At 70.3% G+C, this 84,201-nt stretch carries 83 protein-coding genes and 3 tRNA genes; 54 read left to right on the top strand and 32 right to left on the bottom strand.

The window, feature by feature from the left end; translation table 11 throughout:
- A partial coding sequence (locus ACTIE5_RS04880; protein WP_439548559.1) for a beta strand repeat-containing protein occupies positions 1–3,878 on the top strand: 3,878 nt, incomplete at its 5' end.
- Positions 3,879–4,019: 141 nt separating this feature from the next.
- On the opposite strand, the gene ACTIE5_RS04875 is transcribed toward ACTIE5_RS04880, so the two are convergent.
- Together ACTIE5_RS04875 and ACTIE5_RS04870 are read right to left on the bottom strand one after the other, a co-directional pair.
- Positions 4,020–4,094 (bottom strand) — tRNA-Asn (locus ACTIE5_RS04875).
- 116 nt (positions 4,095–4,210) lie between these two features.
- A tRNA-Cys gene (locus tag ACTIE5_RS04870) sits at positions 4,211–4,281 on the bottom strand.
- A gap of 164 nt (positions 4,282–4,445) precedes the next feature.
- Here ACTIE5_RS04870 and ACTIE5_RS04865 point away from each other — a divergent pair.
- The 3 genes from ACTIE5_RS04865 (at position 4,446) to ACTIE5_RS04855 (ending at position 7,205) form a co-directional block, all read left to right on the top strand.
- Positions 4,446–5,126: a protein-L-isoaspartate O-methyltransferase family protein gene (locus tag ACTIE5_RS04865; protein WP_439548558.1), complete on the top strand. Its 681-nt coding sequence runs from the start codon at positions 4,446–4,448 to the stop codon at positions 5,124–5,126.
- Positions 5,127–5,272: 146 nt separating this feature from the next.
- Complete coding sequence (locus ACTIE5_RS04860; RefSeq protein WP_439548655.1) at positions 5,273–6,634, top strand: TolC family outer membrane protein; 1,362 nt, start codon at positions 5,273–5,275, stop codon at positions 6,632–6,634.
- Between the two features lie 58 nt (positions 6,635–6,692).
- On the top strand, positions 6,693–7,205 hold the full coding sequence (locus ACTIE5_RS04855) for a DUF2497 domain-containing protein (RefSeq protein ID WP_439548557.1): 513 nt from the start codon (positions 6,693–6,695) through the stop codon (positions 7,203–7,205).
- Positions 7,206–7,225: 20 nt separating this feature from the next.
- Here ACTIE5_RS04855 and ACTIE5_RS04850 read toward each other — a convergent pair whose 3' ends face one another.
- Entirely contained in the window at positions 7,226–8,194 is a 969-nt protein-coding gene (locus tag ACTIE5_RS04850) for a Bug family tripartite tricarboxylate transporter substrate binding protein (protein ID WP_439548556.1), read from the bottom strand.
- Between the two features lie 102 nt (positions 8,195–8,296).
- Here ACTIE5_RS04850 and ACTIE5_RS04845 point away from each other — a divergent pair, with 102 nt between their 5' ends.
- Positions 8,297–10,987 carry a valine--tRNA ligase gene (locus ACTIE5_RS04845; RefSeq protein WP_439548555.1) on the top strand — a complete coding sequence of 897 codons (2,691 nt, stop codon included), beginning with the start codon at positions 8,297–8,299 and terminating at the stop codon, positions 10,985–10,987.
- Between the two features lie 5 nt (positions 10,988–10,992).
- On the top strand, positions 10,993–11,178 hold the full coding sequence (locus tag ACTIE5_RS04840) for a hypothetical protein (protein WP_439548554.1): 186 nt from the start codon (positions 10,993–10,995) through the stop codon (positions 11,176–11,178).
- Between the two features lie 4 nt (positions 11,179–11,182).
- On the opposite strand, the gene ACTIE5_RS04835 is transcribed toward ACTIE5_RS04840, so the two are convergent.
- On the bottom strand, positions 11,183–11,746 hold the full coding sequence (locus ACTIE5_RS04835) for a Uma2 family endonuclease (protein WP_439548553.1): 564 nt from the start codon (positions 11,744–11,746) through the stop codon (positions 11,183–11,185).
- A 146-nt stretch (positions 11,747–11,892) separates the two neighbouring features.
- Between ACTIE5_RS04835 and ilvD the strand changes: the two genes are divergently transcribed.
- Both ilvD and ACTIE5_RS04825 read left to right on the top strand, forming a co-directional pair.
- Positions 11,893–13,611, top strand: coding sequence for a dihydroxy-acid dehydratase (ilvD, locus tag ACTIE5_RS04830; RefSeq protein ID WP_439548552.1), 1,719 nt, complete (start codon positions 11,893–11,895; stop codon positions 13,609–13,611).
- Between the two features lie 353 nt (positions 13,612–13,964).
- On the top strand, positions 13,965–14,252 hold the full coding sequence (locus ACTIE5_RS04825) for a hypothetical protein (RefSeq protein WP_439548551.1): 288 nt from the start codon (positions 13,965–13,967) through the stop codon (positions 14,250–14,252).
- A gap of 40 nt (positions 14,253–14,292) precedes the next feature.
- On the opposite strand, the gene xth is transcribed toward ACTIE5_RS04825, so the two are convergent.
- Positions 14,293–15,069 carry an exodeoxyribonuclease III gene (gene xth / locus ACTIE5_RS04820; protein ID WP_439548654.1) on the bottom strand — a complete coding sequence of 259 codons (777 nt, stop codon included), beginning with the start codon at positions 15,067–15,069 and terminating at the stop codon, positions 14,293–14,295.
- A 49-nt stretch (positions 15,070–15,118) separates the two neighbouring features.
- Positions 15,119–15,466: a HesB/IscA family protein gene (locus ACTIE5_RS04815; RefSeq protein WP_439548550.1), complete on the bottom strand. Its 348-nt coding sequence runs from the start codon at positions 15,464–15,466 to the stop codon at positions 15,119–15,121.
- A 106-nt stretch (positions 15,467–15,572) separates the two neighbouring features.
- Here ACTIE5_RS04815 and ACTIE5_RS04810 point away from each other — a divergent pair, with 106 nt between their 5' ends.
- The 11 genes from ACTIE5_RS04810 to serS all read left to right on the top strand — a co-directional run bounded on the left by ACTIE5_RS04810 (position 15,573) and on the right by serS (position 26,499).
- Entirely contained in the window at positions 15,573–16,742 is a 1,170-nt protein-coding gene (locus ACTIE5_RS04810) for a deoxyguanosinetriphosphate triphosphohydrolase (protein WP_439548549.1), read from the top strand.
- A gap of 31 nt (positions 16,743–16,773) precedes the next feature.
- A complete protein-coding gene (argS, locus tag ACTIE5_RS04805) occupies positions 16,774–18,549 on the top strand; it encodes an arginine--tRNA ligase (RefSeq protein WP_439548548.1) in 1,776 nt (591 codons plus the stop codon).
- Positions 18,546–19,382: an SPOR domain-containing protein gene (locus tag ACTIE5_RS04800; protein ID WP_439548547.1), complete on the top strand. Its 837-nt coding sequence runs from the start codon at positions 18,546–18,548 to the stop codon at positions 19,380–19,382. Before argS ends, ACTIE5_RS04800 begins: the two co-directional genes overlap by 4 nt.
- 7 nt (positions 19,383–19,389) lie before the next feature.
- Positions 19,390–20,397 carry a beta-N-acetylhexosaminidase gene (gene nagZ, locus ACTIE5_RS04795; protein ID WP_439548546.1) on the top strand — a complete coding sequence of 336 codons (1,008 nt, stop codon included), beginning with the start codon at positions 19,390–19,392 and terminating at the stop codon, positions 20,395–20,397.
- Positions 20,394–21,098, top strand: coding sequence for a site-2 protease family protein (locus tag ACTIE5_RS04790; RefSeq protein WP_439548545.1), 705 nt, complete (start codon positions 20,394–20,396; stop codon positions 21,096–21,098). Before nagZ ends, ACTIE5_RS04790 begins: the two co-directional genes overlap by 4 nt.
- Positions 21,098–21,871, top strand: a complete 774-nt coding sequence (locus ACTIE5_RS04785; protein WP_439548544.1) for a segregation and condensation protein A — start codon at positions 21,098–21,100, stop codon at positions 21,869–21,871. The genes ACTIE5_RS04790 and ACTIE5_RS04785 overlap by 1 nt, the downstream gene beginning before the upstream one ends.
- A gap of 22 nt (positions 21,872–21,893) precedes the next feature.
- The gene (scpB, locus tag ACTIE5_RS04780; RefSeq protein ID WP_439548543.1) at positions 21,894–22,511 is read left to right on the top strand and encodes an SMC-Scp complex subunit ScpB; all 618 of its coding nucleotides are present in this window, start codon (positions 21,894–21,896) and stop codon (positions 22,509–22,511) included.
- Complete coding sequence (locus ACTIE5_RS04775) at positions 22,508–23,605, top strand: ABC transporter ATP-binding protein (protein WP_439548542.1); 1,098 nt, start codon at positions 22,508–22,510, stop codon at positions 23,603–23,605. The genes scpB and ACTIE5_RS04775 overlap by 4 nt, the downstream gene beginning before the upstream one ends.
- Before the next feature lie 103 nt (positions 23,606–23,708).
- Positions 23,709–24,302: a Sec-independent protein translocase protein TatB gene (gene tatB / locus ACTIE5_RS04770; protein ID WP_439548541.1), complete on the top strand. Its 594-nt coding sequence runs from the start codon at positions 23,709–23,711 to the stop codon at positions 24,300–24,302.
- Positions 24,303–24,319: 17 nt separating this feature from the next.
- Positions 24,320–25,117: a twin-arginine translocase subunit TatC gene (gene tatC, locus ACTIE5_RS04765; protein WP_439548540.1), complete on the top strand. Its 798-nt coding sequence runs from the start codon at positions 24,320–24,322 to the stop codon at positions 25,115–25,117.
- 95 nt (positions 25,118–25,212) lie between these two features.
- Entirely contained in the window at positions 25,213–26,499 is a 1,287-nt protein-coding gene (gene serS / locus ACTIE5_RS04760; RefSeq protein ID WP_439548539.1) for a serine--tRNA ligase, read from the top strand.
- Between the two features lie 79 nt (positions 26,500–26,578).
- Here serS and ACTIE5_RS04755 read toward each other — a convergent pair whose 3' ends face one another.
- Both ACTIE5_RS04755 and ACTIE5_RS04750 read right to left on the bottom strand, forming a co-directional pair.
- Entirely contained in the window at positions 26,579–26,800 is a 222-nt protein-coding gene (locus tag ACTIE5_RS04755) for a hypothetical protein (RefSeq protein ID WP_439548538.1), read from the bottom strand.
- 243 nt (positions 26,801–27,043) lie between these two features.
- Positions 27,044–27,910, bottom strand: coding sequence for an ATP-binding protein (locus ACTIE5_RS04750; RefSeq protein WP_439548537.1), 867 nt, complete (start codon positions 27,908–27,910; stop codon positions 27,044–27,046).
- A 110-nt stretch (positions 27,911–28,020) separates the two neighbouring features.
- On the opposite strand from ACTIE5_RS04750, the gene yajC reads away from it, so the two are divergent.
- Both yajC and ACTIE5_RS04740 read left to right on the top strand, forming a co-directional pair.
- Positions 28,021–28,374: a preprotein translocase subunit YajC gene (gene yajC, locus ACTIE5_RS04745; RefSeq protein WP_439548536.1), complete on the top strand. Its 354-nt coding sequence runs from the start codon at positions 28,021–28,023 to the stop codon at positions 28,372–28,374.
- 199 nt (positions 28,375–28,573) lie between these two features.
- Positions 28,574–29,170: a cysteine hydrolase family protein gene (locus tag ACTIE5_RS04740; RefSeq protein ID WP_439548535.1), complete on the top strand. Its 597-nt coding sequence runs from the start codon at positions 28,574–28,576 to the stop codon at positions 29,168–29,170.
- Positions 29,171–29,228: 58 nt separating this feature from the next.
- Here the strand turns inward: ACTIE5_RS04740 and ACTIE5_RS04735 are convergent, their stop codons facing one another.
- Positions 29,229–29,867, bottom strand: a complete 639-nt coding sequence (locus ACTIE5_RS04735; RefSeq protein ID WP_092960011.1) for a superoxide dismutase — start codon at positions 29,865–29,867, stop codon at positions 29,229–29,231.
- Positions 29,868–30,004: 137 nt separating this feature from the next.
- On the opposite strand from ACTIE5_RS04735, the gene ACTIE5_RS04730 reads away from it, so the two are divergent.
- From ACTIE5_RS04730 to ACTIE5_RS04715, 4 genes are all read left to right on the top strand, one after another.
- A complete protein-coding gene (locus tag ACTIE5_RS04730) occupies positions 30,005–30,823 on the top strand; it encodes a squalene/phytoene synthase family protein (RefSeq protein WP_439548534.1) in 819 nt (272 codons plus the stop codon).
- A 19-nt stretch (positions 30,824–30,842) separates the two neighbouring features.
- The gene (locus ACTIE5_RS04725; protein WP_439548533.1) at positions 30,843–31,652 is read left to right on the top strand and encodes a hypothetical protein; all 810 of its coding nucleotides are present in this window, start codon (positions 30,843–30,845) and stop codon (positions 31,650–31,652) included.
- Between the two features lie 62 nt (positions 31,653–31,714).
- Positions 31,715–32,467, top strand: coding sequence for a molybdate ABC transporter substrate-binding protein (locus ACTIE5_RS04720; RefSeq protein WP_439548532.1), 753 nt, complete (start codon positions 31,715–31,717; stop codon positions 32,465–32,467).
- Positions 32,467–33,093: a hypothetical protein gene (locus tag ACTIE5_RS04715; RefSeq protein ID WP_439548531.1), complete on the top strand. Its 627-nt coding sequence runs from the start codon at positions 32,467–32,469 to the stop codon at positions 33,091–33,093. Before ACTIE5_RS04720 ends, ACTIE5_RS04715 begins: the two co-directional genes overlap by 1 nt.
- A gap of 21 nt (positions 33,094–33,114) precedes the next feature.
- Here ACTIE5_RS04715 and uvrA read toward each other — a convergent pair whose 3' ends face one another.
- Positions 33,115–35,991, bottom strand: a complete 2,877-nt coding sequence (uvrA, locus tag ACTIE5_RS04710; RefSeq protein ID WP_439548530.1) for an excinuclease ABC subunit UvrA — start codon at positions 35,989–35,991, stop codon at positions 33,115–33,117.
- 231 nt (positions 35,992–36,222) lie between these two features.
- On the opposite strand from uvrA, the gene ssb reads away from it, so the two are divergent.
- The 3 genes from ssb (at position 36,223) to parC (ending at position 40,846) form a co-directional block, all read left to right on the top strand.
- A complete protein-coding gene (ssb, locus tag ACTIE5_RS04705; RefSeq protein ID WP_439548529.1) occupies positions 36,223–36,810 on the top strand; it encodes a single-stranded DNA-binding protein in 588 nt (195 codons plus the stop codon).
- Between the two features lie 144 nt (positions 36,811–36,954).
- Positions 36,955–38,487, top strand: a complete 1,533-nt coding sequence (locus ACTIE5_RS04700; protein ID WP_439548528.1) for a calcium-binding protein — start codon at positions 36,955–36,957, stop codon at positions 38,485–38,487.
- Between the two features lie 124 nt (positions 38,488–38,611).
- A complete protein-coding gene (gene parC, locus ACTIE5_RS04695; protein ID WP_439548527.1) occupies positions 38,612–40,846 on the top strand; it encodes a DNA topoisomerase IV subunit A in 2,235 nt (744 codons plus the stop codon).
- Positions 40,847–40,861: 15 nt separating this feature from the next.
- Here the strand turns inward: parC and ACTIE5_RS04690 are convergent, their stop codons facing one another.
- The 5 genes from ACTIE5_RS04690 to ACTIE5_RS04670 all read right to left on the bottom strand — a co-directional run bounded on the left by ACTIE5_RS04690 (position 40,862) and on the right by ACTIE5_RS04670 (position 46,673).
- Entirely contained in the window at positions 40,862–41,638 is a 777-nt protein-coding gene (locus tag ACTIE5_RS04690; RefSeq protein ID WP_439548526.1) for an arginyltransferase, read from the bottom strand.
- Between the two features lie 39 nt (positions 41,639–41,677).
- Positions 41,678–42,181: an RDD family protein gene (locus ACTIE5_RS04685; protein ID WP_439548525.1), complete on the bottom strand. Its 504-nt coding sequence runs from the start codon at positions 42,179–42,181 to the stop codon at positions 41,678–41,680.
- Positions 42,150–44,537, bottom strand: coding sequence for a penicillin acylase family protein (locus ACTIE5_RS04680; RefSeq protein WP_439548524.1), 2,388 nt, complete (start codon positions 44,535–44,537; stop codon positions 42,150–42,152). The genes ACTIE5_RS04685 and ACTIE5_RS04680 overlap by 32 nt, the downstream gene beginning before the upstream one ends.
- A 73-nt stretch (positions 44,538–44,610) precedes the next feature.
- Positions 44,611–45,165, bottom strand: coding sequence for a hypothetical protein (locus tag ACTIE5_RS04675; protein WP_439548523.1), 555 nt, complete (start codon positions 45,163–45,165; stop codon positions 44,611–44,613).
- On the bottom strand, positions 45,162–46,673 hold the full coding sequence (locus tag ACTIE5_RS04670) for an aldehyde dehydrogenase family protein (protein WP_439548522.1): 1,512 nt from the start codon (positions 46,671–46,673) through the stop codon (positions 45,162–45,164). The genes ACTIE5_RS04675 and ACTIE5_RS04670 overlap by 4 nt, the downstream gene beginning before the upstream one ends.
- 151 nt (positions 46,674–46,824) lie before the next feature.
- On the opposite strand from ACTIE5_RS04670, the gene ACTIE5_RS04665 reads away from it, so the two are divergent.
- Positions 46,825–48,033 carry a CaiB/BaiF CoA transferase family protein gene (locus ACTIE5_RS04665; protein ID WP_439548521.1) on the top strand — a complete coding sequence of 403 codons (1,209 nt, stop codon included), beginning with the start codon at positions 46,825–46,827 and terminating at the stop codon, positions 48,031–48,033.
- A gap of 49 nt (positions 48,034–48,082) precedes the next feature.
- Complete coding sequence (locus tag ACTIE5_RS04660) at positions 48,083–48,916, top strand: alpha/beta fold hydrolase (protein ID WP_439548520.1); 834 nt, start codon at positions 48,083–48,085, stop codon at positions 48,914–48,916.
- A gap of 6 nt (positions 48,917–48,922) precedes the next feature.
- On the opposite strand, the gene ACTIE5_RS04655 is transcribed toward ACTIE5_RS04660, so the two are convergent.
- Positions 48,923–49,843, bottom strand: coding sequence for a hypothetical protein (locus ACTIE5_RS04655; RefSeq protein WP_439548519.1), 921 nt, complete (start codon positions 49,841–49,843; stop codon positions 48,923–48,925).
- Between the two features lie 216 nt (positions 49,844–50,059).
- Between ACTIE5_RS04655 and rfbC the strand changes: the two genes are divergently transcribed.
- The 3 genes from rfbC to ACTIE5_RS04640 all read left to right on the top strand — a co-directional run bounded on the left by rfbC (position 50,060) and on the right by ACTIE5_RS04640 (position 53,100).
- Entirely contained in the window at positions 50,060–50,665 is a 606-nt protein-coding gene (gene rfbC, locus ACTIE5_RS04650; RefSeq protein WP_439548518.1) for a dTDP-4-dehydrorhamnose 3,5-epimerase, read from the top strand.
- A gap of 16 nt (positions 50,666–50,681) precedes the next feature.
- Positions 50,682–52,013, top strand: coding sequence for an NAD(P)H-dependent oxidoreductase (locus ACTIE5_RS04645; RefSeq protein WP_439548517.1), 1,332 nt, complete (start codon positions 50,682–50,684; stop codon positions 52,011–52,013).
- 103 nt (positions 52,014–52,116) lie between these two features.
- Entirely contained in the window at positions 52,117–53,100 is a 984-nt protein-coding gene (locus ACTIE5_RS04640; RefSeq protein ID WP_439548516.1) for a Bug family tripartite tricarboxylate transporter substrate binding protein, read from the top strand.
- A 54-nt stretch (positions 53,101–53,154) separates the two neighbouring features.
- On the opposite strand, the gene ACTIE5_RS04635 is transcribed toward ACTIE5_RS04640, so the two are convergent.
- The 3 genes from ACTIE5_RS04635 to ACTIE5_RS04625 are packed head-to-tail and all read right to left on the bottom strand — an operon-like array spanning position 53,155 to position 55,833.
- Positions 53,155–53,499, bottom strand: coding sequence for a hypothetical protein (locus ACTIE5_RS04635; RefSeq protein WP_439548515.1), 345 nt, complete (start codon positions 53,497–53,499; stop codon positions 53,155–53,157).
- Positions 53,492–54,544, bottom strand: a complete 1,053-nt coding sequence (gene hemB, locus ACTIE5_RS04630; protein WP_439548514.1) for a porphobilinogen synthase — start codon at positions 54,542–54,544, stop codon at positions 53,492–53,494. The genes ACTIE5_RS04635 and hemB overlap by 8 nt, the downstream gene beginning before the upstream one ends.
- Positions 54,541–55,833 carry an O-acetylhomoserine aminocarboxypropyltransferase/cysteine synthase family protein gene (locus ACTIE5_RS04625; RefSeq protein ID WP_439548513.1) on the bottom strand — a complete coding sequence of 431 codons (1,293 nt, stop codon included), beginning with the start codon at positions 55,831–55,833 and terminating at the stop codon, positions 54,541–54,543. Before ACTIE5_RS04625 ends, hemB begins: the two co-directional genes overlap by 4 nt.
- A gap of 240 nt (positions 55,834–56,073) precedes the next feature.
- Between ACTIE5_RS04625 and rpiB the strand changes: the two genes are divergently transcribed.
- The 10 genes from rpiB to ACTIE5_RS04575 all read left to right on the top strand — a co-directional run bounded on the left by rpiB (position 56,074) and on the right by ACTIE5_RS04575 (position 64,468).
- A complete protein-coding gene (rpiB, locus tag ACTIE5_RS04620) occupies positions 56,074–56,559 on the top strand; it encodes a ribose 5-phosphate isomerase B (RefSeq protein ID WP_439548512.1) in 486 nt (161 codons plus the stop codon).
- Positions 56,556–57,854 (top strand): serine hydroxymethyltransferase, encoded by a 1,299-nt coding sequence (gene glyA, locus ACTIE5_RS04615; protein WP_439548511.1) that lies wholly within the window; start codon positions 56,556–56,558, stop codon positions 57,852–57,854. The genes rpiB and glyA overlap by 4 nt, the downstream gene beginning before the upstream one ends.
- A gap of 12 nt (positions 57,855–57,866) precedes the next feature.
- Positions 57,867–58,319 (top strand): transcriptional regulator NrdR, encoded by a 453-nt coding sequence (gene nrdR, locus ACTIE5_RS04610; protein ID WP_164695934.1) that lies wholly within the window; start codon positions 57,867–57,869, stop codon positions 58,317–58,319.
- A 23-nt stretch (positions 58,320–58,342) separates the two neighbouring features.
- Complete coding sequence (ribD, locus tag ACTIE5_RS04605) at positions 58,343–59,425, top strand: bifunctional diaminohydroxyphosphoribosylaminopyrimidine deaminase/5-amino-6-(5-phosphoribosylamino)uracil reductase RibD (protein WP_439548510.1); 1,083 nt, start codon at positions 58,343–58,345, stop codon at positions 59,423–59,425.
- The gene (locus ACTIE5_RS04600) at positions 59,425–60,027 is read left to right on the top strand and encodes a riboflavin synthase (RefSeq protein WP_439548509.1); all 603 of its coding nucleotides are present in this window, start codon (positions 59,425–59,427) and stop codon (positions 60,025–60,027) included. The genes ribD and ACTIE5_RS04600 overlap by 1 nt, the downstream gene beginning before the upstream one ends.
- Positions 60,024–61,142 (top strand): 3,4-dihydroxy-2-butanone-4-phosphate synthase, encoded by a 1,119-nt coding sequence (gene ribB, locus ACTIE5_RS04595; RefSeq protein WP_439548508.1) that lies wholly within the window; start codon positions 60,024–60,026, stop codon positions 61,140–61,142. Before ACTIE5_RS04600 ends, ribB begins: the two co-directional genes overlap by 4 nt.
- A 64-nt stretch (positions 61,143–61,206) precedes the next feature.
- Positions 61,207–61,689, top strand: a complete 483-nt coding sequence (gene ribH, locus ACTIE5_RS04590; RefSeq protein ID WP_439548507.1) for a 6,7-dimethyl-8-ribityllumazine synthase — start codon at positions 61,207–61,209, stop codon at positions 61,687–61,689.
- Positions 61,686–62,189 carry a transcription antitermination factor NusB gene (nusB, locus tag ACTIE5_RS04585; protein WP_439548506.1) on the top strand — a complete coding sequence of 168 codons (504 nt, stop codon included), beginning with the start codon at positions 61,686–61,688 and terminating at the stop codon, positions 62,187–62,189. The genes ribH and nusB overlap by 4 nt, the downstream gene beginning before the upstream one ends.
- Positions 62,190–62,306: 117 nt before the next feature.
- A complete protein-coding gene (gene thiL / locus ACTIE5_RS04580) occupies positions 62,307–63,266 on the top strand; it encodes a thiamine-phosphate kinase (protein ID WP_439548505.1) in 960 nt (319 codons plus the stop codon).
- The gene (locus tag ACTIE5_RS04575; RefSeq protein WP_439548504.1) at positions 63,266–64,468 is read left to right on the top strand and encodes an MFS transporter; all 1,203 of its coding nucleotides are present in this window, start codon (positions 63,266–63,268) and stop codon (positions 64,466–64,468) included. Before thiL ends, ACTIE5_RS04575 begins: the two co-directional genes overlap by 1 nt.
- A gap of 59 nt (positions 64,469–64,527) precedes the next feature.
- Here ACTIE5_RS04575 and ACTIE5_RS04570 read toward each other — a convergent pair whose 3' ends face one another.
- Entirely contained in the window at positions 64,528–65,088 is a 561-nt protein-coding gene (locus tag ACTIE5_RS04570; RefSeq protein ID WP_439548503.1) for an outer membrane protein assembly factor BamE, read from the bottom strand.
- A 132-nt stretch (positions 65,089–65,220) separates the two neighbouring features.
- Here ACTIE5_RS04570 and ACTIE5_RS04565 point away from each other — a divergent pair, with 132 nt between their 5' ends.
- From ACTIE5_RS04565 to ACTIE5_RS04515, 11 genes are all read left to right on the top strand, one after another.
- Positions 65,221–65,787 carry a ubiquinol-cytochrome C chaperone family protein gene (locus tag ACTIE5_RS04565; RefSeq protein WP_439548502.1) on the top strand — a complete coding sequence of 189 codons (567 nt, stop codon included), beginning with the start codon at positions 65,221–65,223 and terminating at the stop codon, positions 65,785–65,787.
- Positions 65,784–66,332 (top strand): YceD family protein, encoded by a 549-nt coding sequence (locus ACTIE5_RS04560; RefSeq protein ID WP_439548501.1) that lies wholly within the window; start codon positions 65,784–65,786, stop codon positions 66,330–66,332. Before ACTIE5_RS04565 ends, ACTIE5_RS04560 begins: the two co-directional genes overlap by 4 nt.
- A gap of 89 nt (positions 66,333–66,421) precedes the next feature.
- Positions 66,422–66,622: a 50S ribosomal protein L32 gene (gene rpmF, locus ACTIE5_RS04555; protein WP_092960083.1), complete on the top strand. Its 201-nt coding sequence runs from the start codon at positions 66,422–66,424 to the stop codon at positions 66,620–66,622.
- Positions 66,623–66,667: 45 nt separating this feature from the next.
- Positions 66,668–67,735, top strand: a complete 1,068-nt coding sequence (gene plsX, locus ACTIE5_RS04550) for a phosphate acyltransferase PlsX (RefSeq protein ID WP_439548500.1) — start codon at positions 66,668–66,670, stop codon at positions 67,733–67,735.
- Between the two features lie 46 nt (positions 67,736–67,781).
- Positions 67,782–68,747 carry a beta-ketoacyl-ACP synthase III gene (locus ACTIE5_RS04545; protein WP_439548499.1) on the top strand — a complete coding sequence of 322 codons (966 nt, stop codon included), beginning with the start codon at positions 67,782–67,784 and terminating at the stop codon, positions 68,745–68,747.
- Positions 68,748–68,894: 147 nt separating this feature from the next.
- Positions 68,895–69,212, top strand: a complete 318-nt coding sequence (locus ACTIE5_RS04540; protein ID WP_439548498.1) for an integration host factor subunit alpha — start codon at positions 68,895–68,897, stop codon at positions 69,210–69,212.
- Positions 69,209–69,625: a MerR family transcriptional regulator gene (locus ACTIE5_RS04535; protein ID WP_439548497.1), complete on the top strand. Its 417-nt coding sequence runs from the start codon at positions 69,209–69,211 to the stop codon at positions 69,623–69,625. Before ACTIE5_RS04540 ends, ACTIE5_RS04535 begins: the two co-directional genes overlap by 4 nt.
- 37 nt (positions 69,626–69,662) lie before the next feature.
- Positions 69,663–70,694 carry a zinc-dependent alcohol dehydrogenase gene (locus ACTIE5_RS04530; RefSeq protein ID WP_439548496.1) on the top strand — a complete coding sequence of 344 codons (1,032 nt, stop codon included), beginning with the start codon at positions 69,663–69,665 and terminating at the stop codon, positions 70,692–70,694.
- Complete coding sequence (locus tag ACTIE5_RS04525) at positions 70,687–71,370, top strand: hypothetical protein (RefSeq protein WP_439548495.1); 684 nt, start codon at positions 70,687–70,689, stop codon at positions 71,368–71,370. The genes ACTIE5_RS04530 and ACTIE5_RS04525 overlap by 8 nt, the downstream gene beginning before the upstream one ends.
- Positions 71,367–72,320, top strand: coding sequence for an aldo/keto reductase (locus ACTIE5_RS04520; RefSeq protein ID WP_439548494.1), 954 nt, complete (start codon positions 71,367–71,369; stop codon positions 72,318–72,320). The genes ACTIE5_RS04525 and ACTIE5_RS04520 overlap by 4 nt, the downstream gene beginning before the upstream one ends.
- A gap of 55 nt (positions 72,321–72,375) precedes the next feature.
- Positions 72,376–72,452 (top strand) — tRNA-Pro (locus ACTIE5_RS04515).
- A gap of 129 nt (positions 72,453–72,581) precedes the next feature.
- Here the strand turns inward: ACTIE5_RS04515 and ACTIE5_RS04510 are convergent.
- The 12 genes from ACTIE5_RS04510 to ACTIE5_RS04455 form a co-directional block, all read right to left on the bottom strand.
- Positions 72,582–73,421 carry a hypothetical protein gene (locus ACTIE5_RS04510; protein WP_439548493.1) on the bottom strand — a complete coding sequence of 280 codons (840 nt, stop codon included), beginning with the start codon at positions 73,419–73,421 and terminating at the stop codon, positions 72,582–72,584.
- 134 nt (positions 73,422–73,555) lie between these two features.
- The gene (locus ACTIE5_RS04505) at positions 73,556–75,382 is read right to left on the bottom strand and encodes a pilus assembly protein TadG-related protein (protein WP_439548492.1); all 1,827 of its coding nucleotides are present in this window, start codon (positions 75,380–75,382) and stop codon (positions 73,556–73,558) included.
- On the bottom strand, positions 75,379–75,972 hold the full coding sequence (locus ACTIE5_RS04500; protein WP_439548491.1) for a TadE/TadG family type IV pilus assembly protein: 594 nt from the start codon (positions 75,970–75,972) through the stop codon (positions 75,379–75,381). Before ACTIE5_RS04500 ends, ACTIE5_RS04505 begins: the two co-directional genes overlap by 4 nt.
- Positions 75,959–76,441: a TadE/TadG family type IV pilus assembly protein gene (locus tag ACTIE5_RS04495; protein ID WP_439548490.1), complete on the bottom strand. Its 483-nt coding sequence runs from the start codon at positions 76,439–76,441 to the stop codon at positions 75,959–75,961. Before ACTIE5_RS04495 ends, ACTIE5_RS04500 begins: the two co-directional genes overlap by 14 nt.
- Positions 76,435–77,361, bottom strand: a complete 927-nt coding sequence (locus ACTIE5_RS04490; protein ID WP_439548489.1) for a type II secretion system F family protein — start codon at positions 77,359–77,361, stop codon at positions 76,435–76,437. The genes ACTIE5_RS04495 and ACTIE5_RS04490 overlap by 7 nt, the downstream gene beginning before the upstream one ends.
- A gap of 13 nt (positions 77,362–77,374) precedes the next feature.
- The gene (locus ACTIE5_RS04485; protein WP_439548488.1) at positions 77,375–78,331 is read right to left on the bottom strand and encodes a type II secretion system F family protein; all 957 of its coding nucleotides are present in this window, start codon (positions 78,329–78,331) and stop codon (positions 77,375–77,377) included.
- The gene (locus ACTIE5_RS04480) at positions 78,328–79,740 is read right to left on the bottom strand and encodes a CpaF family protein (protein WP_439548487.1); all 1,413 of its coding nucleotides are present in this window, start codon (positions 79,738–79,740) and stop codon (positions 78,328–78,330) included. Before ACTIE5_RS04480 ends, ACTIE5_RS04485 begins: the two co-directional genes overlap by 4 nt.
- Positions 79,737–80,966, bottom strand: a complete 1,230-nt coding sequence (locus ACTIE5_RS04475) for an AAA family ATPase (protein WP_439548486.1) — start codon at positions 80,964–80,966, stop codon at positions 79,737–79,739. Before ACTIE5_RS04475 ends, ACTIE5_RS04480 begins: the two co-directional genes overlap by 4 nt.
- Complete coding sequence (locus ACTIE5_RS04470) at positions 80,963–81,265, bottom strand: hypothetical protein (protein WP_439548485.1); 303 nt, start codon at positions 81,263–81,265, stop codon at positions 80,963–80,965. The genes ACTIE5_RS04475 and ACTIE5_RS04470 overlap by 4 nt, the downstream gene beginning before the upstream one ends.
- The gene (locus ACTIE5_RS04465) at positions 81,262–82,689 is read right to left on the bottom strand and encodes a type II and III secretion system protein family protein (RefSeq protein ID WP_439548484.1); all 1,428 of its coding nucleotides are present in this window, start codon (positions 82,687–82,689) and stop codon (positions 81,262–81,264) included. Before ACTIE5_RS04465 ends, ACTIE5_RS04470 begins: the two co-directional genes overlap by 4 nt.
- 29 nt (positions 82,690–82,718) lie before the next feature.
- The gene (cpaB, locus tag ACTIE5_RS04460; RefSeq protein ID WP_439548483.1) at positions 82,719–83,564 is read right to left on the bottom strand and encodes a Flp pilus assembly protein CpaB; all 846 of its coding nucleotides are present in this window, start codon (positions 83,562–83,564) and stop codon (positions 82,719–82,721) included.
- Positions 83,565–83,573: 9 nt separating this feature from the next.
- A complete protein-coding gene (locus ACTIE5_RS04455) occupies positions 83,574–84,065 on the bottom strand; it encodes a prepilin peptidase (protein WP_439548482.1) in 492 nt (163 codons plus the stop codon).
- Positions 84,066–84,201: the final 136 nt, after the last annotated feature.

Raw genomic sequence — 84,201 nt, 5'->3', positions numbered from 1 at the left:
GCGGCGGCAGCATCCGGCTGGCGGGCAGCCTGGCGTCGGCCCTTGCGCGCGTGGATTTCGTGGAGTTCGCGGACGGCACGGTCTGGGACGTGGCCCAGCTGCTGGCCCTGTCCACCACCAGCAATGGCGGCAACGACGCGTTCAACGGCAGTGACCTGGCGGACACGCTGGATGGCGGCGCGGGGGCGGATACCCTTCTTGGCGGGAGTGGCGCGGACACGCTGCGGGGCGGCACCGGCAACGACGCGCTGGATGGCGGCGGCGAGGCTGACCGCTTCATCTACGAAGCCGGCGATGGCGACGACACGATCTCCACGGCCGGCTTCGACTTCGATGTGAACGACCGGCTGTTGCTGGGCGCGGGGATCACCACCGCCGATGTGACGGTGACGCAGGAGAATGGCACGGACTTCCTGCTGGCCATCGCGGGCGGCGGCAGCATCCGGCTGGCGGGCAGCCTGGCGTCGGCCCTTGCGCGCGTGGACTTCGTGGAGTTCGCGGACGGCACGGTCTGGACGCAAGCCAACCTGCTGGCGCGGTCGATGCTCGCGAATAGCGGCAATGATTCTTTCTACGGCGACGAGAATGACAATACGCTGGACGGCGGCGCTGGCGGTGACACGCTGCTCGCCGGCGTCGGCGCCGATACGCTCGATGGCGGCACGGGGAATGATTCCTTGTTGGGAGGAGCGGGCAACGACGTCTTCCTCTACGATCTGGGCGACGGCAACGATACGATCAACGACTTCTCCTTCGACAGCCCTTCCCATGATCGCCTCGTGCTGGGCGCCGGCATCCTGACGAGCCAGGTGACGGTCGCGCAGGGCGGTGCCGGCGACGACTTCATCCTCACCATGCCGGATGGAAGCACTGTCACTCTGCTCATCAGCCTGACCAACAGCTTCGGGCGGATCGAGGAGGTGGAGTTCGCCGACGGCACGACCTGGGACCAGGCGGCCCTTCTGGCCCGGTCGATCGTCGACAATGCCGGCCATGATGCTTTTTCGGGCGATGAGTTCGACAATCCCCTGGCCGGGGGCGCAGGCAACGATACCATCTCCGCCAATTCGGGCGCTGACAGCATCACCGGCGGCACGGGCAACGATCTGCTCCTCGGGGCCTATGGCGCGGATCGCTACTACTATGCGCTGGGCGACGGTAGCGACACGATCTCGGACAGCGCGATCGGTGACAGCAGCACGGATCGGCTGGTCCTCGGCGCCGGCATCCTGACCAGCCATGTTGCGGTCAGCCAGGCCGATGGCGGCAGCGATTTCGTGCTGACGCTGGCCGGCGGTGCGACCATCAGGCTGGATGGCGGCCTCGGCCAGGCGGAGAACCGGATCGAGGAGGTGGAGTTCGCCGATGGCACGATCTGGGACCACGCCGAATTGCTGGCCCGTTCCCTGATCGCGGTCGCGACGACGGGCGACGACAACATCCTTGGCGATGCATCCGACAACGGCCTTGATGGGCTGGGTGGCAACGACACGATCGCCGCGGATGCGGGGGCCGATACCATCGCTGCCAGCGGCGGCAACGACTCCGTCGATGGCGGCACAGGCACGGACTGTTTCGTGCTGACGGGTAGCCGCGGCGACTACGCCGTGACGCAACTGCCCGGTGGCGCGATCCGGCTGGTGGACCTGCGCGGTGGCAGCCCTGATGGGACGGACATCGTCATCGCCGTCGAGGAATTCGCCTTCTCGGATCAGACGCTGAGTGCCGCGCAGGTCCTGGTCGGCGTGCCCACCGTGAGCGGTGACCGGATCCTTGGCGGCAGCCTGGACGACGGCATCGAGGGGCTGGATGGCAATGATACCATCTACGGCCAGGCGGGCGCCGATACGCTGGCCGGCGGCAGCGGCAACGATATCCTCGTCGGCGGCGCGGGCGTGGACCGCATGGTCGGCGGCAGCGGCAATGATGTGTTCTACGTCGATGATGCGGCGGATGCGGTCGAGGAGGCAGCGGGAGAGGGCACCGACTGGATTCTCTCCTCCGTCACCCTCACGCTCGGCACCGCGGTGGAGAACCTGACGCTGACCGGTGGCGGGTCCATCGACGGCACCGGCAACACGGAGGCGAACCGCATCACCGGGAATGCCGGCGCGAACCGCCTGTCCGGGTCTGGCGGCAACGATACGCTGACGGGCGGGCTGGGTGCGGACACGCTGGAAGGCGGCAGCGGCAACGATGTCTTCTACGTCGATGATGGCGGCGATCTGGTGACGGAGGCAGCCGGTGAGGGCACCGACTGGATTTTCTCCTCCGTCACCGTCACGCTGGGCGCCGCGGTCGAGAACCTGATCCTGACCGGGACGGCCGATATCGACGGCACCGGCAATACGGGGGCGAACCGCATCACGGGGAATGCCGGCGCGAACCGGCTGTCGGGGTCTGGCGGCAACGATACGATCACCGGCGGCGCTGGTGCCGATACGCTGGAAGGCGGCACCGGCAACGACGCGTTCTACGTCGACGAGGCCGGGGACGAGGTGGTGGAACTGGCGGGGGAGGGGACGGATGTGGTCCTGGCCTCCATCGACTACGCGCTGGGTGCCGCGGTGGAGAATCTCAGCCTGACCGGAACGGTCGATATCGACGGCACCGGCAATACGGAGGCGAACCGCATCACCGGGAATGCCGGCGCGAACCGGCTGTCCGGGTCTGGCGGCAACGATACGATCACCGGCGGCGCCGGCGCTGATACGCTGGAAGGCGGCACCGGCAATGATGTGTTCTACGTCGACGAGGCCGGGGACGAGGTGGTGGAACTGGCGGGGGAGGGGACGGATGTGGTCCTGGCCTCCATCGACTACGCGCTGGGTGCCGCGGTGGAGAATCTCAGCCTGACCGGAACGGCCGACATCGACGGCACCGGCAACACGGAGGCGAACCGCATCACCGGGAATGCCGGCGCGAACCGCCTGTCCGGGTCTGGCGGCAACGATACGCTGACGGGTGGGCTGGGTGCGGACACGCTGGAAGGCGGTGCCGGCAACGATGTGTTCTACGTTGACGATGGCGGCGATCTGGTGACGGAGGCAGCCGGTGAGGGCACCGACTGGATGTTCTCCTCCGTCACCGTCACGCTGGGCGCCGGGGTCGAGAACCTGATCCTGACCGGAACGGCCGACATCGACGGCACCGGCAACACCGAGGCGAACCGTATCACCGGGAATGCCGGCGCGAACCGGCTGTCGGGGTCTGGCGGCAATGATACGATCACCGGCGGCGCCGGCGCCGATACCCAGGAAGGAGGCACCGGTAACGACGCGTTCTACGTCGACGAGGCCGGGGACGAGGTGGTGGAACTGGCGGGGGAGGGGACGGATGTTGTCCTGGCCTCCATCGACTACGCGCTGGGCGCCGCGGTGGAGAATCTCAGCCTGACCGGAACGGCCGACCTCGACGGCACCGGCAATACCACGGGCAATTCGATCACCGGCAATGCCGGGGCGAACCGGATGGAGGGCCTGTCGGGCAACGACACCCTGGCGGGCGCTGGCGGCGCCGATACGCTCGATGGCGGCGGCGGGGTGGACCGCCTCTCGGGCGGCATCGGCGCCGATGTCTTCCGCTTCCAGTCGCTGGCCGAAAGCCCCGCCTCTTCCCCCGACACCGTCGCCGATTTCGTTCGCGGGGAGGATCTGCTGGATGTCAGTGCCATCGATCCCAGGGCCGATGCGGGCGACCAGGATTTTGCCTGGATCGGGGGAGCGGCTTTCGACGGCCTCGGCGTGGCGCAGGCACGGACCTGGCAGCTGGGGCTGGAGACCTACGTCGGTTTCGATATCGGCGACGGCGGCTCGGCGGAACTGGTGATCCGCCTGTCGGGGCTGCTCGCCATGACGGCGGACGACCTCATCCTGTAGCGGCCCCGGGCGCCGCTCTCCCCTCCGGGGGGGCGGCGCCATTCCGCCCAATTGGAAACTCATGCCCGTTCGGGAGGCCCTAGCCCCTCGGGGCCCTGGCCTGCTCGCGATGTGTTTGGGCGAAGGAAATTTTGGGGAGCTTGGCTCCGGCGGTTGGATTCGAACCAACGACCAACGGATTAACAGTCCGCTGCGCTACCGCTGCGCCACGCCGGATCAGCCAAGGCGGCGGGCTATAGCGAGCGCCCGACGCTGGGTAAAGACCCCCCGGATCAGAAAGCGAAACTCCCTTCCAGGAAGGTCGCCCCCCGCCCCGGAAGGCAGGAAAACCAAGGCCGCGGCCGGAATCGAACCGGCATATACGGATTTGCAGTCCGCTGCATCACCACTCTGCCACGCGGCCGCAGGTGATGCGCCCCCATATCCGGCAGGCGACGCCGATGGTCAAGCGCAGTCGGCATTCTGTTAATGCCATCATGCGACGTAACCACGTGTTGCGGCGCAGCGGCGCCGCTTGGCCGCCGCTGCGGCCCCCCGTATAACCGCGCGATGCAAGAGGCCGCGACGATGGAAGTGTTGACCGCGCTGGATACCACGGAAGCAAGGCGCCGGATGGTCGATGGGCAGCTCCGCCCCAACAAGGTGACCGATCCCCGCGTGATCGCCGCCATGCTGGACCTGCCCCGCGAACGCTTCCTGCCCCCCGCCCTCGCGCCCCGCGCCTATGGCGACGGCGTCATCGCGCTGCCCGCTGGCCGGGCCATGCTGACGCCGATGGTGACGGCGCGGATGATCCAGCTGCTCGGCCTGCGGGACGGGGACCGGATGCTCGTCGTCGGTGCCGGCACCGGCTACCTCTCGGCCGTCGCCGCCCATTGCGGCGCCCGCGTCACGGCGCTGGACGATGATGCGGGCCTGCAGTGCATCGCGGTGAAGGCCCTGGCCGGGCTGTTCGCGCCGGGCGCCATCACGCTGGTCATGGGCAGCCTGCGCGACGGCCACGCCGCCGCCGCCCCCTATGACGCCATCCTGATCGAGGGCGAGGTCCCCGCCATTCCCGCGACGCTCAGCGGCCAGCTGGCGGAGGGCGGTCGCCTGGCCGCGATCCTGGCGGCCAAGGGCCCCGCCGCCGGGCCGCGTGCCGTCATCGGCCGCAACGCCGGCGGCAGCTTCGGCGTGACGGATGCCTTCGACTGCGCCACGGTGCCGCTGCCGGCCTTCCAGCCGGCCCCTGGTTTCGTGTTCTGACCTAACGATATCCGGCGTCGGCGGCCGCCTTGCGCGGGCCACGCCGCTTTGTCTTTGATCCCCGGACGGACCCGCTATGCTCGGCGGGACGCAGGAGCCGCCAGACCATGACGCTGTCCCGCCACGCGCTTGCACTGACTGCCCTGATGCTGTCGCCGCCGGCGCTCTACGCCACCGCGCGGCCGGCGGAGGCGCAGACGCTGCAGGAAGCCCTGGCCCTGGCCTATGCCAACAACCCCACCCTCCAGGCCGCCCGCGCCCAGCTTCGCGCGGTGGATGAGAACGTGCCGGCGGCGCTGGCGGGCTGGCGGCCCACGGTGCAGATCACCAGCAGCGTCGGCCAGGCCACCACCTCCACCAATGCCGGGGATCGCGTGACCTCCCCCTGGCGGTCGCGCGACATCGTCTCCAACCAGGCCTCCGTCACCCAGCCGATCTTCCGCGGCGGCCGCACCACCGCCTCCACCCGCCGCGCGGAAAACCAGGTCCTCGCCCAGCGCGCCCGGCTGATCGCCACCGAACAGCAGGTGATGCAGGACACGGTGAACGCCTATGTCGCCGTGATCCGGGACCAGGAGGAGGTCCGCCTCAACATCAACAACGAACAGGTGCTGACGCGGCAGCTGCAGGCCACCAACGAACGCTTCCGCGTCGGTGAGATCACGCGCACCGACGTCGCGCAGGCGGAAAGCCGGCTCGCCGGGTCCCGCGCTTCCCGCGCCGATTCAGAGGGGCGGCTCCAGCAATCCCGCGCCACCTTCGCCCGCCTGGTCGGCCAGCCGCCGCAGCGCCTGGTCGCGCCGCAGCCGCTGCGCGTGCCGGTGGCCGATGCGCGGGAAGCCGGCACCATCGCCAGCCAGAACAACCCCAACGTCGTCGCCGCCCTTTTCGACGAAGCCGCGGCGCGGGATCTGGTGGATGTGAACTTCGCCTCCCTGCTGCCGCAGGTCAGCGTCACCGGCACCACCTTCCGGAACGACAATTCCACCACCTCCACCGATACGCGCCTCAACGGCACGCAGGTCACGGCCAATTTGACCGTCCCGCTCTACCAGGGCGGTGCCGAACACGCCGCCGTCCGCCAGGCGCGGCAGAGCGCGCAGCAGGCCCGCCAGGTGGTGGAGGACCAGCGCCGCGCCGCCACCCAGCAGGCCACCCAGGCGTGGGAGACGCTGAACGCCGCCCGCGCCCAGGTGGACAGCGTCCGCGCCCAGATCCGCGCCGCCGAAATCGCGCTAGATGGCGTGCAGCGGGAAGCCGTGGTCGGCAGCCGCACGACGCTCGACGTGCTGAACGCCGAACAGGAACTGCTGAACGCCCGCGTCAGCCTGGTGCGCGCGCTGGCCAACGTCATCACCGCCTCTCACAGCCTGGCCTCCTCGCTCGGCCGCCTGACGGCGCGGGACTTGAACCTGCCCGTGCAGATCTACGACATGGAGGGCTACTACCGCGAAGTGCGGAACCGCTGGGTCGGTTGGGGCGATTACGCCCAGCAGCCGGGACGCTGAGCGCATGAGCGGGATGTCGGGCGGGCAACCAGGGGGGCCGCAGGGCGCGGATCCGGCGATGGATGACATCCTCGCCTCCATCCGCCGCATCCTGAACGAGGATGAGACCCCCGCCACGCAGAGCCCTGCCGCGCAATCCACCGGCGGCCCGCCCCAGGCGGAACCGCTGGAGCTGACCGAGGCGATGCTGGTCGCCAGCCCGCCCCCGCCGGAAGCGCCCGCGGCGCCGACCCATGTCTCCCTGCCGCCGGACCCGGAGCCCGAGGGCCCGCCCCAGGCCCCGATCCAGCCTCTGGCGGCCCCGATGCCGGCGCCGGCCGAAATGTCGATGGAGGGTCTCGTCGCCCCCGCCGTCGCCGCCGCGACAACCGCGGCGCTTGGCCAATTGCTGCGCAGCGTCGCCGCCGAACGCCAGGCGCCGGTCTATCGCAGCGGCCCGAGCATCGAGGATGTGGTGCGGGAGGAGTTGCGCCCGCTGCTGAAGGCATGGCTCGACCAGCACCTGCCGCCCTTGGTGGAGCGCCTGGTGCGGACCGAGATCGAGCGCGTGGTGGGCCGGGCGCTCGGCTGAATTGCCGCCCGGCCGGGGCGCTACTCCGGCCGGATGTTGTTCTCCCGGATCACGGTCGCCCAGGTTGCCGTCTGGCGATCGATGAAGGCGCCGAATTCGGCCGGGGTATTGCCCACGATCTCGACGCCCATCGGGCCGGACAGGCGTTCGCGGACCTCCGGGACCTGCAGCGCCTTCACGATGGCGTCGCGCATCCGCGTCACGATCGCCTCCGGCACCCGCGCCGGCGCCAGCATTCCCCACCAGGCCAGCGCGTCGATCCCCGGCACGCCCGCTTCCGCCACCGTCGGCAGGTCCGGGAACAGGGCCGATCGCCGCGCGCCGGTCTGCGCCAGGGGCCGCAGCGTGACGCCGACCTGCCCGCCGAGCCCGGCATGGCTTGCCACGGGCATGTCCAGCTCCCCGGCCGCGGCCGCGGCGCTCATCGGCCCGCCGCCGCGATAGGGCACATGGATCATCGTGACCCCCGCCAGTTGCTGTAGGCGGGACATGGTCAAATGCGACAGGCTGCCGACGCCGATGGAGCCGTAGGTGATCGTGTCCGGCTTCGCCCGCGCGGCGTCGATCACCTGGCCGAGCGTGGTCCAGGGGCGGGCGCGATGCGTGGTGATGAGCATCGGCGCCGATCCCACCAGGCTGACGGGCTGGAGATCCCGCTTCGGGTCGAAGCCGAGATTCGGGATGAAGGACGGGTTCACCGAATGGCTGTCGAAGACCATCACGAAGGTCAGCCCATCCGGCTGCGCCCGCGCGGCGACGGCGGTGCCGAGCGCGCCTGAGGCACCTGGCCGGTTCTCGATGACGATGGACTGGCCGAGATCGGCGGCAAGCCGCGGCTGCAGCAGCCGCGTGATGGTGTCCATGCTGCCGCCGGGCGGGAAGGGGACGATGATGCGGACGGGGCCGGACGGCCAGGCGGGCTGGGCCAGCGCGGGCGCGCTGAGGCTGGCAAGGCCGGCAAGCATCAGGCCGCGGCGTGTCGCGCGCATCGTCATTCCTCCGGTTCGTTGGGCGCAGGATGCGGCCCGCCGCCACCTCCGGCAAGCCACGCGCCCTTGACGTTCGCGCGCTGGCGGGGAAGGGATGCCGCCATGCTCGACAAATCCTTCGACCCCGCCGCCGTGGAAGCCCGCCTCTACAAGGGATGGGAGGATAGCGGCGCCTTCGCCGCCAACCCCGCTTCGCCCGCGAAGCCCTTCACCATCATGATCCCGCCGCCCAATGTCACGGGCAGCCTGCATATCGGCCATGCGCTGACCATGTCGGTGCAGGACATGCTGACGCGCTTCCGGCGGATGCAGGGGCGCGATGCGCTGTGGCAGCCCGGCACGGACCACGCCGGCATCGCGACGCAGATGGTGGTGGAACGCCTGCTCGGCAGCCAGGGGCTGGACCGGCGCACGATGGGGCGTGAGGCCTTCCTGCAGCATGTCTGGGAATGGAAGGGCCAGTCCGGCGGCACCATCACCCGCCAGCTTCGCCGCCTGGGCGCCAGCCTCGACTGGCCGCGCGAACGCTTCACCATGGATGAGGGCCTGTCGAAGGCGGTGCGGGAGGTCTTCGTCACCCTCTACCGCCAGGGCCTGCTGTATCGCGACCGCCGCCTGGTGAATTGGGACCCCGTCTTCCAGACCGCGATCTCCGACCTCGAGGTCGAGAGCCGGGAGGTGAAGGGCAGCCTCTGGTACCTGAAATACCCGGTGGAGGGGCAGCCCGACCGCTTCCTGACGGTGGCGACCACGCGGCCGGAGACGATGCTGGGCGACACCGCCATCGCCGTGCATCCCACCGATGAACGCTTCGCCGATCTGGTGGGCAAGAACGTCATCCTGCCGCTGACCGGGCGCCGCGTGCCGGTGGTGGCGGATGAATACTCCGACCCCGAGAAGGGCACCGGCGCGGTGAAGGTCACCCCCGCGCATGACTTCAACGATTTCGAGGTCGGCAAGCGCCACGGCCTGGCGATGATCTCCGTGCTCGACGCCGATGCGAAGGTGACGCTGGCGGAGATCGGCGCCAGCCTCACCACCGATGGCGGCGACCCCGATTTCGTGCGCGGCCTGGACGGCATGGACCGCTTCGCCGCCCGCAAGGCGATCGTGGCGAAGCTGGAGGAACTCGGCCTGCTCGACAAGATCGAGCCGCACGTCAACCAGGTTCCCCATGGCGACCGGTCCGGCGTGCCGATCGAGCCGCGCCTGACCATGCAATGGTATGTGGACGCGAAGACGCTGGCCCAGCCCGCCATCAAGGCGGTGGAGACCGGCCAGACCACCTTCGTGCCGCGCCAGTGGGAGAACACCTTCTTCGCCTGGATGCGCGACATCCAGCCCTGGTGCGTGTCGCGGCAGCTCTGGTGGGGCCACCAGATCCCCGCCTGGTATGCGCCGGATGGCGAGGTCTTCGTCGCCAAGACCGAGGAGGAAGCCGCCGCGTTGGCCCGCGAGAAGTTCGGCCGCGATGTCACGCTGGTGCGGGACGAGGATGTGCTGGACACTTGGTTCAGCAGCGCCCTCTGGCCGTTCTCCACGCTCGGCTGGCCCGACAAGACGCCCGAGCTGTCGAAGTACTATCCCGGCGACGTGCTGGTGACGGGCTTCGACATCATCTTCTTCTGGGTCGCCCGCATGATGATGATGGGCATCCACTTCATGGGTGAGGTGCCGTTCAGGCACGTCTACATCCATGGCCTGGTCCGGGACGAGAAGGGCCAGAAGATGTCCAAGTCCAAGGGGAACGTCATGGACCCCCTGGAACTGATCGACGCCTATGGCGCCGACGCGCTGCGCTTCACCATCGCATCGCTGACCGGCCCCGGCCGCGACGTGAAGCTCGGCCGCAAGCGCGTCGAGGATTTCCGGTCGTTCGGCACCAAGATCTGGAACGCGGCCCGCTTCCTGGAGATGAACGGGATCGCCGCCGACAAGGCGTTCGACCCCGCGACGGCCACCCTGCCGCTGTCGCGCTGGATCCTCGATGGCGCGAACCGCGCGGTGGCGGAGGCGACGGCGGCGCTCGAAGCCTATCGCTTCGATGAATACGCCAATGCCTGCTACCGCTTCGCCTGGGGCGGCTTCTGCGACTGGTTCCTGGAATTCGCCAAGCCCGTGCTGAACGGCACGGATGAGGCGGCGAAGGCCGAGGTGAAGGGCGCGGCGCAGCATGTCTTCGGCACCATCCTGAAGATGCTGCACCCCGCCATGCCCTACATCACGGAGGAACTCTGGCACCTGTTCGGCTACGGCCCCGAATGCACGCTGATCCGGGAGACCTGGCCCGGCGCCACGGATGTCCGCGATGCCGAGGCGGCGCGGGAGGAGCTGGACTGGGTCGTCTCCTTCATCGGTGAGGTCCGCGCCGTGCGGGCGGAGATGAACGTGCCCCCCTCCGTCACCGTCCCCCTGCTGCTGTCCGGCGCCTCCGGCACCACGCTCGGCCGCGCGGATCGCTGGATCGACGTCATCCGCCGCATGGCCCGCGCGACGGAGGTGAAGGCCCTCGACGGCGCCCCCCCCAAGGGTGTGGCCCAGATCGTGGTGGGTGAGGCGACGGTGATGCTGCCGCTGGCCGATGTCATCGACCTGGCCGCCGAACGCGCCCGCCTGGCCAAGGCCCGCGCCGCCGCGGAAGCGGACGCGCGGAAGGTCGAGGCCAAGCTCGCCAACGCCGATTTCGTCGCCCGCGCGAAGGAGGAGGTGGTGGAGGAGAACCGCGAACGCCTGGTCGCCGCGCGGGCGGAGATGGCGCGCCTCGATGCCGCCATGGCGCGGATCGCGGGGTAGGGGGGATGGATAGCGGCACCCTCAAGCTCTTCGCCGCGATCTTCCTGTTCAGCCTGCCCGTGCTGCTCGGCACGCCGCAGCTGACGGGCCGGCGGATCGGCAGCCATGTCGTGACGAAGGCGGAAGCCCAGGCCCTGACCGCCATCGCCGGCCTGGTGCTGGGGGTGGGGTACCTGATGGCGATGGGCTGAGGCGCTACGCCTCGAACAGGTCCTCGACCTGGATGGTGATGCCCGGCGGGTCGAGGGTAAGCGGGCCGGCCGGCAGGATCATCGTCATGATGCGCCCATCCGCTTCCTTGCGATGGTGCACGACGATCCGTTTCATGGCGTCGATGAGCAGATAGTGCCGGATGCTGTCCAGACGCATGTAGTCGAGGAATTTCGCCACAGCATCGACCCGGCTGGTGGAGGGTGAACTGACCTCCACCACGACGACGGGATTGGGCGCGACAAGCGCAGTCGGCGCTGGCGGCGTCCCGCAATTGACCAGCGCATCAGGCTGGTAGGCTGAATTCGGTCCCGCGGCGACTGCCAGGCTGTCCAGATAGGCCCGGCAATCCACGCCGGCGGCGCGGATGGCGTTCCGAAGGGCCAGCCAGGCCGCCGCCTTCGCCTCCCCATGGATGGCGCGTTCCGGCGCCATGGCGACCAGTCGGCCTTCCTCCAACTCGCAGCGCACCCGCGGCGCCGCATCAGCCCAGGCGCAAAAGGCCTCGACGGTCATCGGCTCGGTCGGCAACTCGGTCTGCTCGGACATGTGGCGCCAGATATGGGAACCCCATGCACCCTACGCCACCGCCCCCCCTTACGGGCAAGCGCGCATTATGGCACGGAACGGCCAGGAATCGGGCGGCCCCGGCCGGGGGTGGAAACGCGCCGACAGCAACAGGGAAGACCGCCCGCATGACGCAATGGGACAAGTCGAAGCTGCCCAGCCGCCACACCACCATGGGGCCGGAACGTGCGCCGCACCGCAGCTACTACTACGCGATGGGCCTGACGAAGGAGGAGATCGCCCAGCCCTTCGTCGGCGTCGCCACCTGCTGGAACGAAGCCGCGCCCTGCAACATCGCGCTGTCCCGCCAGGCGCAGTCGGTGAAGATCGGCGTGAAGGAAGCCGGCGCCACGCCGCGTGAATTCACCACCATCACCGTCACCGACGGCATCGCCATGGGCCACCAGTCCATGAAGTCCTCGCTGGCGTCCCGCGACATCATCGCGGACAGCGTGGAACTCACCATGCGCGGCCATTGCTATGACGGGCTGGTGGGCCTCGGCGGCTGCGACAAGACGCTGCCGGGCCTGATGATGTCGATGATCCGCCTGAACGTGCCCTCCGTCTTCATGTATGGCGGCTCCATCATGCCGGGCCGCCACCGCGGCCGCGACGTCACGGTGCTCGATGTGTTCGAAGCCGTGGGCCAGCACGCCGCAGGCAACATGTCCGACGAGGAGTTGCAGGAACTGGAAGAGCACGCCTGCCCCGGCGCCGGCGCCTGCGGCGGCCAGTTCACCGCCAACACCATGGCCTGCATCTCGGAAGTCATCGGCCTGGCCCTGCCGGGTTCCGCCGGCGCCCCCGCGCCCGACCAGCGCCGCGACCATTGGGCGGTCGAATCCGGCCGGGCGGTGGTGGAGCTCATCCGCCGCCAGCTTCGCCCGCGCGACATCGTCACCAAGGATGCGCTGTTCAACGCCGCCGCCATCGTCGGCGCCACCGGCGGCTCGACCAACGCCGCCCTCCATCTGCCCGCCCTGGCGCATGAGGCCGGGATCAAGTTCGACATCCATGATGTGGCGGAGATCATGCGCGCCACGCCGCATATCGCGGACCTGAAGCCGGGCGGGAAATACGTCGCGCTCGATGTCTTCAACGTCGGCGGCGTGCCGGTCATCATCAAGGCGCTGCTGGAAGGCGGCTACCTCCGCGGCGATGCCATCACCGTCACCGGCAAGTCCCTGGCGGAAAACCACCGGGAGGTGATCGTCCCGCGCGACCAGGATGTGGTCCGCCCGACCTCCGACCCTGTCTCCCCCATCGGTGGCGTCGTCTCCCTGAAGGGCACGCTGGCCCCCGAAGGCGCCATCGTGAAGATCGCCGGCATGAAGACGCTTCGCTTCGAAGGCACGGCGCTGTGCTTCGATTGCGAGGAGGACGCCTTCAAGGCCGTGGACATGCGCGCCTACAAGCCCGGCGACGTCATCATCATCCGCTACGAGGGCCCGAAGGGCGGCCCGGGGATGCGGGAGATGCTGTCCACCACCTCCGCCATCTATGGCCAGGGCATGGGCGACAAGGTGGCCCTCATCACCGATGGCCGCTTTAGCGGCGCCACGCGCGGCTTCTGCATCGGCCATGTCGGACCGGAGGCGGCCGTCGGCGGTCCGATCGCCCTGCTGAAGAACGGCGATCCCATCGTCATCGATGCCGAGGCCGGCACGATCGACGTGATGATCCCGGAAGCCGAGCTGGCCGCCCGCCGCGCCGCCTGGACCCCGCGGAAGACGGACTACACCAGCGGCGCGCTGTGGAAATACGCCCAGCTCGTCGGCCCCGCCTCCCACGGCGCCGTGACCCATCCCGGCGCGGCCGGGGAGAGCCACGTCTACGCCGACCAGTAATCCGGTAGCGTAACGCATGGCGGCCCGCCACGGTGCCGCCATGCGCCCGCCCTCGCGCCTCCGCGGGGCGGCCACCTTGGGGGCGTAGGGCAGGGGAGGGGCGGTCGAGGCAGCGCCACCAGGGCGGCATGCCGCAAGGAGCCCCCGCGACGAAGAGCCTTCGCCCCCCGCTGCTGCCGGCGCGCCCATGGCTACCGGCAGCATCGAGGCTGGTAAGGGGCCTGCCATGAACCCGCCTTCATCGCCGTGACATCGCCCTGATCCCGCCCTGCGGCGGGCATGCGGCGGGCGTTTCATCATCAGGCGCGGCGGAATCGACTTCCAACCTTCATCCCCGCCGCCGGAGACCGGTCATGCAACGCCTTCGCGCGCTGCTCCTCATCCTGCCCCTGGCCTTCGCCCCCGGCTGCGTCGTGGCCGGGGACCTGACCCCGGTGCATGGGGGCGGGTATTACGGCGGCGGGTATGGCTATGCGCGGCCCTACTACGCGCCGCCCCCGCTGCCGCCGGTCTATTACCGGCCGCAGCCGGTCTATCGCCCCTACTACGCGCCGCCGCCCCGCCATTGGGGCCCGCCGCCCCGGCACCATGAGCGGCGCTGGGACCGGCACGGGGACCGTCACTGGGATCGGCGCTGGTAGGCGGCCTCGCATCCCCCTCCGCCAGGGCGGGGGAGGGTGCCTAACCCTCGATGTCGATCACCAGCGGCGTGTGGTCGGAGGGCGTTTCCTCCGCCCGCGGCGCCACATCCACCCGCGCCGCCACCAGCCGTTCCGCCAGTTCGGCGGAGAGCAGCGCGTGGTCGATGCGCAGCCCCGCATTGCGTTCGAAGGCGCTGCCATAGTCCCAGTAGGTATAGACGCGCTCCCCGGGATGCAGCGCCCGCAGCGCGTCGGTGAGGCCCAGATTCTCCAGCGCCCGCCAGGCCGCCCGCGTCGGCGGCCGCACCAGCGCATCGGTCGGCGGCAGGGCGCCCGGCGCCAAATCCAGCGCCGTCGGGCAGACATTGAAGTCGCCCAGCACGGCGAAGGGCGTGAAGCGGTCCAGCCTGTCCTTCGCCAGCAGCCGCAGGCGCTCCATCCAGGCCAGCTTGTAGGCATAGCCGTCATCGCCGCCGGAATTGCCGTTCGGCAGGTAGATGCCCGCGGCGTGCACGCCGGCGGCGGCGACCTCGATGTAGCGGGCATGGGTGTCGCCCTCGTCGCCCGGCAGCGACTCCGCCACCACCTCGAAATCCAGCCCCGGCTTCGCCAGCACGGCCACGCCGTTGCGCCCGCCATGCTGCCCCACCGCCTTCATGCGGTAGCCGGAGGCGCTCAGTTCCAGCTCCGGGAACTCCTCCGTCTTGCACTTCAATTCCTGCAGGAACAGCAAATCGGGCTGCTCCCGCGCCAGGAAGCGCAGGATGTGGGGCGCCCGCTTGCGGACGGAGTTCACGTTGAAGCTGGCGAGGCGGATCATGCGCCCGATCCTACGCCAGCGCGCCCGGCCAGCCTACCCGACGTGCCTATCCGACGCTGAAGCTGGTTCCGCAGCCGCAGGCGGAGACGGCCTGGGGGTTCTTCACGGCGAAATGGGCGCCGATCAGCGCCTCCGTCCAATCAAGCTCGGCGCCGGCCAGCAGGTCGAGGCTGACGGGATCGACGAAGACGCGGCCAGGCCCGTGCTCGACCACCAGATCATCCGGTGCCGGCGCATCCTCCAGCCCGAATTTGTACTGGAAGCCGGAACAGCCCCCGGCATCCACGGCCAGGCGCAGGCCGGCATTGGGCTTGCCCTCCCGCGCCGCGATCTCGGCAACCTGCTGCGCGGCGCGGGGCGTCACGCGGAAGGCGGTGCTGATGTTCGTGTCCATGGCGGTTCCGGTACTCCTTGGGATGCAAGATAGGACGGTCCTGCCCCGGTTTCCACGCCCAACCCTCTGTTGCCCCTTCGCGCCGGGCGGTGCTACGGCCTTCCGGATGGACCCGACGCGGCTTCCGGACGGCCTGGCCCCTTGGGCGGTCAGGGCCAGCGATTCACGGGGCCGGCTGCATGCCGAGCCCACCGGCGGCGCACGTTCGCCCTTCCAGCGCGACCGCGACCGCATCATCCATGCCACCGCCTTCCGGCGCTTGCAGTACAAGACCCAGGTCTTCGTCTATCACGAAGGCGACCATTTCCGGACGCGCCTGACCCACAGCCTGGAAGTCGCGCAGATCGCGCGCTCCGTCGCCCGGGAACTGGCGCTGGAGGAAGATCTGGCGGAGGCGCTGGCCCTCGCCCATGACCTCGGCCATCCCCCCTTCGGCCATGCCGGGGAGGATGCGCTGGATGCCGCGATGAAGCCCTATGGCGGCTTCGACCACAATGCGCAGTCCCTCAAGGCCGTCACCGCGCTGGAAACCCGCTACGCCGGCTTCGACGGGCTGAACCTGACGTGGGAGACGCTGGAGGGCCTCGCCAAGCATAACGGCCCGCTGCGCCGCCCATCCCCCTACATCGTCGAATATGATCGCCTGCACCCGTTGGACCTGACGACGCATGCGAGCGCGGAGGCGCAGGTCGCGGCGCTGGCCGATGACATCGCCTACAACAACCATGACCTCGATGACGGCGTGAAGGCCGGGCTGTTCACGCTGGAGGAAGCGGCGACGCTGCCGCTGGTGAAGACCGCCTACGACGCCGCCCGGCAGCAGCACCCGACCCTGCCGAAGGACCGCGCGACCAGCGAGGTCGTGCGCCGCGTCATCAACGCCATGGTGAACGACGTGGTGGCGGAAACCCGCCGGCGAATCGCCGCGCTGAAGCCCGCCAGCGCCGCCGATATCCGCGCGCATGACCGCCCCGTGGTCGCCTTCTCCGACGCCATGATGGAGGCGAACAACGAACTCCGCGCCTTCCTGTTCCAGCGCATGTACCGCCACTGGCGGGTCAACCGCACCACGCAGAAATGCAAGCGGGCGCTGCAGGTCCTGTTCAGCCTGCTGCATGGCGAACCCCGCCTTCTGCCGCCCTGGTGGCAGGACAAGGCCGGCGACCCCGGCAGCCAGGCCGCCGCGCGCGCGGTGTGCGACTACCTCGCCGGCATGACGGATCGCTATGCGCTCGAGGAGCACAAGCGCCTCACCGATCCGACGATTCCCGGCTGACCATCTCCAGAGCCCGACTGAAAGCGTTCCGATGAACCCGACCGACGACCTCTTCGCCGCCATGCGCGCCCATGTGGTGGAGGCGCTGGCGACGCTGCTGCCGGAACTCCCGCCGGAGAATTTCGCCCGCGTCCTGGTGGAGCCGCCCCGCGATGCCGCGCATGGCGACATGGCGACCAACGCCGCGATGGTGGTGGCGAAGGCCGCGAAGCTGCCCCCGCCGAAGCTGGCGGCGAGCCTCTGCGAGAAGCTGGCCGCCCTGCCCATGGTGGTCTCCGCCACCCCGGCCGGGCCGGGCTTCGTCAACATCAAGCTGGCCGATGATTTCGTCCGCGGCGTGGTGCCGGCCGTGCTGGCGGTGGGCCCTGCCTATGGCGACGGGCCGAAGCGGGCAGGGGGGCCGGTCAACGTCGAATACGTCTCCGCCAACCCGACCGGGCCGATGCATGTCGGCCATTGCCGCGGCGCCGTCGTCGGCGATGCGCTGGCGCTGCTGCTGCGCAAGGCGGGCTACGACGTCACGCGGGAATACTACGTCAACGACGCCGGCGCGCAGGTGCTGGCCTTGGCCTATGCCGCCTATTGGCGATACCTCCAGGCGCTCGGCACCACGATGTCGGAGGAGGACTACGCCGCCGCCACGCCATCCGGCCTGCAATACCGCGGCGATTACCTGGTCCCCGTCGGCGTCGCGCTGCGCCAGATCTTCAAGGACACGCTCTCCGGCCCCAAGGCCACGCCGGCCGACCCGTCGCTGTGGCTCGACACCGTGCGGGATTTCACGGTGGAAGCCATGATGTCCGCGATCCGGGAGGATCTGGCCGCGCTCGGCGTCGAGCACGACATTTTCATCAGTGAACGCCAGGTGGTTTCCGAAGGCTGGCTGGAGAAGGCCGAGGCCACGCTGACCGCCAAGGAGTTGATCTACACCGGCGTCCTCGAACCGCCCAAGGGCAAGACCCCCGATGACTGGGAGCCGCGCCCCCAGGTGCTGTTCCGCGCCACGCAATTCGGCGACGACGTCGATCGCCCGCTGCGGAAATCCGATGGCTCCGGCACCTATTTCGCGAATGACGTCGCCAACCATTTGGCCAAGATCGACCGCGGCTTCCCGCAACTGGTGCAAGTCTGGGGCGCCGACCATGGCGGCTACGTCAAGCGCATGCAGGCCGCCGTCGCCGCGCTTTCGGACCGCAAGGTCTCGCTGGACGTGGTGCTGACGCAGATCGTGCATGTGATGAAGAACGGGGAGCCCGTGCGCATGTCGAAGCGCGCCGGCACCTACATCACGCTGCGCGACCTGATCGACGAAGTGGGCAAGGACGCCGTCCGCTTCACGATGCTGACGCGCAAGGCCGATGCGCAGATGGAATTCGACCTGGACAAGGTGGTGGAGCAGAGCCGGGACAACCCCGTCTTCTACGTCCAATACGCCCATGCCCGCTGCCGGTCCGTGCTGCGGCAGGCCGGCGACCCGGCGGCCGGGGACCTCGCCGCCGCGCCGCTCGACAGTCTGGTGGACCCCGCCGAACTCGCCCTGATCCGCCGCATGGCGGGCTGGCCGCGCACCGTGGAAGCCGCCGCGGTTGCACGGGAGCCTCACCGAATCGCGTTCTTTCTCCAAGACTTGGCCAGCGACTTTCATGTATTGTGGAACAGGGGGCGCGACGATTCCACGTTGCGCTTCATCCGGGCGGAGGAGCCTGAGGCGACCAAAGCGCGGCTCGCGCTGGTGGCGGCCACGGCAACGATTCTCCGCTCCGGCCTCGCGGTGATGGGGGTCGAACCCGTCGAGGAGATGCGATGAGCGACGCGATGGTGCCTTCCTATCGCCTGCACCGGCCGGCATCCGCCGTGCCATGGCGCATGATCGCCATGGCCGGGGGCGTGTTGGCCTTCATCGCCGCCGGCGCGGCGGGGTGGTGGGCCATCCAGCGAATCAGTGAGCGCAGCGTCCCGGTGGTGGAAGCCGACACTAGGCCCTTCAAGGTCCGCCCCAGCGACCCCGGCGGCCTTCGCGTTCCCAACCAATCCGAACTCGTCCTGGAACGGCCCGGCGCGCGGCCGCCGGGTAGCGCGACCGCCCGCGCGCCGGGCCTGGCGCCGGAAGCCGAGGCACCGAACATCGGCGGCCTGCGCGCCGCCGTGTCGCCGCCGCCCGTGATCGCCCCCGCGCCGACCTGGCCGCCCCAGCCCGCGCCGCGGCCGGGCCAGGTGGTGCCGGGCCAGAATGCGCCGGGCGCCAGCGCGGCCGCGCCCCCCGCGGCGGCTCCCGCCCCGGCCAATGGTGCGCCGGCCCAGGCCCCCGCCCGCCCGGCAACGCCGCCGGCCGCGACGCCTCCTGCCGCTCCGGCCGCCGCCACCGTCGCGCCCCCGGCCCGCCCCGCCGGATCGGGCCGTGTCCAGGTGCAGATCGCCGCCCTGACCAGTGAGGACAGCGCCCGCGCCGAATGGGATCGCGTCGCCCGCCGGGCGCCCGAGCTGTTCCAGGGCCGCAGCCCCGCCGTCACGCGTCTCGACCGCGACGGCCAGTCGCCACTTTTCCGCCTGCGCACCGGCGGATTCGCGGACCAGGATGCGGCGCGCGAATTCTGCGAACAGGTCCGCGCTCGCGGAGCCACCTGCATCCCGGTCCGCTGAGGTTTCCATGACCCTTCTCGCCGCCGTGGTCGGCATCGCCGGCACGGCGCTTTCGGCGGAGGAAGCGGCGCTGTTCCGCCGCCACCGCCCGGCCGGCGCCATCCTGTTCCGCCGCAACGTGGACAATCCCGCACAGCTTCGCGCCCTGGCGGATTCGCTGCGAGAGGAACTGGGCGCGGAGGCGCCGATCCTCATCGACCAGGAAGGCGGCCGCGTCGCCCGTCTCCGCCCGCCGCATTGGCCGGAATTCCCCCCCGCCGCCACCTTCGAGGGCCGGCCCGAAACGACCGCGGAGGCCAATGCCGCCCTCATCGGCCTGGCCTGCGCGGAGGCCGGGCTCGACGTGGTCTGCGCGCCGCTGCTGGATTTGCGGCTGCCCGGGATGCACCAGGTGATCGGGGACCGCGCCTTCTCGGCCGATCCGGCGGAGGTCGCGCGCCTCAGCGCCGCCTGGATCAGCGGGCTGCGCCAGGCCGGCTGCATCCCCGTCATCAAGCATATCCCCGGCCATGGCCGCGCCCGCGTGGACAGCCACGAATCCTTGCCGGTGGTGGAGGCCGACCGCGCCACCCTGGCCCCGGATATCAAGGCTTTTCGCCTGGTCTGCGCCGATGGGGCAGGGGACGGCCTCTGGGCCATGACGGCGCATATCCTCTACAGCGCGCTGGACGCAGGGCTGCCCGCCACGCTGTCACCGTCCCTGATCCGGGACGTCATCCGGGGCGAGATCGGCTTCGATGGCGTGCTAGTCTCGGACGATCTGGCCATGGGCGCCATGGCGGGGCTGTCCGGCGACCTGGCCGGGGACACGGTGCGGGCGGGCTGCGACCTGGTGCTGCATTGCACGGGGGTGCTGGCGGAAACCGCCGCGGTGCTGTCCGCCTGCCCGGTGCTGTCCGACCACGCTTCCCGCCGCCTGGCCGCCGCCCGCGCGGCCACCGCCGCCGCCGCCCGCCCGCTCAACCCCGCCGCGCTGGTCGCCGCGCGGGATTCGCTGCTGGCCGTCACCTCGTGACCGGCGAATGGGTGGGTGAGATCGCGGCGATCGCGCTGGCCGCGATCCTCGCCATCACCCTGCACGAAGCGGCGCATGGCGTTGCCGCCAAGGCGCTGGGGGATGACACGGCGGCGCGGATGGGGCGCGTCAGCCTCAACCCGATCCGCCACATCGACATGGTCGGCACCATCCTGCTGCCGGCCTTCCTGCTGGTGTCGCAACTGCTGACCATCGGGCGGGTGGAGGCGATGTTCGGCTGGGCGAAGCCCGTGCCGGTGAATGTCTGGCGGCTGCGCAACCCGCGCTGGGGCATGGTGCTGGTGGCGGCCGCCGGCCCGGCCATCAATTTCGCGCTTGCCTGGGGCTTCGGCCTGGCCGCCCATGGGGTGACGGCGCTGTCCGATTCGCTGCCGGAAGACGGCACGGAATGGCTGCTCCGCTTCATCGCATTGAGCATGCTCTACAACGTGATTCTCGCCTGCTTCAACCTGCTGCCGCTGCCGCCCCTCGATGGCGGGCGCATCCTGGTCGGCATCCTGCCGGCCCCGCTGGCGCGCGCGGTGGCAAGCACGGAGCGATTCGGCCTGCTGATCGTCATCGGCCTGATCTTCATCCTGCCGCACCTCATCACGGGGTTCGACCCGCTGGGGGCGCTGATCCGCAACGTGGCCCTGCCGGTGCTGCGATTCATGTTCATGCTGGCCGGCCACGGGGGGTGATGATGGCGGATCCGGTGCTGCATCTCCGGCTGGATGGGTATGAAGGGCCGCTCGACCTGCTGCTGGACCTCGCGCGGTCGCAGAAGCTCGACATCGCCAACATCTCCATCGTGGCGCTGGTGGACCAGTACCTGGCCGTCATCGACCAGGCGCGCGGCATGCGGCTGGAATTGCAGGCGGAATGGCTCGTCATGGCCGCCTGGCTCGCCTGGCTGAAATCCCGCCTGCTGCTGCCGAAGGAGGAAGCGGCGGAGCAGGAGGACCCCGAGGCCCTGGCCGCCCGGCTGACCGACCGGCTGGCGGAGCTTGAGGCGATGCGCGCCGGCGCCGCCTGGCTCCAGGCCCGCCCCCAGCTCGGCCGCGACGTCTTCGCCCGCGGCGCGCCGGAAAGCCTGACGGTCGAGGATCGCTCCGGCATCCGCGCCGACCTCGCCAGCCTCTGCCAGGCCTATGCGGCCGCCCGTCGTCGCGCGCTGGCCATGCGCCCCTATCAGCCGAAGCCGAGAAAGCTGTTCACGGTGCAGGAGGCGATCCAGCGCCTGACCCAGGTGCTGGGCGAATTGCCCTCCTGGGCCGTGCTGCAGCGATTCATGCCGGAGGATGAGGCGCTCGACCCCGTGGAGCGCCGCGCGGCCCTTGCCAGCACGCTGATCGCGGGCTTGGAGATGGCGCGCGGCGGCGCGCTGGAACTGCGCCAGGACCGGGCCTTCGGCCCCATCCTGCTGCGCCGGGCGGAGGCCGTGGAGGGTCAGCGGGATGTGCGTGCCGCCTGAGGAGGAGGGGGGGGACCCCCTGGTGGTTCCCGACGCGATCGAACCGCCGCCCGTCGTCTCGGCGGAGGCGATCCGCATCGCCGAGGCCCTTCTCTTCGCCACCGACCGGCCCCTCGCGCCCAACCGGCTGCAGCAGGTGCTGCCGGAAGGCCAGGCCGCGGATGCCGTGCTGGCCGAACTCGCGATCCTGCTGGATGGCCGCGGCGTGACATTGACGGAAGTCGCCGGCGGCTTCGCGCTGCGCACCGCGCCCGAACTGGCGCCCGCCCTGACGCGGGTGGTGGAGGTGCCGAAGCGCCTGCCCCGCGCGGCGATGGAGGCTTTGGCCGTGATCGCCTGGCACCAGCCCGTGACGCGGGCGGAGATCGAGGAGATCCGCGGCGCCAGCCTGTCCCAGACCACCCTCGAATCGCTGCTGGAACACGGGCTCGTCGCACCGCGCGGGCAGCGGGAGGTGCCGGGCCGCCCGACGCTCTGGGGCACGACCACGCGCTTCCTGGAACAGTTCGGCCTGAAGTCGCTGCGCGACCTGCCGCGGCGGGAGGAATTGGTCAGCGCCGACGCCGCCATGCCGCTGCTGGCCGCGATGCTGGCGCCGAAGGAGCCGGGCGAGCCGCCGGACGAGGCCCCAACCCCTTGAGTATTCGATTCGAGGGCGTCTCCCATTCCTATCCCGAACGCGGCCAGGTGCTGCGGGGCCTCGACCTCGATGTCGGGCCCGGGGAGATCGTCTGCCTGCTCGGCCCGTCGGGCTGCGGCAAGACCACGCTGCTGCGCCTGGCCTCGGGGCTCGAACCCCTCCAGGCCGGGCGCATCACGCTGGGCGGGCAGTTGATCGCGGAGCCCGGGCGGGAGACGCCGCCGGAAGGCCGGGGCGTCGGATTCGTGTTCCAGGACTACGCGCTGTTCCCGCATTTGACGGTGGAGGAGAACGTCGCCTTCGGGCTCCGCTTCATCCCGCGCGGGCAGCGGAAATGGCGGATCATGGATGCGCTGGCGCGCGTGGGGCTGGAGGGTTTCGCCGCCGCCTGGCCGCACATGCTCTCCGGCGGCCAGCAGCAGCGGGTGGCGCTGGCCCGCGCCCTGGCGCCGCGCCCTTCCGTGCTGCTGCTGGACGAGGCCTTCGCCAGCCTCGATGCCCGGCTGCGCGAACAGGTGCGGGACGACACGCTCCATGTCCTCCAGGAAGCCGGCATCGCGACGCTGATCGTGACGCATGACGCGGAGGAGGCGATGTTCATGGCCGACCGCATCGCGCTGATGAATGCGGGGCAGATCGAACAACTCGGCACCCCCACCGACCTCTACCTGACCCCCGCCAGCCGATTCGTCGCGACCTTCCTGGGGGAGGTGAACGTGCTGCCCGCGCGGGTCCATGCGGGGCGGGCGGAAACGCCGATCGGCACCGTCCCGGCCCCCGCCGCGCTCGGCAACATGCCCGTGCAGGTGCTGCTGCGGCCGGAGGGGCTGCGGGTGATGACGGCGCCTTCCGCCGATGGCCCCGCCGCACCGCTGGCCGGCGATCTTTCCGGCTGCGGCGCGGTGGCGGAGGTGGAGGCCTGCCGGCTGCTCGGCGCCACCACGCTGGTGCATCTGGCGGTGCCGGACGGGCAGGGGGCGCTGCTGCACCTGCATGCCAGGCTGCCGCCCGGGATCTGGCTGGCGCGGGGTGAGAGGGTTTCCGTCGCGATGGATCCGCAACGGGCCTTCGTATTCCCGGCCGAGGCTCCCTAGATAAGGCACGGGGTGGTCGCCGCCGGATTGGCGCGACGCGGCGATCCTGCTAACGGGATGGGCCCGCAGGCCGGCACGATGCTCGGCGCGGGAATGGGGAAGAATGCTCGGTCTCGACTGGTCCGAACTCGCGCTGATCGCGGTGGTCGCGGTGGTCGTTATCGGCCCCAAGGACCTGCCTGATGCCGTGCGCGGCATCGCCAAGGGTATCCAGAAGCTCCGCCGCATGGCCGGGGAGTTCCAGGGCCAGGTGGATGAGGTGGTGCGCGAGGCGAAGCTGGATGACGTGCGGAACTCGATCAACGAGATCCGCAACTTCAACGTCCGCGACATCGTGGAGAAGGAGATCGACAAGGACGGGTCGATCCGCAAGACCTTCACGGAAGACCCGATCGGCAACCCGCTGCGGGATGCGTTCAGCCCCAATGGCGGCACCGATTCCGTCCATGGCGCCGCCGTGACGCCGCCGCCCGATGCCATGCCCGCAGCGCCGCCGCCGCCCGCCGCACCGGCCTTCGTGCCGCCCGGCACCCTGCCGCCGCTGCCGGAACCGCCGCCGCCGCCCGCCGCCGTGGTGCCGCCCGCCTTCGTGCCGCCGGCCTCGGTCCCGCCTGTGGCCACCGTGGCGCCGCCGCCGGCCCCCGTCGCCACGGCGACGCCTGCGACGCCTCCCGCGCCGCCCCCTTCCGCAGCCTGAGATAACGGATCCCCCCCGTGCCGCGTGATCCGGAAGACCAGATCGACGACAAGCCGATGCCGTTGATCGAGCACCTCATGGAGCTGCGCACGCGGCTCATGTGGTCGATCGGCGCCTTCATCATCGCCTTCGCCGTCTGCTACTATTTCTCGACGCAGATCTACGGCTTCCTTGCCGCGCCGCTGGCGGACATCCTGCACGCGCAATCCGGCGGCCAGGACCGCCGGATGATCTTCACCGCGCTGTACGAGGCCTTCTTCACCTACCTGAAGGTCGCCTTTTTCGGCGCCACCTTCTTCAGCTTCCCGATGTGGGCGACGCAGCTCTGGCTGTTCATCGCACCTGGCCTGTACCGGAGCGAGAAGAAGGCGATCATGCCCTTCCTTGTCGCCTCGCCCTTCCTGTTCCTCGCCGGCGCGGCGCTGGCCTACTATTTCATCTTCCCGCTGGCGTGGAAGTTCTTCATCTCCTTCGAAACGCCGGCCGATGCGGGGTCCATCCCGATCCAGTTGGAGGCCAAGGTCAGCGAATACCTGTCGCTGGTCATGCACATGATCCTGGCCTTCGGCATTGCCTTCCAGCTGCCCGTGGCGCTGACGCTGATGGTCAAGGTCGGCATCCTCAGCGTGGAGGGGCTGCGCAAGGGCCGCCGCTACGCCATCGTCGGCATGTTCGTCGTCGCCGCCATCATCACGCCGCCCGACATCATCAGCCAGATCGGCTTGGCGGTGCCGCTGATCATCCTCTACGAACTGTCGATCCTGGCCGCGCTGTGGATGACGCCGAAGCCGCCGAAGGACGAGACGATGAGTTGAAGCGGGCTTCCGGGGGGCGCAGGCCCCCATCCCGCCTTCGCTTCCTCGCCGCCTTCGCTTCCTTGCAGTGACGCCCCAGGGAGGGGCTGCCGACCATGCATGACATCAAGCTGGTGCGCGCCAACCCCGCCGCCTTCGACGCCGCGCTCGCCCGCCGCGGCGCGCCCCCCGCGGCGGCGGAGGCGCTGCGCCTCGATGACCTCCGCGTCGAGGCCATTCGCATCACCCAGGCCGCCCAGACCACCCGCAACGAGCTGTCCCGCCAGATTGGCGCCGCCATGAAGCGCGGCGAGGCGGCCGAGGCCGAGCGGCTGAAGGCCGAGGTGAAGGCCGCCGTCGATGCCGCCGCCGCCGCGACGCCGGAAGTGCATGAGGCCGCGCGCGACGCCCTGCTGGCCGCCCTGCCCAATGTGCTGGATTCGGAGGTGCCGGAGGGCCTGGACGAGAGCGCCAATGTCGTCCTCCACACCCATGGCGCCCCGGCCAATTTCGCCTTCACGCCGAAGCAGCATTTCGAGCTGGGCGAAGCCTTCGGGATGGACTTCGGCAACGCCGCCAAGCTGGCCGGCGCGCGCTTCACCATCCTGCGCGGGCCGCTCGCGCGGCTGGAACGCGCGCTGGGCCAGTGGATGCTGAACCTGCACACGGAACAGCACGGCTATACGGAGGTCTCCGTCCCGCTGCTGGTCAATGACGCGACCATGTATGGCACCGGCCAGCTGCCGAAGTTCAGCGAGGATCTGTTCCGCACCACCGATGGCCGCTGGCTGATCCCGACCGCGGAAGTGCCGCTGACCAATCTGGTGCGGGGCGAGATCCTGGCCGAATCGGCGCTGCCGCTGCGCTTCACCGCACTCTCCCCCTGCTTCCGGAGCGAGGCCGGTTCCGCCGGCCGCGACACCCGCGGGATGCTCCGCCAGCACCAGTTCCCGAAGGTGGAACTGGTCTCCATCTGCCTGCCGCAGGACAGCGCGGCGGAGCATGAACGCATGACCGCCTGCGCGGAGCGGGTGCTGACGGAACTCGGCCTGACCTGGCGGCGCATCATGCTCTCCGCCGGCGATACCGGCTTCGGCGCGGCCAGGACCTATGACCTGGAGGTCTGGCTGCCCGGCCAGCAGGCCTGGCGGGAGATCTCCTCCTGCTCCAACTGCCGGGATTTCCAGGGGCGGCGCATGGATGCGCGCTACCGCCCCGCGGCGGCCCAAGGGGGAGCCAAAGGCACCGAATTCCTGCACACGCTGAACGGCAGCGGCGTGGCCGTGGGCCGTGCCCTGATCGCGGTGCTGGAGACCTTCCAGCAGGAAGATGGATCGGTCCTGGTGCCGGAAGTGCTGCGCCCCTGGATGGGCGGCGCCGAGATCCTGCACCCCGCCGGCTGACGGGACACACCGGGACCGGCGTTTTCACGCCCTGGGCGCGGGAAGGGCCGGGCGCCGTCCTGGCGCCCGGTCTCCGGCCTCAATCGCCCGCGGCGACGCCTTCGTCGATGGCGCGGGGGCTGCTGGACTCATCGATCCACACCAGCACGATGGACCCCACCATCGCGAAGGTCACGCCGACATTGTCATGGCCGCTCAAGAAGCCGAGCGGCGTGCCGATGGCGCAGGCGATGACCGTGGGCCAGGGGTAGCGGCCCATCAACCCGAAGATCATGCCGAAGGGGGCGTAGAGGGCAGCCATCAAGGCCGTGATCCTTTGGAAACCGGCGCCTGGGCGTATCGCCACCATGGCGAAGAGGGCGCGCCCGGGCACGCTCTCGCTTGCGTGAGGACGATGCAAGGCAGTGGTCCAAAGGATGCGGCGAATTCACCCAGGCGACAGACCCGGGGGAAAATCCGCAATGAATGGCGGATTTTCCTGATTTTCCTGTAACTTATCGGGCAAGCTTCACGTCATGAGAAGCCCGTCACGTGGCGGCCATGCTCAGCCGTCCAGCCGGACTCCAAGCCGCCCGGCCATCTCCTGCACGAACTGCCAGGCGACACGGCCGGACCGCCCGCCGCGGGTGACGGACCATTCGACGGCGGCCTTGCGCAGTTCCTCCGGCCCGATCGGCAGGTTGAAGCTGCCGGCATAGCCCTCGATCATCGCGAAGAAGGTGTCCTGGTCGCAGTTGTGGAAGCCGATCCACAGCCCGAAGCGGTCGCTGAGGGAGACCTTCTCCTCCACCGCCTCCGCGGGGTTGATGGCGGTGCTGCGCTCATTCTCGATCATGTCGCGGGACATGAGGTGGCGGCGGTTGGAGGTGGCGTAGAACAGGACATTGGCGGGGCGGCCCTCGATCCCGCCATCCAGCACGGATTTCAGCGCCTTGTAGTCGGCGTCCTCACGCTCGAAGGACAAATCGTCGCAGAAGACCAGGCAGCGGCGCGGTTGTGCCCGCAGGGTGTTCAGCAGCTCGGGCAGGGTGCGGACATCCTCCCGCTGGATTTCCACCAGCGCCAGGCAGCCCGGCGTCTCCCGGTTCGCGGCGCGGTGGGCGGCCTTGACGAGGGATGACTTCCCCATGCCGCGGGCGCCCCAGAGCATGGCGTTGTTGGCCGGCAGGCCGCGGGCGAAGCGCAGCGTATTCTCCAGCACCAGGCCCTTCTGCCGGTCCACGCCCTGGAGCAGCGCGATATCCACGGCGGAAACGCGCTTGACCGGCGCCAGGCGCGCGGGCGGGCCGGGATGCCAGACGAAGGCATCGGCGCCGTGCAGGTTCGGCGCCGGTGGCGGCGGGGGCGCCAGGCGTTCCAGCGCCTCGGCGATGCGCGTCAGGGTGGGGAGGAGGGCGTGCGGATCGGTCAAGGCGGTGGCCCCGGTGCTGCAGCGTATTGACGGAAAGGGGGCGGAGGCTAGGTTGCGGGCCGAAGCGCCGCAACCCCGGCGCAAGCCCCAAGAAAGCCGGACCCGCCCCCATGTTCATTTCGCCTGCCTACGCCCAGACCGCCGATGGCGGCACCACCGCCGTGATCATGCAGCTTCTGCCGCTGATCCTGATCTTCGCGGTCTTCTACTTCCTGCTGATCCGGCCCCAGCAGAAGAAGATGAAGGAACACCGGGCGCTGCTCGGCCAGCTGAAGCGCAACGACAAGGTCGTCACCGCCGGCGGCATCGTCGGCACCATCGCCAAGGTGCGGGACGACAGCGACGAGATCGAGGTCGAGATCGCACCCGGCGTGCGCGTGACCGTGGTGCGCGGCACCATCGCCAGCGTGGTGAAGCCGCCGGAGCCCGCGAACGACACCAAGGCGTCCGACACCAAGGCCTGACGGCGTCTCAGACGCCAGGGCCTGACGGCGTCTGAGACGCCAGGGCCTGAAAGCGCCGGGTTGGTATCGAGGGGGCGGGCCGCAAGGTCCGCCCCCTTTTTCGTGCCCGCATGGCGGCCCTTCGGAGGCATGCGCCCCGCGCGCGGGACAGCCCGCGCCCCCGGTGGCAGAAGCAGCGCGAGCCGAAGGAGACGTGACGATGAGCGAGCCCAGGACCCTGCTGCAGATGGCCGGCGCCAGCCTGGCCCCGCCGGCGCTGGCCGATGCCGTGCTGCTGGTGATCGACGCGCAGGGCGAATACCGCACGGGCAGGCTGCCGCTGGAGGGAATCGAGGAATCGCTGCCCGTCCTGGCCGGGCTGATCGCCCGTGCGCGTGCCGGCGGCGCGGTCGTGATCCATGTCGCGCATAAGGGCCGACCGGGCGGCTTGTTCGACCGCGACGCCGCGGGCGGCGCGATCCTGGCGGAGGTCGCGCCGGTGGAGGGCGAGGCGGTGGTGGAGAAGCCACTGCCGAATGCCTTCGCGGGCACCGACCTGGCTCAGCGCCTGGCGGCGGTCGGCCGCAAGGAGCTGATCGTGGCGGGCTACCAGACCCACATGTGCGTCAGTTCCACGGCGCGGGCAGCGCTCGACCTCGGCTATCGGGTGACGGTGCCGCATGATGCCTGCGCGACGCGGGCGTTGCCGGATGCGCTGGGCGGCGGGGCGATCAGCGGGGCGCAGATCCATCGCCATGCGCTGGCGGAGCTGGCGGATCGTTTCGCCGTGGTGCTGCCCGCCGCCGCCATCGGCTGACCCCACGAAAAAGGGCGCCGGATTGCTCCGGCGCCCCGATTCCAGAACCCCGTGGGGTTCAGGCCGCCTGGCCGCTGCTCAGGCCGCCCTTGTCCATCAGCCCCTCGACGACTTCCCAATCCACGAGCTTGTTCAGGAAGTTGTCGAGGTAGTTCGGTCGGACGTTGCGGAAATCCAGGTAGTAGGCGTGTTCCCAGACGTCGACGCCGAGGATCGGCGTGCCTTCGCCGGTCGCGACGGGGTTGGAGCCGTTCGGCGTCTTCGTCACCTTCAGCTTGCCGTCGGTGCCGATGACCAGCCAGGCCCAGCCGCTGCCGAACTGCGTCACGCCAGCCTGCTTGAACGCGTCCTTGAAGGCCTGGAGGCCGCCGAGGTCGCTGTCGATCTTCGCCGCCAGCTTGCCCGGCAGCTTGTCGCCGCCGCCCTTGGGCGACATCACCTGCCAGAACAGGATGTGGTTCCAGTGCTGGCCGGCCTGGTTCAGCACGGGAAGGCCATCGGCACCGGCCTTGCCGGCTTCCGCCACGATCTGCTCCAGCGTCTTGCCGGCCAGGCCCTTGGATTCGATCAGGCCGTTCAGCGCCGTCACATAGGCGTTGTGGTGCTTGCCGTGATGGAGCTCGAGCGTCTCCTGGCACATGCCCTGGCCCGCGAGGGCGTTGGTGGAATAGGGAAGGGGCGGCAGGCTGAAGGGCATGGGGGACTCTCCCGTTGGAGGTTCTTGCCCCCGTGTCACGCCGGAGGCCGGCGTCTGACCTAGGCGTGGTGCCCGGAGGCGTCAACCACGCCAGCAGGACGCTTGCCCGTGTTGCGTCGGACCTTCATCAAGCCGCCATGGCCACCCCCGCGCTTTCCCCGATCGCCGCCTTCGCCCGCGCGCATGACCCGGACCGGTTCCTGACCGCGATCTTCATGCCCGCAAAGGCGCGGGAGGCGTTCTTCAGCCTGATCGCCTTTAACCACGAACTGGCCCGGGCGCGGGAGGCGACGACCAACCCCGTCGCCGCGCTGATCCGCCTGCAATGGTGGCGGGACGCCGTGGCGGAAGCGGCGGCGGGCGCGCCCGCACGGCGGCATGAGGTGGCGGCACCGCTGCATGCCGCGATCGTGTCCGGCGCGCTGGCGGCGGATGACCTGCTCGGCCTGGTCGATGCGCGGGAGCCGGAGACGGAGGAGGAAGGCGTCCCGACGCGGGAGGCCTTCGGCGCCTATCTGCGGGCCGGGGCCGGCGGCTTCGCCGTGGTGGCGGGACGGCTGGCCGGCGCACCCCCGGAATCCCTGCCGCTGCTGCAACGCCTGGGCGCCCTGCACGGGCTTTCGGGCGTGCTGCGCAGCGTCTCCGCCCATGCCGCCCAGGGCCGCTGCCTGCTGCCCCGCGATGCCTTGGCGGAAGCGGGCCTGATCACAGAGGCCGTGGTGGCCGAACCCGCCATCGCGGCGCCGCTGGTCCGCGCTTTGGCGGAAGAAGGCGGCGGAATGCTCGCCAAGGCGATGGCGGAGGGCCTGCCCCGCGCCGCGCTGCCCGCCGCGCTGCCCGCCGTGCTGGCGCGCCGGGACCTGCGCCGGATCGCCGCCGGGCAGCCAGTGCCGCGGCCGCGCGGTGTCTCGGACCGGATCGCCGTCACCTGGGCGGCCTTCCGGGGGCGGCTGTGATCGTGGGAGGCTCCGCGCCATGATCGATGCCGTCCTGTTCCAGACCGCGGATGCGGATGCCTATTTCCCTATGCTGTCGGCGACCCTGCCGGCCAACCGGGAATTCTGCCGCCGCCACGGCATCAGGCTGGAAGCCTTCATCGGCATCCGCCGCGGCTACCACCCCTGGCACGCCGCCTATAATCGCCTGGGTTTCCTGCGGGACCGGCTGGCGGCGGGCTTCCGGGGCTGGGCGATCTACCTGGATGCGGACGCCTTCGTGGCGGACCTGTCCTTCGACATCGCGGGCTACCTGGCCCGCCACGCCGGCAGCGCGATGATCGGTCCGCCCGGCGCCGGGCGGGGCCCGTGGGACGTCAACAGCGGCATCTTCCTGTGGAACTTCGCGCGGGAGGAAACGCGCATCGCCGCCGCGCGCTGGATCGCGCTGTTCGACGCCATCCCGGATAAGGCGCTGCGCGCCGCCCCCGCTTGGGACGATGTCGAGAACGACCAGCGCCTGCTGCACCAGGTGCTGCGCGACGATCCCGCGCTGACCGCCGCCGTGACGATGGAGAGCGACCAGTTCATCGGCTACCAGCACAGCCGCTTCATCAAGCAGTTCGTGCGGAACGAGGTGCACAGCCCCGAACAGCGCGTGCTGCGCATCGCCCGCCAGGTCTCGATCAGCCTGCTTCAGGGGGGCGTGGCGCCGGTCGTGGATGCGGCCCGGGTGATGGCTGCGCATGAATTGCTGAAGGGCGCGCCGCCGGCCTCCCTGGAAGCCGCCTTCGCGGCGCTGGAGGCCCCGAGCCTGCGCGCGCTGGCCGAGCGTCTGCGCCCGGCATAGCGCGGTTCCAGCCAGGCGGCGCCCGTGGCACGATCCCCGCAATAAACGGGAGGACCCACGCCATGCCGTCTCGCCGCGCCCTGCTGGCCACGCCGCTGCTGATGCTGCCCGGCATCGCCCGCGCCCAGACTGTGCCCGCCATCTTCGCCGCCGGCGCCACCAAGCATGCGGTGGAGGAATTGCAGCAGGTCGAGCGCGCCACCGGCCGCCCCGTGCCGACCGCCGCCTTCGACACCGTCGGCGCGCTGCGCGACCGAATCCTGGCCGGCGAACGCCCCGCCGTGACGCTGCTCTCGGCGGAAGCCGTTTCCGCCATCCGCGCGCGGGGCATCGGCCCCGCGGATGGCGCGCTGGATGTCGGGCGCACCGGCGTCGGCCTCGCCGCCCCCGCCGGGCGCCCGGCGCCGGATATCGGGACGCCGGAGGCCTTCCGCGCCGCGCTGCTGGCGGCCGACAGCATCGCCTATGCCGACCCCGCCCGCGGCGCCACCGCCGGCCGGCACGTCGCCGCCGTGATCGATAGGCTGGGGCTCACGGAGGCGCTGCGCCCCAAGCTGCGCCTGGTGTCCTTCGGCGTGGAAGGCGTCGCGATGGCGAGCCGGGGGGAGGTTTCGCTGGCCTTCAGCCAGGCCACCGAGATCATCGACCGCCCCGGCGTGCAACTGGTGGGCCTGCTGCCGGAGGCACTGAACCTCTGGACCGTCTACCGCGCCGCCATCGTGCAGGACGGGGAGGAAGCGCGGGCGCTGCTGGCGCTGCTGTCGGGCGACGCCGCACGGGCGGCTTACGCACGCATCGGCTTCCGGGGGGCGTGATGGCTGCCAATGATGACCAGTTCCAGGGCGCGGCGCGTGAGGTCAACCGCGACCACGCGCGCGGCTGGCTGCCCGCGAAGGGCCGGTTCCAGGGCGGCATCACCTATCCCGAGGAAACCAAGATCGCCAAGGGCAAGGTCCTGGTCCGGCTCGGCCATTCCCACGACAAGGTGGGAAACCCGGTCGAGGATTGGGAGAACCTGACCTCTCCCTGGTGGATGTCGGATTCGACCTTCCTCGACATCCTGGGCCGGGGCGAGGATGCCGGCACCGGGATGAACCAGATGTTTCGCATGAAGCTCGCGCTGACACCCGATTTCGGGGTCAGCGACACGCTGTTCTGGGTGGTGACGACGCAGCCGCTGCGCGCCTGGGCCGGCCGTGCCAGGCCGGTGCTGGAAGACCCGGACCCCGCAGTGCGGGAAAGGCAGGGGCGCCCGCTGGCCTGGCTCGGCGGCTACGAGATCGTGCAGAACTTCATTCCCGGCCTGCGGGACTTCGCGAAACGCGAAGCCACGAGCTGCGCGAAGCGCAGTTTCGCGGTGCTGCCGAAGGTGAAGCTCTCCGACTACGCCACGATGCGCCAGGGCGGCTTCGCCTTCGTGGAGAAGCCCTGGCCGCCCTAACCGCCCGCTCTGAACGCCCCCTCAGGCCTTCTTCCGCTTCTTCGCCACCACCGGCGCCGCCGCCGCGCCATCCCGCGCGATGATCGGCTTCAGGAAGCGCCCGGTGTGGCTTTCCGGCGCTTCCGCCACGTCTTCCGGCGTGCCCTGCGCCACGATCCGGCCGCCGCCCTCGCCGCCTTCGGGGCCGAGGTCGAGGATCCAGTCTGCGGTCTTGATGACCTCCAGATTGTGCTCGATCACCACCACCGTGTTGCCCTGCGCCACCAGGGCGTGCAGCACCTCCAGCAGCTTGCGCACATCCTCGAAATGCAGGCCCGTCGTCGGCTCATCCAGGATGTAGAGCGTGCGGCCGGTGGCGCGGCGCGACAATTCCTTCGACAGCTTGATGCGCTGTGCCTCGCCGCCCGACAGCGTCGTCGCCTGCTGGCCGAGATGGATGTAGCCGAGGCCGACATCGCGCAGCACCACCAGCTTGTCGCGGATCGACGGTACGGCGGAGAAGAAATCGAGCCCTTCATCCACCGTCATGTCGAGCACGTCGGCGATGGATTTGCCGCGGAACTTCACATCCAGCGTTTCGCGATTGTAGCGCTTGCCCTTGCAGGTGTCGCAGGTGACGTAGACGTCCGGCAGGAAGTGCATCTCGATCTTCAGCACGCCGTCGCCGCCGCAGGCCTCGCAGCGGCCGCCCTTGACGTTGAAGCTGAAGCGGCCGGCCTGGTAGCCCCGTGCGCGGGACTCCGGCATCTCCGAGAACCAGTCGCGGATCGGGCCGAACAGGCCGGTATAGGTCGCGGGGTTGGAACGCGGCGTGCGGCCGATGGGCGACTGGTCGATGTCGATGATCTTGTCGAGGTGTTCGAGGCCCTCGATCCGCTCATGCGGGCCCGGGACCTCGCCGCTGCCCATCAGGCGGCGGGACGCGGCCTTGAACAGCGTCTCGATCACCAGGGTGGATTTCCCGCCGCCGGAGACGCCGGCCACGCAGCAGAAGGTGCCGAGCGGGATTTCCGCCGTCACGTCCTTCAAATTGTTGCCCCGCGCGCCGACGACGCGGATGACGCGCTTCGGGTCGATGGGCCGGCGCGTGGTGGGCATGGGGATGCGGCGCGCGCCGGACAGGTACTGGCCGGTGATGCTGTCGGGATTCGCCTCCACCTCCGCCGGCGTGCCCTGGGCGATGACGCGGCCACCGCCCTTGCCGGCGGCGGGGCCGATATCGATCAGATGGTCGGCGCTGCGGATCGCGTCCTCGTCGTGCTCCACGACCAGCACGGTATTGCCGATGTCCCGCAGGCGCCGCAGCGTCTTGAGCAGGCGTTCATTGTCCCGCTGGTGCAGGCCGATGCTGGGTTCGTCCAGCACATAGAGCACGCCGGTCAGCCCGCTGCCGATCTGCGATGCCAGGCGGATGCGCTGCGATTCGCCGCCCGACAGCGTGGCGGAGGAACGCCCCAACGACAGATAGTCCAGCCCCACATCGACCAGGAACTGCAGCCGGTCCTCGATCTCCCGCAGGATGCGCCGCGCGATCTCCTGCCGCTGCGGCGTCAGCGTCGGCATCACTTGCGCGAACCAGTCCCGTGCCTTGCGGATGGACAGGTTGTTGACGTGGCCGATGTGGCATTCCGCCACCTTCACCGAGAGGCTTTCCGGCTTCAGGCGATGGCCCTGGCAGGCGGGGCAGGGGCGGTCCGCCTGGTAGCGGGACAGATCCTCCCGCACCCAGGCATTGTCTGTCTCGCGGTAGCGGCGCTCCAGGTTGGGGATCACGCCCTCGAACGGCTTCTTCACGTCATAGGCGCGAAGGCCGTCCTTGTATTTCAGGGTGACGACCTCGCCGTCCGTGCCGGTCATGACGACGCTGCGGAAGGCCTTGGGCAGATCCGCCCAGGGGGTGGTCATCGCCACCTTGTAGTGCCGCGCCAGGCTTTCCAGCGTCTGGTCGTAATAGGGTGATGATGCGCCGGACCAGGGCTGCACCGCGCCGTCCTTCAGCGACTTCGAATCATCCGGCACCACCAGCATCGGGTCGAAGAAGCTCTGCGTGCCCAACCCGTCGCAGCTGGGGCAGGCGCCCTGGGGGGAGTTGAAGCTGAACAGCCGCGGCTCGATCTCCTCGATCGTGAAGCCGCTGACGGGGCAGGCGAATTTCTGGCTGAAGACGGTGCGCTTCTGGTCGTCCGCGCCCTCCGCATAGGCGACGCCATCGGCCAGGGCGAGCGCGGTTTCCAGGCTGTCCGCCAGGCGGCTCTCGATGCCTTCCCGCACCACGATGCGGTCCACCACGACCTCGATATCGTATTTCAGCTTCTTGTTGAGCGCCGGCACCTCTCCGACCTGGTGCAGCACGCCATTGACCTTGACGCGTTCGAAGCCGCGGCGCTGGAACTCAAGAAAATCCTTCTTGAACTCGCCCTTCTTGCCCTTGGCGACGGGGGCCAGCAGCAGCAGCCGCGTGCCTTCCGGCATCGCCATGATGCGGTCCACCATCTGGGAGACGGTCTGCGCCTCGATCGGCAATCCCGTCGCCGGCGAATAGGGCACGCCGACGCGCGCCCAGAGCAGGCGCATGTAGTCGTGGATTTCCGTCACCGTGCCGACGGTGGAACGCGGGTTGTGGCTGGTGGTCTTCTGCTCGATGGAGATCGCGGGGCTCAGGCCCTCGATGCTGTCCACATCCGGCTTCTGCATGAGCTGGAGGAACTGGCGGGCATAGGCGCTCAGGCTCTCGACATAGCGGCGCTGGCCCTCGGCATAGATGGTGTCGAAGGCGAGGGACGACTTGCCGGACCCCGACAGGCCCGTGACCACCGTCAGCGCGTCCCGCGGGATGTCGATGTCGATGTTCTTGAGGTTATGCTCCCGCGCGCCGCGGACGCGGATCAATCCGCTCATGAGATCACCGATCGGTCTGGGTGGGCCGGAAGGGCACCGCCCCCTGGAGTCGGGACGGCGTTCGCGTCTTGTTCTAGATGATGCGAAGCCCTATAGGTAGTCCCGCATCAGGAATTGCCAGAGTGCCGACGCGGCGCGCGACGCATGGCTGGCCTGTGACGTCTGGTTTGTAACGTCTGGTCTGGGCCGCGCCCGCGCTATAGGGTCCGGCCAAAGGATAGGGGTGCCGCCATGGCCGGAGTGAACAAGGTTATCCTCGTGGGGCGGCTGGGCCGTGACCCCGAGATCCGCAATTTCCAGAATGGCGGCCGCGTGGTGAACCTGCGCCTGGCGACCAGCGAGCGGTTCAAGGACCGCGAGGGCAACCAGCAGGAGCGCACCGAATGGCATTCGGTCGCCATCTTCAATGAGAAGTTGGGCGAGATCGCCGAGAAGTACCTGCGCAAGGGCAGCGAAGTGTACGTCGAGGGCCAGCTGGAGACCCGCAAATGGCAGGATCAGGCCGGCGCGGACCGCTACACCACGGAAATCGTGCTGCGCCAGTTCCGGGGCGAGATCGCCCTGCTGGGCGGCCGCGGCACGGGCGGTGAGATGGGCGGCGACCCCGGCGAGGGCGGCGGCGGCTATGCGGGCGCCGGCGGGGGTGGTGGCGGCGGCTATGGCGGCGGGGGTGGCGGTGGCCGCTCGGCCGGCGCTGGCGGCGGCCGGTCCTCCGGCGGCTGGGACAATAGCGGCGGCGGCGGCCGCGCGCCGGCCGGCGGTGGGCGCAGCGCGCCGCCGAAGGGCGGCAGCGACCTGGATGACGATATCCCGTTCTGATCGCCTTCCGCTTTCCGCCATGGGCAAAGGCCGCGGCAACGCGGCCTTTTTCATGTCCGCCCCACGCCCTGTTCCCCCGGGAACACGGCCCCGGGCCCATCCCCCGTCATTCTCCCCCCACGCCGCGGATGGTCGCGGCCCTGGATGACGGAGACGACGATGGGCCTGTTCGATCCCAAGGGTGGCGCCGGCAATGACCGCTTCCTGGCCTGGCGCGCCACCGGCATGTTCGGCGAGTTCATCGACCTGGGCGAAGGCAACAACGTCGTCCACGGCTTCGGCGGCGACGACCTGATCTTCGGCGGCAGCGGCCGGGATACGATGTTCGGCGGCGAGGGGAATGACTACCTCAGCGGCGGCGACGGCGCCGACGTGCTGCGCGGGAATGAGGGTGACGACATCCTCTTCGGCCATGGCGGCGCGGACAGCCTGGATGGCGGCGATGGCGATGATGAGCTGAACGGCTTCGAGGATGACGACACCCTCTCCGGCGGCAATGGCGATGATGACCTGCGCGGCGGCACCGGCGCCGATACGCTGGATGGCGGCAGCGGCGCCGACCTGCTGAAGGGGGAACAGGGCGCCGACAGCATGGATGGTGGCGCGGGGAACGACGTCCTCGAAGGCGGCATCGATGAGGACACGCTGCGGGGCGGCAGCGGCAATGACCGGATGGATGGCGGCGACCAGGCCGACTGGATGGATGGCGGCACCGGCGACGACCAGATGATCGGCGGGCAGGGGGCCGATACGCTGTTCGGCGCCTCAGGCAACGACAACCTGGCCGGCAGCCAGGGCAATGACAGCCTGGCGGGCGAACAGGGCAACGACGTGCTGGATGGCGGCCAGGGCTTCGACACGCTCCAGGGCGGCATGGGCGCGGATTTGCTGCGCGGCGGCGATGACGACGACCTGCTGGTCGGCGATGTGATCGGGGAGACGGGGTTCGGCGCCGATACCCTCCAGGGCGGCAACGGGCGGGACACCTTGCAGGGCGCCGGCGGCAATGACCGGCTGGATGGCGATGCGGGGGATGACCTGCTGGATGGCGGCGTCGGCAACGATGTCCTGAATGGCGGCGCGGACAATGACCGGCTGCTGGGCGGCGGGAATGACGACACGCTGCGCGGCGATGCGGGGCTGGATACGCTGGAAGGCGGCAACGGCCGCGACCTGCTGGATGGCGGCGCGGGGAATGACAGCCTGCTGGGCGGCGCGGATGCCGACCAGCTGAAGGGCGGCGCCGGCGACGATGTGCTGATGGGCGGCACGGGCACGGATACGCTGACGGGCGGCCTCGGCCTGGACCAGCTCTTCGGCGGCGGGGATGCCGACATCTTCGTCTGGACCCAGGCCGATGTCGGCAAGCTGAGTGCCGCCGGCCAGGTGAAATACGCGGGGGTGCGGGATCTGGTGCAGGATTTCCAGGCCGGGGACCGGCTGGACTTCTCCGGCATCGATGCCCATCCCGGCGGCGCCGACGATGCCTTCCTGTTCATCGGGACGGGCCGCTTCCTGACCGGGGGCGACCACGGCCAGATCCGCACCCAGGCGCTGGGCGCCGATACGCTGGTGCAGCTGGAGATCAACGGCGACGGGGTGGCGGACCTGGAAGTGCTGCTGGCCGGAACCCATGCGCTGCGCTTCGACGCGCAGGTGCAGGACTTCATCCTCTGACCCCGGGCCTCCAGAGGCGTGGCCGCCGGGGGGTGATCCCCGGCGGCTTCATGTTTCCAGCCTTCGACATCCCCGGCGCGATGGGCTAGACCGGGCCCACAGGAACGAAGCACGAATCTGACCCATGCCGGACGACATCAAGGCCCTTCCGCCGAACGGTAATGAGCGCGAGACGCGCCTGGCCGATGCGCTGTCGGAGCGCTACCTGGCCTATGCGCTGTCCACCATCGTCAGCCGGTCCCTGCCGGATGTGCGGGACGGTCTGAAGCCGGTCCATCGCCGGCTGCTCTACGCCATGCACCAGCTGAAGCTGGACCCGGCCTCCGGCTTCAAGAAATGCGCCCGCATCGTCGGCGACGTGATGGGCAAGTACCATCCGCATGGCGACAGCAGCATCTACGAAGCCCTGGTCCGCCAGGCGCAGGAATTCGCCGCCCGCTACCCGCTGGTCGAGGGCCAGGGCAATTTCGGCAATATCGACGGCGATAACGCCGCGGCCATGCGCTACACCGAAGCCCGGCTGACGGAAGTCGCGCAGGCGCTCCTCGAGGGGATCGAGGAGAACGCCGTCGATTTCCGCGCCACCTATGACGGGGAGGAGAAGGAGCCGCTGGTCCTGCCGGCCGCCTTCCCGAACCTGCTCGCCAATGGCGCCGCAGGCATCGCGGTGGGCATGGCGACCTCCATCCCGCCGCATAATGCGGGCGAACTCTGCGGCGCCGCCATCGCGCTGATCAACAACCCCGATGCGACGCCAGATGATTTGCTGGCGCATGTGAGGGGACCCGATTTCCCGACCGGCGGCCTGCTGGTGGAATCCGCCGAAAGCATCCGCGAAGCCTACATCACCGGCCGCGGCGGCTTCCGCCTGCGCGCGCAGTGGAAGACGGAGCCGTTGAAGAACGGCACCTGGCAGATCGTCGTCACGGAAATCCCCTACCAGGTCCAGAAGTCGCGCCTGATCGAGCAGATCGCGCTGCTGATGGAGGAGAAGAAGCTGCCGCTGCTGGGCGACGTCCGCGACGAGAGCACGGACATCGTCCGCCTGGTGCTGGAACCCAAGACCCGCGTCGTCGATCCGAAGATGCTGATGGAGACGCTGTTCCGCAATTCGGCGCTGGAGACGCGCTTCCCGCTGAACATGAACGTGCTCGACGCCGAACGGACGCCGCGCGTGATGGGGCTGAAGGAGGTCCTGCGCTGCTGGCTGGACCACCGCCATGTCGTGCTGGTGCGGCGGTCCGAACATCGCCTGGCCGCCATCGCGCGGCGGCTGGAGATCCTGGACGGCTACCTCATCGTCTATCTCAATCTCGATGAGGTCATCCGCATCGTCCGCTATGAGGACAAGCCGAAGGAGGCGCTGATGAGCACCTTCTCGCTGACCGACGTGCAGGCGACCTCCATCCTCGACATGCGGCTGCGGGCACTCCGCAAGCTGGAGGAGATGGAGATCCGGAAGGAGCACAAGAAGCTCAGCGCGGAGCAGAAGCGCCTGCAGGGGCTGCTGTCGAGCGAGGCGAAGCGCTGGGCCGCGATCGTGGAGGAGATCGAGGAGACGCGGCGGAAGTTCGGGGAGGAAACCGTCCTCGGCAAGCGGCGCACGGAAATCGGCGGCCCGGCCAGCGAGATCGTGGTGGATGAGAACGCCTTCGTGGAGCGCGAGCCCATCACCGTGATCCTGTCGGGGAAGGGCTGGATCCGCGCGCAGAAGGGCCACCTGGCCGCGGATGCCGAGCTGCGCTTCAAGGAAGGCGACGAGCTGAAATTCGCGCTCCACGCGGAAACCACCGACCGCATCGTCGTCTTCGCCACCAACGGCAAGGCCTTCACGCTGAAGGCCGATACGATTCCGCGCGGGCGCGGCGATGGCCAGCCGGTGCGCCTGCTGCTCGACCTGACGAACGAAGACGACGTGGTGACGATGTTCGTCCACAAGGACGGCATCCGCTACCTCGTCGCCGCGCAGGACGGGAAGGGCTTCCTGGTGAAGGCGGAGGATCTGCTGGCGGAGAAGCGCACGGGCAAGCAGGTGCTGGTGCTGGAAGCCGGCAAGGAAGCCGCCTGCTGCAAGGTGGCGGATGGCGACCTGGTCGCGGTGGTGGGCGACAACCGGAAGCTGCTGGTCTTCCCGCTGGAGCAGGTGCCGGAGATGACGCGCGGCCGCGGCGTGCAGCTGCAGGGCTACAAGGATGGCGGCCTGGCCGATGTGCAGGTCTTCGCCGCCAAGGCCGGGCTGCGCTGGAAATACGGATCGGGCGTGCGGACGGAAACCGATCTGCGGGAATGGCGCGGCAACCGCGCCGGCGCCGGCAAGCAGCCGCCGAATGGCTTCCCGCGCAGCAACCGATTCGAATAGATCGGCCCGGGAGGGTCAGCCGGTGATGCTGACCTTCTCATGCCCCTCGGCGGCGGCGCCGTCCGCGCCATCCTCCGGCAGCACGCGCCAGACGCCGCCGGACAGCGTCTCGCTCGGCCGGAAGCGGGCCTTGTAGGCCATCTTCGGGCTCTGCGGGACCCAGTAGCCGAGATAGACGTAGGGCAGGCCGAGGCTGCGCGCGCGGGCCACCAGCCACAGGATGGCATAGGTGCCGAGGCTGCGGCGCGTCTCCTCCGGCGCGTAGAAGGAATAGACGGCGGAAAGGCCATCGCTCAGCCAGTCGGTCAGGCAGGCGCCGAGCAGCCGGCCGCCGCCGTCCCGGAATTCCACGACGCCAGTGGTGATGGGCGTGTCCTCCACCATGGCGCGGTAGTCGTAGAAGCCCATCGCCGCCATGTCGCCATCGCCATGGCGCGCGCCCTGGTAGCGCTGGAACAGGGCGAATTGCTCGGCGCTCGCCCGCGCAGGCATCTCCGCCGTCACGAGGTCGGCGTTGAAGCGCATCACCTTCCGCTGGGTGCGGTCCGGCGTGAAGGCGTTGGCGACGATGCGGATGGGGATGCAGGCGCGGCAGCCCGGGCAGACCGGCGAATAGGCGATGTTGTGGCTGCGGCGGAAGCCGGCGCGGGAGAGGCGGTCATGCAGCGCTTCGGCATCGCCGCCGGCCAGTTCGGTCACGATCTTCCGCTCCGTCCGGCCTGCCAGATAGGGGCAGGGCAGCGGCGCGGTCGTGTAGAAGAACTGCGGTCGGCGGGTGGCGCGCTGGAGCATGTCTGTCAGGCTCTACTGTCCGCGCTGGCCGCTGGCAAATCAACCATCCTCCGTGATGATTCGGCCCTGCCGCCGTTGCGCGTGAAGGGCCGCGGCCCGCACCACGAGGGTGTCGGAGAACAGGTCATGTAGGGTGCGGGATCGGGATGAGAAGAAGGCCGCCAGCAGCGGCAGCCCGCCCGCCGCCCAGGACAGGGCCAGCAGCGTCGTGCTGGTGAAGGCCTGGCCGAAGCTGGGGTGCCCGGTGTCGGATTCCGACCGCACCACCAGCCCCATCAGCGCCTGCCCCGGCGTGGCCGAGAGCGGGGACCCGATGGACAGCGTGCCGTAGAGGATCGGCAGCACCAGCCCCCAGGGCAGCACCAGCAGCCCGCCCGCCATGCCGAGCGTCAGCAGCGCCAGCAACCCCGTGCCGCCCCAGACCAGCCAGGACAGGATGAACAGGATCGCGCCATCGATCAGCCAGGCCGCGATGCGGCGGCCGATCACGCCCTCGAAGGGGTGCGGCCGGTCATCGGCGTCGCTGGCGCGGTTCTGGTTCACTGGGCACTCCGGCTGCTTCGGGCTTGAGGCGTATGGTCCCGGTCAACGTGCCCGGCACCCGCCCCAGCTTCAAAACGTCACCATCCCGCCATCGTTGCAGCTGGTCGTCCCAATGCGGCGAAAAAGGATGGCCCGACTGGCCCGTCGCGATGATGGCCACCGCGCCATCGGGATCGCCGAGGTCGAAGGCCGCGCGCAGGCCCGCGCCGTGCAGATGCGCATAGGGCCTTTCGCCACCGCCCCGCATGCCGCCGCGCGACAGCGTCTCCCCATCCCCCGGGCTCGGCATCTCCAGCCGCGTCATGCCGCCGAGGATGGGGATGAAGCGCAGGATGGGATGTTCGAAGGTGGCGATGTGGGCGCGCCCCCAGGCCCATTTTGCGGGGTCGGAACCCTGGGCGGAATCGAGTTCGGTGGTGGCTTCGACCAGGGCGCGGGCCAGCAGCGCGTTGCACCCCTGCGCGCCGCACCAGGCGGCGGCGCGCGCGGGGTCGGTCAGCAGCAGGCGGATGAATTCGGGGCCGGCGCTGGTGCCATCCGGCGCGCCGCCTTGCGCCAGGGCCAAGCGGCGGAAGGCGCGGAGCCAGGCGTGATAGATCATGGGCTGGGGCGCTTCCGCCCGCATCGCGCCGTCCCAGCCCCGCAGCAGCGCCTGGGCGCGGCCGGGCAGGCCGGGGGCGGCGGGCACGGCCAGCAGGGCGGGCAGGATTTCGCGCGCCAGCAGCGACACCACGTCGTTCTGCATGGCGGCGAATTGCGCCAGGTCATGCTTCGGGCGCTCGGCCAGCAATTCCCGGATGCGGCGCAGGCGCCAATCCCCGTACCAGTCCACGCCGAGGAACACGGTATGCCCCGCCGGCGCCGGGCGTGAATTGGCGTTGGCGATCTGCCCGCTGGCCGGGTTCTCGATATGCGGCATGGCATCGAAGGGCACGAAGCCGGTCCAGTCCATGCTGCCATCCCAGCCTCGGGCGGGCAGGCGGCCATCGCCAGCGCGGCGGATCGGCGTGCGGCCGACCAGGTATTGCGCGATCGTGCCCTCCGCCGAGGCGACCATCAGGTTCTGCGGCGGGCTGGTGAACAGGGCGGCGGCGGCGCGGGCCTCCGCCAGGGTGGTCGCCCGGTTCAGCGCCAGCAGCGCCTCTGCCGCCGTATCCCGCGGCGCGAGGTTGGCCATGGAGACGGCGAGCACATGGCCATCCTCCGCCGCCAGGCCATCGAGGCCGGAGATGACCGGGCCGTGCCGCGTCTCCCGCACCCGCAGGATTTCGGGTTCCTCCCGGCCGCGCACGGCGATGCGTTCCTCCCGCACCACGAAGGGGCGGGGGCCGTCCGGGGTTTCGTAGGCATCGGGGCCCGCCAGGCGTTCGACGAAGACGTCCTGCGTGTCCGAATGGGTGGTGGTGAAGCCCCAGGCCAGGCGCTGGTTGCGGCCGATGACGATGGCCGGCACCCCCGGCGCGCTGGCGCCGACACGGAAACTGCCATCCGGGAAGTCGATGCGGGCGAGGTACCAGAGGATGGGCGCCTGGAAGCCGAGATGCGGGTCATTCGCCAGCATCGGTGCCCCCGACACGCTGCGCGCCCCCGTGACCGCCCAGGCGTTGGAGGCACTGTCCGGCAGCGGCGCATCCACGCCGAAGACCGGCACCGCCTCCAGGATGCGGGCCAGCGAGACGGGGCCGGGCAGCGCCGCCAGGTCCGGCCGCCCTTCGCTGGCATCGCGGGGCCAGAGGTCGTCCAGCCTGTCCGCCGGCAGCACGCCCGCCTGGCGGGCGTACTCCAGTTCACGCCGCCAATTGCCGGACAGCCAAAGCCCCATGACCTTGCCCCAGAGCAGGCTGTCCACCGGCCGCCAGGGCTCGGGTTCGCCCAGCGCCAGGAATTCCGGCGCCGCCAGCCGCCCGCGCGCGGCGATCAGCGCGTTCACCCCCTCCGCATAGGCCTCCAGCAGGTCCCTTGCCTGGGGTGAGAGCGCGGCGAGGTCCGATTCCGCGGATTGCACCAGGCCCAGCGTGCGGGAGAAGCGGTCGAGCCGCAGCGCGGAGGGGCCGGCGATCTCCGCCAGCCGGCCGGAGGCTCCGCGGCGCATCGCCTCCATCTGGAACATCCGGTCCCGCGCATGCAGCCAACCCAGCGCGACGGCGGCATCGCGTTCGGTCGTGGCCTCGATCCGCGGGATGCCGTGTTCGTCGAGGGTGATGGCGACATGGCCGGAGAGCGTCGGGATGCCCGGCTCCTCCCGCACATCGGGGAGGCTGGAATTGACCATGGCGAAGCCGAAGGCCAGGGCGATGCCGGCGAAGACGAACAGCAGGATGAGAAGGCGGCCGGCGAGGCTGAGGGCGATGCGCATGGCCGGGGAGATGGACCGCCGGGGCGGGAAAGGGAAGCGGCGGCCCGTGAAGGATGGGGCCGCCGCCAAGGGTTCAGCCCTTGCGGGGCGTCCCGATCGCTTCCAGCCGCTTCACGAAGGCATCCCGCGCCGCTTCGAAGCTGTCTTCCAGCTTCGCCGGCAGGGTATCCGCGTTCTGCTGGTCCACATACCAGGCGCCGCCCGTCTCCGCTTCCTCATCCAGCCGGCGGAGGAAGCCGATGGCAGCGATCGCATCGCCGCGGCGGTGCGAAAGATAGCGGTCCACCGCCACCGCCTTGCTGCGCTGCCGCCCGCCGACCTTGGGCTTGCCGTCGGACCCCGTGAATTTATGCGGCTGGCTGGTGCCCTCGGGCGGGGCAAGGTTGAAGATCCCCGCCAGCTCGGTCGCCAGCGCCGTCAGCTGCTCCACCGCCGCCGTGGTGGCGGTGGCCGCCGCCGCGCTGCCGCCGCGCGTGGGCGCGGGCGGCGGCGGCAGGTTTTCCAGCATGGCGCGCGCCTGCGCATGCAGCTTGGACCGCTTCGGGTCGGCCAGGATGCGTTCGGCATTGGCGCGGAGGTTGGCGAGTTCCGCCTTGTCCTTGCCCGCGTAGTTGGAGGATCCGCTCACGACATGTTCACCATGATGGTCTTCTTATGCGTGAAGTGTTCCAGCATGGCTTCCAGCGAGGCCTCCTTGCCGAGCCCCGAGGACTTGACGCCACCGTAGCTGAGATTGGCCTGCACGACGAGGTTCTGGTTGATCTGCACCAGCCCCGCCTCCAGCCGGTGCGCCAGGTCGAGGCCCACCTTCAGGTTGTTGGTCCAGAGCGACGCCGCCAGGCCGTATTCGCTGTCATTCGCCTCCGCCAGCACGGATTCGGGATCGTCGAAGGGCTGGATGACGGTGACGGGTCCGAAGATCTCCTCCCGCACCAGGCGGGATGTGCCGTCGAGGCCGGTGAAGATCACGGGCTGGATGAACAGGCCCTTCCGCAGCGCCGGGTCGGTCGGCATGGCGGAGCAGACATGGGCGGTGGCGCCGGGGGTCGCGGTGCCTTCCGCGATGTAGGTGCGCACCTTTTCCAACTGGCCCTCGCTGACGATGGTGCCGATGTCGGTCTTCTCATCCAGCGGATCGCCCATGACCATGGCGTCCACCGCCTTCTTCATCTCGCCCACGAAGCGGTCGAAGATCGGGCGCTCGACATAGATGCGCGACGCCGCGGTGCAGGACTGGCCCTGGCGCGTGAAGCGCATGGAGGTCAGCGCGCCGCTCACGGTCTTCTCGAAGTCGCAGTCGGCGAAGACGATCATCGGCGACTTGCCGCCGAGTTCCAGCGTGACGGGGATCAGCTTCTCCGCCGCCGCCTTGGCGACGATCTTGCCGGTCTCGACGCTGCCGGTGAAGGTCACCTTGCGGACCTTCGGGTGCGCGACGAGGGGCGCGCCGCATTCCGGGCCGAAGCCGGAGACCATGTTGAACACGCCGGGCGGCAGGATGCGGTTCATGATCTCGCAGATCCGCAGCACCGCCAGCGGCGCTTCCTCCGCGCTCTTCACCACCACGGCATTGCCCGCCACCAGCGCCGGCGCGACCTTCAGCGCCATCAGCAGCATGGGCACGTTCCAGGGGATGATGGCGCCGACCACGCCCAGCGGCTCCCGCACCGTTACGCTCAGCACGTTGGGCGCGAAGGGGACGCTTTCCCCCTTCAGCTCGGAGCCCAGCCCGCCGAAGAATTCGAACACATCGGCGACGACATTGGCTTCCACGCGGCTTTCGGTGCGCAGCGCCTTGCCGGTCTCCAGCGCGATCAGCCGGCCGAGTTCATCGACATGGGTGCGGATGGCGGCGGCGCAGGCATGGACCAGGGCGCCGCGCTTGCGGGCGGGCACCTTGGCCCAGGCCTTCTGGGCCTCCACCGCGTTCAGCACGGCGGCGTCCACATCCGCGGCATCGCCTTCGGCGGCGCGGGCAACCTCGGCCCCTGTCGCGGGATTGACCACGGCGAAGGTCTTGCCGGACCGGGCGGGGACATAACGTCCGCCGATGAAATGCACGCCGGACAGCGCCTTGGCGAGGGCGAAGCAGTCGGCTGTCGGGGCATCCGGGGTGGGGTGTGGAAGGTCGAGCATGGGTTTCCTCCGCCGCAAACACGGCACTATAAGCGCGTGCCGCACCATGCGTCGCCCGCCGGCCGGCGGCAATGCTGCGGTTTCACGCGCGGAATCCGGGCTGCCCGATCGGGGCGCCCGGCCATTGATGGATTGAAGGGGCGTTTGACCGATGGAGAAGGCACCGAGCGGGCCGCTGCGCGGCCTCAGGGTCCTTGACCTGACCCGGGTGCTGGCCGGGCCTACCTGCACGCAGATGCTGGGCGACATGGGCGCCGAGGTCATCAAGATCGAGCGTCCCGAATCCGGCGACGACACGCGCGGCTTCGCGCCGCCGGTCTGGCCGGGCACGCAGGAAAGCGCCTACTTCCTGGGCGTCAACCGGAACAAGAAGTCCCTCACCCTCGACATCGCGAAGGAGGAAGGGCAGGCGATCATCCACCAGCTGCTCGAGACCTGCGACATCCTGGTCGAGAACTTCAAGGTGGGCGCGCTGGCCAAGTACGGCCTCGGCTTCGACCAGCTGAGGGCCAAGAATCCCGGGCTGATCTACTGCTCCATCACCGGCTTCGGCCAGACCGGCCCCTACGCGCCGCGGCCTGGCTATGACGCGCTGATCCAGGGCATGGGCGGCGTCATGTCCCTGACCGGGGAGCCGGAGGGCCTGCCGCAGAAGGTGGGCGTACCGGTCGCGGATTTGTTTGCCGGCCTCTATGGCTGCATCGGCATCCTGGCGGCGCTGCGCCACCGCGAACGGACGGGGCAGGGGCAGCAGATCGATATCGGCATGCTCGATACCTCCGTCGCCTGGCTGGCCAACCAGGGCATGAACTACCTGGCGACCGGGGAGAATCCGCCCCGCCTCGGCAACCAGCACCCGAACATCGCGCCCTACCAGGTCTTCCCGACCAAGGACGGGCACATCGTGCTGTCCGTCGGCAACGACCCGACCTTCGAGCGTTTCTGCAAATCCTTCGGCTGCGAGGCGATGCTCGCCGACCCCCGCTTCGCCACCAATGCCGAACGCGTGGCCAACCGGGACGCCGTGACGGCGACCCTGACGCCGGTGATGCAGTCCCGGACCACCGCCGAATGGGTGGCGGCGCTGGAGGAGCGGAAGATCGGCTGCGGCCCGATCAACAAGCTGTCCGACGTCTTCGCCGACCCGCATGTGAAGGCGCGGGGCTGCACGGTGGACCTCACGCTCAGCAATGGCGCGAATGTCACCGTCATCGCCAACCCCGTGCGGCTTTCCGCGACGCCGGCGGATTACCGCATCGCCCCGCCGCTACTCGGCGAACATAGCGAGGAAGTGCTGACCGGGCTGCTCGGCATGACGGAAGCGCAGGTCCAGGCGCTGAAGGACAAGGGCGTCGTCTGAAGGACGCGGCTGGGGTCTGAAGCCGCCTGAACAACCCGAAGGACATTCCATGCGCCACGGCCATCTGCGTTACCTGCTGGCCGGGGCCTTCCACCGGATGGCCTGGGTTGAATGGGGGCCGGCGGATGGCGCGCCCGTCATCTGCGTCCATGGCCTGACGCGCAGCGGGCGGGATTTCGACGTCCTGGCCCAGGCGCTGGCCGGGCAGGGGCGGCGGGTGATCTGCCCGGACCTGCCCGGGCGCGGCGCCTCCGACTGGCTGGCGGAGCCGATGCTCTACCAGCCGCCCTCCTATGTGGCGGCGCTGGCGCATCTGCTGGCGCGGATCGAGGGCCCGGTCGATTGGGTCGGCACCTCGCTCGGCGCCATCTGCGGCATGGGGATCGCGGCGGCGAAGGGGCACCCCATCCGGCGCATGGTGATGAACGACCTCGGCCCCTTCGTGCCGCAGGCCGCCATGGCCCGCATCCGCGACTACATCGCGGAGGTGCCCCGCTTCGCGGACCTCACGGCGCTGGAAGCGCATCTCCGCCGCGTCCACGCCCCCTTCGGCCGGCTGACGGACGCGCAGTGGCGGCATCTGGCGGAGACCTCCGCCCGGCCCTCCGGCGATGGCGGGTTCCTGCTGCACTACGACCCCGCCATCGCGACGCCGATCCGGGCGCAGGAGGCGCAGGCGCTCGACATGCGCTTCCTCTGGAACGCGCTGGACCTGCCCATCCTCGCGATCCGCGGCGCGGAAAGCGACCTGCTGCTGGCGGAAACGGCGGCCGAGATGGCGACGAAGCCCGGCGTGCGGCTTGAGGTCATCCCCGATGCCGGTCACGCGCCGGCGCTGATGGACCCGGCGCAGGTGGCGATGGTGTTGGATTTCCTGGGCTAGCCCCGGTCAGGTCGCCGCCGCGCCCGGCGGGGGCTCCGCGCTGGGTCGCCGCCGCCTGGCCCACCCCGCCACGCCCCGCACCACGATGCCAGCCCGCCGCCTGATGTCGCGCAGCCCCTCCTTCACCTCCGCCCGCCAGAAGAACGGCTTCACGGGGTGCCACAGCATGTCCGCCCGCCGCCCCATCCGGTAGAGCGCGGGCTTGAAGATCAGCGTCCCGGGGGCGAGGTGAACCTGCCTCGGGCAGTTCAGGTAGAAGCGCCCGCGGTAGCGGTCCGGCGTGAATTCGCCCTCGCCACCCAGATCCACCACGGACAGCCCACGCGCGAGCGCGACGGTGCCCCAGATGGCCTCGCAATGCCCGGCCCAGCCGGCGCGATAGGCCTCGTCGATCGCCGCCACCATACGCGCGCTCGCCCGGAAGATCGGCAGGAAGACGCGGAGCGTCGCGTGATCGTCCAGCGTCACCGGCGCCACCAGGCTCGGCCAGTTGAACCAGGCCGGATCGTCGCGGCGGCGCAGGACGGAGGAAATGAGGAGGTCCGCGCCGTCACCCTCGAAGGCCGACAGGAAGCGGGACCATGGCCCGCTGAAGCGGACATCGTATTCGACCGCCCAGTAATGATCGTAGCCGGGATGGGCGAGGAAGGCGTGCAGCGCGATCAGATCCGTATGCCCGCCGCGCCACAGATCCCAATCCGGCCCGGCCGACTTGCCGGGATAGGCGGGGCTGCGCAGGTCGCCCGTTGGCACGATGTGATGCGCGACGCGGGCCAGGCGCTTCGGGATCGGGACGCCGGCGCCCCGGTGGAAGGCCACGATCGGCGTGACATGCGGCGGGCATCCCTCGGCGATCCGCCGGAAGGCGCTTTCGCACCAGCGATCGAAGAAATGGGTCTGGAAGACCAGCAAGACGCGCGGCGGCACCTGTTCCTGCACTGAACCCTGCCATGGACGCTGGATGTTCGCGGAACACGCGGGCGGGCCGCGCCGTTCCGGCATCGCTCCGTCACGAAAGCCGGAGCGCGGAAACCACCACCCCCGATGCGCGTCGTGCCCCCGTCGTTGCCCCCCGTCGTTGCAGGGCAAGACCTATCCGGGGAGATCGCGCATGGGGACCAGCAGCCCATCCGGGGGTGCGGCGTGAACACCATCGCCCCGCCGCAGCCGCAAGCCGGCGCCATCCGCTTCCAGCCGACACCCGTCGCCGGCTGCTTCATCGTCGATCCCATCCGCCGCGGCGATGGGCGCGGCTTCTTCGCCCGCGCCTTCTGCGAGGCGGAGTTCGCCGCCGCCGGCATCGAATCCCGCTTCGTCCAGGCCAACAACTCCCTGACCCGCAAGCCCTTCACGCTGCGCGGCCTGCACTACCAGCTGCCCCCGGCGGCAGAGGTGAAGCTGGTGCGCTGCCTGGCCGGCGCGCTGTTCGACGTGGTGGCGGATCTCCGCCCGGATAGCCCGAGCCATGGCCAGTGGTTCGGCGCCATGCTGACGGCCGAGAACCGGCAGATGATGCTGGTGCCGCGGGGCTGTGCGCATGGCTTCCTGACCATGGCGCCGGATACGGAGGCCCTCTACCTCGTCAGTGCGCCCTATGCGCCGGCGCAGGAACGCGGGCTGCGCTGGGACGACCCCTTCCTGTCCATCGAATGGCCGGAGGAACCGGCGGAACTCTCGGCCAAGGATGCCGGCTGGCCCGCCTTCGACGCTGGCTTCCATGGCACCGACCAGATGCGCGGCCTGCTGTGACGCGCGGGGACGACACATGATCATCATCGACCGCCTTCTGGCCCGGCGCGCCGCCGATGGCCGCCCCATCCGCGTCGGCATGGTGGGGGCGGGCTTCATGGCCCGCGGCATCGCCAACCAGATCGTCAACTCGACCCCGGGGATGGCGCTGGTCGCCATCGCCAACCGCACCCTGGCGCGCGCCGCCGCCTGCTACGCGGAAGCGGGGGTGGAGGCCCCCATCGCCGTCACCAGCATCCCCGCGCTGGAACAGGCGATCCGCGATGGCCGCCCCGCCATCACCGACGACCCGATTCTGCTCTGCGCCGCGGGCGGCATCGACTGCCTGGTGGATGTGACGGGCGCGGTGGAGCACGGCGCGCAGGTGACGCTGGCAGCGATCCGCCATGGCCGCCCCGTGGTGTCCATGAATGCGGAGCTGGACGGCACCGTCGGGCCGCTGCTGAAGCGCCTGGCGGATCAGGAGGGCGTGATCTTCACGGGCAGCGATGGCGACCAGCCCGGCGTGCAGATGAATTTGTTCCGCTTCGTGAAATCCATCGGCCTGACGCCGCTGGTCTGCGGCAACATCAAGGGCCTCCAGGACCCCTACCGGACGCCGGAAACCCAGGCCGCCTTCGCCGCGAAATGGGGCCAGGACCCGCACATGGTCACCAGCTTCGCGGACGGCACCAAGATTAGCTTCGAACAGGCCATCGTCGCCAACGCCACGGGGATGACGGTGGCCAGGCGCGGGATGCTGGGCCGCGACCATGCCGGCCATGTCGATGAACTCGTGACGATGTACGACGTCGATGAACTGAGGCGCCTCGGCGGCGTGGTGGATTACGTCGTGGGATCGAAGCCCGGCCCCGGCATCTATGTGCTGGCGACGCATGACGACCCGAAGCAGCGCCACTACCTCAACCTCTACAAGCTGGGGGAGGGGCCGCTCTACAGCTTCTACACGCCCTACCACCTCTGCCATTTCGAGGTCCCGGCCTCCGTCGCGCGCGCGGTGCTCTGCGGCGATGCCGTTCTCCAGCCGATCGGCCCGCTGATGGTGGAGGTGGTGGCGACCGCGAAGCGCGACCTGAAGGCGGGTGAGATTGTCGATGGCCTCGGCGGCTTCATGACCTATGGCCAGGCGGAAGCCTATCCCGCCGCGCGGGAAGCGGGCCTGCTGCCGATGGGCGTGGCGGAGGGCTGCCGCCTGAAGCGCGACCTGCCCCGGGATGCCGTGCTGACCCATGCCGATGTGGACCTGCCCGCGGGGCGCCTGATCGACCGGCTGCGGGCGGAACAGGATGCGATCTTCCCGGGCGTGGCCGCCAATGACGCGCGGCCCCGGGTTGCGGCGGCGGAATAGCGCCACTGCTGCTTGACGGGCCGGCTTGACGGAGCACCGGCCCGGGCGGAGGCTTTCCTTACGGCGCCGCAATCCAATGGACGGCGCGACCGGAGGAAACCTCATGCGCCTGACCCGCCGCACCCTCGCTTTGGCCACGGCCGGGCTGCTCGCCGCCCCCGGGCTTCGCGCCCAGGGCAATTGGCAGCCCACCGCGCCGATCCGCATCGTCGTGCCCTTCCCGGCCGGCGGCACCACCGACATCCTCGCCCGCCTCTACGCGCAGCGGCTGGGGGAGACGCTGGGCGTTTCCGTCGTGGTGGAGAACCGCGGCGGCGCGGGCGGGTCCATCGGCGCCGATGTGGTGGCGAAGGCGCCGGCGGATGGGCAGGTGCTGCTGTTCCACAACCTCACCTTCTCCACCACCACGGCCGCGCTGGAATTCGTCGGCCGCGCGCCGCATTCGATCGAGCGTGACTTCGCGCCCATCTCGCTGGGCGCCAACGTGCCCATGATGCTGCTGGTGAACGCGCAGGTGCCGGCGACGAACCTGGCGGAGCTGGTGGCCTGGGCCAAGGCGCAGTCCTCTCCGCCCTTCTACGGATCGACCGGCCCCGGCAGCACCATCAACCTGATCGGGGAGGTGCTGAAGCGCGATGGCGGCTTCGCCATGGAACACGTCCCCTTCCGCGGCGCGGCGCCGCTGGTGCAGGAAATGTTGGCCGGGCGCATCGCCTTCGGCGGCGACCAGCTCTCCTCCTCCCTCCAGCACATCCGTGGCGGCGCGCTACGGCCGATCGCGACGCTGGCGGCCAGCCGCGCCAGCGCCCTGCCCAACATCCCGACGGTGCGGGAACAGGGCTTCCCCAATGCGGAACTGCTGGGCTGGAACGGCTTCTTCGCGCCTTCCCGGACGCCGCAGCCGGTGCTGGTGCGGCTGCACGCCGAAATCGCCGCCGCCGCGCGCCATCCACCGCTGGCATCGCGCATCGCGGAACTGGGCGCGGAGCCCGGCGGCAACAGCGCGGCCGAATTCACGGCCCAGGTTCACGGCCAGATCGCCGCGGTACGGCCGCTGGTGCGGGATCTGCGCATGCAGGTGGAATAGCGGGGGGCGGCCAGGGGAGCGGGGCCGCCCCCCCCCAATGGCCTCCACCAGCGGTCAGCGCAGCCGCCGCGCCAGCCTGGCCGGCGGTTTCGCCCGCGCCGGGTCGAACCAGCCGAGCCGGAGCCGCAGCTTCTGCCAGGGGCCGAGCGCGCCTTCCGGCGGCGAGGGCAGGGGGGAGAGGCGCAGCGCCTCCTCCGCCCCCAGCAGGGTCGCCCGGGCCTGGCGCTGGCGATGGAGCCGCCACCAGGCCAGCGCCTTGGCTTCCCCTTCGGGCGCGTGGCTGAAGGCCATCAGCGCATCGACCTCCGCCCGCTGCGCCCGCAACGCCGCGACGGCCGGCGTCTCCGGCTTGTCGGAGGCGCCATGCCAGGGACGCGGCAAGGGGATGGGTTCAGGCACGGCGCAGCACCTGCGCGGCCTCGACCGCGAAATAGGTCAGCACCCCGTCGGCCCCGGCGCGCTTGAAGCCCAGCAGGCTCTCCATCATGGCGCGTTCCCGGTCCATCCAGCCGCGCTCCACCGCCGCCATGATCATCGCGTATTCCCCGCTGACCTGATAGGCGAAGGTCGGCACGCCGAAGCGGTCCTTTACGCGCCGCACGATGTCCAGATAGGGCATCCCCGGCTTGACCATGACCATGTCCGCGCCCTCCGCGAGGTCGAGCGCCACTTCGCGCAGGGCTTCCTCGGAATTGGCGGGGTCCATCTGGTAGGTCTTCTTGTCGCCGCCCTTGAGGCTGCCGCCCGATCCCACCGCTTCCCGGAAGGGGCCATAGAAGGCGGAGGCGTATTTGGCGGCGTAGGACATGATCCGCGTGTGGATCAGCCCCCGAGAATCAAGGGCTGCGCGAATACTGCCGACGCGCCCATCCATCATGTCCGACGGCGCGATGACATCGATGCCGGCCTCCGCCTGGATCACGGCCTGGATGGTGAGGATGTCCACCGTCTCGTCATTCGCGACATACAGGCCGCCCGGGCCTTCCCGCAGCACGCCGTCATGCCCGTGGTCGGTATAGGGGTCGAGCGCCACATCCCCGATCAGGCCGAGATGCGGGTATTCGTGCTTCAGCAGGCGGGCGGCGCTGCACATCAGGTTGTTCGGGTTCTTGGCCTCCGTCCCCTCGCCATCCTTCTTCTCGGATGGCGTGGCGGGGAACAGCGCCACGGCTGGCACGCCGGCCGCGACGGCGGGGGCCACGTGATGCGCCAGGCGGTCCAGCGTCACGCGCTTGACCCCGGGCATGGAGGCGACATCGGTTTCGATGCCCGTCCCCTCGATGACGAAGATCGGCCAGATCAGGTCATCGATGGAAAGCTTGTTCTCCGCCACCAGGCGCCGGGTGAAGGCATCCACCCGGTTGCGGCGCGGGCGGATGGCGGGGAAGCCGCCCGCCGTGGCAGCCAGGGGGAGCGCGGGGCTCGACTTATCAAACGCGTTCATGCGGTGGCGTCCAGGGCCTGGGTGAGGTCCGCCAGGATATCGTCGATATGCTCGATGCCAATGGAAAGCCGCACATAGCCCGGGGAGACGCCGGAGGCCGCCTGTTCCTCCGCATTCAGCTGGCTGTGGGTGGTGGTGGCGGGGTGGATCGCCAGGCTGCGGGCGTCACCGATATTGGCGACGTGGTAGAACATTTTCAGCGATTCGATGAACTTGCGGCCTGCCTCGGCCCCTGCCTTCAGCTCGAAGCCCATCAGCGAGCCATAGCCGCCCTTCAGCGCCGCATCCGCCCGGCGCTTGTTCTCCCCGGTCATCAGGCTGGGATGGGTGACGGAGGCGACGGCGGGGTGGCTGGCGAGGAAGGAGGCCACCTTGATGGCGTTGGCGCAGTGGCGCTCCATGCGCAGCGGCAGCGTCTCCAGCCCCTGCAGCGTCAGGAAGGCGTTCATCGGCGCCATCGGCGCGCCGAGGTCCCGCAGCAGGATCACCCGCATCCGGATGATGTAGGCGACGGGGCCGAGCGGCTTCACCGCCTGGGTCCAGACCGCGCCATGGTAGCTGGCATCCGGCTTGTTCAGCGTCGGGAAGCGGGCGGCATTGCCTTCCCAGTCGAAATTGCCGCCATCCACCACCACGCCGCCGATGCTGGTGCCATGCCCGCCGATCCACTTGGTCGTGGAATGCATGACGATGGCCGCACCCAGCGCGAGGGGCTTGCACAGCACCGGCGCCGCCGTGTTGTCCATGATCAGCGGAACGCCGATCTTGCGCCCCAGCGCCGCCACTTCCGCGATCGGGAAGACGCGGAGCTTCGGGTTCGGCAGCGTCTCCGCGTACCAGCAGCGGGTGCGGTCATCGGTGGCGCGGACGAAGGCCTCGGGGTCCGCCGGATCGACGAAGCGGACCTCGATGCCGAAGGTCTTCAGGGTGTTGGCGAACAGGTTCCAGGTGCCGCCATAGAGGTCCGTGGAGGAGACGATGTTGTCCCCGGCCTCGCAGAGGTTCAGCACGCAGAAGGTGGTGGCCGCCTGGCCGGAGCCGAGTGCCAGGCCCGCCACGCCCCCCTCCAGCGCCGCGATGCGCTTTTCCAGCACATCCACGGTCGGGTTCATGATGCGGGTGTAGATGTTCCCCATCTCCGCCAGGCCGAACAGTCGGGCGGCATGGCCGGTATCCTGGAACTGGAAGCTGGTGGTCTGGTGGATCGGCACGGCGACGGAGCCGGTGGTGGGGTCGGCGCGCCAGCCCGCATGCAGCGCGATGGTTTCCGGGTTCGTCGAATCGGCCATGTGACCCTCCTCCTGCCCGCCTCTGGCGGTGCGATGATGGCCGCATCCATCCACGGGCCCGGGGGTGGGCGCAAGGCGGGATGCAACCTGCCGTGGTGGCGGCACGGGGCAGGATGGCGGTGCTGTCGCTGGGGTCGAAAGGGGAGGTTTCATCTCCCGCCCCGCGCGGGTCTGGGTTGCGCCCCCAAGGGGTTGGGTCGGTGGTTCCGGGCGGCCACCCGCCGTGGTAGTCAATCCCGCATGAACCCTGCGAATACACCCATAGCCCCCACGGTTGCCGCCACGGTCGCCCTGGGCGCGGACCACGCCGGCGTGGCGATGAAGGCCGCGATCCGGGAGATGCTGGAAGCCGCCGGCCATCCGGTGCTGGACCTCGGCACCCATGGGACCGAAAGCGTGGACTACCCCGATTTCGGCGCGGCCGTGGCCTCCGCCGTGGCGGAAGGCCGTGCCACCTTCGGCGTGCTGGTCTGCGGCACCGGCATCGGCATCTCCATCGCCGCCAACCGCAACCCCGCCATCCGCTGCGCCCTGGTGCATGATGTCACCGGCGCGCGGCTGACGCGGACCCACAACGACGCCAACGTCATCGCCCTCGGTGCCCGGATGACGGGCATGGAGGTGGCGCTGGACGCCGTCCGAATCTTCCTCGACACCCCCTTCGAAGGCGGCCGCCACGGGCGCCGCGTGCAGAAGCTCAGCCCCGGTTGGAGCGCGTCCCCATGAACGAGACCACACCCGCGGTCACCCCCGCCCGCTTCTTCTCCGCCCCCGTGACGGAGACCGATCCCGAACTCGCCGCCTCCATCCGGGATGAGCTGATCCGCCAGCAGGACGGGATCGAGCTGATCGCGTCGGAGAACATCGTCTCCCGCGCCGTGCTGGAAGCCCAGGGCAGCGTGATGACCAACAAGTACGCGGAGGGCTATCCCGGCCGCCGCTACTATGGCGGCTGCGAATTCGTGGACGTGGCGGAAACGCTGGCGATCGAGCGCGCGAAGAAGCTGTTCGATTGCGGCTTCGCCAATGTCCAGCCGCATAGCGGCGCCCAGGCCAACCAGGCCGTGTTCTTCGCCCTGCTCCAGCCCGGCGACAGCTTCATGGGCCTCGACCTGGCGGCGGGCGGGCACCTGACGCATGGCGCCCCGGCCAACCAGTCCGGCAAGTGGTTCAAGCCCGTCCCCTACACGGTGCGGCGCGAAGACCAGCGGATCGACATGGCGGAGGTCCGGCGCATCGCGCTGGAGAACAAGCCGAAGCTCATCATCGCGGGTGGCTCGGCCTACGCCCGCACCTGGGATTTTGCCGCGTTCCGGGCGATCGCGGATGAGATCGGCGCCTGGTTCATGGTGGACATGGCGCATTTCGCGGGCCTGGTCGCCGGCGGCGCGCATCCGTCCCCGTTCCCCCACGCCCATGTCGCGACCACGACCACGCACAAGACGCTGCGCGGCCCCCGCGGCGGCATGATCCTCACCAACGACGAGGCGCTGGCCAAGAAGTTCAACAGCGCGGTGTTCCCTGGCCTGCAGGGCGGCCCGCTGATGCATGTCATCGCCGCCAAGGCCGTGGCGTTCGGAGAGGCGCTGCGCCCGGAATTCCGCACCTATGCGAAGCAGGTCGTCGCCAATGCGAATGCGCTGGCGGAGGAGCTGAAGAAGCAGGGGCTCGACCTGGTGACGGGCGGCACGGACAACCACCTGGTGCTGGTGGATTTGCGGCCCAAGAAGCTGACGGGCAAGGCGGCGGAGGGTGCGCTGAACCGCGCCCACCTGACCTGCAACAAGAACGGCATCCCCTTCGACCCGGAGAAGCCGATGACCACCTCCGGCGTCCGCCTCGGCAGCCCCGCCGCGACGACCCGCGGCTTCGGGGAGGCGGAGTTCACCCTCGTCGGCCAGATGATCGGCGAAGTGCTGGACGGGCTGGCGAAGGCCAACGCGCCGGACGCCAACGCCGCGGTGGAAGCCGCCGTGAAGGGCCGGGTGCTGGAGCTGTGCCGGCGCTTCCCGATCTACTGAGGTCCTGACCCCATGCGCTGCCCGTTCTGTGGGAACGAAGACACGCAGGTGAAGGACAGCCGGCCGGCGGAGGATGGGGCTTCCATCCGGCGCCGCCGGTCCTGCCCCGCCTGCGGCAACCGCTTCACCACCTTCGAACGGGTGCAGCTGCGCGAACTGCTCGTGGTCAAGACCGATGGCCGCCGCGTGCCGTTTGACCGTGACAAGCTCGCGCGCTCCGTCCGCGTGGCGCTGCGCAAGCGTCCCTTCGACGAGGAGCGGATCGAGCGCATCGTCTCGGGCATCCAGCGTCGCCTGGAAGTGGAGGCCGACAGCGAAGTCACCAGCCGCCGGGTGGGGGAGGTGGTGATGGAAACGCTGCGCGACGTGGATGAGGTCGCCTATGTCCGCTTCGCCTCGGTCTATCGCAATTTCCGCGAGGCCAAGGATTTCCGGGCCTTCCTGGGCAAGATCGAAGGCTCCTGACCCTCGTGGATGATGTGACTCACATGCGGGCGGCGCTCGCGCTGGCCTCGCGTGGCCTGGGCAATACCTGGCCCAACCCCGCGGTCGGCTGCGTGATCGTGGCGAGCGACGGCCAGGTGGTCGGCCGCGGCTGGACCCAGCCCGGCGGGCGCCCCCATGCGGAGACGGAGGCGCTGAAGCGCGCCGGCGACCGCGCGCGGGGCGGCACCGCCTATGTCACGCTGGAACCCTGCTGCCACTGGGGCCGCACGCCCCCCTGCACCGATGCCCTGGCCGCCGCCGGGGTGGCGCGGGTGGTGGTGGCACTTCGCGATCCCGACCCACGGGTCGATGGCGAAGGATTCCGGAAACTCGCCGCCGCGGGGATCGTGGTGGAGGAGGGGCTGCTGCGGGAGGAGGCGGAGCGCGTCACGGCCGGCTTCATCAAGCGCCTGCGCCACGGCCTGCCGATGGTGACGCTCAAGCTGGCGACCACGCTGGATGGCCGGATCGCCACCGCCACCAAGGAAAGCCGCTGGATCACGGGCCCCGCCGCCCGCCGCGCCGCCCATGGCCTGCGGGCCCGCCACGACGCCATCCTGGTCGGCAGCGGCACCGTCATCGACGACGACCCCGACCTGACCTGCCGCCTGCCTGGCGGCGTGCCCGTCCCCGCGCCCCGCGTGGTGGCCGATGCCAGGCTGCGCATCCCCCTGGGTTCGAAGCTGGTCCGCACGGCGCGGGAGGTTCCGACCCTGGTCTGCACCACCCCCGGCCATGCCGAGGCCGCGCTGGCGCCCCTGCGGGAAGCCGGGGTCGAGGTGATCGAGGTCGAAAGCGGCCCGACCGGCCTTTCCCTGCACGGCGTCCTCTCGGCCCTGGCCGCGCGCGGCATCACCCGGTTGCTGGCGGAGGGCGGGTCCGGCATTGCGGCCTCCCTGCTCCGGGAAAAACTGGTGGACCGCCTCGCCTGGTTCCACGCGCCGATGGTCATCGGCGGCGACGGAATCCCCGCTTCCTACGAGTTGCCATTGCCCGATCTGGCTTCCGCGCCCAAGTTCCGCCGCGTGGCGGTGCGGACCCTGGGGCCTGACCTGCTGTCCGAATACGAGATCGAGGCCGGCTGATGTTCACGGGTATCGTCACCGCACAGGGCGTCATCACCGCCATCACCCCGATCGGCGACGGGCGCGACATGCGCCTCACCATCGCGACGCCGCCGGGCTGGCTGGACGGCGCCGCCATCGGCGCCTCCATCTGCTGTTCCGGCTGCTGCCTGACGGCGATCGAATACGGCACCGGCAGCTTCACGGTCGAAGCCTCCGCCGAGACACTCTCCAATACCACGCTCGGCACCTGGCAGGTGGGGCGGCGGATCAACCTGGAACGGTCGCTGAAACTCGGCGACGAGATGGGCGGCCACATCGTCTCCGGCCATGTCGATTGCGTCGGCACCGTCACGGCGGCGGTGCCGGAAAACGGATCGACGCGCTGGACCTTCGCCATGCCGCGCGACTTCATCCGCTTCGTGGCCAGGAAGGGCAGCATCGCCATCGATGGCTGCTCCCTCACGGTGAACGAGGCGACCGACGAAAACTTCGGCGTCAACATCATCCCCCACACCGCGGAGGTCACGGGCTTCGCCACGCTGAAGCCCGGCGATGCGGTGAATATCGAGATCGACATGCTGGCGCGCTACGTCGCACGCCTCGCGGAGTTCAAGGCATGAACGTGCAGCCCCGGACCACCAGCTTCGCCGACTTCCTCAGCCCGACGGAGGATCTGATCGAGGAGGCCCGCCGCGGCCGCATGTTCATCCTCGTGGATGACGAGGACCGGGAGAATGAGGGCGACCTGGTCATCCCCGCGCAATTCGCGACGCCGGACGCCATCAACTTCATGGCCAAGCACGCCCGCGGGCTGATCTGCCTGGCGATGGCGCGGCACCGCGTGGAACAGCTCGGCCTGCCCCTGATGGCGCAGTCCAACGGCACGCGCCACGCCACGGCCTTCACGGTGTCGATCGAGGCGCGGGACGGCGTCACCACCGGCATCTCCGCCGCCGACCGCGCCAAGACCGTTGCCGTCGCCATCAACCCGGAACTGGGGCGGGAGCATATCGTCACCCCCGGCCATGTCTTCCCGCTGGTGGCGCGGGATGGCGGGACGCTGGTCCGCGCCGGGCACACGGAAGCGGCGGTGGATTTCGCGCGCCTCGCAGGGCTGAACCCGGCCGGCGTGATCTGCGAGATCATGAACGATGACGGCACCATGGCCCGGATGCCGGACCTCGTCGCCTTCGCGCAGCATCACGGCCTCAAGCTTGGCACCATCGCGGACCTCATCGGCCATCGCCGCCGGACGGAACGGCTGGTGAAGCGGGTCGAGGAAGGCACGGTGGAGGGCATCGGCGGGCCGTGGCGCGCCGTGGTCTATTCCTCCACCCTGCAGGAAGGCGAGCATGTCGCCCTGGTGAAGGGGGATGTGACCGGCCCGCAGCCGACGCTGGTGCGGATGCACGCCGCCTCGCTTCTCAAGGACATGATCGGCGGCCGTGTCGAACAGGACCTCCACGCCGCCATGCGCGCCATCGACCAGGCCGGGCGCGGCGTGGTGGTGCTGCTGCGGGATTGGCGTTCCGATGGCCTGTCCCAGCAGGTCCGCGCGCAGCGGGACCGCCGGCAGGTGGCGCCCGAGATCCGGGACTACGGCATCGGCGCGCAGATCCTGGCCGATCTGGGCTTGCGCGACATCATCCGCCTGTCCGACAACCCCCGCCCCCTGGTGGGTCTGGAGGGCTACGGGCTGACGGTGCTCGAGACCCGGCCGATCCCCAAGGACTGACCGGCAAGCTGACCGGCCAGGCGGCACGATTCGCCGCCGGCCGCTTGAGGATGTATCAGGCAGCATGAGCACCAAGGACGCGCCGACCCGCGCGGCATCACCGATTCCCGGCCAGCCACCCCGGCTGCTGGTCATCCAGGCCCCATATTACGAGGAGGTCGTCGGCGGCATGCTCGCCGGCGCCCGCAAGCGCGTCGAGGAAGCAGGCGGGCAGCTGGAGGTGGTGGACGTCGCCGGCGCCTTCGAACTCCCGGCCGCGCTCCGCATGGCGCTGGCCGCTGGCCGCGGCTGGGATGGCTTCATCCTGCTGGGCTGCGTGGTGAAGGGTGAGACGGACCACTACGACTTCATCTGCGACGCCGTCTGCCAGGGCGTCATGGCGATTGCCGCCGAGACGGGCGCGGCGCTGGGCTTCGGCCTGCTGACGGTCGCGACGCTGGACCAGGCCATCGCGCGGTCCCGCGACGACGGCATGAACAAGGGTGTGGAGGCCGCGCACGCCGCCCTGACCCAGGTGGCGCTGGCCCGCCGCTGGGGCCGGGCATGAGCGGCCCGCGCGAGTCCGGCCGCCTGCAGAAGGGCCGCCCCCGCACCGGGGCGCGCCTGGCCGCCGTGCAGGCGCTGTTCCAGTCCGAACAGGCCGGCGAGAACCCGGAAACCGTCATCCAGCAATTCGTCCGCCACCGCCTGGGCCCGAATGACGCGGATGAGGGGCTGGGGGAGGGCAGGGTGCCCGACGCCGATGCCAAGCTGTTCGCCCGTATCGTCCGCGACACCGCCGCACGGATCGAATCGCTGGACGAGACGATCGGCAAGGCATTGGCCAAGGACTGGCCGCTGGAGAAGCTGGACCCCGTGCTGCGGGCGCTGCTGCGCGCCGCGGCGGGCGAACTCTCCACGCCGCATGAACCGCCGGCGCGGGTGGTGATCAACGAATACCTCGACATCGCGCATGGCTTCTTCGTGGGCGATGAGCCGCGTTTCGCGAATGGCGTGCTGGACGCGCTGGCGCGCAGCCTGCGGGCCGATGAATTCGCCCGGCCGTGATGGCTTGCTGGCGGATGCATGCATCTGCCGGCGTCCCCGTCTGATGACGGTCCAGGGGCGTCACGCCCCTGGCGGATGGGGCATGGGGAAGGCAGCGCCTTCCCCATCTCGTCAGCGATGACCCTCCCCCCCGAATTCTCCCTCATCGCCCGCCATTTCCTGCCTTTGGCCGGGGAGGGCGCCCTGAACCTCGGCGACGATGCCGCGCTGCTGACGCCGCCCCCCGGCCGCACCCTGGTGCTGGCCGCCGATGCCATGGTCGCCGGCGTGCATTTCCTGCCGGACGACCCGCCCGCCACCATCGGGCGCAAGCTGCTGCGGGTGAATCTCTCGGACCTCGCCGCGATGGGCGCCACGCCGCTCGGCTACCTCATGACCTGCGGCTTCGCGCGCGGGACCACCGATGACTGGATCGCGGCCTTCGCGCGCGGCCTGGCGCTGGACCAGCGGGAATTCGGGCTTTCCGTGCTGGGGGGCGATACCGTCGTCACGCCGGGGCCGGCGACCTTCTCCCTCACCATCCTCGGTCATGTGGCGCCCGGCCAGGCGCTGCGGCGGCAGGGGGCGCGGCCAGGCGATGATGTCTGGGTGTCCGGCACCATCGGCGATGGCGCGCTCGGCCTGCTGGCGCTGACGGGGCGCCTGCCGCCCGACGACCACCTGGCCAGCCGCTACCGGCTGCCGCGGCCGCGCCTCGCCCTCGGGCAGCGGCTTGCGGGCCTGGTGCATGCGGCCATGGATGTGTCGGACGGGCTGGTGCAGGACCTCGGCCACCTCGCCCGCGCCGCGGCGCTGGGCGCGGTGATCGAGGCCCCTTCCGTGCCGCTCTCCCCCGCCGCCGCCGGCGCGCTCGCCGCCGATCCCACGATGCTGTCCCGCATCCTGGCCGGGGGCGATGACTACGAACTGCTCTTCGCCGCCCCGCCCGGCAACGCCGCCCTCATCCGCGCCGCCGGCATGGAAGCGGGGGTGGCGGTGACGCGGATCGGGTGCTTCATGCAAGGTGAAGGCGTCCGCGTGACGGACGCCACGGGGGGCGAGGTTCCGCTGCCCCGGGGGGGATGGAGCCACTTCTGATGTCGATCGCCACCGCGACGCCCGAGGCGAGGGAGGAATCCCGGATGCGCCGGGATGTCTGGCTGCTGTTCTTCTGCCAGGCGCTGATGAATGCCTCCGTCGTCGGCCAGGTCGCGATGTCGGCGCTGGTGGGCTACAGCTTGGCCTCCGACAAATCCTTCGCCACCCTGCCGATGGGCATCCAGATGGTCGCCACCATGGCGGCCTCGATTCCCGCCGGCATCGTCTTCGCGCGGCTCGGCCGGCGGGCGGGCTTCATGATGGGGGCCATCGCCTCCCTGCTCGGCTGCCTGACCTTCGCGGCGGGCATCTGGCAGCACAGCTTCTGGCTCTATGTCGCGGGCGGGCTGCCGGCGGGCATCGGCTTCGGCATCGCCCAGCACTACCGCTTCGCGGCCAGTGAGGTCGCGAGCCCCGCCTATCGCCCCCGCGCCATCTCCCTGGTCATGACCGGTGGCGTGCTGGCCGCGATCTTCGGGCCGGAACTGGTCAAGCACAGCAAGGACATGGCGCCGCCCTTCCTGTTCCTCGGCACCTACCTCATCCTGGCGCTGCTGCCGGTGGCCTGCATGACGCTGCTGTCCATCGTCCGCCTGCCGCCCGCGCCGCCCCGCCAGGCCAGCCCGACCCCGGTGGGGGAGATCATCCGCCGCCCCGCCTTCATGGCCGCGGCCCTGACCGGCGCGGTCGCCTACGGCACGATGAACCTGGTCATGACCTCCACGCCGCTGGAGATGATGGCCTGCGGCTTCGCGGTGACGGCGAGTGCCACCGTCATCCAGCTTCACGCCGTGTCCATGTTCGCGCCGGGCTTCGTGACGGGGCGCCTCATCAGCCGCTGGGGCGCGCGCCCGATCGTGGCGGTGGGGGCGGTGCTGAACGCGCTCTGCGTCGCCGTCGCGCTGTCCGGCCAGCAATTCTGGCATTTCAGCGGGGCGCTTGTGCTGCTGGGGGTGGGGTGGAACTTCATGTTCGTCGGCGCCACCACGATGCTGGGCGAAGCGCACAGCCCGGCCGAACGGGTGCGCGCGCAGACGGCGAACGACTTCATCGTCTTCGGCACCGTCGCCTGCACCGCGATGGGGTCCGGCGCCGTCCATGCCGGCGCGGGCTGGGATGTGCTGAACCTGCTGCTGCTGCCCGCGCTGGCGGTGGCGCTGATCGTGACGCTGTGGCCCCGTCGGGCCGCAAGGCCCGCCTGAGGAGCAGGGCCGTGAGGCCCGCCTGAGGTGGCCACAGGGGGGCCTAGCGGCCCCCCGTTCTAGCGTGCGGTGGGGGAGGGCGCGCCGACGCTGGTATTGGCCCCGGCGCCGAGGCCCGGGCCCAGGCGGCCGAGATTGCCGAAGAGCTGCTGCAGCAGCGTCCGGTCGTTGCCCGGGGACGGCGTGACGCGGCTGACCACGCGCACGTCCCGCGCATCATCCTGGCCGAGGCGCTTCACTTCGCGGACCGTGCCGCGCCCGTCGAACAGGATGGCGACCACGCGCTGATCCTCCAGCGCCAGGGTGCGGCCGGGGCGCTGACGGGTGACGCCGCTGATGTAGTACCAGGCGCTGTCATCGAAGGTGCCGGTGACGGAGGGCGAGCCGAGCAGGCTTTCCACATCGTTCCGCGAACTGACGCCCGGCGTGATCTGCGCCAGGGTTTCGTCATCCACCTGGTGGCCGCGGATGGTGCGGGGGCTTTCGAACAGGCTCGCCCCAGGCACGCTGGGCATCCAGGCGCAGCCGCCCGTCGCCAGCAGGGCCATGAGGCCGAGGGTAGCGCCGAACCCGCGCGCGGGACGACGCGAAACGTTGACCGGGTGGCGGTGGCGCTCCATGTGGGCGGTATTCCACCCCCGCGCGGCGCGGTCAACGGCCCCGGCCCCCCTCGGGCTGCCGGGGCGCCTGCGGCGCCGGCTTCGGGGATGGCGGATCCGCCAATGGGGGCGGCATCGCGATCGGAGCTTCACATGGGCCTGCTCGGCCTTTTCACGCGGCGGCCGCATGAACGTGCCGGATTCGCGCTGTATGGCGCGGCCGTCGGCGCGGCGCGGCAGCCCGTCTATTTCGACCGGCTGGGCGTGCCGGACACCCTCGATGGGCGGTTCGACCTGGTGTCCTTCCATGTCGCGCTGCTCATCAACCGCCTGCGGCACGATGCCGACGCGCAAGGGCCGAAGCTGGCCCAGGCCGTCTTCGACGCCATGTTCGCCGACATGGACGTGAATCTGCGGGAGATGGGGGTGGGCGACCTCGTCGTCGGCAAGCGCGTCAAGAAGATGTGGGAAGCCTTCCATGGCCGCGCCGCGGCCTATGAGGCCGCCTTCGAATCGGGCGACTGGCCCGCGCTGGCCGAAGCCCTGTCCCGCAACGTCTGGCGGGGGGAGGCGCCCGAAGGCGCGCCCGCCGAACTCGCCGCCCAGGGCGGGCGCATCCGCGCTTCCCTGGCCGACCAGCCGCTGGCCAGGCTGCTGAAGGGGGAGGCGTCCTTCCCGCCCGCCCCGCCGGAATCGGTGCCAGGGGCGGTAGGGGCATGACGGTATCCCCTGAATTCCCCCGGCCCTACCGGCTGGGGAATGAGCCGAAGGCGATGGATCTGGTGGCGACGCCGGCGGAATGCGCCGCACTCGCCCGCCGCTTCGGGATTCCCGGCATCGCGAGCTTCAAGGCGTCCCTGACGCTCGCGGCGGAAACCGGTGGCACGGTGCGCGCCCGTGGCCGCATCCGCGCCAAGGTGACGCAGGAATGCATCGTCACGCTGGACCCGGTGGACCAGCGCGTCGATGCGGCGGTGGACCTCCGCATCCTGCCCGATGGCGTCCCGCCCACGGATGACGACCCCGACAGCCCCGATGAGATCGAGAGCGCGGGCGGCTTCATCGACCTGGGCGAGGCGATGGCCGAGCAGCTCGCCTTGGCGCTCGACCCCTATCCCCGGCACCCCGAAGCCGCGCTTCCGCCGGAACTCGCCGCTTCGGGGCTGGACGCGGAGGCGCCGGCGGCGCAAAGAGCGGCAGAGCCGTTACCGGGGGATTCCCGCCCCAACCCTTTCGCCGCGCTGGCGAGGTTGAAGCGGGAATAAGCCTCGGCGTGCTTGCGCCCTCTCGGTGCCGGTGGTAATGCCGCCGGCCCCACCTACTTTCAGATTGTTGACGAGAAAGGCTCGGCACCATGGCCGTTCCGAAGAAGAAGGTTTCGCCCTCCCGCCGCGGCATGCGCCGTAGCCATGAGGCGCTGACGGCTGTTGCGAGCCTTGAATGCTCCAATTGCGGTGAGCTGAAGCGTCCGCACCATGTCTGCTCCCATTGCGGCCATTACGATGGCCGTGAGGTGATGGCGGCGGACAAGGCCAAGGGCGTCATCCGCGTCTGATCGGGTTGCCGGGCTGATGCCGATGCGGCGAAGGGTCGGATCCTGATGGCGAGGTCGGTTGCGGCCCGCGGTAACGGCGAATTCGCCCTGGCCATCGATGCGATGGGCGGGGACCACGCGCCCGAATCCGTGCTGGATGGTCTGGAACTTGCGGCGGAACGTCATCCGCATGCGCGCTTCCTGCTCGTCGGCGATGAAGCTCGGTTGGGCGCGCTCCTGGCGCGACGGCCCCGGGCGGCGAAGGCGTGCAGCCTCCGCCATGCCCCGGAATCAATCCCCGGCGACATGAAGCCGACGGCGGCGCTGCGCGTCCGCGGTTCCTCCATGCGCGGCGCGATCGATGCTGTCGCAAGCGGCGAAGCCTCCGGCGTCGTCTCCGCCGGCAATACCGGCGCGCTGATGGCGCTGGCCAAGATCGTCGTGAAGACGCTGCCGGAGATCGACCGGCCGGCGCTGGCGGCCATCGGGCCTTCCGCGCGCGGCGATGTCGTCATGCTCGACCTCGGCGCCAATGTTCAGTGCGATGCCCGCAACCTCATCGAATTCGCCGTCATGGGCGATGCCTTCGCCCGCGCGGTGCTGGGGCTGACGGAGCCGACCCTCGGCCTGCTGAATGTGGGGTCCGAAGAACTGAAGGGCGATGAGCGCGTCCGCCAGGCGGCGGAAACGCTGCGGGACAGCCATCTCGGCGCCAATTTCCGCGGTTTCGTCGAAGGCCATGACATCGCGGCCGGCACGGTCGACGTGATCGTCACCGATGGCTTCACCGGCAATGTCGCGCTGAAGACCGGGGAGGGCGCGCTGAAGCTGATGCGCGACCTGCTGCGCCAGGTCTTCACCAGTTCCGTCCCCGCCCGCGTCGGCTACCTGCTGGCGCGGCCCGCGCTGGATCGCCTGCGCGAATGGATGGACCCGCGGCGCTATAATGGCGCGGTGCTGATCGGCCTGAACGGCGTCGTGGTCAAAAGCCATGGCGGCACGGATGGCGTCGGCTTCGCCCATGCCGTCGATGTCGCCATGGACATGGTGACGCACCGCTTCAACGAACGGATCCAGGAGGGGCTGGCGCGCCTCTCGGACACCACGCCGCGCGTCGCGGCCACCCCGCGCTGACACGCGGGCGAGGCAAGAAAACCCGGCCCTGGGAGGGGAACGCGCGATGCGCGCCGTGATCATCGGCACCGGCGGCTACCTGCCGGAACGGGCCGTGACGAATGACCAGCTTGCGGTGGAAAAGGGGCTCGACACCACCGATTCCTGGATCCGCGAACGCACCGGCATCGGCCAGCGCCACTTCGCCGCGGAAGGGGAGACCGCCTCCTCCATGGGTGCCGCCGCCTGCCGGGCTGCGCTCGCCCAGGCCAGCGCCGACGTCGCCGATGTGGACTGCATCATCGTCGCCACGGCCACGCCGGACAGCGCCTTTCCCTCCACCGCCGCCCGTATCCAGGGCGCGCTGGGCGTCACGCGCGGCATGGCCTTCGACGTGGCGGCGGCCTGCACCGGCTTCATCTACGCCCTCGGCATCGCCGATGCGCTGATCCGCACCGGCCAGGCGACCGGCGTGCTGGTGGTCGGCACCGAAATCTATTCCCGCATCCTCGATTGGTCGGACCGCGGCACCTGCGTGCTGTTCGGCGATGGCGCCGGCGCCGTCTTCCTGCGCGCGGGCGACCCCGCGCCGGGCGATGGCCTGCTTTCCACCCACATGCATGCCGATGGCCGGCACGGGGACATCCTGGCCGTCGATGGCGGCGCCGGGTCCACCGGCGGCACCGGCGTGGTGCGCATGGCGGGGCGGGAGGTGTTCAAGCACGCCGTCACCAAGCTGGCCTCCGCGGTGGATGAGGCGCTGGCGGCGAACGGGCTCGACCAATCCGCCGTCGCCTGGCTGGTGCCGCACCAGGCCAATGTCCGGATCATCGAGGCGATGGGCAAGAAACTCGGCCTGCCGCTGGACCGCGTTGTCATCACGGTGGACCGCCACGCCAACACTTCCGCCGCCTCCATCCCGCTGGCGCTGGCGGAGGCGACGCGGGACGGGCGCATCAAGCGGGGCGACCTGGTGCTGATGGAAGCCATCGGCGGCGGGCTGACCTGGGGCGCCGCGCTCGCGCGTTTCTGACCGGAACGGCGCGCAATCAGTGTGTTGCGCGGCTTTCCTGAAGGTTTGCGCTAAGCCGGACACGGCCGCGTGAAACCCCATGGTTGACGGCCCCTGCGGATACCGGTTTTCTTGCGGGATGAATGGCTTGCAGGGGCCTGTTGCGGCATGACGACGATGACCCGCGCCCATCTCGCGGAGGCGATCTACGCCCAGGTCGGGCTCTCCCGTAACGAGAGCGCGGCGCTGCTGGAGACCGTGCTCGAGAAGATGTCGGCGGCGCTGGAGGCCGGCGAGCCGGTGAAGATCTCCGCCTTCGGCTCCTTCGTGGTGCGCCAGAAGGGCAAGCGCGTCGGCCGCAATCCCAAGACGGGGGTGGAGGTGCCGATCCAGCCCCGCAAGGTCCTGGCCTTCCGTCCCTCCCACGTCCTGAAGGCCCGCCTGAATCCTGGCCAGGCCGTCGAAGCCGGTGGCGACGACGAATGAGCGATGAGCAGGTCGATGCCGATGGTCGCGCCAGGCCGCGCAAGGCCCCCACGGCCTTCCGCACCATCAGCGAGGTCGCGGATGACCTGCAGATCCCGCAGCATGTGCTGCGCTTCTGGGAAACCAAGTTCCCCCAGCTCAAGCCGCTGAAGCGCGGCGGCGGGCGGCGCTACTACCGGCCGGAAGACATCGCGCTGCTGAAGCGCGTCAGCGACCTGCTCTACACCCAGGGCTACACCATCAAGGGCGTGCAGCGCCTGCTCCGCGAAGGCGGGATCGAGGAAGCCGGCGGCGCCCCCGAACTCCCCCTCGGCGACCTCGAGGAAGCGGATGCGCCCGAGCCGGTGCGGGAGGCGCTGGATGCGCTGGAACGCCTGGCTCATGAATTGCGGGCCCTGACCGCGCGCCTGTAGGCCGTTTTCGGGGCCCACGCGCCCCGGGGGATCATCGATGAAGGCGCTGCGCAAGCTCAGCCCCGCCCCCGGCCTGTTCCTCTGCGACATCCCCCGCCCGCCGCCGCCCGGCGCGGATGAGGTGCTGGTCCGGGTCGAGGCCGCGGGCATCTGCGGCAGCGACCTGCATATCGAGGATTGGTCGGGCGGCTACGAATTCATCACCGCGTCGATGCCGGTCACGCTCGGCCATGAACTCGCCGGGCGGGTGGTGGAATCCGGCGATCCCGGCCTGCCACCGGGCACGCGGGTGGTGGTCATCCCCTCCGTCACCTGCGGCATCTGTGCCGCCTGCCGGGCGGATGACCGGGATCGCTGCGTGGACCGGCGGGGCATCGGCATGACGCGGGCAGGGGGCTTCGCGCCCTTCGTCCTGGCCCCCGCCCGCAACTGCCTGCCCCTGCCGCCGGGCTTCGACCCTGCCATCGCCGCGCTGACGGAACCGCTGGTGATCGGCGCGCGCGCTGTCTCCGTCGGCGGAGTCGGGCCCGGGGACCGGGTGCTGGTCCTCGGCCCCGGCGCCATCGGCCAGGCCATCGCGCTGATGGCAAGGGAAGCGGGGGCGGCGGAGGTCATGATCGCCGGCCGCGACGATGCCCCGCGATTCGCCGTGCTGGAACGCCTGGGTTTTCACGAATTGCGGGAGGTGGGCGACAAGGGCCTCACCCACCTGGCCGCCGATGGCCGCTTCGACGTGGTGTTCGAGGCGGTGGGCATGCCCACCCTGGTGGCGGAGGCCCTGCCGCTGCTGCGGCGGGAGGGCGTTCTGGTCATCGCCGGCATCCATCCCCGCCCGGCGGCAATCCCGCTCAACACCGTGGTCCGGGAACAGCTGCAACTCCGCGGCACCAACCGCGGCAAGATCGCGGATTGGCGCCGGACGCTGGATTTCGTGCTGCGCCAGGGCGCGGCACTCGCGCCCATGGTCACGCATCGCCTGCCACTGCGCGACGCGCTGGAGGGCTTCGCCATCACCCGCCGCCGCCAGGCCACCAAGGCCATCCTGCTGCCGGAACCCGGCGATGAGTGATCCGGCCTTCCTGGCCCTCTGGAACGACCTCGCCCCGGGGCGGGAGGCTGAATACGAGGAATGGCACGCCCGCGAACATGTGCCGGAACGCGTCGCCGCCCCCGGCTTCCGCGCCGGCCGCCGCTACCGCGACCCCGCGCACCCCACCCATCGCTGGTTCACGCTGTATGAGCTGGAGGGTCTCGACTCGCTCGAGACGCCGGAATACCGCGACCTGCTGGCCAACCCCACGCCCTGGTCCGCCTCCATGCGCCCCGATTTCCGTCACTTCCTGCGCGCCCCCTGCGTGCAGGCTGCGCGCGCCGGACATGGCATGGGCGCCGCGCTGGCCGTGCTGCGGCTGCCGGGCGCCGAGCGGATCGATGTGACGGCCCTCGCCGATGCGCCCGGCCTGGTCGGCGCCCGGATCGGCCTGCGCCCCCCCGAAGACGCGCCGGCGCATCGCCTCGGCACCGGCGGCGCCGGCGCGGCGGAGGATTTCGCCGCCGTGCTGATGCTGGAGGCGCAGGACCGCGGCTCCGCCGCGCGCGCCTTCGCAGCTTCCGCCGCGCAATTCGCCCCGGGCGCTGCCCCCGCTTCCATCGGCGGCGTCTACGACCTGCTCTTCGTCTTCCCCGGCGCCGCTCCCGGCGAACGCGCCGCGCATCGCCGCGCGCACTGGAATCCGCCCGCATGAACGCCACAGATCGCATCCCCTTCGGCGCCACGGGACTGATGATGTCGCGCCTCGGCATCGGCGGCGGTTCCCTGGCCAGCGCGGCCGGGGAGGCGGGGGTGAAGGCCGTGGTGGATGCGGCCTGGGAATCGGGCCTCCGCTACTTCGACACCGCCGCCTATTACGCGGGGGGCGAGAGCGAGCGCCGACTCGGCCCGGCGCTGCAGGGCCGCCCCCGGGATGAATACGTCCTCGGTACCAAGACGGGGCGGTACCTGCTGCCCGATGGCACGGACCGCTTCGACTACAGCGCGGCAGGGACGGAAGCCACGATCCGCACCGCGCTGTCGCGCCTCGGCACCGGGCGACTCGACATCGTCTTCATCCACGATGTGCAGCCCAGCCTGCATGGCGATGCCTATGAGGCCCAGCACGCATTGGCGCTGAAGGGCGCCTTCCCGGTGCTTGCCCGCCTGAAGGCGGAGGGTGTGGTCGGCGCCATCGGGGTGGCCATGCGCGACCCCGTGCCGATCCTCCGCCTGTTGAAGGAGGCACCCTTCGATGCCGTCATGCTCGCCGGCGCCTGCACCCTGCTGCACCAGGAAGCCTGCCAGGCGTTGCTACCGCATTGCGTCGCCACCAACACGCCCGTGCTCTTCGCCGCCCCCTTCGAGACCGGGATCCTCGCCACCGGCGCCACCCCGGCCGCGCGCTACCGCTACAAGCCCGCGCCCTCGGACCTCATGGCCCGCACTGCCGCCATCGAGGCCGTCTGCGCCCGCCATGGCGTCACCATCGCCGCCGCCGCCATCCATTTCCCCCTGCTGTGCCCCGCCGTGAAGGCCGTGGTCGTCGGCCACCAGGCGCCGGCGGAACTCGCGGCGAACCTGGCGCTGCTGGCGGCGGAGCCCCCCGCCGCGCTCTGGTCCGACCTGCTGGCGGAGGGGTTGATCACCGCCATTCCCGCATAGTGTGGCGCCCCGGGGGTTGGCGGCCCCAAACCCCGATGCTATTGCCCCCCTCAGTCGGAGCGTAGCGCAGTCTGGTAGCGCATCAGTCTGGGGGACTGGGGGTCGTGGGTTCGAATCCCGCCGCTCCGACCATCCTGACGCGGTTCAGGAATCACGAAGGCCCGGCGGATCGCTCCGCCGGGCCTTCGTGATTCTGGGCCTTCGTGATTCTGGGCCTTCGTGATTCTGGGCCTTCGTGATGCCGGGGCCGGTGCGGCCGGTTCAGTTGCCGGCGCCACCCTCTCGCGGGATGGCGCGCAGCGTCGCGGGTTGCAGCAGCAGGGCGCTGGCCTCGGCTTCGGATGCCGTCGCCAGCCATTCCGCGAAGCTCCTGAACTCCAGCGCCAGCGCTTCCGCATCCGTGCCGGCGGCGTCGCGCCGCAGCAGGCGCACCACCCGGGCATGTTCGCCGCGGGCCGCCAGGATCAGCGCCAGATTGTGCCGCGCCCGCTGGGGGGCATCGGCCTCGCGCTCCGCCGGCGCCAAGGTGCGCTCGGCCTCCGGCAGCCGCTTCGCCAGCAGCAGGGACACCGCCTGGTTGCTGCGGATCGTCCAGTCATTCGGCGCCACGGTCCGCGCCTGGCGATAGGCTTCCTGCGCGCGGGCCGTGTCGCCTGCCATGTCGAAGGTCAGCGCCAGGCCGGCGGCGGCCCCGGCATGGCGGGGCGCCAGGGCGCGGGCGCCGGCGAAGGCAGCCTCCCCGGCCGCCAGATTGCCGGCGCGCAGATGCATGGTGCCCAGCCGCACCAGCCGTTCCGGAGTCGAGCCATCGATGTCGATGACGCGTTGCAACGCGGCGGAAGCCTCCGCATGGAACCCGGCCGCTTCCGCGGCGTCCGCCAGGCGGGCCTGGGCGAAGCGGTCCTGCGGGCTGGCCTGCGCCGCGGCGCGCAGGGCGTCGATCGGCTGCGGCGCGGGCACGGCGGCGGCCTGGGGGCGCGCTGCCAGCGGGTTGGGCAGGCGCGCGCATCCCGCCACGGCTAAGACGCAGGCCGAGGCCACCAGCAGGGTCCGGGCAAGGCCGCGGAGGCGCTGCGGCGATGCGGGGGAGGGATGGCGCATGGACAGGGGGAGGGCTCCGTCGCTGGGTGCCGCGGCGCGGCGGAACCCGCTTGCCGCCGGACCTTGCCGTGGGGTGTTGCGCATCACAAGCCCCGAGATGGGCGTGCCGGAAGGCGGGGCGGACCGCGGCGCCGTCACTGCACGATCCTGAGGTTGGTGAGTTCGTTGGCGATCAGCTGGAAGGTCGGCCGCAGCTGGTCCGGCGTGCTCACCAGGTAGTAGTTCGCCGGCGCCGTCGCGCAGTTCTGGTACAGGTTGCGCGTGGCCGTGCTGACCGCGCCCGTGGTGTTCACCACCATCGTGTAGATCGTGATGCCGTTGTTCTTGATGGTGGTGCAGAGCGCGGCGAGGCGATTGTTCAACTCCGTCGTCGCGGCCGAGGCGCTGGTGATGGTGCTGCCCAGCCGCCGGTCGCCGAGCCGCCCATACCCCGTATAGTCGGCATTGCCCGAGATCACCGGGCCGCCCGTGGCCGTCACCACGCTGCTGGTCTGGGAGGAGGAGGGGCAGGCCACCGGATGCACCGGCATGGCAGGCCCCGGCGCCGCGAAGCCAGCACCGGCATTCGGGAAGGAGTTGGTGTTGACCGAGGTGATGGTGCAGTCGCCGGGATAGCCGTTCGGCGAATCGAACCAGTTCTGGTCGCCATCCGTCATCATCACGATGACCTTGCGCATGAACTGCGTGTTGTAGGCCAGCGGCAGCGACGTCGCCTGCCCATCCGGCGCGGGGCCGAGGTTCCAGGTCGCGCGCCAGCGCGGGCTCAGCGTCCACCAGCCCGCCAGCAGGCCGAGATTGCCCATGGTGCCGCCGCGGTTGGTGGCGCGCATGGATTGGATCGTGTCCAGCACGGCGGTCTTGCTGGTGGACAGCGGCAGAACGGGGGTGGATGGGCAGCCGGAATTGGGGCCGACCTGGTAGTTGCCGCGCCAGGGGAACCAGGCTTCCGTGATCGCATCCGTGCCCGTCGTCGTCGCGTTCCACAGCCGCCGCGCCCAGTCATTGTCCCCCGGCACGCGGTTGCCGTTGCGCGTGTACACGCCGAGCGTGGAGGGCCAGTAGAAGGGGCGGAACGGATGCTCCGCCGGCGTGTAGTCGTTGCGGTCGCCATCCGTCGGCGCGCCGGCGTAGCCGACCCGCGCCTCCACGCAGCCCCACCAGGTGGTCGGGCTGAAATTCGCGGCCAGGGTCGCGCGGGATGTCGCATCCAGCCAGGCGGTGCGCGTCGGGCCGAGATTCACCGTGGTGGTGTAGGGCACGACGGAGACATAGAGGTTTCGCTGCGTCTCGTTGTTGCCGAAGACGATGTTCACGAGGTCCGCCGCCGCGACCCGCATCAGGTCCGCGTTGTTGTTGACGGCGGAGATCACCTGGTTCGACGCGCGCGGGATGGTGGTGATCGCGCAATTCGTCGTGGTGCGGTTCGACGGCAGCGTGCAGTTCGTGTCCATCGACCCCGTGATGTCGAGGACGAGCGCCAGTTCCAGCCCCGTATTCGCCCGCTGCGCGCGGGCGGTGCCGCGCATGGTGAAGGTGCTGATCCCGATCACCTGGGCGAAGGTCGTCGGCATCTGCGCGCTGGCCGTGACCTGGAAGGTCAGCTGGTCCACCGCCGTCAGCGTTTCCAGCCGCACGCTGGAATCGAGGAAGCTCCTCCAGGACTGGGTCAGGCCCGATGCCGCGGTCCAGCCGGACTGCTTCACCGACATGTTGGCCCAGAACAGGGAGGAGACTTCATTGTTCCGGGTCGCGGCGGCCAGGCCGATGTTGCGCGCGCCGGCCAGCGCCGCGGCATCCAGCGCCGCCGTCATGCGCGAATAGACCAGCCAGGCGCGCATGCCATCGACGGCGACGGCGACGAAGCCGGTCAGCGGCACCATCATCAGCCCGACCATCACCGCCAGGGTGGCGCGGCGGTCGGCCAGGATAAGGCGGCGAAGGCGTCGCAGGGCCGCGATCATGCCGGGCAGTTCCCGGTCAGCGTGGCGAGCGTGCCGGTGCGTGGGCGCACCAGCGCGAAGGTGCGGATCGGCCCTGGATCCGGCACGGTGAAGCCCAGGAAGCTCGTGATGGTCGCCAGCCGGACCAGGGTCTGCCAGGGCCGCGTGCCGTTGATGACCTCCACCACCACCAGCGTCTGGCCGTTCGGCACCACCAGGTTGTTCGGCAGGGTGGTGCTGCCGGCGATGGTCGCGGGCAGGGTCGCGTCGCCCCGGCTGCAGGACCAGGCCACGCTGTTGCCGGACCCTGTATTCCTCACCACGCTGATCAAGGTGCGCGCGCGCGAACTGGCATTGCCGGTCGCCGAATTGGCCATGATGGGGGATGCGATGCTGTTCGCGGCGTCGAACAGCTGGCTGATGTTCGCCGAGGCGATGGTCTCGTATTGCGAGGTGATGTTGGCGATTTCCATGGCCGTCCGATCCAGCCGGTACCAGGTGCGCATGTAGAGCAGCGCCTCCGCCACGCCCACGAACAGCACCAGCAGCGCCGGCAGCATGAGCGCGAATTCCAGCGACGCGATGCCCGCGCGCCCGTCATCGCGCCGCATAGGGCTCGTTGCGGGCGACGACGCTGGTGGAATGCCGGAACAGCCCGTTCGGCACCAGGCTGCGGCCGACCGGCGTCAGCGCCGTGGATTGATAGACGATCCTGAACCGCACGATCTGCCCCGCGGTGCCGAGGCCCGGCGTCGGCACCGTCATCGATCCCACGGAGGCGAAGGATTCCGCCGTCACCGTCAGGTTGGAGGCGACGATCGGCATCCCCGAGGATTGCGCGACCACGCGCGCCACGTATTGCGAACTGGTCAGCCCCGATGGCGCGGTCTGCCCCGTGGCCGCCCAGCGCGCGGCCACCCGCGTGCCATGGTCCAGCCCCGCCCCGATGGCGAGCTGCCAGGCGATCTCCATCGTCATGGTGATCAGCGTCAGGAACACCGGCGTCAGCAGCGCGAATTCCAGCGCATAGGCGCCCCGGTTGTCGAGCCGCCCGAAGATCCGGCGGATCAGCCCTACCATGACCGCAGCACCTGCAGGATGGCCGGCCCGCCGACGATCAGGAACAGCGTCGGCAGGATGAAGACGATCATCGGCACCGTCAGCAGCACCGGCAGCCGCGCGGCCCGCGCCTCGAACCGCGTCAGCTGCTCGCCGCGCATCTCCGTGGACAGGGTGCGCAGCGCCACCGTGATGGGCGTGCCGAATTGCAGCGACTGCGCCAGCATGACGGCGACGCGCCGCATCACATCCAGCCGCGTGCGTTCCGCCATGTTCATCAGCGCCGCGCGCCGGTCGGCCAGGATGCGAAGCTCGCTGCCGCACAGCGACAACTCGGCCGCGATGGAGCGGTTGGCGGGCGCGATCTCGACAGACACGCGGTCGATCGCGCCTTCCAGCGAAAGCCCCGCTTCGGCGCAGATCACCATCAGGTCCAGCGCATCCGGCAGGCCGAGCTCCAGCTCCTTCAGGTAGCGCTTGCGCAGCCGCTTGGCGACGAGGTCGGGGATCAGCATCCCCGCCACCGCGGCCATCGCCAGCAGCATGCCCTTGGTGGGCTGCTGCACCTCCGCCACCGTCACCAGGACGAAGGTGAGGAGCGGCACGGCCACGAGCATCACGAGCTTGGCGCCGAGGAACACCGGCAGCGCGCCGCTGCTGCGGAAGCCCGCGGCGGACAGCGTCTGTTCCAGATCCGCCACCGTGCGGGGGGACAGCACGCCCGCCTTCGTCAGCGCGGTGCCGAGCCGCGCGAAACCCTGCAGCACCGCGCGCTTCAGCGACCACGGCACCGCCACCTGGTCCACGCCGACGCTGCGCTGCACCGTCAGCAGCCGCGTCGCCACGCGCTGTTCCGCCCGCAGCGTGCGCGCCAGCACCAGGCCCACCAGGGCCAGCACCATGCCCGTCAGCAGCATGACAACGGCAAGTTGCTGCGTCATGACGCCATGGCCTTCATGACAGGGACTTCTTGATGATGCCCTGCATGCTCAGGATACCGAACAGCAGCATGCCGATGGCCAGCGCCAGGATGCGCTGCCCGCTTTCGTCATTGATCAGCACGGCGGCGTAGGACGGGTTCAGCAGCGCGATCAGCCCGCCCGCCCCGAAGGGCAGCCCGGCCAGGATGGCGGCGGAAGTCCGCGCCTCCGACGCCAGCGCCAGGCCGCGGGCCCGCAGCGCGACGCGCTTGCGCACCACATCGGCCAGGTTCTCCAGCGTCTCCGACAGCCCGCCGCCGGTCTGCGCCTGCAGCGACATGGCGGTGGAGAAGAAGCGGTATTCCGGCACGCCGTTCTTCAGCGCCGTCTCCTCCAGCGCCCGGTCGAAGGGCATGCCGATGGAAAGCCGGTCGGCGATCTTGCGGAATTCCTCCGCCGTCGGCATCGGCGCTTCCTTGGCGACGGTGCGCATCGCCTCCGTCGCGGGGATGCCGATGCGAGTCGCGCGGATCACCAGGCCGAGCGCATCCGGCAGCTGGATGAACAGCCGCCGGCGGTGCTGTTCGTGGAAACGGCCGAACATGACCCGCGCGACGACCAGCCAGGCGACCGGCGTCGCCAGCACGATCGCATCGCCTGCAATCACCCCCACCATGCCGAGCCCGAGCCGCGCCGCGACCAGCGACAGCACCAGCACCAGCCACCAGGGCAGGGGATAGTGGTGGCGCAGTTCGGGCGCGATCCCGAACAGCGCCGCGATCTTCGGCATCAGCGGCGACCGCGACATGGTCTGTGCCAGGCCGGGCCGCACGGCGCGCACGGTGACGTTCTGCAGATAGGGCGACACCACGCCGGCGATCCGCGCCTGGCGCTTCTCGGCCCGGCCGAGCGCGGACAGCCCCAGCACCACGCCGATCGCCAGCGCGGCGAAGAGAACCCCGCCAACCAGGACCAGCGTTGCGGGACTCATCGCTCGGGCTCGTCGAAGGCGGCCTGCCAGGCGCGTTCCAGCCCGAAATAGGCCAGGCGCTGGGAGAAGGAGGGACGCGCCCGGTTGACGCGCCAGCGGACCTTCAGCTTGCCGTCCGCATCCTCGCCCTCATGCTCCGCCAGGAAGATGTCATTGAGGGTGAAGACCTCGCCCTCCATCCCCACCAGCTCCGTCACCTGCGTCACCCGGCGGACGCCGTCGCGCTGGCGTTCCACCTGCACGATGATGTCGACGGCGCTGGCGATCTGCGTGCGCACGGCGCGCGTCGGCAGGCCGAAATTGCCCATCGTCACCATGTTCTCGATACGGATGAGCGCATCGCGGGACGTGTTGGCGTGGATCGTGCTCATGCTGCCGTCATGGCCGGTGTTCATGGCCTGGAGCATGTCGAAGGCTTCCGCGCCGCGGCACTCGCCGAGGATGATGCGGTCGGGCCGCATGCGCAGCGCGTTGCGGACCAGGTCGCGCTGGTTGATCTCGCCGCGCCCTTCCAGCGAGGAAGGGCGTGTTTCCAGGCGCACGACATGCGGCTGCTGCAATTGCAGCTCCGCCGCGTCCTCCACCGTGATGACACGCTCGCCCACATCGATCAGGCGGCTCATCGCGTTCAGCAGCGTCGTCTTGCCCGAACCCGTGCCGCCGGAAATGATGACGTTCAGCCGGCATTGCGACGCGATCTGCAGCACCCGCGCCATCTGGCGCGGGATCGACCCGTTCTCCACCAGCCGGTCGAAGTCGATCAGCTTGCGGGAGAATTTACGAATCGACAGGCACGGCCCGTCGAGGGCCAGCGGCGGGAAGACGATGTTGATGCGGCTGCCGTCCTGGAGCCGCGCATCCACCATCGGGCTGCTTTCATCCACCCGCCGTCCCACCGCGGCGGCGATGCGCTGCGCGATGTTCGCCAGGTGCTGCGAGTCGCGGAACCGCACGCCGGAAAGCGTGACCTTGCCGCGCTGCTCGATGAACACCTTGTCCGGGCCATTCACCATGATGTCGGTCACGGTGTCGTCGTCCAGCAGCGGCTCCAGCGGGCCGAGGCCCAGCATGTCATCCACCAGCTCCAGCGCCAGCTGGCGCTGTTCGCGCGCATTCAGCTGGCGGCGCTGCTCGGTCGCGATCTCCGCCAGCAGGCGCTCCACCTCCGCCGCCAGCCGCTCATGCGGCATGTCCGCGACCATGGCGGGATCGACGCGCTGGAGGCAGAGCGTGCGCAGTTCCGCCATCACCGGATTGGCGCCGGACGTCGCCGCCTGGCGCGGCCGCGGTGCGAAGGCGGAAGGCGATGCCGACGCCGGCGCGGCCGGCGGCGGCGCCAGGGCGGGCACCGGCGCCGGCGCCGAATCGCTGCGGCGGCGGCCGAAGCTCGGCGTGGCGAAGCCGCTCATTTCCGGAACATCTTCCGCAGCCTGGCGATGCGGCTGCCGAGGCCGGGCGGCGGCGCGGAGGCCGCGCCGCAGGCCACGGCGACGCGCGCGATGCCATCCCGGAAGGCACCTTCCACCGGCTGGCCGAGGGTCGCCGCTTCCTCGACCTTGCGGGCCTGGTCGGGGATGACGACGTCCGGTTCCTGCTTCATCACCTCGGTGATCTTGGCGGTGGGCAGGCCGCCCGCACGGCCGGCGCGATTGAGCACGAGGAGAGGCCGGCTCGCCTGGCCGCTGCCGGGGGGCAGCATCAGCAGCCGCAGCGCATCCCGCACGCAGGCCAAAGTGGGTTCCATGACGATGACGCGCTGCTGCGCGATGTCCAGCAGCTCATGCCCGAAGCCCGCGGGCTGGAAAGGCACGTCGGCGACGATGAAGTTGTAGCGGCGCCGCGCCAGGCTGATCAGCCGGTCCGCCGCGCCGGTCGTGTAGTTCACCGGGGCGTTCAGCTGTTCCTCCGCCGCCAGCACATGCAGCCGGTCGTTCACCGCATGGGCGGTGCGTTCGACGAACAGCTCATCCACCCGGGCCGGCTGTTCCAGCGCGGTGCGCAACCCGCCGCCGGCTTCGGCGGCCAGCATCAGCGCCAGCGTGCCGCGCTGCGTGTCCGCATCCAGCGCCAGGCTGTGTCGCTTCGCGACATTGGCGAGGTACCAGGCCAGGTTCCCCGCGATGGCGGAGGCACCGACGCCGCCCCGCGCGCCGGTGATGGTCAGCAGCCTGCCGCCGCGCACCTGGCGTTCCTGCCGCTTGCGGGCGACGACGGCGCCGAAATTCTCCGCGATCAGCGCCGCCGTCAGCGGCTTGTACATGTAGTCCGCGACGCCGACGTTGCGCGTGATGTGGCGGTAGAAGCCGAGGTCGGTGCGGTCGCCGATCACCAGCACGCGGACATCGGGTTCCACCACCTCCGACAGATCCTCCAGCGCCGCGAAGGGCTGGGGATGGCCGGTCAGATCCACCAGCAGCGTCCAGGGCGTGGGCGTGGTGCGCAGCATGGCGATGGCGGCGTTGATGTCGCCGCGCCGGAATTCAGAACCCGGCGGCGCCAGGTCCATGAAGCCTTCCCGCAGCGTCGCTTCCGTCGCGGCATCGGTCGCGAAGCAGATCAGCTGCTTGCGATCGGTGCGGAAGGAAGCGGCGGTTTCCTCACCCGCCTCCGCCGCCAGCTTGTCGAAGGCGTTCACTGCGCGCCGCCGATGCCCGAGGCGCCTGCCATGCCCTGGGTGGTGGTGGAGGAAGGCAGGTTGCGCACGCGGTCCTGCAGCAGCCGCTGCACCGCGGCGGTCGCCGTCTCCCCCATCGCGTCCGGCGCGGCCTGGCCCTGGGTGTAGTCCGTGGGCGTGGCCAGCATCTGGATGAGGTTCGCCTCATTGGCGCCGTTCGGGCGCCAGTTCCCCTCCCGCGAATAGGGATCGATGCTGCTGCCGGTGCAGCCGGCCAGCAGCAGCGCGGCGCCGAGGATGGTGGTGCGGATCGTGCTCATGGCATCGAGAACCCGGCCATGCCCGGCAGCCTTGGCGGCCCGCCGCGCGGCGATCCCAATTGGCGCCCCAGCAGCCCGCGATCGATGTCATCGGCCTGCAACTGCCGGTCCGTCGGCGCCCGCAGCGCGTTCGGGTCCGTCGTACCCCGCACGATGTAGGGCGTGATGATGATGACCAGCTCGGTCTCGTTCCGCTGGAAGCTGTCGGACCGGAACAGTTGGCCGATGATCGGCAATTCGCCGATTCCCGGCAGCGCGCGGCCCGTGCTGGTGGAGGCATCGGTCAGCAGCCCCGCGATGGCGAAGGACTGCCCGCTGCCGAGTTCCACCGTCGTCTCCGCCCGCCGCACGGTCAGCGCGGGGATCTGGATGGAGGCATTGCCGCTGGAAAGCCGCACCGCGCCCTGTTCCGTCAATTCGCTGACTTCCGGCCGCACGCGCAGGCTGATGCGGTTCGGCGCCAGCACCGTCGGCACGAAGGCGAGCCCGACGCCGTATTCCTTGAACTGGATGGTGATGTTGCCGTCGCGCAGCCCGACCGGGATGGGGAATTCGCCGCCGGCCAGGAAGCTCGCGGTCTCGCCGCTCATCGCCGTCAGGTTCGGCTCCGCCAGCAGGCGGATCAGCCGGTCCCGCGCCAGCAGATCGATCAGCGCATTCACGTCGGGCGTGCCGCTATAGGCGGCGGCGAGGCGGGACGGGGAGTTGATGGCACTCGTCAGCAGGTTCTGCGTCGTCAGGTTGAGCGAGAAGCGGCCGACATTGCCGATATTCTGCCAGTCGATGCCGATGGCGCGCGCCACCTCGCGCGACACCTCGGCGATGCGCACGCGCAGATTGACCTGAACCTGGCCCAGAACGACCAGGCGGTTGTCCAGCGTCTGCCCCTCCGCCAGATGGCCGCGGGCGATGGCGACGGCCTGCTCGGCCTCGGCGGGGGTGTTCACCTCCCCCATCAGCGCCAAGCCGCCGGGGCGCATCTCGATCCGCGCATTGCGGCTCGGCATCACGCGGGACAGCACGGATTGCGCCTCGGGCGCCGTGAAGGCGGTGGGGCGCACCGTCACCTCATGCTGCGCCACCACCGTGCCATCCGAATCCAGCGCGGCGACCGTTGTGCGGCCCGGCGCGACGCCGAAGACGAAGAGGGAGGTCGGGCTCGCTGGCCGCACCTCCGCCACCCGCGGATCGGCCGCGAAGACGGAAGCGACGGGGCGGGAGGTCTGCACCACGCGGCCGGAACCGGCGCTGAGGGCCAGCGGCGCGCCGCCCTGCAACACCGTGCCGCCCGGGGCGATGCCGGGCGTCGCGGTCGGGCGCTGCGGTTGGGGTTGCGCCTGCTGGGGCTGGCCGGGCGCCAGCGACTGCGCCGGCGCAAGCGCCGGCATGAGCAGGCCCACGGCCGCCAGGAAGGGCAGCAGCAAGGCAGGAAGCCGGCGGCGAAGGGCGGGGGTCAGAACCGGAACTCCTCACGACGATTCCCGCCCAGATGGACCTGGATGGGCCGCGGATTCGTGACTGTTCCGGGGGCGGCACGCAACGCCGGAGACACGTCGCCCCCCCAGGTCACGCTATCCGTCTCCTGCACCGCATCGCCTTCGCGGTCGGCGCTGGCGCGGATCGTCAGGCTGAGCCGGCCGAGGCGCGCGGCGACGGCCAGGCGTTCCGCCGCATGGGGCGCCACTTCCAGCGTCACGGTGCGGACCTGGCGGTTGGCCTCCGGCCCATCGCCCACGGCGCCCTGCACGATCGCCTGGTCGATGGCGATGACGCGGCTGTCGATCAGCACGGTCTGGCCGGCGATGCGGCGTTCCAGCGGCACCGTCTCGTCCCCGATCGTCTGGGTCAGCACCACATCCACGCGGTCCCCCGGCCAGATCAGGCCGGAAATGCCGCTGATGGCGTCCACGCCGATGGAGGCCGCGCGCATGCCCGGCGCCAGCAGGGCGGCCAGGAAGCCGCGGTCGCCGGGGCGCAGGAAATCCTCCGCCATGAAGGGGCTGCCCTGGCCGACCGGGCGCAGCGCCATCTGGCCCACCAGCTCCGCCCGCGATTGCGGCGTATCCCGCCGCGCCTCCGGCGGCACCGTCGCGACATCGAGCTCGACGGAGGTGATGTCATCCGGCCGCAGCAGGGACCCCGCGCGGATCGGGCGCGCGGCGGACAGGTAGCTGCCGCGCACGGGGGCGGCGACCATCTCCTGCGGCGTCGGCGCGGGGCGCAGGCCGATCCAGGCCACGCCGAGGAAGCCGACCAGGCCCAGGATCAGCACGGAGAACAGGGTGAAGCGGAGGACCATGGGACTACCTCAGCCGGCCAGCGTCAGAAGGACGCCGCCGCAGATCGCGACCCCGTAGGGCAGGGGACCGCCGCGCCGCAGGCGCCAGATTTCCGCGCGCCAGGCGCGGGCGGGGAGGGAGGCGGCGCGCGGCGGAATCGGCAGGGGGCGCCGGCCCCGGAAGGCCAGGTAGAACAGCGACAGCGCGCCACCCGCCAGCGCGATCGCGACCATCATGTCGGCGACCGAACCGGGCGCCGGCAGCAGCGCGCAGGCCGCCAGCAGCTTCACATCGCCCCCGCCCATGACGTGGTAGCGCCAGGCGATGACGGCGAGGGCGAAGACCAGGACGAAGGCAAGAAGCCCCCAGGCGAGGTCGCCCTCTGCGGCGCGCAGCGCCAGGCCAAGCAGGGCGACGAAGGCGGGGATGGCATTCGGGATGGTCCGCGCCACGACATCGTGCAGCGCCGCGGCAATCAGGGCGAGGGCGGCGAGCGGTGCGACGACGTCCATCATGGACATGGAATCTGTTCCGGAATCCGGCGGCGTGCGGGGATCGCTACCCCGCCGCGCCTGGCGGCGCGGCGGGGAAGGGGCAGCCGTTCAGAGCGTCAGCTTGGCGACGACGCTGGTGAAGAAGGTGCCGAGGCCGGTGCCG

The organism is Falsiroseomonas sp., assembly GCF_051859025.1.
In the GTDB taxonomy this organism is placed as follows: Bacteria; Pseudomonadota; Alphaproteobacteria; order Acetobacterales; family Acetobacteraceae; genus Falsiroseomonas.
The sequence above is the reverse complement of the archived record's forward strand: the minus strand, read 5'-3'. Positions and strand labels throughout refer to the sequence as shown.

Bases quoted from the DNA above. Each gene is read 5' to 3' on its own strand.
- ACTIE5_RS04825 (WP_439548551.1), top strand. From the start codon at position 13,965: ATGCAACGCCTTCGCGCGCTGCTCCTCATCCTGCCCCTGGCCTTCGCC.
- argS (WP_439548548.1), top strand. From the start codon at position 16,774: ATGAACCCGACCGACGACCTCTTCGCCGCCATGCGCGCCCATGTGGTG.
- rpmF (WP_092960083.1), top strand. From the start codon at position 66,422: ATGGCCGTTCCGAAGAAGAAGGTTTCGCCCTCCCGCCGCGGCATGCGC.
- ACTIE5_RS04470 (WP_439548485.1), bottom strand. From the start codon at position 81,265: ATGAGCACGATCCGCACCACCATCCTCGGCGCCGCGCTGCTGCTGGCC.
- ACTIE5_RS04570 (WP_439548503.1), bottom strand. From the start codon at position 65,088: ATGGAGCGCCACCGCCACCCGGTCAACGTTTCGCGTCGTCCCGCGCGC.
- ACTIE5_RS04865 (WP_439548558.1), top strand. From the start codon at position 4,446: ATGGAAGTGTTGACCGCGCTGGATACCACGGAAGCAAGGCGCCGGATG.
- ACTIE5_RS04455 (WP_439548482.1), bottom strand. From the start codon at position 84,065: ATGTCCATGATGGACGTCGTCGCACCGCTCGCCGCCCTCGCCCTGATT.
- ACTIE5_RS04720 (WP_439548532.1), top strand. From the start codon at position 31,715: ATGCCGTCTCGCCGCGCCCTGCTGGCCACGCCGCTGCTGATGCTGCCC.
- ACTIE5_RS04755 (WP_439548538.1), bottom strand. From the start codon at position 26,800: ATGGCTGCCCTCTACGCCCCCTTCGGCATGATCTTCGGGTTGATGGGC.
- ACTIE5_RS04660 (WP_439548520.1), top strand. From the start codon at position 48,083: ATGCGCCACGGCCATCTGCGTTACCTGCTGGCCGGGGCCTTCCACCGG.
- parC (WP_439548527.1), top strand. From the start codon at position 38,612: ATGCCGGACGACATCAAGGCCCTTCCGCCGAACGGTAATGAGCGCGAG.
- ACTIE5_RS04530 (WP_439548496.1), top strand. From the start codon at position 69,663: ATGAAGGCGCTGCGCAAGCTCAGCCCCGCCCCCGGCCTGTTCCTCTGC.
- ACTIE5_RS04740 (WP_439548535.1), top strand. From the start codon at position 28,574: ATGAGCGAGCCCAGGACCCTGCTGCAGATGGCCGGCGCCAGCCTGGCC.
- ribH (WP_439548507.1), top strand. From the start codon at position 61,207: ATGAGCACCAAGGACGCGCCGACCCGCGCGGCATCACCGATTCCCGGC.
- ribD (WP_439548510.1), top strand. From the start codon at position 58,343: ATGCGGGCGGCGCTCGCGCTGGCCTCGCGTGGCCTGGGCAATACCTGG.
- ACTIE5_RS04505 (WP_439548492.1), bottom strand. From the start codon at position 75,382: ATGATCGCGGCCCTGCGACGCCTTCGCCGCCTTATCCTGGCCGACCGC.
- ACTIE5_RS04485 (WP_439548488.1), bottom strand. From the start codon at position 78,331: ATGAGTCCCGCAACGCTGGTCCTGGTTGGCGGGGTTCTCTTCGCCGCG.
- nagZ (WP_439548546.1), top strand. From the start codon at position 19,390: ATGACCCTTCTCGCCGCCGTGGTCGGCATCGCCGGCACGGCGCTTTCG.
- ACTIE5_RS04490 (WP_439548489.1), bottom strand. From the start codon at position 77,361: ATGACGCAGCAACTTGCCGTTGTCATGCTGCTGACGGGCATGGTGCTG.
- ACTIE5_RS04565 (WP_439548502.1), top strand. From the start codon at position 65,221: ATGGGCCTGCTCGGCCTTTTCACGCGGCGGCCGCATGAACGTGCCGGA.
- ACTIE5_RS04545 (WP_439548499.1), top strand. From the start codon at position 67,782: ATGCGCGCCGTGATCATCGGCACCGGCGGCTACCTGCCGGAACGGGCC.
- cpaB (WP_439548483.1), bottom strand. From the start codon at position 83,564: ATGGTCCTCCGCTTCACCCTGTTCTCCGTGCTGATCCTGGGCCTGGTC.
- ACTIE5_RS04560 (WP_439548501.1), top strand. From the start codon at position 65,784: ATGACGGTATCCCCTGAATTCCCCCGGCCCTACCGGCTGGGGAATGAG.
- ACTIE5_RS04575 (WP_439548504.1), top strand. From the start codon at position 63,266: ATGTCGATCGCCACCGCGACGCCCGAGGCGAGGGAGGAATCCCGGATG.
- ACTIE5_RS04840 (WP_439548554.1), top strand. From the start codon at position 10,993: ATGGATAGCGGCACCCTCAAGCTCTTCGCCGCGATCTTCCTGTTCAGC.
- ACTIE5_RS04640 (WP_439548516.1), top strand. From the start codon at position 52,117: ATGCGCCTGACCCGCCGCACCCTCGCTTTGGCCACGGCCGGGCTGCTC.
- ACTIE5_RS04835 (WP_439548553.1), bottom strand. From the start codon at position 11,746: ATGTCCGAGCAGACCGAGTTGCCGACCGAGCCGATGACCGTCGAGGCC.
- ACTIE5_RS04700 (WP_439548528.1), top strand. From the start codon at position 36,955: ATGACGGAGACGACGATGGGCCTGTTCGATCCCAAGGGTGGCGCCGGC.
- ACTIE5_RS04480 (WP_439548487.1), bottom strand. From the start codon at position 79,740: ATGAGCGGCTTCGCCACGCCGAGCTTCGGCCGCCGCCGCAGCGATTCG.
- tatB (WP_439548541.1), top strand. From the start codon at position 23,709: ATGCTCGGTCTCGACTGGTCCGAACTCGCGCTGATCGCGGTGGTCGCG.
- ACTIE5_RS04680 (WP_439548524.1), bottom strand. From the start codon at position 44,537: ATGCGCATCGCCCTCAGCCTCGCCGGCCGCCTTCTCATCCTGCTGTTC.
- ACTIE5_RS04625 (WP_439548513.1), bottom strand. From the start codon at position 55,833: ATGGCCGATTCGACGAACCCGGAAACCATCGCGCTGCATGCGGGCTGG.
- ACTIE5_RS04715 (WP_439548531.1), top strand. From the start codon at position 32,467: ATGGCTGCCAATGATGACCAGTTCCAGGGCGCGGCGCGTGAGGTCAAC.
- ACTIE5_RS04495 (WP_439548490.1), bottom strand. From the start codon at position 76,441: ATGGTAGGGCTGATCCGCCGGATCTTCGGGCGGCTCGACAACCGGGGC.
- ACTIE5_RS04600 (WP_439548509.1), top strand. From the start codon at position 59,425: ATGTTCACGGGTATCGTCACCGCACAGGGCGTCATCACCGCCATCACC.
- ACTIE5_RS04670 (WP_439548522.1), bottom strand. From the start codon at position 46,673: ATGCTCGACCTTCCACACCCCACCCCGGATGCCCCGACAGCCGACTGC.
- hemB (WP_439548514.1), bottom strand. From the start codon at position 54,544: ATGAACGCGTTTGATAAGTCGAGCCCCGCGCTCCCCCTGGCTGCCACG.
- ACTIE5_RS04520 (WP_439548494.1), top strand. From the start codon at position 71,367: ATGAACGCCACAGATCGCATCCCCTTCGGCGCCACGGGACTGATGATG.
- plsX (WP_439548500.1), top strand. From the start codon at position 66,668: ATGGCGAGGTCGGTTGCGGCCCGCGGTAACGGCGAATTCGCCCTGGCC.
- ACTIE5_RS04525 (WP_439548495.1), top strand. From the start codon at position 70,687: ATGAGTGATCCGGCCTTCCTGGCCCTCTGGAACGACCTCGCCCCGGGG.
- ACTIE5_RS04800 (WP_439548547.1), top strand. From the start codon at position 18,546: ATGAGCGACGCGATGGTGCCTTCCTATCGCCTGCACCGGCCGGCATCC.
- ACTIE5_RS04540 (WP_439548498.1), top strand. From the start codon at position 68,895: ATGACGACGATGACCCGCGCCCATCTCGCGGAGGCGATCTACGCCCAG.
- ACTIE5_RS04690 (WP_439548526.1), bottom strand. From the start codon at position 41,638: ATGCTCCAGCGCGCCACCCGCCGACCGCAGTTCTTCTACACGACCGCG.
- ACTIE5_RS04725 (WP_439548533.1), top strand. From the start codon at position 30,843: ATGATCGATGCCGTCCTGTTCCAGACCGCGGATGCGGATGCCTATTTC.
- ACTIE5_RS04735 (WP_092960011.1), bottom strand. From the start codon at position 29,867: ATGCCCTTCAGCCTGCCGCCCCTTCCCTATTCCACCAACGCCCTCGCG.
- ACTIE5_RS04535 (WP_439548497.1), top strand. From the start codon at position 69,209: ATGAGCGATGAGCAGGTCGATGCCGATGGTCGCGCCAGGCCGCGCAAG.
- ACTIE5_RS04645 (WP_439548517.1), top strand. From the start codon at position 50,682: ATGATCATCATCGACCGCCTTCTGGCCCGGCGCGCCGCCGATGGCCGC.
- ACTIE5_RS04810 (WP_439548549.1), top strand. From the start codon at position 15,573: ATGGACCCGACGCGGCTTCCGGACGGCCTGGCCCCTTGGGCGGTCAGG.
- ACTIE5_RS04665 (WP_439548521.1), top strand. From the start codon at position 46,825: ATGGAGAAGGCACCGAGCGGGCCGCTGCGCGGCCTCAGGGTCCTTGAC.
- ACTIE5_RS04730 (WP_439548534.1), top strand. From the start codon at position 30,005: ATGGCCACCCCCGCGCTTTCCCCGATCGCCGCCTTCGCCCGCGCGCAT.
- ACTIE5_RS04845 (WP_439548555.1), top strand. From the start codon at position 8,297: ATGCTCGACAAATCCTTCGACCCCGCCGCCGTGGAAGCCCGCCTCTAC.
- ribB (WP_439548508.1), top strand. From the start codon at position 60,024: ATGAACGTGCAGCCCCGGACCACCAGCTTCGCCGACTTCCTCAGCCCG.
- ACTIE5_RS04815 (WP_439548550.1), bottom strand. From the start codon at position 15,466: ATGGACACGAACATCAGCACCGCCTTCCGCGTGACGCCCCGCGCCGCG.
- ACTIE5_RS04785 (WP_439548544.1), top strand. From the start codon at position 21,098: ATGATGGCGGATCCGGTGCTGCATCTCCGGCTGGATGGGTATGAAGGG.
- ACTIE5_RS04860 (WP_439548655.1), top strand. From the start codon at position 5,273: ATGCTGTCGCCGCCGGCGCTCTACGCCACCGCGCGGCCGGCGGAGGCG.
- glyA (WP_439548511.1), top strand. From the start codon at position 56,556: ATGAACGAGACCACACCCGCGGTCACCCCCGCCCGCTTCTTCTCCGCC.
- ACTIE5_RS04855 (WP_439548557.1), top strand. From the start codon at position 6,693: ATGGATGACATCCTCGCCTCCATCCGCCGCATCCTGAACGAGGATGAG.
- serS (WP_439548539.1), top strand. From the start codon at position 25,213: ATGCATGACATCAAGCTGGTGCGCGCCAACCCCGCCGCCTTCGACGCC.
- uvrA (WP_439548530.1), bottom strand. From the start codon at position 35,991: ATGAGCGGATTGATCCGCGTCCGCGGCGCGCGGGAGCATAACCTCAAG.
- ACTIE5_RS04510 (WP_439548493.1), bottom strand. From the start codon at position 73,421: ATGCGCCATCCCTCCCCCGCATCGCCGCAGCGCCTCCGCGGCCTTGCC.
- ACTIE5_RS04850 (WP_439548556.1), bottom strand. From the start codon at position 8,194: ATGCGCGCGACACGCCGCGGCCTGATGCTTGCCGGCCTTGCCAGCCTC.
- ilvD (WP_439548552.1), top strand. From the start codon at position 11,893: ATGACGCAATGGGACAAGTCGAAGCTGCCCAGCCGCCACACCACCATG.
- nusB (WP_439548506.1), top strand. From the start codon at position 61,686: ATGAGCGGCCCGCGCGAGTCCGGCCGCCTGCAGAAGGGCCGCCCCCGC.
- thiL (WP_439548505.1), top strand. From the start codon at position 62,307: ATGACCCTCCCCCCCGAATTCTCCCTCATCGCCCGCCATTTCCTGCCT.
- ACTIE5_RS04500 (WP_439548491.1), bottom strand. From the start codon at position 75,972: ATGCGGCGCGATGACGGGCGCGCGGGCATCGCGTCGCTGGAATTCGCG.
- ssb (WP_439548529.1), top strand. From the start codon at position 36,223: ATGGCCGGAGTGAACAAGGTTATCCTCGTGGGGCGGCTGGGCCGTGAC.
- yajC (WP_439548536.1), top strand. From the start codon at position 28,021: ATGTTCATTTCGCCTGCCTACGCCCAGACCGCCGATGGCGGCACCACC.
- rpiB (WP_439548512.1), top strand. From the start codon at position 56,074: ATGAACCCTGCGAATACACCCATAGCCCCCACGGTTGCCGCCACGGTC.
- nrdR (WP_164695934.1), top strand. From the start codon at position 57,867: ATGCGCTGCCCGTTCTGTGGGAACGAAGACACGCAGGTGAAGGACAGC.